Source organism: Achromobacter sp. UMC46 (assembly GCF_014170335.1).
In the GTDB taxonomy this organism is placed as follows: domain Bacteria; phylum Pseudomonadota; class Gammaproteobacteria; order Burkholderiales; family Burkholderiaceae_B; genus Achromobacter.
Genome location: NZ_LZZS01000033.1, coordinates 111953 through 223639, shown reverse-complemented (window position 1 = coordinate 223639; position 111687 = coordinate 111953). Strand labels below are relative to the sequence as shown.

The 111687-nt window shown below is 66.8% G+C and carries 106 protein-coding genes, 1 tRNA gene and 1 other RNA gene (2 of these 108 only partly in view); 47 read left to right on the top strand and 61 right to left on the bottom strand.

Annotated features, from left to right (window positions below; translation table 11 throughout):
• Positions 1-668, top strand: partial view of a methyl-accepting chemotaxis protein gene (locus A9973_RS22905; protein ID WP_183015961.1) — the final stretch only. 952 nt of this gene lie to the left of the window's left edge; 668 of the gene's 1620 nt are visible here — the last part of the coding sequence; the start codon falls outside the window, past its left edge; the stop codon is at positions 666-668.
• A 40-nt stretch (positions 669-708) separates the two neighbouring features.
• On the opposite strand, the gene A9973_RS22900 is transcribed toward A9973_RS22905, so the two are convergent.
• A complete protein-coding gene (locus A9973_RS22900; RefSeq protein WP_183015960.1) occupies positions 709-2031 on the bottom strand; it encodes a solute carrier family 23 protein in 1323 nt (440 codons plus the stop codon).
• A 138-nt stretch (positions 2032-2169) separates the two neighbouring features.
• Between A9973_RS22900 and A9973_RS22895 the strand changes: the two genes are divergently transcribed.
• The 6 genes from A9973_RS22895 (at position 2170) to A9973_RS22870 (ending at position 8513) form a co-directional block, all read left to right on the top strand.
• Positions 2170-2595, top strand: a complete 426-nt coding sequence (locus A9973_RS22895; protein WP_183015959.1) for a FlxA-like family protein — start codon at positions 2170-2172, stop codon at positions 2593-2595.
• Between the two features lie 124 nt (positions 2596-2719).
• Positions 2720-4045: an extracellular solute-binding protein gene (locus A9973_RS22890; protein ID WP_183015958.1), complete on the top strand. Its 1326-nt coding sequence runs from the start codon at positions 2720-2722 to the stop codon at positions 4043-4045.
• 84 nt (positions 4046-4129) lie between these two features.
• A complete protein-coding gene (locus tag A9973_RS22885; protein WP_183015957.1) occupies positions 4130-5842 on the top strand; it encodes an iron ABC transporter permease in 1713 nt (570 codons plus the stop codon).
• Complete coding sequence (locus A9973_RS22880; RefSeq protein WP_183015956.1) at positions 5839-6924, top strand: ABC transporter ATP-binding protein; 1086 nt, start codon at positions 5839-5841, stop codon at positions 6922-6924. The genes A9973_RS22885 and A9973_RS22880 overlap by 4 nt, the downstream gene beginning before the upstream one ends.
• A gap of 10 nt (positions 6925-6934) precedes the next feature.
• Positions 6935-7849, top strand: a complete 915-nt coding sequence (locus A9973_RS22875; protein ID WP_183015955.1) for a LysR family transcriptional regulator — start codon at positions 6935-6937, stop codon at positions 7847-7849.
• Between the two features lie 19 nt (positions 7850-7868).
• The gene (locus A9973_RS22870; protein WP_183015954.1) at positions 7869-8513 is read left to right on the top strand and encodes a histidine phosphatase family protein; all 645 of its coding nucleotides are present in this window, start codon (positions 7869-7871) and stop codon (positions 8511-8513) included.
• A gap of 30 nt (positions 8514-8543) precedes the next feature.
• On the opposite strand, the gene A9973_RS22865 is transcribed toward A9973_RS22870, so the two are convergent.
• The 3 genes from A9973_RS22865 to carA all read right to left on the bottom strand — a co-directional run bounded on the left by A9973_RS22865 (position 8544) and on the right by carA (position 13841).
• Complete coding sequence (locus A9973_RS22865) at positions 8544-9308, bottom strand: SDR family oxidoreductase (RefSeq protein WP_183015953.1); 765 nt, start codon at positions 9306-9308, stop codon at positions 8544-8546.
• Between the two features lie 125 nt (positions 9309-9433).
• Entirely contained in the window at positions 9434-12676 is a 3243-nt protein-coding gene (gene carB / locus A9973_RS22860) for a carbamoyl-phosphate synthase large subunit (RefSeq protein WP_183015952.1), read from the bottom strand.
• A 10-nt stretch (positions 12677-12686) separates the two neighbouring features.
• Positions 12687-13841: a glutamine-hydrolyzing carbamoyl-phosphate synthase small subunit gene (carA, locus tag A9973_RS22855; protein WP_183015951.1), complete on the bottom strand. Its 1155-nt coding sequence runs from the start codon at positions 13839-13841 to the stop codon at positions 12687-12689.
• Between the two features lie 237 nt (positions 13842-14078).
• Between carA and tal the strand changes: the two genes are divergently transcribed.
• The gene (gene tal, locus A9973_RS22850; RefSeq protein WP_183015950.1) at positions 14079-15032 is read left to right on the top strand and encodes a transaldolase; all 954 of its coding nucleotides are present in this window, start codon (positions 14079-14081) and stop codon (positions 15030-15032) included.
• 69 nt (positions 15033-15101) lie between these two features.
• On the opposite strand, the gene A9973_RS22845 is transcribed toward tal, so the two are convergent.
• Positions 15102-15629 carry a carboxymuconolactone decarboxylase family protein gene (locus A9973_RS22845; protein WP_183015949.1) on the bottom strand — a complete coding sequence of 176 codons (528 nt, stop codon included), beginning with the start codon at positions 15627-15629 and terminating at the stop codon, positions 15102-15104.
• 98 nt (positions 15630-15727) lie between these two features.
• On the opposite strand from A9973_RS22845, the gene A9973_RS22840 reads away from it, so the two are divergent.
• Genes A9973_RS22840 through A9973_RS22825 form a run of 4 tightly spaced genes read left to right on the top strand, consistent with a single transcriptional unit; the run spans position 15728 to position 19544 of the window.
• Entirely contained in the window at positions 15728-17917 is a 2190-nt protein-coding gene (locus tag A9973_RS22840) for an ATP-binding protein (RefSeq protein ID WP_183015948.1), read from the top strand.
• Between the two features lie 26 nt (positions 17918-17943).
• Complete coding sequence (locus tag A9973_RS22835) at positions 17944-18300, top strand: response regulator (protein ID WP_370539526.1); 357 nt, start codon at positions 17944-17946, stop codon at positions 18298-18300.
• A gap of 14 nt (positions 18301-18314) precedes the next feature.
• Positions 18315-18959 carry a hypothetical protein gene (locus tag A9973_RS22830; RefSeq protein WP_183015946.1) on the top strand — a complete coding sequence of 215 codons (645 nt, stop codon included), beginning with the start codon at positions 18315-18317 and terminating at the stop codon, positions 18957-18959.
• A gap of 9 nt (positions 18960-18968) precedes the next feature.
• Positions 18969-19544: a biliverdin-producing heme oxygenase gene (locus A9973_RS22825; RefSeq protein ID WP_183015945.1), complete on the top strand. Its 576-nt coding sequence runs from the start codon at positions 18969-18971 to the stop codon at positions 19542-19544.
• 51 nt (positions 19545-19595) lie between these two features.
• Here A9973_RS22825 and A9973_RS22820 read toward each other — a convergent pair whose 3' ends face one another.
• The 12 genes from A9973_RS22820 to A9973_RS22765 form a co-directional block, all read right to left on the bottom strand.
• Positions 19596-20390, bottom strand: a complete 795-nt coding sequence (locus tag A9973_RS22820; RefSeq protein ID WP_183015944.1) for an ABC transporter permease — start codon at positions 20388-20390, stop codon at positions 19596-19598.
• Between the two features lie 3 nt (positions 20391-20393).
• Positions 20394-21203, bottom strand: a complete 810-nt coding sequence (locus tag A9973_RS22815; protein ID WP_183015943.1) for an ABC transporter ATP-binding protein — start codon at positions 21201-21203, stop codon at positions 20394-20396.
• A complete protein-coding gene (locus tag A9973_RS22810) occupies positions 21196-22236 on the bottom strand; it encodes an ABC transporter substrate-binding protein (RefSeq protein WP_183015942.1) in 1041 nt (346 codons plus the stop codon). Before A9973_RS22810 ends, A9973_RS22815 begins: the two co-directional genes overlap by 8 nt.
• Positions 22237-22247: 11 nt before the next feature.
• On the bottom strand, positions 22248-23507 hold the full coding sequence (locus A9973_RS22805; RefSeq protein WP_183015941.1) for a CaiB/BaiF CoA-transferase family protein: 1260 nt from the start codon (positions 23505-23507) through the stop codon (positions 22248-22250).
• A 71-nt stretch (positions 23508-23578) separates the two neighbouring features.
• Complete coding sequence (gene recR / locus A9973_RS22800) at positions 23579-24187, bottom strand: recombination mediator RecR (RefSeq protein ID WP_183015940.1); 609 nt, start codon at positions 24185-24187, stop codon at positions 23579-23581.
• A 21-nt stretch (positions 24188-24208) separates the two neighbouring features.
• The gene (locus A9973_RS22795; protein WP_183015939.1) at positions 24209-24535 is read right to left on the bottom strand and encodes a YbaB/EbfC family nucleoid-associated protein; all 327 of its coding nucleotides are present in this window, start codon (positions 24533-24535) and stop codon (positions 24209-24211) included.
• A 44-nt stretch (positions 24536-24579) separates the two neighbouring features.
• Positions 24580-26808 carry a DNA polymerase III subunit gamma/tau gene (locus tag A9973_RS22790; protein ID WP_183015938.1) on the bottom strand — a complete coding sequence of 743 codons (2229 nt, stop codon included), beginning with the start codon at positions 26806-26808 and terminating at the stop codon, positions 24580-24582.
• Positions 26809-26980: 172 nt separating this feature from the next.
• An RNA gene (gene ffs / locus A9973_RS22785) (signal recognition particle sRNA small type) lies at positions 26981-27078 on the bottom strand.
• 259 nt (positions 27079-27337) lie between these two features.
• A complete protein-coding gene (locus A9973_RS22780) occupies positions 27338-30787 on the bottom strand; it encodes an exodeoxyribonuclease V subunit beta (RefSeq protein ID WP_183015937.1) in 3450 nt (1149 codons plus the stop codon).
• Positions 30788-30790: 3 nt separating this feature from the next.
• Positions 30791-33454, bottom strand: a complete 2664-nt coding sequence (locus A9973_RS22775; protein WP_183015936.1) for a PD-(D/E)XK nuclease family protein — start codon at positions 33452-33454, stop codon at positions 30791-30793.
• A gap of 104 nt (positions 33455-33558) precedes the next feature.
• Positions 33559-33717 carry a hypothetical protein gene (locus tag A9973_RS22770; RefSeq protein ID WP_183015935.1) on the bottom strand — a complete coding sequence of 53 codons (159 nt, stop codon included), beginning with the start codon at positions 33715-33717 and terminating at the stop codon, positions 33559-33561.
• Positions 33714-34928, bottom strand: coding sequence for an MFS transporter (locus A9973_RS22765; protein WP_183015934.1), 1215 nt, complete (start codon positions 34926-34928; stop codon positions 33714-33716). Before A9973_RS22765 ends, A9973_RS22770 begins: the two co-directional genes overlap by 4 nt.
• 230 nt (positions 34929-35158) lie before the next feature.
• On the opposite strand from A9973_RS22765, the gene A9973_RS22760 reads away from it, so the two are divergent.
• From A9973_RS22760 to A9973_RS22740, 5 genes are all read left to right on the top strand, one after another.
• Entirely contained in the window at positions 35159-35470 is a 312-nt protein-coding gene (locus A9973_RS22760; protein ID WP_183015933.1) for a DUF485 domain-containing protein, read from the top strand.
• Positions 35467-37143, top strand: a complete 1677-nt coding sequence (actP, locus tag A9973_RS22755) for a cation/acetate symporter ActP (protein WP_183015932.1) — start codon at positions 35467-35469, stop codon at positions 37141-37143. Before A9973_RS22760 ends, actP begins: the two co-directional genes overlap by 4 nt.
• Positions 37144-37162: 19 nt before the next feature.
• Positions 37163-39118, top strand: a complete 1956-nt coding sequence (gene acs / locus A9973_RS22750; protein ID WP_183015931.1) for an acetate--CoA ligase — start codon at positions 37163-37165, stop codon at positions 39116-39118.
• A gap of 6 nt (positions 39119-39124) precedes the next feature.
• Entirely contained in the window at positions 39125-39766 is a 642-nt protein-coding gene (locus tag A9973_RS22745) for a response regulator transcription factor (RefSeq protein ID WP_183015930.1), read from the top strand.
• 107 nt (positions 39767-39873) lie between these two features.
• Positions 39874-40827 carry a nitronate monooxygenase family protein gene (locus tag A9973_RS22740; RefSeq protein WP_183015929.1) on the top strand — a complete coding sequence of 318 codons (954 nt, stop codon included), beginning with the start codon at positions 39874-39876 and terminating at the stop codon, positions 40825-40827.
• 54 nt (positions 40828-40881) lie between these two features.
• Here A9973_RS22740 and A9973_RS22735 read toward each other — a convergent pair whose 3' ends face one another.
• The 7 genes from A9973_RS22735 to A9973_RS22705 all read right to left on the bottom strand — a co-directional run bounded on the left by A9973_RS22735 (position 40882) and on the right by A9973_RS22705 (position 47910).
• Complete coding sequence (locus A9973_RS22735; RefSeq protein ID WP_183015928.1) at positions 40882-41868, bottom strand: tripartite tricarboxylate transporter substrate binding protein; 987 nt, start codon at positions 41866-41868, stop codon at positions 40882-40884.
• Between the two features lie 48 nt (positions 41869-41916).
• A complete protein-coding gene (locus tag A9973_RS22730) occupies positions 41917-43113 on the bottom strand; it encodes a CaiB/BaiF CoA-transferase family protein (RefSeq protein ID WP_183015927.1) in 1197 nt (398 codons plus the stop codon).
• Positions 43110-43844 (bottom strand): enoyl-CoA hydratase/isomerase family protein, encoded by a 735-nt coding sequence (locus A9973_RS22725; protein ID WP_183015926.1) that lies wholly within the window; start codon positions 43842-43844, stop codon positions 43110-43112. The genes A9973_RS22730 and A9973_RS22725 overlap by 4 nt, the downstream gene beginning before the upstream one ends.
• Before the next feature lie 89 nt (positions 43845-43933).
• Positions 43934-44470: a MarR family winged helix-turn-helix transcriptional regulator gene (locus tag A9973_RS22720; RefSeq protein ID WP_183015925.1), complete on the bottom strand. Its 537-nt coding sequence runs from the start codon at positions 44468-44470 to the stop codon at positions 43934-43936.
• An 88-nt stretch (positions 44471-44558) separates the two neighbouring features.
• Positions 44559-45515 carry a hydroxymethylglutaryl-CoA lyase gene (locus A9973_RS22715; protein ID WP_183015924.1) on the bottom strand — a complete coding sequence of 319 codons (957 nt, stop codon included), beginning with the start codon at positions 45513-45515 and terminating at the stop codon, positions 44559-44561.
• A complete protein-coding gene (locus A9973_RS22710; protein ID WP_183015923.1) occupies positions 45512-47143 on the bottom strand; it encodes an AMP-binding protein in 1632 nt (543 codons plus the stop codon). The genes A9973_RS22715 and A9973_RS22710 overlap by 4 nt, the downstream gene beginning before the upstream one ends.
• A complete protein-coding gene (locus tag A9973_RS22705; protein WP_183015922.1) occupies positions 47140-47910 on the bottom strand; it encodes an enoyl-CoA hydratase/isomerase family protein in 771 nt (256 codons plus the stop codon). The genes A9973_RS22710 and A9973_RS22705 overlap by 4 nt, the downstream gene beginning before the upstream one ends.
• 296 nt (positions 47911-48206) lie before the next feature.
• On the opposite strand from A9973_RS22705, the gene A9973_RS22700 reads away from it, so the two are divergent.
• Both A9973_RS22700 and pbpG read left to right on the top strand, forming a co-directional pair.
• A tRNA-Arg gene (locus A9973_RS22700) sits at positions 48207-48281 on the top strand.
• A 312-nt stretch (positions 48282-48593) separates the two neighbouring features.
• Positions 48594-49808, top strand: a complete 1215-nt coding sequence (gene pbpG, locus A9973_RS22695; RefSeq protein ID WP_255469268.1) for a D-alanyl-D-alanine endopeptidase — start codon at positions 48594-48596, stop codon at positions 49806-49808.
• Between the two features lie 61 nt (positions 49809-49869).
• Here pbpG and A9973_RS22690 read toward each other — a convergent pair whose 3' ends face one another.
• Positions 49870-50259, bottom strand: coding sequence for a ribbon-helix-helix domain-containing protein (locus A9973_RS22690; RefSeq protein ID WP_183015921.1), 390 nt, complete (start codon positions 50257-50259; stop codon positions 49870-49872).
• Positions 50260-50552: 293 nt separating this feature from the next.
• Between A9973_RS22690 and adhP the strand changes: the two genes are divergently transcribed.
• The gene (gene adhP / locus A9973_RS22685; protein ID WP_183015920.1) at positions 50553-51578 is read left to right on the top strand and encodes an alcohol dehydrogenase AdhP; all 1026 of its coding nucleotides are present in this window, start codon (positions 50553-50555) and stop codon (positions 51576-51578) included.
• A gap of 102 nt (positions 51579-51680) precedes the next feature.
• Here adhP and A9973_RS22680 read toward each other — a convergent pair whose 3' ends face one another.
• The 4 genes from A9973_RS22680 to A9973_RS22665 all read right to left on the bottom strand — a co-directional run bounded on the left by A9973_RS22680 (position 51681) and on the right by A9973_RS22665 (position 54847).
• A complete protein-coding gene (locus A9973_RS22680; protein WP_183015919.1) occupies positions 51681-52259 on the bottom strand; it encodes a DJ-1/PfpI family protein in 579 nt (192 codons plus the stop codon).
• A 137-nt stretch (positions 52260-52396) separates the two neighbouring features.
• Entirely contained in the window at positions 52397-52885 is a 489-nt protein-coding gene (gene ybaK / locus A9973_RS22675; protein WP_183015918.1) for a Cys-tRNA(Pro) deacylase, read from the bottom strand.
• A gap of 58 nt (positions 52886-52943) precedes the next feature.
• Positions 52944-53927, bottom strand: coding sequence for a site-specific tyrosine recombinase XerD (xerD, locus tag A9973_RS22670; RefSeq protein ID WP_183015917.1), 984 nt, complete (start codon positions 53925-53927; stop codon positions 52944-52946).
• 5 nt (positions 53928-53932) lie between these two features.
• The gene (locus A9973_RS22665; protein ID WP_183015916.1) at positions 53933-54847 is read right to left on the bottom strand and encodes a LysR substrate-binding domain-containing protein; all 915 of its coding nucleotides are present in this window, start codon (positions 54845-54847) and stop codon (positions 53933-53935) included.
• Between the two features lie 170 nt (positions 54848-55017).
• Between A9973_RS22665 and A9973_RS22660 the strand changes: the two genes are divergently transcribed.
• From A9973_RS22660 to A9973_RS22650, 3 genes are all read left to right on the top strand, one after another.
• Positions 55018-56700 carry a thiamine pyrophosphate-binding protein gene (locus tag A9973_RS22660; RefSeq protein ID WP_183015915.1) on the top strand — a complete coding sequence of 561 codons (1683 nt, stop codon included), beginning with the start codon at positions 55018-55020 and terminating at the stop codon, positions 56698-56700.
• Positions 56701-56831: 131 nt separating this feature from the next.
• Entirely contained in the window at positions 56832-58025 is a 1194-nt protein-coding gene (locus tag A9973_RS22655; protein WP_105559071.1) for an acyl-CoA dehydrogenase, read from the top strand.
• Positions 58026-58200: 175 nt separating this feature from the next.
• Positions 58201-59187 carry a TRAP transporter substrate-binding protein gene (locus tag A9973_RS22650; RefSeq protein ID WP_183015914.1) on the top strand — a complete coding sequence of 329 codons (987 nt, stop codon included), beginning with the start codon at positions 58201-58203 and terminating at the stop codon, positions 59185-59187.
• A gap of 19 nt (positions 59188-59206) precedes the next feature.
• On the opposite strand, the gene A9973_RS22645 is transcribed toward A9973_RS22650, so the two are convergent.
• The 5 genes from A9973_RS22645 to A9973_RS22625 form a co-directional block, all read right to left on the bottom strand.
• A complete protein-coding gene (locus A9973_RS22645; RefSeq protein ID WP_105559073.1) occupies positions 59207-59650 on the bottom strand; it encodes a MaoC family dehydratase in 444 nt (147 codons plus the stop codon).
• Between the two features lie 81 nt (positions 59651-59731).
• Positions 59732-60979: a benzoyl-CoA 2,3-epoxidase subunit BoxA gene (gene boxA / locus A9973_RS22640; protein WP_183015913.1), complete on the bottom strand. Its 1248-nt coding sequence runs from the start codon at positions 60977-60979 to the stop codon at positions 59732-59734.
• 52 nt (positions 60980-61031) lie between these two features.
• Complete coding sequence (gene boxB, locus A9973_RS22635) at positions 61032-62459, bottom strand: benzoyl-CoA 2,3-epoxidase subunit BoxB (protein ID WP_175171454.1); 1428 nt, start codon at positions 62457-62459, stop codon at positions 61032-61034.
• Positions 62460-62480: 21 nt separating this feature from the next.
• Positions 62481-64139, bottom strand: coding sequence for a 2,3-epoxybenzoyl-CoA dihydrolase (boxC, locus tag A9973_RS22630; protein ID WP_183015912.1), 1659 nt, complete (start codon positions 64137-64139; stop codon positions 62481-62483).
• Positions 64140-64346: 207 nt separating this feature from the next.
• The gene (locus A9973_RS22625; protein WP_169272737.1) at positions 64347-65255 is read right to left on the bottom strand and encodes a helix-turn-helix transcriptional regulator; all 909 of its coding nucleotides are present in this window, start codon (positions 65253-65255) and stop codon (positions 64347-64349) included.
• 180 nt (positions 65256-65435) lie between these two features.
• Between A9973_RS22625 and A9973_RS22620 the strand changes: the two genes are divergently transcribed.
• The 8 genes from A9973_RS22620 (at position 65436) to A9973_RS22585 (ending at position 72987) form a co-directional block, all read left to right on the top strand.
• Complete coding sequence (locus tag A9973_RS22620) at positions 65436-65912, top strand: DUF4863 family protein (RefSeq protein ID WP_183015911.1); 477 nt, start codon at positions 65436-65438, stop codon at positions 65910-65912.
• A 72-nt stretch (positions 65913-65984) separates the two neighbouring features.
• Complete coding sequence (locus A9973_RS22615; RefSeq protein WP_183015910.1) at positions 65985-67544, top strand: benzoate-CoA ligase family protein; 1560 nt, start codon at positions 65985-65987, stop codon at positions 67542-67544.
• Positions 67541-68386, top strand: a complete 846-nt coding sequence (locus A9973_RS22610) for an alpha/beta fold hydrolase (RefSeq protein ID WP_183015909.1) — start codon at positions 67541-67543, stop codon at positions 68384-68386. Before A9973_RS22615 ends, A9973_RS22610 begins: the two co-directional genes overlap by 4 nt.
• A gap of 31 nt (positions 68387-68417) precedes the next feature.
• Complete coding sequence (locus tag A9973_RS22605) at positions 68418-69578, top strand: ABC transporter substrate-binding protein (protein ID WP_183015908.1); 1161 nt, start codon at positions 68418-68420, stop codon at positions 69576-69578.
• A gap of 17 nt (positions 69579-69595) precedes the next feature.
• A complete protein-coding gene (locus A9973_RS22600) occupies positions 69596-70474 on the top strand; it encodes a branched-chain amino acid ABC transporter permease (protein WP_183015907.1) in 879 nt (292 codons plus the stop codon).
• Entirely contained in the window at positions 70471-71517 is a 1047-nt protein-coding gene (locus A9973_RS22595) for a branched-chain amino acid ABC transporter permease (protein WP_183015906.1), read from the top strand. The genes A9973_RS22600 and A9973_RS22595 overlap by 4 nt, the downstream gene beginning before the upstream one ends.
• Positions 71510-72289, top strand: a complete 780-nt coding sequence (locus A9973_RS22590) for an ABC transporter ATP-binding protein (protein WP_183015905.1) — start codon at positions 71510-71512, stop codon at positions 72287-72289. The genes A9973_RS22595 and A9973_RS22590 overlap by 8 nt, the downstream gene beginning before the upstream one ends.
• Positions 72277-72987 (top strand): ABC transporter ATP-binding protein, encoded by a 711-nt coding sequence (locus A9973_RS22585; RefSeq protein WP_183015904.1) that lies wholly within the window; start codon positions 72277-72279, stop codon positions 72985-72987. Before A9973_RS22590 ends, A9973_RS22585 begins: the two co-directional genes overlap by 13 nt.
• A gap of 12 nt (positions 72988-72999) precedes the next feature.
• Here A9973_RS22585 and A9973_RS22580 read toward each other — a convergent pair whose 3' ends face one another.
• From A9973_RS22580 to A9973_RS22550, 7 genes are all read right to left on the bottom strand, one after another.
• Positions 73000-74559: an acetolactate synthase large subunit gene (locus tag A9973_RS22580; protein ID WP_183015903.1), complete on the bottom strand. Its 1560-nt coding sequence runs from the start codon at positions 74557-74559 to the stop codon at positions 73000-73002.
• Positions 74560-74735: 176 nt separating this feature from the next.
• Positions 74736-75488 (bottom strand): amino acid ABC transporter ATP-binding protein, encoded by a 753-nt coding sequence (locus A9973_RS22575; protein WP_183015902.1) that lies wholly within the window; start codon positions 75486-75488, stop codon positions 74736-74738.
• A 4-nt stretch (positions 75489-75492) separates the two neighbouring features.
• The gene (locus A9973_RS22570) at positions 75493-76185 is read right to left on the bottom strand and encodes an amino acid ABC transporter permease (protein WP_183015901.1); all 693 of its coding nucleotides are present in this window, start codon (positions 76183-76185) and stop codon (positions 75493-75495) included.
• Positions 76186-76216: 31 nt separating this feature from the next.
• Positions 76217-77005, bottom strand: a complete 789-nt coding sequence (locus tag A9973_RS22565; protein ID WP_183015900.1) for an ABC transporter substrate-binding protein — start codon at positions 77003-77005, stop codon at positions 76217-76219.
• Between the two features lie 41 nt (positions 77006-77046).
• Entirely contained in the window at positions 77047-77955 is a 909-nt protein-coding gene (locus A9973_RS22560) for an arginase family protein (protein ID WP_183016014.1), read from the bottom strand.
• A gap of 286 nt (positions 77956-78241) precedes the next feature.
• Complete coding sequence (locus A9973_RS22555) at positions 78242-79108, bottom strand: IclR family transcriptional regulator (RefSeq protein ID WP_183015899.1); 867 nt, start codon at positions 79106-79108, stop codon at positions 78242-78244.
• 134 nt (positions 79109-79242) lie between these two features.
• Entirely contained in the window at positions 79243-80265 is a 1023-nt protein-coding gene (locus tag A9973_RS22550; RefSeq protein WP_183015898.1) for an amino acid ABC transporter substrate-binding protein, read from the bottom strand.
• A 352-nt stretch (positions 80266-80617) separates the two neighbouring features.
• Between A9973_RS22550 and A9973_RS22545 the strand changes: the two genes are divergently transcribed.
• Genes A9973_RS22545 through A9973_RS22530 form a run of 4 tightly spaced genes read left to right on the top strand, consistent with a single transcriptional unit; the run spans position 80618 to position 83840 of the window.
• Positions 80618-81634, top strand: coding sequence for a tripartite tricarboxylate transporter substrate binding protein (locus A9973_RS22545; protein ID WP_183015897.1), 1017 nt, complete (start codon positions 80618-80620; stop codon positions 81632-81634).
• A 46-nt stretch (positions 81635-81680) separates the two neighbouring features.
• On the top strand, positions 81681-82361 hold the full coding sequence (locus tag A9973_RS22540) for a 3-oxoacid CoA-transferase subunit A (RefSeq protein ID WP_183015896.1): 681 nt from the start codon (positions 81681-81683) through the stop codon (positions 82359-82361).
• A 10-nt stretch (positions 82362-82371) separates the two neighbouring features.
• Positions 82372-83013: a 3-oxoacid CoA-transferase subunit B gene (locus A9973_RS22535; protein ID WP_183015895.1), complete on the top strand. Its 642-nt coding sequence runs from the start codon at positions 82372-82374 to the stop codon at positions 83011-83013.
• On the top strand, positions 83013-83840 hold the full coding sequence (locus A9973_RS22530; protein ID WP_183015894.1) for an IclR family transcriptional regulator C-terminal domain-containing protein: 828 nt from the start codon (positions 83013-83015) through the stop codon (positions 83838-83840). Before A9973_RS22535 ends, A9973_RS22530 begins: the two co-directional genes overlap by 1 nt.
• A 25-nt stretch (positions 83841-83865) precedes the next feature.
• Here the strand turns inward: A9973_RS22530 and A9973_RS22525 are convergent, their stop codons facing one another.
• The 6 genes from A9973_RS22525 to A9973_RS22500 all read right to left on the bottom strand — a co-directional run bounded on the left by A9973_RS22525 (position 83866) and on the right by A9973_RS22500 (position 88520).
• On the bottom strand, positions 83866-84918 hold the full coding sequence (locus A9973_RS22525) for an L-threonylcarbamoyladenylate synthase (RefSeq protein ID WP_183015893.1): 1053 nt from the start codon (positions 84916-84918) through the stop codon (positions 83866-83868).
• A gap of 14 nt (positions 84919-84932) precedes the next feature.
• Positions 84933-86123, bottom strand: coding sequence for a 5-(carboxyamino)imidazole ribonucleotide synthase (locus tag A9973_RS22520; RefSeq protein ID WP_183015892.1), 1191 nt, complete (start codon positions 86121-86123; stop codon positions 84933-84935).
• A gap of 5 nt (positions 86124-86128) precedes the next feature.
• A complete protein-coding gene (gene purE, locus A9973_RS22515; RefSeq protein ID WP_183015891.1) occupies positions 86129-86650 on the bottom strand; it encodes a 5-(carboxyamino)imidazole ribonucleotide mutase in 522 nt (173 codons plus the stop codon).
• Between the two features lie 104 nt (positions 86651-86754).
• On the bottom strand, positions 86755-87327 hold the full coding sequence (locus A9973_RS22510; protein ID WP_183015890.1) for a disulfide bond formation protein B: 573 nt from the start codon (positions 87325-87327) through the stop codon (positions 86755-86757).
• 10 nt (positions 87328-87337) lie between these two features.
• Complete coding sequence (locus A9973_RS22505; protein WP_220805616.1) at positions 87338-87496, bottom strand: DUF5993 family protein; 159 nt, start codon at positions 87494-87496, stop codon at positions 87338-87340.
• A gap of 142 nt (positions 87497-87638) precedes the next feature.
• Positions 87639-88520 carry a phosphoribosylaminoimidazolesuccinocarboxamide synthase gene (locus tag A9973_RS22500; protein ID WP_006222795.1) on the bottom strand — a complete coding sequence of 294 codons (882 nt, stop codon included), beginning with the start codon at positions 88518-88520 and terminating at the stop codon, positions 87639-87641.
• 265 nt (positions 88521-88785) lie between these two features.
• On the opposite strand from A9973_RS22500, the gene A9973_RS22495 reads away from it, so the two are divergent.
• Positions 88786-89241: a GFA family protein gene (locus A9973_RS22495; protein WP_183015889.1), complete on the top strand. Its 456-nt coding sequence runs from the start codon at positions 88786-88788 to the stop codon at positions 89239-89241.
• A 96-nt stretch (positions 89242-89337) separates the two neighbouring features.
• Here A9973_RS22495 and fba read toward each other — a convergent pair whose 3' ends face one another.
• Together fba and A9973_RS22485 are read right to left on the bottom strand one after the other, a co-directional pair.
• Positions 89338-90402, bottom strand: a complete 1065-nt coding sequence (fba, locus tag A9973_RS22490; RefSeq protein WP_183015888.1) for a class II fructose-bisphosphate aldolase — start codon at positions 90400-90402, stop codon at positions 89338-89340.
• A 208-nt stretch (positions 90403-90610) separates the two neighbouring features.
• Positions 90611-91510 carry an SMP-30/gluconolactonase/LRE family protein gene (locus A9973_RS22485; protein WP_183015887.1) on the bottom strand — a complete coding sequence of 300 codons (900 nt, stop codon included), beginning with the start codon at positions 91508-91510 and terminating at the stop codon, positions 90611-90613.
• A gap of 289 nt (positions 91511-91799) precedes the next feature.
• Here A9973_RS22485 and A9973_RS22480 point away from each other — a divergent pair, with 289 nt between their 5' ends.
• Both A9973_RS22480 and A9973_RS22475 read left to right on the top strand, forming a co-directional pair.
• Positions 91800-93098: a dicarboxylate/amino acid:cation symporter gene (locus A9973_RS22480; protein WP_255469267.1), complete on the top strand. Its 1299-nt coding sequence runs from the start codon at positions 91800-91802 to the stop codon at positions 93096-93098.
• A 196-nt stretch (positions 93099-93294) separates the two neighbouring features.
• Complete coding sequence (locus A9973_RS22475; RefSeq protein ID WP_183015885.1) at positions 93295-93672, top strand: hypothetical protein; 378 nt, start codon at positions 93295-93297, stop codon at positions 93670-93672.
• Positions 93673-93708: 36 nt separating this feature from the next.
• Here A9973_RS22475 and A9973_RS22470 read toward each other — a convergent pair whose 3' ends face one another.
• The 8 genes from A9973_RS22470 to phnG all read right to left on the bottom strand — a co-directional run bounded on the left by A9973_RS22470 (position 93709) and on the right by phnG (position 100132).
• Positions 93709-94143 carry a hypothetical protein gene (locus A9973_RS22470; protein ID WP_183015884.1) on the bottom strand — a complete coding sequence of 145 codons (435 nt, stop codon included), beginning with the start codon at positions 94141-94143 and terminating at the stop codon, positions 93709-93711.
• Between the two features lie 153 nt (positions 94144-94296).
• Positions 94297-95544 carry an alpha-D-ribose 1-methylphosphonate 5-triphosphate diphosphatase gene (locus tag A9973_RS22465; RefSeq protein ID WP_255469266.1) on the bottom strand — a complete coding sequence of 416 codons (1248 nt, stop codon included), beginning with the start codon at positions 95542-95544 and terminating at the stop codon, positions 94297-94299.
• 2 nt (positions 95545-95546) lie between these two features.
• Positions 95547-96272, bottom strand: coding sequence for a phosphonate C-P lyase system protein PhnL (gene phnL / locus A9973_RS22460; protein WP_183015883.1), 726 nt, complete (start codon positions 96270-96272; stop codon positions 95547-95549).
• Between the two features lie 2 nt (positions 96273-96274).
• The gene (gene phnK / locus A9973_RS22455; protein WP_183015882.1) at positions 96275-97051 is read right to left on the bottom strand and encodes a phosphonate C-P lyase system protein PhnK; all 777 of its coding nucleotides are present in this window, start codon (positions 97049-97051) and stop codon (positions 96275-96277) included.
• Complete coding sequence (locus tag A9973_RS22450; protein WP_183015881.1) at positions 97048-97929, bottom strand: alpha-D-ribose 1-methylphosphonate 5-phosphate C-P-lyase PhnJ; 882 nt, start codon at positions 97927-97929, stop codon at positions 97048-97050. The genes phnK and A9973_RS22450 overlap by 4 nt, the downstream gene beginning before the upstream one ends.
• Complete coding sequence (locus A9973_RS22445; protein WP_183015880.1) at positions 97926-99041, bottom strand: carbon-phosphorus lyase complex subunit PhnI; 1116 nt, start codon at positions 99039-99041, stop codon at positions 97926-97928. The genes A9973_RS22450 and A9973_RS22445 overlap by 4 nt, the downstream gene beginning before the upstream one ends.
• Before the next feature lies 1 nt (position 99042).
• Positions 99043-99660, bottom strand: coding sequence for a phosphonate C-P lyase system protein PhnH (phnH, locus tag A9973_RS22440; RefSeq protein WP_183015879.1), 618 nt, complete (start codon positions 99658-99660; stop codon positions 99043-99045).
• 1 nt (position 99661) lies between these two features.
• Complete coding sequence (phnG, locus tag A9973_RS22435; protein WP_183015878.1) at positions 99662-100132, bottom strand: phosphonate C-P lyase system protein PhnG; 471 nt, start codon at positions 100130-100132, stop codon at positions 99662-99664.
• 184 nt (positions 100133-100316) lie between these two features.
• On the opposite strand from phnG, the gene phnF reads away from it, so the two are divergent.
• The 4 genes from phnF (at position 100317) to phnN (ending at position 103676) form a co-directional block, all read left to right on the top strand.
• Entirely contained in the window at positions 100317-101039 is a 723-nt protein-coding gene (gene phnF / locus A9973_RS22430; RefSeq protein ID WP_183015877.1) for a phosphonate metabolism transcriptional regulator PhnF, read from the top strand.
• A 110-nt stretch (positions 101040-101149) separates the two neighbouring features.
• Positions 101150-102343 carry an alpha-D-ribose 1-methylphosphonate 5-triphosphate diphosphatase gene (locus A9973_RS22425; RefSeq protein ID WP_183015876.1) on the top strand — a complete coding sequence of 398 codons (1194 nt, stop codon included), beginning with the start codon at positions 101150-101152 and terminating at the stop codon, positions 102341-102343.
• A gap of 2 nt (positions 102344-102345) precedes the next feature.
• Entirely contained in the window at positions 102346-103089 is a 744-nt protein-coding gene (locus tag A9973_RS22420; RefSeq protein WP_183015875.1) for a DUF1045 domain-containing protein, read from the top strand.
• Entirely contained in the window at positions 103086-103676 is a 591-nt protein-coding gene (phnN, locus tag A9973_RS22415; RefSeq protein ID WP_183015874.1) for a phosphonate metabolism protein/1,5-bisphosphokinase (PRPP-forming) PhnN, read from the top strand. Before A9973_RS22420 ends, phnN begins: the two co-directional genes overlap by 4 nt.
• A 54-nt stretch (positions 103677-103730) precedes the next feature.
• Here the strand turns inward: phnN and A9973_RS22410 are convergent, their stop codons facing one another.
• Positions 103731-104675, bottom strand: a complete 945-nt coding sequence (locus tag A9973_RS22410) for a LysR family transcriptional regulator (RefSeq protein WP_183015873.1) — start codon at positions 104673-104675, stop codon at positions 103731-103733.
• Between the two features lie 108 nt (positions 104676-104783).
• Here A9973_RS22410 and A9973_RS22405 point away from each other — a divergent pair, with 108 nt between their 5' ends.
• The 3 genes from A9973_RS22405 to A9973_RS22395 all read left to right on the top strand — a co-directional run bounded on the left by A9973_RS22405 (position 104784) and on the right by A9973_RS22395 (position 108167).
• Positions 104784-106619, top strand: a complete 1836-nt coding sequence (locus tag A9973_RS22405; RefSeq protein WP_183015872.1) for a gamma-glutamyltransferase family protein — start codon at positions 104784-104786, stop codon at positions 106617-106619.
• A 64-nt stretch (positions 106620-106683) separates the two neighbouring features.
• Positions 106684-107658 carry a tripartite tricarboxylate transporter substrate binding protein gene (locus tag A9973_RS22400; protein WP_183015871.1) on the top strand — a complete coding sequence of 325 codons (975 nt, stop codon included), beginning with the start codon at positions 106684-106686 and terminating at the stop codon, positions 107656-107658.
• Positions 107655-108167 carry a GAF domain-containing protein gene (locus tag A9973_RS22395; RefSeq protein WP_183015870.1) on the top strand — a complete coding sequence of 171 codons (513 nt, stop codon included), beginning with the start codon at positions 107655-107657 and terminating at the stop codon, positions 108165-108167. Before A9973_RS22400 ends, A9973_RS22395 begins: the two co-directional genes overlap by 4 nt.
• Before the next feature lie 42 nt (positions 108168-108209).
• Here A9973_RS22395 and phnE read toward each other — a convergent pair whose 3' ends face one another.
• The 3 genes from phnE to phnC all read right to left on the bottom strand — a co-directional run bounded on the left by phnE (position 108210) and on the right by phnC (position 110968).
• Positions 108210-109004: a phosphonate ABC transporter, permease protein PhnE gene (gene phnE / locus A9973_RS22390; RefSeq protein ID WP_183015869.1), complete on the bottom strand. Its 795-nt coding sequence runs from the start codon at positions 109002-109004 to the stop codon at positions 108210-108212.
• A gap of 81 nt (positions 109005-109085) precedes the next feature.
• Positions 109086-110069 (bottom strand): phosphonate ABC transporter substrate-binding protein, encoded by a 984-nt coding sequence (phnD, locus tag A9973_RS22385; RefSeq protein ID WP_183015868.1) that lies wholly within the window; start codon positions 110067-110069, stop codon positions 109086-109088.
• Positions 110070-110125: 56 nt separating this feature from the next.
• Complete coding sequence (gene phnC, locus A9973_RS22380; RefSeq protein ID WP_183016013.1) at positions 110126-110968, bottom strand: phosphonate ABC transporter ATP-binding protein; 843 nt, start codon at positions 110966-110968, stop codon at positions 110126-110128.
• A gap of 208 nt (positions 110969-111176) precedes the next feature.
• Between phnC and A9973_RS22375 the strand changes: the two genes are divergently transcribed.
• The gene (locus A9973_RS22375) at positions 111177-111608 is read left to right on the top strand and encodes a GFA family protein (RefSeq protein WP_183015867.1); all 432 of its coding nucleotides are present in this window, start codon (positions 111177-111179) and stop codon (positions 111606-111608) included.
• A gap of 52 nt (positions 111609-111660) precedes the next feature.
• Positions 111661-111687 carry the start of a helix-turn-helix transcriptional regulator gene (locus A9973_RS22370; protein WP_183015866.1) on the top strand. The gene runs 339 nt beyond the window's last position, so only the first 27 of its 366 coding nucleotides appear in the window; it begins with the start codon at positions 111661-111663; the stop codon falls past the right edge of the window.

The following is a 111687-nucleotide window of genomic DNA, read 5'->3' as shown; positions in this document are numbered from 1 at the left end:
AGAACGCCGCCCAGGCCAACCAGCTGGCCGCGGTCAGCATGCAGGTCGCGCAGCGCGGCGGTGACAACGTGGGCCAGGTGGTGGCCACCATGCAGGGAATTTCGGATAGTTCCCGCAAGATCTCCGACATCGTGTCGGTGATCGACGGCATCGCCTTCCAGACGAACATCCTGGCGCTGAACGCCGCCGTGGAAGCGGCCCGCGCCGGCGAACAGGGCAAGGGCTTCGCCGTCGTCGCGGGCGAGGTGCGCACGCTGGCCCAGCGCGCCGCGCAGGCAGCCAAGGAGATCAAGGCCCTGATCGAAGCGTCGGTGGACACGGTGAAGGCCGGCTCGGCCCAGGTGTCGGCCGCCGGCCAGACCATGCAAGAGATCGTCGCGTCGGTGCAGCGCGTGACGGACATCATGGGCGAGATCTCGGCCGCGTCGACCCAGCAGGCCGGCGGCATCGACCAGGTCACCCTGGCCGTGTCGCAGATGGACGAAGTGACGCAGCAGAACGCCGCGCTGGTGGAGGAGGCGTCGGCCGCCGCGTCGGCAATGGAAGAACAGGCGCGGCGCCTGTCGGAGGCCACCGCGGTGTTCAAGACGCAATCGGGTCAGGTGATCGAGGCCACGCCGGCCCGGGTGTCCGGGGCGAAACCGGCGGCACGGCTGTCCAGGTCGTAGCCGCCGCGGCCATCCTGCGCGGGGCCAGGCCCCGCCGGGATCACGCCGCCGCCGGCTTCCTGCGGCGCAGCAACGCGTACAGGATGATGGCGCCGAAGGTGGCGGTGCCGATGCCGCCCAGCATGAAGTCGCCCAGTTTGATGGTGAAGTCGCCCGCGCCCAGCACCAGCGTGACCGCCGCCACGATCAGGTTGCGGTTGTCGCTGAAATCCACCTGATTGACGACCCAGATGCGGGCGCCGGCAATGGCGATCAGGCCGAACACCACGACCGACATGCCGCCCAGGACCGGCCCCGGAATGGTCTGGATCAGCGCGCCGAACTTGGGCGAAAAGCCCAGCACGATGGCGATCAGCGCCGCCACCACGAACACCAGCGTGGAATAGATGCGGGTCACCGCCATCACGCCGATGTTCTCGGCGTAGGTGGTGACGCCCGTGCCGCCCACGGCGCCCGAGACCATCGTGGCCACGCCGTCGCCGACGAAGGCGCGGCCCAGGTAGCGGTCCAGGTCCTGGCCGGTCATGGCGCTGACCGCCTTCACGTGGCCCAGGTTTTCAGCCACCAGGATGATGGCGACCGGCACGATCAGCCCCATCGCCTCGGCCTTGAAGACCGGCGCGGCGAAATGCGGCAGGCCGATCCAGGCAGCAGCCGCCACGCCCGAGAAATCGATGGGCTTGCCCATGCCCATGCCATTGGCCAGCACCGCGTACACCACGCAAGCCAGGATCAGCCCGACCAGGATCAACAGGCGCTGGACCATGCCCTTCGTGTAGACGGCGATGCCGCCCACGCAGACGATGGTCACCAGAGCCATGAAGGTGTCGAAGCCCGAGGCGCCCATTGCGCCCTTGGCGGCGATGGGAGCCAGGTTCAGGCCGATCACGGCCACGACCGCGCCCGTCACGACAGGCGGCATCAGCGTGTCGATCCAATTGGCGCCCCCGCCGGCGCGCGCGTTGACGATCCACACGATGATGCCGATCAGCGTATAGGCCAGGCCGCAGGCGATGATGGCGCCCAGGGCCACGCCGATATTGGCGTTGGCGCCGCCGCCGGCGTAGCCGGTCACCGCGATCACGCCGCCGATGAAGGCGAAGCTGGAGCCCAGGTAACTGGGCACCCGGCCGCCGACGAACAGGAAGAAGATCAGCGTGCCGATGCCGGACATCAGGATGGCGACGTTGGGGTCGAAACCCATCAGCAAGGGCGCAAGCACGGTGGAACCGAACATGGCCACCACGTGCTGCGCGCCCATGGCGACGTTCTTGGGCCACGACAGCCGTTCATCGGGCGCGATGATGACGCCCGGTTCGGCGTCGTCCGCCAGACGCCAGCGCGGAAAATAGGAATTGGACATGGGTTTCCCAAAATAGGTGTTGGGTATGAGCGGGCGCCAGTGTAAATGGGGCCGCGAAGGGGCGGCAACGTTTAAGTTCGCCGCCAGAATGCCGTATTAGTGGAAACCCCGAAATCCAACCTGGCTGCAGGAGCACACATGGCGACCACTCCCATCAACGGCATCTCCCGGAGCAATCCGCTAGCCGACCTGTGGGCCGAACGTATCCAGGCCAACAAGGAAGCCAAGTCCGACGCCAGCGGCGAAGCCAGCTCGCTCAGCGCCGACGGCAAGATCCGCGTCAACAGCCCGGGCGGCCTGAAGGTCGCCGGCGCGAATGCCAGCGAAGAAACGGACAACGACGACGAGTACACGCGCCAGATCAAGGCGCTGCAGAAGCAGTTGAAGCGGATCATGGACCAGATCGCCAAGGTCAAGGCCAGTGGGATGTCCGACGAAATGAAGGCGCAACAGCTCATGGCGCTGAACGCCCAGGCCGTGCAGATCCAGGGGCAGATCGCTCAGGTGATGGCGCAGCAGGCCCGCGCCTCGCAAAGCGGCGGTAGCGTCTCCACGACCGCATAGCGTGGCCGGCGGGCGCCGGCATCCAGGCGCCTGCACTGATGACGCGCATCAAAATTTCTGATTGGACGCGTAGCAGGGCAAACATTACTGTCTCCGAACAAATCTAAAACCACGGAGACAAACCATGCATGCATTGCGCACAGCCCTTGCAGGGGCGCTGCTGGCCGCCTGCGCGGCACCGGCCCTGGCCGGCACCGTCACGGTAATCACGTCGTTCCCCAAAGACCTGACCCAGGCGTATAAAAACGCCTTCGAAAAGGCCAATCCGGGCATCACGCTGGAAATCCTGAACAAGAATACGGTGTCGGGCATCGCCTATGTGCGCGAAACGCCTGCGGGCCAGCGTCCCGAAGTGTTCTGGGCCAGCGCGCCCGACGCGTTCGAAGTGCTGGGCCGCGACAAGCTGCTGGCCAAGTCGTCCGATGTGGCCAACAAGGACGTGCCGGACAAGATCGGCAACTACCCCATCAACGACCCGGGCGGCATGTACCTGGGACAGGCGCTGGCGGGCTACGGCATCGTCTACAACACGCGCTATATCGCGGCGCACAAGATTCCCGCGCCGGTGGAATGGAAGGACCTGCTGTCGCCCAAATGGTTCGGTCACGTCGGCATCACGTCGCCATCGCGTTCGGGCACGATGCACCTGACGGTCGAGACCATCCTGCAAGGCGAAGGCTGGGACGAGGGCTGGAGCACCCTGCTGCGCATGTCCGGCAACAGCAGCGCCGTCACCGAGCGGTCGTTCGGCGTGCCGGACGGGGTGAACAACGGCCAGTTCGGCGCCGGCCCGGTCATCGATTTCTTCGGCCTGTCCAGCAAGTATTCCAAGTTCCCGGTGGAATTCGTCTATCCGTCGGAGACCGCCATCGTGCCGGCCAACATCGCGTTGATCGAGGGCGCGAAGAACACCGAGGAAGGCAAGAAGTTCATCGCCTTCACGCTCAGCCAGGCGGGCCAGGAACTGCTGCTTGAGCCGAAGATTTCGCGGTTGCCCGTGCTGCCGTACTCCGCGCTGGCCGGCAAGGTCCCGGCAGGCTATCCCGACCCGGCCGAGATCGCAAAGCGCAGTAAGGTGCAGTTCAACGCCGACCTGTCGCAGACGCGCTACTACGTCGTGCAATCGCTGTACGACCAGACCGTCACGTTCCGGCTGAAGGAACTGCAAGCCGCCACCAAGGCCATCTACGACGCTGAAGCCAAGCTGGGCGACAAGGCCAAGAGCGGCCGCGCCGCCGAGCTGCTGGCGCAGGCGCGCAAGCTGACCTGGGCCCCGCTCGTCGACGGCAAGAAAGCCGCCGACCCGGCCTTCCTGGCCATCTTCGCCGGCAACAAGAAGGACGCCGCCGTGAACCAGCAGATCACGCAGCTGGAAGGCGAGTGGAACGGCACGTCCAAGGCGAACTACGAAGAAGCCGTCAAGCTGGCCAAGCAGGCCGCGGCGCTCTGACCCGCACGACGCGGGCGCTGGGGGACGGGACCGTTCCCGTCCCCCAGCGCCTGCGGTCCCCTGGCAACGATTTCGGGAATCTCGATGAATTCTTCGGGCCACTCACGCCTGCCCGCCGGCCCCGTATTGACGGCGCTGCTGGTGTTCGGCTTCTTGCTGCTTTTCCTGGCCGTGCCCGTGGGCACGGTGTTCTTCAGCGCCTTCGTGAACGCCGACGGCAGCTTCACGATGGGCCACTTCGGCGCGTTCTTCAACCAGCCGCTGATGAAGGAAGCCTTCTTCAACAGCCTCTACGTGGCGGGCTGGTCGGCGCTGCTGGCGTCCTTGATCGCCGTGCCGCTGGCGTACTTCACCGTGCGCTTCGAATTCCGGGGCGCCCTGATCATCCAGACGCTGGGCGTGCTGCCGCTGATCATGCCGCCCTTCGTGGGCGCGGTCGCGATGCAGCTGATCTTCGGCCGTTCGGGCAGCGTCAACCTGCTGTTGAACGACTGGTTCGGCTTCACGATCCCGTTCATGGAAGGGTTGAACGGCGTCATCTTCGTGGAGGCGCTGCACTACTTCCCGTTCATCCTGATGAACCTGGTGGTGGCGCTGCGCAACATCGACGGCGCCATGGAGGAAGCGGCCTTCAACCTGGGTTCGCGCGGATTCCGGCTGTTCCGCCGCGTGATCTTCCCGCTGGCGCTGCCGGGCTATGTGGCCGGCACGTCGCTGGTGTTCGTCAAGGTGTTCGACGACCTGGGCACGCCGCTGGTGCTGGGCACGACCAACATGCTGGCTCCGCAAGCCTATCTGCGCATCACGCAGGTCGGGCTGGAGGACCCGCTGGGCTATGTGATCAGCGTGATCATGATCGCGTTCTCGATCCTGGCGCTGTGGCTGTCGGCGCGGGTGCTCAAGGGTCGCGACTACTCCACGCTGCAGAAGGGCGGCAACAGCATCCAGAAGCGCAAGCTGGGGCCGATGGAAAGCGTGCTGGCGTACGGGTGGATCATCCTGGTGCTGCTGCTGGTGCTGTCGCCGCACATGGGCGTGCTGCTGCTGTCGCTTGCCAGCGTCTGGAGCTTTGCGCCGCTGCCCGACGGCTACACGCTGGCCCACTACTCGGCGGTGTTCTCCGAGTCCCAGGGCATGATCGCCAACACCCTGCTCTATTGCGGCCTGGCCGCCGGCGTGGACGTGATCCTGGGCACCGCTATCGCCTACCTGATGCTGCGCACCCGCCTGCCGGCGCGCCAATGGCTGGACTTCATGGCCTCGGCGGCGCTGGCGATCCCCGGCATCGTGCTGGCCATCGGCTTCTTGCGCACTTTCCGCGGCATCGAGCTGCCGGGCACCGGCACCTTGCTGACCTCGTCGTGGATCATCATCATGATCGCGTATTCGGTCAGGCGGCTGCCCTACGCGCTGCGTTCCTGCGTGGCGTCCCTGCAGCAGATCAACGTCTCGCTAGAGGAAGCCGCGCAGTCGCTGGGCGCCACCCGCATGAGCACGATCCGGCGCGTGGTGGTCCCGTTGATGGCGGGCGGCATGCTGGCGGGCTTCGTGACCAGCTTCGTGACCGCCGCGGTGGAGCTGTCGGCCACCATCATGCTGGTCACGAAAGACAGTCAGGCGCCCATGAGTTACGGCATCTATCTCTATATGCAGAGCGCGGCGGGCCGAGGCCCGGGCGCCGCGCTGGGCGTGCTGGCGGTGGTCGCAGTGGCCATCGGCACGTATGTATCGCACTTGCTGGTGGAGCGCGCGCAGTCGCGCCAGCGTCCGGCACGCAATGAAGGGGAATCCGCATGAAGAAAGTCAGCGTCGAATGCCGCAACATCCGCCTGTCGTACGGCAAGACGGAAGTACTGAAGGATGTGAACATCAACATCGAGCCCGGCGAGTTCTTTGCCCTGCTGGGGCCGTCGGGATCGGGCAAGTCCACGCTCCTGCGGCTGATCGCCGGCTTCAACCGCCACAGCGCGGGCCAGTTGCTGGTGGACGGCAAGGACATCACCGGCACGCCGCCCTGGGACCGCAACATCGGCATGGTGTTCCAGAACTACGCGCTGTGGCCGCACATGACCGTGTGGGACAACGTGGCTTTCGGCCTGGTGGAGCGCAAGCTGCCGAAGGCGGAGATCCGCGCCAAGGTGGAAGCGGCATTGGAACTTGTCGGCCTGTCGCAGTACGGCAAGCGCCGTCCCAACCAGCTGTCGGGCGGCCAGCAGCAGCGCGTGGCGCTGGCCCGCACCATCGTCATCGAACCGCAAGTGCTGCTGCTGGATGAACCGCTGTCCAACCTGGACAAGAAGCTGCGCGTGCAGATGCGCCAGGACTTGCTGAGCCTGCAGCGCCGGCTGGGCATCACCACCATCTTCGTCACGCACGACCAGGAAGAAGCCATGACCACGGCCGACCGGATGGCGGTGCTGGACCACGGCGTGGTGCAGCAGATCGGCGCGCCCAGCACGTTGTTCGACTATCCGGTGAACCGCTTCGTGGCCAACTTCGTGGGCACGATGAACGTGCTGGAAGGCGATGTGCGCGAACGCACCAGCGGCAGCGTGGTGCTGGCGGTGGAAGGCATCGGCGACCTGCACTTGCCGTTGACCGCCGAAGCGCCGGCGTCCTCCCGGCTGGCGGCCAGCTTCCGGCCCCACACGGTGCAGATCGAAATGGCCGACGGCCTGGGCGACGCGCGCTATGTGTGGCTGCCGGGCATCGTCGAAAGCAGCGAATTCCTGGGCGAATTCACGCGCTATCAGGTGCTGATCGGCGAGCAGCGCCTCACGGCGGACCAGTCGCATCTGGCGGGGCTGTCGCCCTTCCCGGCCGGCGCGCCGGTGTCGATCGGATTGGAACCCTCCCAGGTCCGGCTGCTCGCAGCCTAAACTTGCGGCCATGGAAATCTATCAGATCCGCGCCTTCGTCACGGTCGCCCGCCTGGGCAACCTGACGAAGGCGGCCGAAGCGCTGTCGCTGACCCAGCCTGCCGTCACCGCCCAGATCAAGGCGCTGGAGCAGAGCCTGGGCGTAGCGCTGTTCGACCGCAGCGGCGGCCGGCTGGCGTTGGCCAAGGCGGGCGAAGTGCTGCTGCCCACGGCGGAATCGCTACTGGTGCTGGGCGCACAGCTCAAGTCCGAAGCGCAGCAGCTGCAAGGCAGCCTGCACGGCGTGGTCGAACTGGGCGTGCCCAGCGAAAAACCGGATTTTCTGCGTTTGGGCGAATTGGCCTCTGCCGTGAACCAGCGGCTGCCGCTCGTGGAACTGAAGACCCAGACCCTGCCGGCCGCTACGCTCGCCGAACAGGTCAGCACCGGGCGCTTGCCGGCCGCCTTGACCATTGCCGCCAATCCGCCTCGCGGCGTGCTGTGGCTGCCGCTGCGCAGCGTGCGCTACCGCATCGCCATGCCCAAAGAACACGCTGCGGTGCTCAAACGCGGCGGCTGGCGGGAAGTGGCCCAACTGCCGTGGCTGGACGGCCCGTCCGGCTGCCATACCCACCTGCTGCTGCGCGACATGTTCGAACGCCACGGCCTGTCGCCGCGCATCGTCATGCAGCACGACGACCAGGCCAACCTGGATGCGCTGGTGCGCGCGGGGGCGGGCTGCGCGCTGCTGCGCGAGGAAACCGCGCTGGCCGGCGCGGCGTCCAACGATTTCATCGTATGGGGCCAGGCCCGCGTGGACGCCATGCTGGGCTTCATCCTGCCCTATGAGCGCGCTAGCGAGCCCGCGCTGGTCGCGTTAAGCTCGATCATTCAAACCATCTGGAAACCGCGCGCGGCCATCGCGCCGGCCCAGCTCCAAGCCTGACTCCCGCATCAAGACATCAATGACTGAAATCTGGTTCATCCGCCACGGCGAAACCGACTGGAACCGCCAGCGCCGCCTGCAAGGCTGGAAAGACATCCCCCTGAACGAATTCGGCGTCAACCAGGCCAGCCTGCTGGCCGCGCGCCTGCGCGAAGAGGCCCGCCACACGCCGATCCACGCCATCTACAGCAGCGACCTGCAACGCGCGCACGCCACCGCGGTGCCCGTGTCCGAACAACTGGGCCTGCGTGTGCGCGTGGAGCCGGGCATCCGCGAGCGAGGCTTCGGCGTGCTGGAAGGCCTGGACCACGAACGCATCGACGAACAGGCCCCCGAGGCCGCCGCCGCCTGGAAAAGCCGCGACCCGCTGCGCCCGCTGGACGGCGGCGAGACGCTGGGCCAGTTCCAGTCACGCGTGATCTCCACGGTGGACGACATCGCCAGCCGCCACGATGGTGAACGCATCCTGCTGTTCACGCACGGCGGCGTGCTGGACATCATCTGGCGCCATGCGTCCGGCGTGCCGCTGAACGCGCCGCGCGACGCGGCATTGCTGAACGTGAGCATCAACCGTGTCGCGGTGCAGGGCCGCAAATGGGAAGTGCTGGATTGGGGCGATGTGGGGCACGTCGCCGATGAAGTCGGCGACGACGTGGTGCCGTAAGCGGCGCCCCCTGCCGGCGCGAAGCGGAAGCTACCCCGCTTTGCGCGGCTTGCGCGGCGCGTTGCGCGCAAGCTTGTCATACACGGCGTTGGGCAGCAGGCGCATCAGCTTGGCCACCACGCCCATCTGCCACGGAATCACCGTATACGACGTGCCGCGTGCAATGGCCGCATGCGCGCGTTGCGCAAAGGCGTCCGCTTCCATCAGGAAGGGCATCGAATAGGGATTCTTCGCCGTCATGGCGGTCTTGATGTAGCCGGGCGCGATCGTCACGACCCGGATGCCGTCGGCCGCCAGCTCCAGCCGCAGGCTTTCGCAATAGGTCACTACCGCGGCTTTGGACGCGCTGTAGGCGCCCGCGCCCGGCAGGCCGCGCACGCCGGCCACGCTGGCGATGCCCACCAGCCGTCCTCCGCCCGCCGCGCGCATGGCGCCCACGAACGGCTCGAAGGTGGCGACGGTAGCCAGCAAATTGGTGTCGACGATGGCTTTGAACACGTCATAGTCTTCGCCATGCTCGGTCAGCGTGCCCGCGCTGATGCCGGCGCTGGCGATGACCACGTCCACCCGGCCTTGGCAGAACGCGATGAAATCGGCCGCGGCCGCATGCAGGGCAGCGCGGTCGCGGACGTCCACGGCATAGCAGCGGTGTTCGCCCGGCAGGCTGTGGGCCAATTCCCGCAACGCGTCTTCCCGCCGGCCCAGCAGGCCCAGCGTGGCGCCCGCTGCGGCGTACTGCTGCGCCAGGGCGCGGCCCAGGCCACTGCTGGCGCCGGTAATGAAGACTCGGGTCATGGATCGTCGTGGCAGAGGTAAGAAACGGGGATGAAAAAGGGCGACCCTTTTTGACAAGGGCCGCCCCGGCATCCTACATCAAGCGCGCGCGGCTGGCTGCAAGCCGCGCACCCTCTTTCGGCGCTTTAGTTCTTCGGCAGCGACGCGTGCAGATCCTGCAACGGATACACCTGCAGGCCAAGGCCTTGGCGCAGGTACTGCATGCCTTCCACCGCGGCGCGGGCGCCGGCGATGGTGGTGAAGAAGGTCACGCGGGCCGCCAGCGATTGCGTACGGATGGTGCGCGAATCGACGATGGCGTTGCGACGCTCTTCGACCGTGTTGATGACCAGCGCGATTTCGCCGTTCTTCACCATGTCGACGATGTGCGGACGGCCTTCAGTGACCTTGTTGACCACTTGCACCGGAATGCCGGCGGCTTCGATCTCGGCTGCCGTGCCGCGCGTGGCGACCAGCTTGAAGCCCAAGGCATGCAGGCCGCGCGCCACTTCGACGGCGCGGGGCTTGTCCTGATTCTTCACGCTGATGAACACCGTGCCGGAATCCGGAAGGCGCACGCCAGCAGCCAGCTGCGACTTCACGAAGGCTTCGCCGAAGCTCATGCCCACGCCCATCACTTCGCCGGTCGACTTCATTTCCGGACCCAGGATGGTGTCCACGCCCGGGAACTTCACGAACGGGAACACGGCTTCCTTGACCGAGAAGTAAGGCGGCACGACTTCCTTCGTGATGCCCTGGGCCGCCAGCGTCTGGCCGGCCATGGCGCGCGCGGCGATCTTGGCCAGCTGCAGGCCGGTGGCCTTGGACACGTAGGGAACCGTGCGCGATGCGCGCGGGTTCACTTCCAGCACGTAGACGTCGCCGCCCTGGATCGCGAACTGCACGTTCATCAGGCCGCTGACGTTCAAAGCCTTGGCCATCATCGTGGTCTGGCGCTTGATCTCGGCGATGACTTCCGCCGACAGCGAGTACGGCGGCAGGCTGCAAGCCGAATCGCCCGAGTGCACGCCGGCCTGCTCGATGTGCTCCATGACGCCGCCGATGAAGACGGTTTCGCCGTCGGCCAGGCAGTCCACGTCCACTTCGGTGGCGTTGTTCAGGAAGCGGTCCAGCAGCACGGGCGAGTCATTGCTGACCTTCACGGCCTCGCGCATGTAGCGCTCGAGGTCTTGCTGCTCGTGCACGATTTCCATGGCGCGGCCGCCCAGCACGTAGCTGGGGCGGACGACCAGCGGATAGCCGATTTCGGTGGCGTGCGCCAGGGCTTCGCCTTCGGTGCGCGCGGTCCGGTTGGGCGGCTGGCGCAGGCCAAGCTTGTTCAACAGCTTCTGGAAACGCTCGCGGTCTTCGGCGACGTCGATGGATTCCGGGCTGGTGCCGATGATCGGCACGCCGTTGGCTTCCAGGGCGCGCGCCAGCTTCAACGGGGTCTGGCCGCCGTACTGGACGATCATGCCGACCGGGTTTTCCTTGTGGACGATTTCCAGCACGTCTTCCAAGGTCAGCGGTTCGAAGTACAGGCGGTCCGACGTGTCGTAGTCGGTCGACACGGTTTCCGGGTTGCAGTTGACCATGATGGTCTCGTACCCGTCTTCGCGCAGCGCCAGCGCGGCATGCACGCAGCAGTAGTCGAATTCGATGCCCTGGCCGATCCGGTTCGGGCCGCCGCCCAGCACCACGATCTTCTTGCGATCGGTGGGCGCAGCTTCGCACTCTTCCTCGTACGTGGAGTACATGTAGGCGGTGCGGGTGGCGAATTCGGCGGCGCAGGTGTCCACGCGCTTGTAGACCGGGCGCACGTTCAGCTGGTGACGCAGCTTGCGGACTTCGGATTCAGCCGAGTCCAGCAGGAATGCCAGGCGGCGGTCGGAGAAACCGCGGCGCTTCAGTTCCCACAGGGTCGGGTAGTCCAGGTCGGCCAGCGTCTTCTGTTCCAGCGCCAGTTCGATATCGACGATTTCCTTGATCTGCGACAGGAACCACGGGTCGATGTGCGTGATGTTGTGCACTTCGTCCAGCGTGAAGCCTTGCGCGAAGGCGTCGCCCACGTACCAGATGCGTTCCGGACCGGGCTCGCCCAGTTCGACTTGCAGCTTTTCGCGGTCGGTCGTCTTCTGGTTCAGGCCGTCGACGCCGACTTCCAGGCCACGCAGCGCCTTCTGGAACGATTCCTGGAAGGTGCGGCCGATGGCCATGACTTCACCCACGGACTTCATCTGGGTGGTCAGGCGCGCGTCGGCGGTGGGGAATTTCTCGAACGCGAAACGCGGCACCTTGGTGACGACGTAGTCGATCGACGGTTCGAACGAAGCCGGCGTGGCGCCGCCCGTGATCTCGTTCTTGAGCTCGTCCAGCGTGTAGCCCACGGCCAGGCGCGCGGCGACCTTGGCGATGGGGAAGCCGGTGGCCTTGGAGGCCAGCGCCGACGAACGCGACACGCGCGGGTTCATCTCGATGACGATCATGCGGCCGTCGCGCGGGTTGACCGCGAACTGCACGTTCGAACCGCCCGTATCCACGCCGATCTCGCGCAATACCGCGATCGATGCGTTACGCATGATCTGGTATTCCTTGTCGGTCAGCGTCTGGGCCGGCGCAACGGTGATCGAGTCGCCGGTGTGCACGCCCATCGGGTCCAGGTTTTCGATCGAGCAGACGATGATGCAGTTGTCCGCCTTGTCGCGGACCACTTCCATCTCGAATTCCTTCCAGCCCAGCAGGGACTCCTCGATCAGCAGTTCGCTGGTCGGCGAGGCTTCCAGGCCACGGCGGCAGATGGTCTCGAATTCTTCGGCGTTGTAGGCGATGCCTCCGCCCGAACCGCCCATCGTGAAGCTGGGGCGGATCACGGCCGGGAAGCCCGAGGTGCCGACTTCAGCCGCGATGCGGCGCTGCACTTCCCAGGCTTCGTCCATGCTGTGGGCAACGCCCGACTTGGCCGATTCCAGCCCGATGTCGGTCATGGCCTGCTTGAACTTCTGGCGGTCTTCGGCCTTTTCGATGGCGTGCTCGTTGGCGCCGATCAGTTCCACGTTGTGCTTGGCCAGCACGCCGTGGTGGGCCAGATCCAGCGCGCAGTTCAGCGCGGTCTGGCCGCCCATGGTCGGCAGCAGCGCATCGGGCTTTTCACGCTCGATGATCTTCTCGACGGCTTGCCAGGTGATGGGCTCGATGTAGGTGACGTCGGCCGTTTCCGGGTCCGTCATGATCGTGGCCGGGTTGCTGTTCACCAGGATGGTGCGGTAACCCTCGGCCTTGAGCGCCTTGCACGCCTGTGCGCCGGAATAGTCGAATTCGCAGGCCTGCCCGATGATGATGGGGCCGGCGCCGATGATGAGTATGCTTTTTAGGTCTGTACGCTTGGGCATGATGCAATCTTTACTTTTGGCCGGACATCAGGGCGATGAACTTGTCGAACAGTTCAAGGATGTCGTGCGGACCCGGGCTGGCTTCGGGGTGACCCTGGAAGCAGAAGGCCGGGCGGTCGGTGAGCTCGAAGCCCTGCAAGGTGCCGTCGAACAGCGACACGTGCGTCACGCGCGCATTGGCCGGCAGGCTGGCGGCATCGACCGCGAAGCCGTGGTTCTGGCTCGTGATGAACACGCGCTTGGACTGGAGGTCCTGCACGGGATGGTTCGCGCCGTGGTGGCCCGTCTTCATCTTGAGCGTCTTGCCGCCCACGGCCAGGCCCATGATCTGATGGCCCAGGCAGATGCCGAACACCGGCAGCTTCTTGTCCAGGAACGTGCGCGTGGCGGCGATGGCGTAGTCGCAAGGCTCGGGGTCGCCGGGGCCGTTGGACAGGAACACGCCGTCGGGATTCAGCTTCAGGACGTCTTCGGCGCTGGTTTGCGCCGGCACCAAGGTCAGGCGGCAGCCGCGGTCGGCCAGCAGGCGCAGGATGTTGCTCTTGATGCCGAAGTCGTAGGCGACAACGTGGAACTTGGATTGGTCGGGCTTGGAAAAGCCTTCGCCCAGCTGCCAGGTGCCTTCGGTCCACTCGCTGCTGGTCTTGACGGACACGACCTTCGCCAGGTCCTGGCCGGCCATGCCGGCAAAGCCGCGGGCCAGCTCAACGGCGCGCTCGGCGTCGGTGCCGACGAAGATGCAGGCGCCTTGAGCGCCTTTTTCACGCAGGATGCGCGTCAGCTTGCGGGTGTCGATGCCGGAAATGGCGACGATGCCCTGCGCGGCCAGATAGTCGGGCAGGGATTGCGTGGAACGGAAGTTCGACACGCGGGCGGGACAGTCGCGGACCACCAATCCGGCGGCATAGACGCGATTGGCTTCGACGTCTTCGGCGTTGACGCCGGTGTTGCCAATGTGCGGATAGGTCAGCGTGACGATCTGACCGCTATAGCTGGGATCGGTGAGAATTTCCTGGTACCCGGTCATCGCGGTGTTGAACACCACTTCGGCAACGGTATGGCCAGGCGCACCGATCGACACGCCTCGAAAAATGGTACCGTCCGCCAGAGCCAGAATTGCAGGAGGGAAGCGGTTGATCCCCTCGGGAAAAAGTTGCGGCAGCACAGTAAACCCCGGTTTTAGAATCGATAATCAAACCTTCGGATTATACCTTGAGCCGGCGTTTTTCCCGGAGAACCGCGCCAAATAAGGCCGGAATCGCTGATTCCCCCCTTTTCCGGCCGTTTGCGCGCCCCTTCTCCCCGCTTGGCGCAAGGATGCCTTTGGCTGACAGCAGGCCGCCGGCGGCAGTGATACGCTAGGGTCACCTTCAACCCTTGCCGCCGTGAGCCGTATCTGTCCATGTCCAGCCAACTTGACGCCCTGCGCAATCACACCACCGTTGTCGCCGACACGGGGGATTTCGAAGCGATGAAGGCGTTGCGTCCCACCGACGCCACCACCAATCCGTCCCTAATTCTTAAAGCCGTCCAGCAGGACGCGTACCGCCCGCTGCTGGAGAAAACGGCACGCGACCACGGCGGCGCTTCGACGCCCGACCTGGTCGACCGCCTGCTGGTCGCTTTCGGCCGCGCCATCCTGAACATCGTGCCGGGCCGCGTATCGACCGAAGTGGACGCCCGCCTGTCGTTCGACACCCGCGCCACCATCGAGCGCGCCCGCGGCCTGATCGCCCTGTACGAGGCCGCCGGCGTACCGCGCGAACGCGTCCTTATCAAGATCGCCTCCACCTGGGAAGGCATCCAGGCCGCCCGCGCATTGCAGGCGGAAGGCGTGCGCTGCAACCTGACGCTGCTGTTTTCGCTGCCTCAGGCCGTGGCCTGCGCCGACGCGAACGTGCAGTTGATCTCGCCCTTCGTCGGCCGCATCTACGACTGGTATAAGAAAAGCGCCGGCGCGTCCTGGGTGGAAGCCGACAACGCCGGCGCCCGCGACCCCGGCGTGCTGTCCGTGACCCGCATCTACCGCTACTACAAGCAGCATGGCATCTCCACCGAGATCATGGGGGCAAGCTTCCGCAATGCGGGACAGATCCTGGCGCTGTCGGGCTGCGACCTGCTGACGATCAGCCCCGACCTGCTGAACCAGCTGGCCAGCACCGGCGGCGACGCGCCCGCGCAATTGCGCGCCGATGACACGGGCGAGCCCATCGCACCGATCGGCTCGGACGAAATCAGCTTCCGCACCCTGCTCAACGACGACGCCATGGCGACTGAGAAGCTGTCGGAAGGCATCCGCCTATTCGTGGCGGACGCGGTCAAGCTGGACGCGCTGATCGACGCGCAGCGGCGCTAAAGCCTGCGCCAAGACCTGCTCTAAGGCCCGTGCCAGGGCATGCGCGCAAAGCCGGCGCGTGTGCCCCGCCTAGCGATGGTCGTGCGAATGCACTTGCAGCGCTTCCAGGAAGCGCGACACCATGTTGTACGCCGCCACCGTCGCGGTCAGCTCCACGATGAGCTTGTCCGACCCCATCGCCGCCCGCGCCGCCTGGAACACCGGTTCCGGCACCTGCACATTGCGGGTCATCGCGTCGGTATAGGCCAGCACCGCCTTTTCGCGTTCGCCGAACAGATCCGAGCTTTCCCAGGCGTCCAACGCGTCCAGCTGCGCTTGCGAAACGCCCTCTTTCAATGCGATCGGGGCATGCTGGTCGGCCTCGTAAGGCGCGCCGTTGATCGCCGCCACCCGCATGATCACCAATTCGCGCAAGTCGCCGGGCAGCGTGCTCAGCTGGCGGATCGAGGTCAGGTAATTCAGCCAGCCGCCCGCTACCGCCGGGCTATGCAGCAGCATCTGGTACAGATGCAGGACGCTGCCGCGCTCCGCGACGATGCGGTCGACCAGGGGCCGTGCTTCGGGATGAGTCGGATCGGCGTAGGGAAGACGGGCCATGGGAACTCCATATAGGTGACGGGGCTGCAAATGCACACATTCGTACAATATATTTGACATAATGACAGCACATTGCGCGTCCCCGGTATAGACCCAGCATGAATGCGCCCACCCAATCCGCCCCGCCCGTCACGCTCGCCAATTGCGATAGCGAGCCGATCCACGTGCCGGGCGCCATCCAGCCGCTGGGCGCGCTGCTTGCATTCGACGCCGACGGCAATCTGCGCTTCGCCAGCGAGAACGCGCCGGACATCCTGGGTACGCCGCTGACGCTGGGCCAGCCATGCGCCCCCGATGCGCTGCCCCCTGCCCTGGCGCGCTATCTTGCCGTCTGGCTGGACAACACCGACCCCGTCTTCGATCCCTTGACCATCGCGCGGGACCACGCCACGTTCGATGTGATCGGCCACCGCAATGCGGACGGCCTGACCGTCATTGAACTGGAGCAGCGGGCCGACGATGCGGGCATTGCCGACCCCGCGCACATCTACCGCAGCATCGAACGGGTGCGCCGCCAGCGCGACGTGCAGAGCCTGTTGGACAGCGCCGTGCGGGAAGTCCGCCGCGCGACCGGTTTCGACCGCGTCATGGCCTACCGCTTCCATCCCGACGACAGCGGCGAAATCGTGGCCGAGCAACGCCACGATTCGCTGGAAGACTGGGTAGGACGCCGCTACCCGGCCGGCGACATCCCGGCGCAGGCCCGCCGCCTGTACACCGCCAACACCTTGCGCCAGATCGCCGACGCCCGCTATACGCCGATACGCGTGCTGGGCGCCCACTCGGCGGAGCCGCAGCCGCTGGACATGAGCTTTTCGGCGTTGCGCAGCGTGTCGCCGATCCATCTGGAATACATGGCGAACATGGGCGTGCGGGCTTCGATGAGCCTGTCGATCGTGATCGGCGGCCGCCTGTGGGGCATGATCGCCTGCCACCATCATTCGCCGCGCCCGATCCCGTACCCGGCGCGCCTGGCCTGCGAAGCGCTGACGCAAGTGCTGTCGGCCGCGCTGGCCAATATCGAAGGCAGCGAGCGCGCCGCCGAGTCGCGCCGCAACGCGGCGCTGGTCAGCGAGCTGACCGAGCGCGTATCCGCGTCCGAAAACCTGCATCTTGCCCTGTCCGCCGGCCCCCAGACGCCCGCGTCGCTGATCGCGAGCGACGCCGCGCTGTGCCTGTGGGGCAATAGCGTCACCGTATTCGGCGGCATCGCGCCGCGCGGCGAGCTGGCGGGCATCCTGTGCGCGCTGGACCAAAGCGGCCAACGCCTGGTGCATACCGACAATATCGCCCGTGACTACCCCGGCCTGCAAACCGACCTGGTGCCCTACGCGGGCCTGCTCGCCTGCAAGTTCGACCCGATGAACAACGGCTGGCTGATCTGGTTGCGCAAAGAGCAGATCGAAACGCTGGTCTGGGGCGGAAAACCCGAAAAGCAATACTCGGTCGGCAACCTGGGCCCGCGCCTGACCCCGCGCGGCTCGTTCGAGGCCTGGCGCGAAGTCGTGCGCAACACCTGCACGACCTGGCTGCCCGCCGAACTGGACGCCGCCGACAACCTTCGCGACGAACTCTCTCACATCGCGACCAGCCGCGCCGCGGACGTGGACCGGGCGCGCACCGCGCTGCTGGCCATGCTGGGCCACGACTTGCGCGATCCGCTGCAGTCCATCTCCATGGCCGCCACGCTGTTGTCCAAGACGGACTCCGGCGCCCGCATGGGCGAGCGCATCCGCTATTCCAGCGGACGGATGCAGCGGCTGATCTCGCAGGTGCTGGACCTGTCGCGCCTGCAAGGCGGCATGGGGCTGGGCATCGAGAAGCGCCTGTGCAACCTGAGCGATCTCGTCAATGGTCTGATCGATGAAAAGCGCCAGGCCTATCCCGGCTTGCGCATCGAGCCCGACGTGGCGCCGGGCCTGGATCTAATGGCCGATACCGACCGCATCGCCCAGGTGGTCACCAACCTGATGAGCAACGCCCGCCAGCACGGCGCCCCGCGCCAGCCCATCCGCGTGCTTGCGCGGCAAGCAGGCGACAATATCGAACTGCGCGTCGTCAACCACGGCGCGCCCATCGCGGCAGAGGTGCGGGCGCACCTGTTTTCGCCTTTCAAACCCGAATCGCTGGGCCATTCGCGAAACCGCAATGGCCTGGGGCTGGGCCTGTACATCGCCGATCAGGTCGTGCGCGACCATAACGGCCAGATCTCGGTGGACTGCCGGGATGGCCTGGTCATTTTCACGGTGACGCTGCCGCGCGGCCTGCGCGATACGCTCGCCCCTTGATTTCTGGAGGTCCCCTTTTGAACGAAGTGCGCGCGATTCGCGTCCTGCTGGTTGACGACAACGAAATGGGTTCGGAGCTGCTGGCCGAGTTCCTGGCGCTTTCCGGGCTGGAGGCGCGATGCGCCGCCACCGGCGAAGCCGCCCTGGAACTGGCCGACAGTTTCGCCCCCGAAGCCGTCCTGGTGGATATCCTGCTGCCCGACATGGATGGCTACGAACTCGCCGCCAGGCTGCGCTCGCGCGGCAAACCGGCCCGCATCTATGCCCTGAGCGGGCTGGCGCGCCAGGAACGGCGCGACGGAGCGGAAGACATGTTCAACGGCTGGATCGAAAAGCCCGCCGACCCCGACGCGTTGCTGGCCATCCTGCGGCAGGCGCACTGAACGTGACGCTCTCCATGCCCACCTCGCTAGAAGCGCTGGCTGCCCATGGCGTGCGGCTGAAGGTGCTGGCCCAGGTCTTCCCCGTGCTGCGCCACGAGGTGGTCGGTCCGCTGTCCAACGCCACGCTGGCGACCGCCATGCTGCGCCAGACGCCGGAAGGCGCCAGCCCCGACGCCTTGCAGCAGCGCTGCCAGCGGCTGGCGGGCGACCTCACGGGGATGCTTGAAGACAGCGTCGCCGTGGTGCGCGACCTGGACCAATGGCTGGCGGACCACGGCGCGCAGGCGCCGGCCGACACGTTGCTGCGGGAATGCCGCAAGCTGATGTTCTCGCATCTGCTGCTGTCCCGGCGCAACGTCACCTGGTCGGAATCGGTCGCTGCGGTTCAATTGCCGCTGTTCGCCTCCCGCTATCTGCTGCTGGCGTGGCTGCTTTGCCTGCTGCCGGCGCTTCCCGCCGACACGGACCTGGCACTGGATTTTTCGCAGGCGGATGCCTGGCATGCCCGATTTTCCGCAGCGCCCGACTTCACCGGCGCGCAGCCCACTGATTTCGACCCGCAGGAAGTCGAACTTCTTGCGGGCGCTTCCGGTTGGCGCCTGGAGCGCCAGACGCATTGCTGGTCGCTCCACCTGCCTGCCCCCACCCCCGACAAGTGAGTGGCCGTCATGATTTCCCCCGTACATCAGGTGCTTCGAGAAGGTACGCGCGACCGGCATGAAACCCTGGACCAGGGCTTGGCTTTGGCAAGTGGCGACGTGGACCGCGCCGATTACCTGAACTACCTTCGCGCGCTGCTGGGGTGGCTGGAGCCGCTGGAGCGGCAGCTCTGGCAACTGGACTGGCCAGCCAGCCTGCAAGCGCCCGAGCGCGCGGGTAAAAGTGCCTGGATCCGCGTCGACCTGGCCGATGCCGGCGACGCCGCTCCGGTGCCGCAATGCGCCGACGCGCCCCGCGTGGACGCCGCGGACGCCTATGCGCTGGGCGTGGCCTATGTGGTGGAGGGGTCGCAATTGGGCGGGCGCTTCCTGGCCAAGCACCTGGCCGACATCACTCCCGCCCTGCCGCTGCGCTATCTGCGCGGTTACGGTGACCAGGTGGGGCCGATGTGGAAGACGTTCCTTCACTATCTGGACAGCGATGCCGGGGCCCAGGGCCACGAGGCGCATGCCCTGCAGGGCGCCCGCGACGCCTTCGACAGCCTGACCGCGTGGCTGCGCAGCCAGCAAGCGCTGCGGGCCTGAACCCGACTGCGCGGCGGCGGCCAGCAGATGGCCGCCGCCCTGCGGCAGGGATTACAGCTTTTCGGTTTCGCCCGATTTGGGCTGCCATTTCATCAGGCGCTTTTCACCCATGCCGACGATGTAGTCCAGCACCAGCGCGAACGCCGTCAGCACGACGATGCCCGCAAACACCGTATTCACGTCGAACGTGCCTTCCGCCTGCAGGATCAGGTAGCCCACGCCGCTTGCCGAACCCAGGTATTCCCCGACCACGGCGCCCACGAAGGCCAGGCCCACGGACGTATGCAGGCTGGAGAACACCCAGCTGGTAGCCGACGGCAGATAGACGTGGCGCAGCAACTGGCGCTTGCGCGCGCCCAGCATGCGGGCGTTGTCCAGCAAGGTCGGGCTGACTTCGCGCACGCCCTGGTAGACGTTGAAGAACACAATGAAAAACACCAGCGTGACCGCCAGCGCCACCTTGGACCAGATTCCCAGCCCGAACCACATCCCGAAGATCGGCGCCAGGATGACGCGCGGCATCGAGTTGGCGGCCTTGATGTAGGGGTCGAGGATGGCGCTTGCGCGCGGCGACAGCCCGAGCCACAAACCGAAGCCCAGGCCGGCGATCGTGCCGATGAAAAACGCCAGCACGGTTTCGGTCAGGGTCACCCACAGGTGCGTGTAGATGTCCGCGTTGGTGATGAACCAGGCCCAGATGCGGCCCCAGACTTTCAGCGGTTCGCCGAAGAAGAACGCCACCTTGGAATCGCGCGATGCGAAATGCCAGACGCCCAGGATGACGACCAGCAGCAGCAGTTGCCAGAAGCGCAGGCTGACGGAACCGGATTTGAATGACTTCGACATACCTCAGGCTCGCTTCTGTTGGGCATAGCCCTTGAGCACTTCTTCGCGCAGCACGGCCCAGATGGCCGAATGCAGCTCGACGAAACGCGGATGGGCGCGCACTTCGGCCACGTCGCGCGGGCGCGGCAGGTCGATGGCGAATTCACCGATCGGATGCGTGCCGGGCCCGGCCGACAGCACGATCACGCGGTCGCTCATCGCGATGGCTTCGTCCAGGTCGTGCGTGATGAACAGCACGGCCTTGCGCTTGGCCATCCACAGCTCCAGCACTTCGTTTTCCATCAGCTGGCGCGTCTGGATGTCCAGGGCCGAGAACGGCTCGTCCATCAGGATGATGTCCGGATCGCGGATCAGCGTCTGGGCCAGCATGGCGCGCTTGCGCATGCCCCCCGACATCTGGTGCGGATAGCGCTCTTCGAAGCCGCCCAGGCCTACCCGGCGCATCCACTCCCGGCCGCGCTCAAGCGCTTCCGGGCGCGGCACGCCGGCGAAATCCAGCCCGGCCACCACGTTGTCCAGCGCGCTGCGCCAGGGCAGGAGCGCCTCGCCCTGGAACATGTAGCCCGCACGCGCGTTGATGCCCGACAGGGGTTGGCCGAACACCTTCACCAGGCCCGACGACGGCGACAGCAGGCCGGCGCCGACGTTGAGCAAGGTGGATTTCCCGCAACCGGTCGGCCCCACCACCGACACGAATTCCCCTGGCGCGATGGCCAGGGTCGTGTCGCTGACGGCGGTGTAGCGCTGCGACCGGTCGTCGCGCGACACAAAGGTGCAACTGATGTTCTCCAGCGATAGTGCGGCTTCAACCATTGGCATACTTCTCGTTGGCGCGGCGCGCGAAATCGTTGGTCCAGACCTTGGAGGGGTCGATCTTCGCGCCGTCGAAATCCGCCTGGTAGGCGGCCAGCGCCTTCAACGCGGTGGCCGCGCCGTCTTCGGGGATCATGCCATCCGGCGACAGGCCTTCCAGGCTTTTCGCGATGGCGGCCTTGTACACGGCCGGGTCGCCCAGCAGATAGGTTTCCGGCACGATCTTGGCGATCTCGTCGGGGCCAGCCTTCTGGATCCACTTGTCGGCGCGGACCAGCGCATTGGTCAGGGCCTGCGTCGTGTTCGGGTTGGCGTCGATGAACGCCTGCGGCGCGTACAGGCAGCCGGCGGGCATGTTGCCGCCGAAGATGTCCTGCGTGTCCTTCAAGGTGCGCGTGTCGACGATGATCTGGATATCGCCCGGCATTTCCAGCATCGACACCACGGGGTCGGTGTTGGAGATGGCGTCGATCTGGCCGCTGCGCAACGCCGTCACGGCCCCGGCGCCGGCGCCCACGCCGATGATCGAGACGTCGGACGCCTTCAGGCCGTGCTTGGCCAGGAAGAAGCTGACCACCATGTTGGTGGACGAGCCCGGCGCGGTCACGCCGATCTTCTTGCCCTTCAAGTCGGCCGGCCCCTTGTAGTTGGGCAGGTTCTTCTTGGACACGCCCACGCCGATCATCGGCGCGCGGCCTTGCAGCACGAAGGCGCGGTAGGCCTGGCCCTTGGACTGCATGGACAGCGTGTGCTCGAACGCGCCCGAGACGATGTCGGCGCTGCCGCCCACCACCGCCTGCAACGCCTTGGAGCCGCCGGCAAAGTCGGCGATGCTGACGTCCAGGCCTTCGTCCTTGAAGTAGCCGCGGGCTTCCGCGATGGACAAGGGCAGGTAGTAGATCAGGGGCTTGCCGCCCACGGCGATCTGGACCTTGGACTTTTCAAGCTTCTGTGCGCGCACGATGGCGGGCGCCATGCCCATGACGCCGGCGGCGCCGGCCATCTTGAGCAAGTCACGGCGAGTAACTGACATGTGGTTGTCTCCTAATTGTCGGGTTTACCGATAGCGCCGGTCTTCGCCAGCTCATCAATAGCCGCTGAATCATACCCCAGCGATTTCAGGACTTCCTCGGTATGTTCCCCTAATGCCGGGCCGACCCAGCGCGTCTGGCCAGGGGTCTCCGACAGCTTGGGAACCACCGCCGGCAGCTTGACCGGACTGCCGTCGGCGAAGTGGTGCTGCTCAATCATCCGGCGCGCCAGGAACTGCGGATCGCCGAACATGTCGGCCACGCTGTAGATCTTGCCGACAGGCACGTCCGCGCCCTTCAGCACGCCCAGCGCCGCTTCGATGCCGCGGCCGCCGCACCATTGCTGGATGGCGCCGTCGATCTCTTCGACCCGGCGCGCGCGGCCGTCGTTGCGCACCAGGTCGGGGTCTTCGGCCAGGTCGTCCCGGCCGATGGCGCGCATCAGCCTGTGGAAGATCGCGTCGCCGTTGCCCGCGATGACGACGTTCTGGCCGTCGCGGGTGGTGTAGGTGTTGGACGGCACGATGCCCGGCAGCGCGCCGCCCGTGCGCTCGCGCACTACGCCGGCCACGTCGTACTCGGGCACAAGGCTTTCCATCATGTTGAAGACGGCCTCGTACAAGGCCACGTCCACCATCTGCCCCTGCCCGGCCCGGCAGGCGTCGCCCGACTGGCCGTTCCAGCGTCCGCCCGTGGCGTCGCGGTGGCGCAGCGCCATCATGGCGCCGATCACGCCGTGCAGCGCGGCGATGGAATCGCCGATGGAGATGCCGACCCGCAGCGGCGGCCGGTCGGGATGACCGGACACGTAGCGCAAGCCGCCCATCGATTCGCCGATGGCGCCGAAGCCCGGCTGGTCTTTCATGGGGCCGGTCTGGCCATAGCCCGACAGCCGCACCATGATCAGCGCGGGATTGATGGCGCGCAGCTGCTCGAAGCCCAGGCCCCACTTCTCAAGCACGCCTGGCCGGTAGTTCTCGACCACGACGTCGGCGTCCAGCGCCAGCTTGCGGGCGATCTCCTGGGCGCGCGGGTCTTTCAGGTTCAGGGCGATGGATTGCTTGTTGCGGGCCTGCACCGTCCACCAGAGCGAATTGCCCTCGTGCAGATGGCGCCAGCTGCGGATGGGGTCTCCGCCGCCCGTGCCGTCAGGCCCATGCGGCGTTTCCACCTTGATGACATCGGCGCCGAATTCGCCGAAGATGCGCGCGGCGAACGGGCCGGCGATGAGCGTGCCGAGTTCCAGGACCTTGAGTCCGGTCAGCGCTGACATGGTTTGTCTTCCTCACGGTTTTCTTTGCCCCGCCGATACGTTGCCGGCTGGCTGTTGTCGTGCTGCGAGCCTCAGGTGGTCTTGCGCTCCATCAAGGCCCAGGCGATCGTGCCGGCATCCACGTATTCCAGCTCGCTGCCGGCGGGCACGCCGCGCGCCAGGCGCGTCACGCGCAAGCCGCGTTCGCCCAGCGCTTCGCCCAGGAAGTGGGCGGTGGTCTCGCCTTCGGCGGTGAAGTTGGTGGCCAGGATGACTTCCTGCACCTCGCCGTCCGTCGCCCGCGTGATCACGCGGTCGAAGTCCAGCTCGCGCGGGCCGATGCCCTCAAGCGGCGCCACCCGGCCCATCAGCACGTAGTACAGGCCGCGGTAGCCGTGGCTGGACTCGATCATGTTCTGGTCGGCAGGCGTTTCCACGATGCACAGCAGCGATCGGTCGCGCTTGGGGTTGGAGCAGGTGCCGCAGACCTCTTCTTCCGAAAAGCTGTTGCACCGCGCGCAATGCTTAAGATCCCGCACCGCGCCGGCCAGCGCCTGCCCCAGCATGTCCGCGCCTTGCGGGTCATGCTGCAGCAGGTGGTACGCCATGCGTCTGGCCGATCGGATACCCACGCCGGGCAGGCGCCGCAGCGCCTCGATCAGCGACACCAGCGGTTCGGGTTCAGGCAGTAAGGGATCCATTGCGGCCTAGGGTCGCGCCAATCAGAACGGCAGCTTCATGCCCGGGGGCAGCGGCATGCCGGCGGTGACGCCCGCCATCTTTTCCTGGGACGTGGTTTCGGCCTTGCGCAGCGCGTCGTTGAACGCGGCGGCGACCAGGTCTTCCAGCATGTCCTTGTCGTCGCCCAGCAGCGACGGGTCGATCACGACGCGCTTGACGTCGTGGCGGCAGGTCATGGTGACCTTGACCAGACCGCCGCCCGAGGCGCCTTCGACCTGGATTTCAGCCAGCGCGTCTTGCGCCTTCTTCATGTTTTCCTGCATCTGCTGCGCCTGGCGCATCAGGCCGGCCAGTTGTCCTTTCATCATGATGGATGTTCCTTGAACGAGGGGAATAAGAGATTGCCGCCGCCTCAGGCAGCGGCCGGGGGATCGACATGGCGGATGGAGCCGGGTACGACCTGGCCCCCGAAATCGGCCAACAACGCTTGTACAAAAGGATCGACGGCCACGGCGTCTTCCGCGGCCTGCTGGCGCGCGGCGCGCTCGGCCTGCGCCACGGCATGCGCCGTGGCGTCGCCGGTGACGCCGACTTCCACGTCCAGCCGGATGCCCTGCCCGAAATGTTCGCACAAGACGGTTTGCAGGCGGACCCGGCTTTCGCTTTCGGCCAGCGTCTTCACCGCTACACGCAGGACGATCGCGTCGCCCTGCACGCCAGCCCATTCGCTTTGGCGAGCCAGTTCCGCCGCCAGGCCGGTGACCGGCAGGCGGGCGGCCAGCTCGGGCCAGCCGGCGGACGTCATGTCCGCCATACGGGCGCGCGATTGGCCTGCGCCTGCCGCGCGCTTGCGCGCCGGCGCCGGGCCTTCGCGCCGGACCGGCGCGGCCGGAACCGGCGCGGCGGACGGCGCGCTCGCCAGCGTTTCAAATTCGTCGTCGTCCGGATCGGACGTGAAGCCGCCATCCGGGACGAAGCCGCCCTCGGCTTCGAACGGGATTTCTTCGTCTACCCAGGAAGGCGGTCCGTCGCCATCGGCTTCGGCTGGCGCGGTGGCCAGCACGGCCGCGACAGCGGGCGTGACAGCCAACGCCGCGGAACCGCCGGCCTTGGCGGCGATAGCGGTCTCGGGCGCCGCCGGTGCGTTCGCCGGCAGGTCCTCCCAAGGCGGCACGCTTTCGCTGGCGGCGGCTTGAGTTGCCGAGACGGATTCGGACTGGGGTTCGGGCTGGAAATCGGGCTGCTGCGCGGGCTCAGGCTCGGCTACGGGTGCCGGATCAGCGGCCATCGACGCGGGCGCGGCGGCTTCGGCTGACGCGGCGAGCGCAACCGGCTCAGACACAAGCGGTTCAGGCGCAAGCGGCTCTGGTGCCACGGCAGGCGTGGCAGCGGCAGACGCTGTGGCGGCCGGGACCGCCACAGGCGCGGGCGCCGGGGCGGCCACCGCCGCAGGCGCTGCAGTGGCTGCAATGGCTGCCGGTGCAGCGGCGGCAACGGCCGGTTCCGCCACTTGGCGGGCGGGTGCGGCGGGCGCTTCCAATGCGGTCTGCGGACCGGCGTCGCCGTTGAGCGCCAGCATGCGCAGGCAAGCCATGATGAAGCCCGCATACTCGTCGGGCGCCAGCGTCAGTTCGCTGCGGCTATGCACCGCCACCGAATAGAACAACTGCACGGCATCGGGATGCAAGGTCAGCGCCAGACGCGCGATGTCGGCGGCCAGCGGATCTTCGGCGGGCGTGACGCCGGTGACCCGCTGTTCGATCGCCACGCGGGACAGCAGCACAGCCAGATCGGCCAGCGCGCCGGCGTACGACAGCCCGCGGGTCGCCAGTTCATCGGCCACCGCCAGCACGCCCTTGGCGTCACCGGCGGACAAGGCGTCCAGCAGGCGCACCAGATGGCGCTGGTCGATGGTGCCGAGCATGCCGCGCACGGCGTCCTCGGTCATGTTGCCGGCGCTGTAGGCGATGGCCTGGTCGGTCAGGGACAGCGCGTCGCGCATGGACCCCTGGGCGGCTTGGCCGATCAGGCGCAAGGCCGGCACTTCAAAAGCCACTTCTTCCTGGCCCAGCACCGCCTGCAAATGCCCGACAATGGAGTCGGCCGGCATCTGCTTCAGGTTGAACTGGAGGCAGCGCGACAGCACCGTCACCGGGATCTTCTGCGGATCGGTCGTGGCCAGGATGAATTTGACGTGGGGCGGCGGCTCTTCCAGCGTCTTCAACATGGCGTTGAAGGCGTGGCCCGTCAGCATGTGCACTTCGTCGATCATGTAGACCTTGAAGCGCCCGGCGCCCGGCGAATAGACCGCCTGCTCCAGCAGCTGCGTCATTTCCTCGACGCCGCGGTTCGAGGCCGCGTCCAGCTCCAGGTAGTCGACAAAGCGCCCGGCGTCGATCTCCGTGCACGCCCGGCAGACGCCGCACGGCTTGGACGTGATGCCGGTTTCACAGTTGAGCGATTTGGCCAGGATCCGGGACAGGGTGGTCTTGCCCACGCCCCGGGTGCCGGTGAACAGCCAGGCATGGTGCAGGCGTTGGGTGTCGAGCGCATGAGTCAACGCGCGCACCACGTGATCCTGTCCCACGAGGGTATCGAACGATCGCGGCCGCCACTTGCGGGCCAGTACCAGATAAGTCATGGCTGGATTGTAGAGCCTGTTTCGCGTGCTGGCTGAAATGCAAAGGGGACGGGCTTATTCCCGTGGAACGAATCCCTGGAAAATAACCCCGTCCCCCTTGAAAGCAATCGAGCGGCGGGTTGAATCGGGTTGAATCACCCTCTGCCCACTACCCATTGCTTTGAAGAATCCGGTTGGCGAGCCTTACTCCGGCACTGACCCTAAACGACTATGGCTGCTTCGTTCCCGACCTGACCAGGTTCACCGTCGAACCATGCGGAGGGGCCCGCCAACCGGAATTCTAGCAGAGCTGCGCTTCGCTTGCTTGCAGCCTTCCGGTTGGCGGGCCCCTTTGGGGCGGTATGTTGCCCCCTCCCCGGCCCTCCCCCCGAGGGGGAGGGAGAGATGGCTTTGCTTCGCTTGCCATTTTTGGCTCGCTTCGCTTTGCCTTTTTGGCTTGCTTCGCTCGCCGTTCTCTTCTTTCTCTTCTTTCTCTTCTTTCTCTTCTTTCTCTTCTTTCTTTGTTCTCTTTGCTCTTTCTTCGTTGGTCTTATTTGTTCAGGTCGATCCAGGCTTTGGCTCGGGGGAAGTAAAGGGCGGCTCTTGCTATGCGGCCGTCCAGGGCGGTGACTTGGGTGCAGTAGCGCAACAGTTGTTCGCCGTGGCGTTGGCGCATGCGGGTGGCGAAGGCGGCGGGGGGTTCGCCGGGGTGGGGGCGGCCGGTTTTGTAGTCGACGATCAGCCAGCCGTCTTCGGTGCTGAGCGCCAGGTCGATGACGGAGACTTTGCCGGCGGCGTCGATCAGGGGCCATTCGCGGCGGGCGCCGGATTGGGACAGCAGCCATAGGCCGCGGCCGTCTGACAGCGTGGCTTGCAGGGTTTCAAGCACCGCTTCGGCGGCGGCGTCGGCCTGGCTGGCGGGGATGCCTGCGCGCGTCAGCTGGCGGCGCATCGCGGGGAGGCGCTCGGCCAGGGCGTCGGCAGGCCACGTGTGCACGCCGTCCTGGCCGATGCGGGCCAGCCAGGCGTGCGCCAGGGTGCCGATGGCGGCGTCGTAGCCGGCCTCCAGTTGCCAGGCGGGATGTTCGCTGCCGTCGCCCCAGGCGCCGCGGGCGGCGGCGCCGAAGCCGGGGCTGACCGTGATGTCGGACTGGCCCGCCAATTGCGCCAGGCCCTCGCCTGACACCCGCCGCAAGGGTTCGCCCTGCCATTCCGGGCCGTCGACGGTTTCGGGTTCGGCCTCGCCTTGCTGCGACGGTGGAACGGGCGTTTCCAGGCAGGGCCACAGGCGGCCCAGCAGGCTGGCCGAGGGGGGCGTCTTGACCTGGCCCGTGGCCTCGTCCAGCGACACGTGCCCCACCAGATGCAGGCGTTTGCGCGCGCGGGTAGCGGCGACGTACAGCAGGCGGTCGATTTCATAGGAGGCGCGGCGCGCCTCGCGTGCGCCCAGATAGCGCGACACCGGGTCGGCCTCGGTTTCCGCGCGCGGCTTGACCGGGCCGAACAGCACGCGGCCGCCGCTCTGCTCGAAGCGCACCAGCGGAGCCTGGTCACCGCGCGGGGCGCGGTGCAGGCCATACAGGATGACGGTTTCGAACTGCAGGCCCTTGGACTTGTGCATGGTCATGATCTCGACCGCACCGTCGTCCTCGTCCGCCGCATCGGGCGCAGCGAACAGCCGCGAGATGCCGGCGTCGAGCGCGGCCGGGTCGATGCCGCCGTGCGGGGCCAGGCGCTCGACCAGCTGGAACAGGCTTTCCGCATCGTTCGCCACCGACAGGCCGGCATACAGCGCCGGACCGCCCAGGCGGCGCCACAACGATTCCACCCAGGCCGCGAACGGCATCGCGCCGGAGTCGTTGCGCTTGTCCAGCAGGATGGCCGCGACCTGGCGCAGCCGCGCGAATTCGTCGGCGCCAAGCAGTGCCTGCGCTGACGGCGATTCGGGCGCGGCCGGCGCGGCGTCGAACAGGGAGCCTTGCGGCGCCGCGTCGGCCACGGCAGGCATTGTCGGCCGCACGATGCGCAGCGCGCGTTCAAGCAGCACCGGCACCGGGGTGATGTGGTCGTCGCCAAACAGGCGCTGCAGGGACGTCAGGGTCAGACCGCAATATGGCGCGCGCAGCACCGACAGCCACGCCATCCGGTCGCCCGGATGCGATAGCGCGCGCACCAGTTGCACCAGGTCGGCCACCACCGGGCGCAGCGCCAGCGGCACCAGGTCCACGGCGCGGCAGCGGATGCCCTCTTGCGCCAGCCGGCGCGTCAAGTTGCCCAGATGGCTGCGGGCGCGCACCAGCACCGCGACCGGATGCTTGGCGCCCTTGTGATCGGCCAGCGCCTGGCGCACCAGGCCGACCGCGATGTCTTCGGCCTGCTCTTCGGCCGGCGCCACGCCGGCGCGCGACCAGGCGGGGTGGAAGCGCACGGCCGGGTCCGGCAACGCCTCGTGGAAGGCGGTGGACGGGCTGTACGAGATGGCGCCCGCGGCGGCGTCGCTGCGCTTGGGCAGCAACGACACGAACGACCGGTTCACCCAGTCCACGATGCCCGCCTGCGAGCGGAAGTTGTCGGTCAGGTTCAGGAAATCAGGTTGCAACTCGCCCACGCCGATGTCCGCCACCTCCAGGAACAGGCCCACTTCGGCCTTGCGGAACCGGTAGATGGACTGCATCGGGTCGCCCACCAGGAACAGCGTGCGGCCGTCGCCCGCCTGCCAACCGGAGGTCAGCGTGCGCAACAGGTCCAGCTGCGTCTGGCTGGTGTCCTGGAATTCGTCGATCAGCAGATGGCGGATCGACGCGTCCAGTTTCAGCAGCAATTCGCCGGGATCGTCGGCGCTGCCCAGCGCCGAGGCCGCGCGTTGCGCGATCTCGATGAAGTCGACCTCGCCCGTGTCCGCGAAACGCAGGCGCAACTGCGCCACCGCCAGGGCCAGGGTCATCAGTTGAGCACCCAGCACTTCCCATTGCGCATCGGTGAAGCGCGGTTCGGGGATATCGCGCACGGCGTTCAGGCGGCGCACCCAGGCGGCCTGCCCGTCGGCCGATTCCAGCCACGCCACGAAGGGTTCCTTGTGCGCGCACTTGGCCGGAAAGCCCAGGTTCTTGTTGACCGTCTTGCGCAGGCTGCCCGTGCCGGTCAGCAGCAGGTGCGCCACCGCGCGCCACTGGTCCAGCACCTCGGCGTCCGGCGGCAATTCCTCCGTCCAGTCCAGCAGCGGCAGCAGCTTGTTGTCGTCGTCGCCGTCCTGCAGTTGGGTCGCGGCCAATCGGGCCGGGCCGCACAGCGCTTCGGCCCAGCCATACGGCATGGCTTCGCTGAGCGCGTCCAGGTCTTCGCCGATCGCCTCGGCCAGCATGGCCTCCATGCCCGCGCGGTCGGACCCATGGCGCAGCAACGGCAGCCACTGATCGCGCTGGCCCAGCATGTCGGCAATGGCGTCCTTGGCCGCCTGCACGTCCACGTCCAGATGCTGCAAGAGGACACGCACGGCGTCGTAGTCGTCGGCCAGGTCCAGCGTGGCCCGCGCCGCGGCTTCGTAGTTCGCGCGGGCGTCGTCGGTGATGTCGGGCATGCCGCCCAATTCCGACAGCCATGGCATGCTGCGCACGAGCCCCGCGCAGAACGAGTCGATGGTGCGGATGGCCAGGCGCGCGGGATGGTCCAGCAGATGCCAGCCCTGTTCTTCGTTGCGCGCCAGCGCGGCGCGGGCCAGTTCCCAGCTGCGGCGTTCATGCATGGCCTCGGGCGGCCCGTCCAACCCGCGGCGCAGCTTGCTCAGCACGCGCGCATGCATTTCGGAAGCCGCCTTGCGCGTGAAGGTGATGGCCACGATCTCTTCCGGACGGCTCACCGTGGCCAACAGGGCCAGGATGCGGTCGGTCAGCAGCTCGGTCTTGCCGGATCCGGCCGGGGCCTGCACCAGGAATGACCGGGCCGGGTCCAGCGCGTCGGCGCGCGCAGCGTGGTCCTGCGGCAAGCGTTCTTGTTCAGCCATGGCTCATGCGTCCTCATCGTCCAGATGCAAACGCAGGAACGGCAATGCATCGCAGTATTTCAAATCGTCCCGCCGGTAAGCCACATTGGTGGCCACCCCGGCGACATACTCGTCGGCTAGCGCCTCGATCGCCACGCGCCAGCGCTGCCGGATCTCGGGCCAGGACAGGCCATCGAAGTACTTGCTGTCTTCGGCCAGCGTGACGCCGGGCACGCCCAGGTCTTCGTCGGCCAGGCCTTGCGCGGCTACTTGGCGCGCGTGGATCTGCGCCAGCACCAGGCCCGCCACCTCGCCGCCCGCGGCATCCGCCAGCACCGAGGCATAGAACGGCAACTGCACGTTCACCGGCCGGCTGCGCGACCAGTCGGGTTCGGGCTTGGCGGCGGCCACGCCGGTCTTGTAGTCGACGATGACGTTGCGGCCGTCGGCCAGGCTGTCGATACGGTCCAGCCGCAGTTTCAGGTTCAGCGCCCCGCGCTGCCATTGATGGTCTTTTTCGACCTGGGCGACGGCGAACGGCAGGCGTTGCGCCTCCAGGTCCAGCCACGAGGCCAGCACCGCGCGGGCGCGCTGGCATTCCAGGGCCTTCAGCGCGGGCGCGTAGTCCTTGAGTTCTTCGTCGGCAGCCTGCGCCACCGCCTGCTCCAGCAAGGCGGCCAGCCGGCCGGCGGCCACGATCTCGTGCAAGGCCTCCTGGTCGGGCATCATGCCCCACACCCGTTCCAGCGCCTTGTGCAGGAACTGCCCGCGCACGTTCACCGTGGCGATGTCGGCATACGGCGCCAGCTCGCGTCCGCCCAAGCGGTGGCGCACGAACGCCCACAGCGGATTGCGCGCCTGCGTGTCCAGGACGTCCAGGCCCCCGCCGCCGCGGTTTCCCGCAGCCAGAGGCGGGCCCTGGTTGTCGTCCAGGGATTCCTGCGGCAGCGCGGCCACGTCATCGGCTTCGGCCGGCGCCCAGTCCGTCACCGCGGCGGCGGCGATCAACGGCGAGGGGCGCAGTTCGCGCTCGCCGTCCATATGGGCATGGCTGACGATGAGGTCGGGCGCGCAGCGGCACAGCGCGGCGTACATGCCTTCAGCCCATTCGCGTTCCCGCTCGGGCGTGGCGCGCGGCGCCTTCGCCTGGCGCAACACGGCCAACGGCAGCAGCGGATTGGGTTTGGGCGACGCGGGCAGCACATCGTCGGTCAGCCCCAGCATCCACACGCCGTCCCAATAGCCGCCCTCGGCTTCCAGCAACCCCAGCACGTCCAGCCGCGCCAACGGATCGCGTTGCGGCTGGAACGACGCCGACCGCGCCACGCTGTGCAGCAGGTTCACCGCCGCCACGCCGCCCAGGCGGCCCGCCGCCGGCGCCAATGCCGAAAAACTGCCCAGCGCGTCGCCCAGCGCACCCATCACTTGATAGTCCACGCTGTCCAGCACCGCTTCGCCGGGAAATCCCAGCGCCGTCAGCGCGGCTTTCATGCGCAGCATCCAGATGTCGCAGGTGGCTTGGCGACCGCCCTGCGTCCAGATCTCCATCGCCTGGTTCCAGGCTTGCGCCAGGGCCGGGATATCGGCCAGCCGCTTCTTCCAATCCTGCGGGCCGACATGCTGCACGGCCTGCCGCCGCCAGCGCGCGTCGATCGCGGCCAGCCGCGCGCCGTCGCGGACATCGCCCGCGCAATGCCCGGCCAGCAAGGCGGCGCCCAGCACGTCCACGCCGCAACCCTTGCCGGCGGCGCATTCGGCCAGCGCGCGCAGCCAGGCCAGCGCGGCGCGCGCCATCGGCCATTCATTCAACGGCCGGCCCACTGCGACGTTGAACGCGTAGGCCGGCGCCCCCTCCCGGCCCGCCAGGGCCTGGCTCAGCACGCGCCGCGCGAACGGGGATTCGGCCTCCAGTTGGGGCGACACGATGGCGTAGCGTCCTTGCGGATTCGCCTTCAGACGGCTGGCTGCCCATGCGGCCGCGGCACGCCATTCGGCGCCCTGGTCCGCCGCCTCGAACCGCCGCGCCACGGCTTGCCCCCGCTGTGCGTCGCGCCACTGCGCGACCACGGTGCCCTGCGCTTCAAACGCCTGGAGCAGGCGGCGAAAACGGGGCGACATATCGGTGAAACCCGCCAGCACCAATTGGGCGGGCGTCGCCAACCGGCCCTCCTCCAGGGCGCGCAGCACGCGCGCATAGCCCTGGTTCGCGTCCTCGGCGTCGATGCCCGCCAGCGTTTCGCGGTAGCGCGCACGCCACCGTGCGAAACCCCGGTATTCGTCGGTATCAGCGCCCGACGGCACTTGCAGGTCCCATTCGTCCATCAGCAGGTCGGCATCCATGGAAAGCCGCGCGGCCTGGCTGGCGTCCAGCAGCACGCGTTCGGCCTCTTCCGCCCGGATGGCTTCCGTCCACACCAGTTGCGTGGCGAAACTGTCCAGCCGGTAGGCGGGCACGTCGTCATCCGTCTCGAAAGCCAGCTCGTTGGCGGACTCCGCCAGCCAGGCCGACAGCGGCAGGATGCGCGGCAGTTCGCTGACCTGGCGCTCCTGGCGCAGCAGGCCGGCCAGTTCAAGCGTCAACCGGCGCGACAGCCGGTTGTTCACGGTCAGCACCAGCGTGCCGGCCGCGGGCATGGCGCCGATGTCCGGCAGCGATAGGTCGGGATAGGAAAACGATGCGTCCTGCATGGGCACCTGCAAAGCGCGTGCCGAAACGGCTGGCGCGGATGGCGAAAAAAAACGACGGGGGAAACTCCGTCGTAGGATACCGCGAGCCGAGCGGCCGAATGCGTCTAAAAGCCGCAGAGAGCTGCCAGGTTTTCCCAGTGGATCTGCATCTCGGGCGTGGTGTAGCCCCAGAACGCCAGGCCCAGCACGGCCGCCAGCGCCAGCAGCCCCAAGGCGCGCCAGCCCCGATGGCGGCGGACGGCGGGAGGCGTTGCCGGGGTCATGCCGACGCGGGGCTCGTTGGCGCAACCGGCGTCACCGGTTGCTCCCGCACCGGCAGGCACAGCGCCGCCGCCACCACGGCCAGGATCACGCCCAGCCACCAGACCATATCGTAATTGCCGGTCTTGGCGTAGGCGTAACCGCCCAGCCAGACGCCGATGAAACTGCCCAACTGGTGCCCCAGGAAGACGATGCCCGACAGGGTGGCCGCGTAGCGCAGTCCGTAGATCTGCCCGATCAGACCTTGCGTCAGCGGCACCGTGCCCAGCCAGAACAGGCCCATCCACGCCGCGAAGGCATAGAGCACCCACGCCGACAAGGGCATGGCCAATAGCAGCAGAATGCCGAACGCCCGCATGAAATACACCACCGCCAGCAAACGTTTCTTGCTGTATTTTCCGCCCAGCTTGCCCGCGTAGAACGAGCCCAGCACGTTGAACAGGCCGATCAGCGCCACGGCGGTCGCGCCTTGCCCCGCCGTCAGGCCGCCGTCGGTCACGTAGGCCGGCAGGTGCAGCGTGATGAAGGCGGTGTGGAATCCGCAGACGAAGTAGCTCCAGAACAGGAAGTGGAACGAAGGATGGCGCACCGCCTGCCGCACCGCCGATGCCAGCGACTGCTGCGGCCCCGAGTGCGCTTGCGGACGCCCGCGCAGGAAATAGGCCAGCGGCGCGGCGCAAGCCACGAACAGCGACAGCACCCACAGCGCGCCCGACCAGTCCATGCCGGTGATCAAGGCTTGCCCGGTAGGCACCACGGCGAACTGGCCCAGCGAACCGCCGGCGCTGGCGATGCCCATCGCCGTGCTGCGGTAGGCCGCCGGCACGGCGCGCGCCACCACCGGAAGGATCACCGGGAAGGTGGTCCCCGCCTGACCCAGACCGACCAGCACGCCGGCGGTCAGGTAGAGCGTGGTCTCGTCGGTGGCGAAGCGCGTGCCGATCATGCCCAGCATGTACAGCACCGCGCCCAGCGCGATGGTGCGCCCCGACCCGTAGCGGTCCGCCAGGATGCCCATGAAGATGCAGGCCACGCCCCACACCAGGTTCTGCAGGGCGAAGGCCATCGAGAACACGTCGCGGCCCCAGCCGTGCGCCAGGCCCATGGGTTGCATGAAAAGGCCAAATGTGGCGCGCACGCCCATGGCTAGCAGCACCACCAGCGTGCCCAGGATGAGGGTGCGGGTGGAAATCGAATCGGTTTGCGTAGACATGAAACCCGTGTCTGGTTGTTGTATGGGTTTGCGTCCCCTCCTCGGGACGACCCGCACATCATATACAACCCGCCCGGGGGAAAACGGCAATAGCCATGCTGACGCCTCGCACTTTAGCCAGCCGTCACTCGGGCCCTCCCCCTACGACTAAGGTCGCATGTCCCGCGAATTGATGCGTCTCTATATTGGGCGGAGGCCCGTTCGCCCATAACAACAAGGAGACCCTCCCCATGACTTCGCCCAACGGCGTGGTTGCCGCGGTCATGCGGCATCCCAAATATCAGGAATTGCTGCGCCGCCGCAGCCGGACCAGCCTGCTGTTCTTCGCCGTCGCCGGCCTTATCTACGCTGGCTTCATCCTGACCCTGGCGTTCGACCCCGCCTTCTTCGCCCGCCCGCTGCCCGGCATGACGATGAGCATCGGCGTCCTGACCGGCATTCTCGTCGTGTGCAGCGCGGTGGTGCTGATTTCTGCCTACGTCCATCTTTCCAACACGGTTTTCGACCCGCTGCTGGCCGCCATCATCAAGGACGTCTCATGAAGCGCAAGACAGCAGTCGCCGCGTGGCTCCTCGTGCTGGGCTGCGCGCTGGCGGGATCGGTCCGCGCCGCGACCACCGGCCAAGCCAGCCCCTCCGCCATCGTGATGTTCCTGACCTTCATCGCCGGCACGATGGGCATCACGTACTGGGCCGCCAAACGCACCCGCACCACGTCGGACTTCTACACGGCGGGCGGCGGGCTGTCCGGCTTCCAGAACGGCCTGGCCATCGCAGGCGATTACTTGTCCGCCGCGTCCTTCCTGGGCATCGCGGGCATGGTCTACGTCAGCGGCTTCGACGGCATGATCTACGCCATCGGCTTCCTGTTCGGCTGGCCGGTGGTCATGTTCCTGATCGCCGAACGGCTGCGCAACCTGGGCCGCTACAACTTCGCGGACGTGACCTCGTTCCGGTTGGCGCAGACCCCCATGCGGGTGCTGGCGGCCAGCGCGTCGCTGCTGATCATCGCGCTGTACCTGATCGCGCAGATGGTCGGCGCCGGCAAGCTGATCGTGCTGCTGTTCGGGCTGGACTACAACGTCGCCGTGCTGATCGTGGGGTCGCTGATGATGATCTACGTGGTGTTCGGCGGCATGACCGCCACGACCTGGGTGCAGATCATCAAGGCCGTTCTGATGCTTTTCGGCGCCACGCTGATGACCGTCCTGGTGCTGGCCGCCTTCGACTACAGCCCCGACGCGCTGCTGGCCGAAGCCACCCGCGTGCACCCGTCCGGCCTGGAACTGCTGGCGCCGGGCGCGCAGGTCAGCGGCAATCCGCTGAACGCCCTGTCGCTGGGCATCGCGCTGGCCTTCGGCACCGCCGGCCTGCCGCACATCCTGATGCGTTTCTTCACCGTCTCGAACGCCAAGGAAGCGCGCAAGTCTGTGATCTACGCCAGCGCATTCATCGGCTATTTCTATTTGCTCACCTTCATCATCGGCTTCGGCGCGGTCGCGTTGCTGGTGCGCCACCCCGAGTACTTCGCGGCGGGCCCCGACGGCGGTTTCGACATGATGAAAAGCCTGGTCGGCGGCACCAACATGGTCGCGGTCCACCTGGCCAACGCCGTGGGCGGCAACCTGCTGCTGGGTTTCCTGGCGGCCGTCACCTTCGCCACCATCGTGGCAGTGGTGGCCGGGCTGGCGCTGGCCGGCGCCGCCGCCATTTCGCACGACCTGTACGCCAACGTCATCGCCCGCGGCCGCGCCACCGAACACCAGCAGATGCGCATTTCACGCTTGTCCACCATCGCCTTGGGCGTCATGGCCATCCTGCTGGGCATCGTGTTCGAGAACCAGAACGTGGCGTTCATGGTGGGGTTGGCCTTCGCCATCGCGGCCAGCGCCAATTTCCCCGTGCTGGTGCTGTCGATCTCGTGGCGCGGCTGCACCACGCGGGGCGCGACCATCGGCGGGTTCCTGGGCCTGGCCAGCGCCACGATCTGGGTCGTATTGAGCCAGACCGTGTGGGTGGACGTCTTCGGCTTTTCGTCGCCCATCACGCCCTTCCCCAACCCGGGCATCCTGTCCATCCCGCTGGCGTTCTTCTCGATCTGGCTGTTCTCGACACTGGACCGCAGCCCGCGGGCCCGGCAGGAAGCCGCCGCCTTCGACGCCTTGACCGTCCGCAGCCAGACCGGCATCGGCGCCACCACTGCCGTCGGCCATTAACCGTTCAGAGGAAGCTTCCATGGAACCCATCCGCGATCTCTATCCCGTGCCCGAGGGCTTTGCCGGCCCGCAGACGATCACGCAAGAACAGTATGAAGACCAGTACGCGGCATCGCTTGGCGATCCCGACGCTTTCTGGGCGCGCGCCGCGCAACGCGTGCAGTGGGACCGCGACCCTACGCAGATCCGGGACGTCAGCTTCGCCGCCGAGGACTTCCGAATCCGCTGGTACGCCGACGGGGAATTGAACGTCAGCGTCAACTGCCTGGATCGCCACCTTGAGACCCATGGCGACAAGGCCGCGCTGGTCTGGGAACCGGACGACCCCGGCACGCCCTCGCGGCGCATCAGCTACCGCGAACTGCACGCCATGGTCTGCAAGATGGGCAATGCGCTCCGCCGCGCGGGCATCGGCCGCGGCGACCGCGTCACGATCTACATGCCGATGATCGTGGACACCGTGGCCGCCATGCTGGCCTGCGCGCGCATCGGCGCCGTGCACAACGTGGTGTTCGGCGGATTCGCGCCGGCCTCCATCGCCGACCGCGTGCGCGACTGCGGCGCCCGGGCGATCATCACCGCCGACGAGGGCCGCCGGGCGGGCCGCACCATCGCACTGAAGGCCAATGTGGACGCCGCGATGCGCATGCCGGGCATGGAAGGCGTGCGCACGGTGCTGGTGGTCAGGCATACGGGCGCGCCCGTCGACATGACGGCCGAGCGCGATTATTGGCTGGACCGCCTGATGGACCGCGAAACCGACGAATGCGTCCCTGAACGCATGAACGCCGAAGACCCGCTGTTCATCCTCTATACCTCGGGCAGCACCGGCAAGCCCAAAGGCATGCTGCACACGACCGGCGGCTACCTCGTCTATGCCGCCTACACGCATGCCGCCATCTTCGACATCCGCGACAGCGACGTGTTCTGGTGCACGGCGGACGTGGGCTGGATCACGGGCCACAGCTACATCGTCTATGGTCCCTTGGCCAACGGCGCCACGACTGTCGTCTTTGAAGGCGTGCCCAGCTACCCGGACGCCTCGCGCTTCTGGCACGTCATCGACAAGCACGAGGTCACCATCTTCTACACCGCGCCCACCGCCATCCGCGCCTTGATGCGCGAGGGGGCCGAGCCCGTCCAGCGCACCTCGCGGCAGTCGCTGCGCCTGCTGGGCACGGTGGGCGAACCCATCAACCCCGAAGCCTGGCGCTGGTATCACGACGTCGTGGGCGCGGGCCGCTGCCCGATCGTGGACACCTGGTGGCAAACGGAAACCGGCGGCATCCTGATCGCGCCTCTGCCGGGCGCCAAGGCCTGCAAGCCCGGATCGGCCAGCATGCCCTTCTTCGGCATCCGGCCCGAGCTGGTCGATGTGCGGACAGGTGAGCTGATCGAAGGCCCCGGCGAAGGCAACCTGTTCATCCGAGATTCCTGGCCGGGCCAGGCTCGCGCCGTTTACGGCGACGACCGCCGCTACGTGGAAAGCTGCTTCAAGGACTATCCCGGCATGTACTTCACCGGCGACAGTTGCCGCCGCGACGCCGACGGCGACTACTGGATTACCGGCCGCGTGGACGACGTGCTGAACGTCAGCGGACACCGCTTAGGCACCGCCGAACTGGAAAGCGCGCTGGTATCGCATCCGAAGGTGGCCGAAGCGGCGGCGGTGGGCTTCGCCCACGACATCAAGGGTCAGGGCATCTACGTGTACGTCACGCTGAAAGCCGGCCTGGAAACGTCCGATACCCTGCGCCAGGAACTGGTGGCCCATGTCCGCCGCCAGATCGGGCCCATCGCGACGCCGGACCACCTGCAATGGGCGCCCGCCCTGCCCAAGACGCGCTCGGGCAAGATCATGCGCCGCATCCTGCGCAAGATCGCCGAAAACACCGTCGACGATTTGGGCGACATCACCACGCTGGCCGACCCCACGGTCGTGCAGGCGCTGGTGCAGGAACGGCGTATGGCATGATCGGCCATGCCCGTAATCCTGATCGCCGATGACCACCCGCTGTACATCGAAGCCCTGAGCGGGCTCATCGGCCGCCTGTTCCCGGGCGCGGTGATCCGCGCCGCCGAACAGGTCAATGCGCTCTACGACCTTGCCCAGGCCCATCCCCACGCCGATCTGCTGTTGCTGGACCTGGACATGCCTGGCGCTACCGGCTTTGACACCTTGACGCATGTGCTGCGTCTGCGGCCGCGGTTGCCTGTCGCCATCGTATCGGCGCATGACGACCCGCAGTTGATGCGCCGCGCGATCGATCATGGCGCGACGGGCTTCATCCCGAAGTCGGCCAACGCCGGCACCATCGGCCAAGCCTTGCGCCACGTGTTGCGCGGCGGCATCTGGCTGCCGTTCGATGACGGCCCGGCCAGTTTTTCCGGCCCCGAAGGCAGGCAGTTGGCGGCCAACCTGCGCGAACTGACTCCGCAACAATACCGGGTACTGCGGATGGTGGGCGCAGGCCTGCTGAACAAGCAGATCGCGCATGAGCTGAACGTGGCGGAGGCCACAGTCAAAACCCACATGACCGCCGTGATGCGAAAACTCTGCGTGACCAACCGGACGCAGGCGGTGCTGATTGCGGGACGCCTGGGATTGAGCGCCTGGCGCTAGGCCGCTTTCGTAACAGCAATCGCTGCCTCGAAATCTCCGCGTCTGAATATAGTTGATATTATCAACTAATTGGCTGAAAATGGGATTTTTGCCAACGCAGGTAAGCCATGATTCTGCAAACTCCGCTGACCCGATTGCTGGGCACGCGTTATCCCATCATCCAGGGCGGCATGAGCTGGGCATCGTCCAACGCGGCGCTGGCGCTGGCGGTGTCCCGCGCAGGCGGGCTGGGCGTCATCGCGGCCGGCCCGATGTACCCCGAGGCGCTGCTGGCCGCGGTGCGCGAGGTGCGCCGCGGCACCGACGCGCCATTCGCCGTCAACATCCCCCTGTACAACAAGCGCGCCCAGGAACACATGGACATCGCCATCGCGGAAGGCGTGCCGGTGATCATCGCGTCTCAGGGCGGCCCGCAGAAGCACATCGGCCGCGCCCGCGAGGCAGGCATCAAATGGCTGCAAGTGGTGGCAAGCCCATTGCATGCCGAGAAAGCGCAGGCGGCGGGGGTGGACGCGGTCATCGCCGTGGGCCCGGAAGCCGGCGGCCATCCGGGCCCGGACGAGATCGGCCTGCAGGTCCTGCTGCGCGCTACCGTGCGCCGCGTGGCCATCCCCGTGGTGGCAGCGGGCGGCATCGCCGACGGCGCCGGCATTGCCGCCGCACTGTGCCTGGGCGCCGCGGGCGCGCAATTGGGCACCCGCTTTCTGCTGACGCCCGAGGCCGGCGTGCACGCCGACTACAAAGCCGCCGTGCTGGCCGCCGGCGTGGCCGACACCACGCTGGTCGGCCGCGGGCGGTCGCCGGTGCGGATGCTGCGCAATACGTTCGCGCGCCAGTATCTGGCCTCCGAACGCGGCAGCGACGACGCCGCGCTGGATGCGCTGTTCGCGGTCAGTTCGCTGAAACAAGCGGCCCATGACGGCGACGTCGAAGGCGGCAAGGTCGAAGCCGGACAAAGCGCCGGGTTGATCGACAACCTGTTGCCTGCGGGCCAACTCGTGCAGCAACTGGTGGACGAGACGCGCGAAGCCCTGGCGCGCGCCGCTGCGCTAGCGGGCTGAAAACAGGGAAGCCGCCCACGGGCGGCTTCGATCACGCATGCGCCAGCGTGGCGCCTACTTCTTTATCAGACCCGCGGATTCCACCAGCTTCTTCATGGCAAGCTGGTCCTTTTCCACGAAAGCCGTGGCTTCGGCGGGCGTCATGTTCCACAAGTCCACCCCCTGCGCCTGCATCAGCTTGCCGTATTCGGCATCCGCGTTCACGCGGCCCATGGCCTCGTTCAGCCGTTGCAGCACGTCGGCCGGCGTCCCTTTGGGTGCCGCCAGGCTGTACCACGACGCGGACTCCGCGCCCGCCACGCCCGACTCGGCCAGCGTGGGCACATCCGGCAACAGCGGCGAACGCTTGCCGTTGGCATAGGCCAGCGCCTTCAGCCGTCCGCTGCGGATGAATTGCAGGCTCGCTGCCAGATTCAGCACGGCGATATCCACCTGCCCGCCCACCAGGTCATTGATGGCCGGCGCCGCGCCGCTATAGGGGATGTGCACGATGTCCACGCCTGCCCGCTCGCGGAAGAGCTCGGCGCCCAGATGCGGCGAGCTGCCCGGCCCGGCCGAGGCGTAGTTGATCTTGCCCGGCTCCTTGCGGGCCAGCGCGATCAGGTCGGCCACGCTGGCGGCGTTCAGCGTGGGGCGCGCCACCAGCATGTTCGGTTGATTGGCCACGATGGATACGAAGGCGAAATCCTTGATGCCGTCGTAGGGCGTGCGCTGCATCAGCGGCGTCACCACATGCGCGGCCGAGGTGCCCAGCAGCAAGGTGTAGCCGTCGGGCTTGGCCCGCGCCACGAAGTTCGCGCCGATGGCGGCGCCGCCGCCCGCCTTGTTCTCGACGATCACCGGCTTGCCCAGCTGCTTTTCCAGTTCACGCGCCAGCGCGCGGCCCAGCACGTCGGCAGGGCCGCCGGCGGCATAGGGGTTGACCAGCGTGATGGGCTGGGACGGATAGGGGTCGGCGGCCGCCGCGGCCGAGCAGAACGCGCCAGCGGCCAGGCCGCACAGCAGACGCTTGCGGATAAATAGACGCTTGAAGGTCATCATGGGTTTGTCTCCTGCAGTTTGGTTTTTTTGGTGTGGCGATGAATGGCGTCAGATCGCGCCCTCTGCGCGCAACGCCTGGATTTCCGACTCGGACAGGCCCAGCGACGACCTCAGGACGCTGTCGGTGTGTTCGCCCAGCAGCGGCGGACGATCCAGACGCGGATCCTCATAGCCTTTGAACTTGAACGGCACGGGCACGGCGCCGAAGCGGCCGATGGAGGGATGGTCGTAACTGGACACCATGCCGCGTGCCAGCACGTGTTCGTCGTGCATGATTTCCGCCACATCCAGGATCGGTCCGGCGGGTACGCCCACGGCATCGCAACGCCGGCAAAGCTCGTCGCGCGTCAGCCGACGCGCCGCGTCCGCCAGGCCAGCCATGACTTCGTCGCGCCGCGCCACCCGCACGGCATTGCGCGCCAGTTCCGGGTCGTCCGCCCATTGCGGCAATTCCAGCGCCTCGCACAAGGGCTTCCAGTGCTGGTCGCTGCCCGTGATCTGCACCCAGCGCCCGTCGCCGCATTCGAACGCGGCCGACGGCACACGCCCGGGATGCTCGGTGCCCAACCGTTGCGGCACCTCGCCCAACGCGAAGTAGCGTGCCGCCGCCAGCGACAGCAGGCCGACCTGCCCGTCCAGCATCGAGAAGTCGATGTGGCAGCCCTGCCCCGAACGCGCCCGGCCCACCAATGCGGACAGGATGCCGATCGCCGCCCACAGGCCCGACGTCAGGTCCGCCACCGGCAGGCCCGGCTTGACGGGGCCCCCGCCCCGCTCGCCCGTCAGGCTCATGATGCCGCCCATCGCCTGGAAGACAGTGTCGTAGCCCTTGCGGGGCGCATACGGTCCGGTCATGCCGAAACCCGTGCAGGAAAAATAGACCAGGCCGGGATTGCCCGGCGCGATCCTGTCGCGGTCCAGCCCGTACTTGGCCAAGGTGCCTACCGGGAAATTCTCGACGACCACGTCGCAGGTTTCAGCCAGCCGGCGGATCAGCGCCTGCCCCGCGGGTTTGCGGAAGTTGACGGTGATGGATTGCTTGCTGCGGTTGAACGCCAGGTAGTAGGCGGACTCCGTTCCGCCTTCGCCCTGCACCTGCGGCTCGAAGCCCCGGGTTTCGTCGCCCGTGCCAGGTTGCTCGACCTTGATCACGGTGGCGCCCAGTTCAGCCAGGATCATCGAAGCGAACGGGCACGCCAGCACCCGCGACAGATCCAGAATGGTCACCCCGTCAAGCGGCCTCATCGCGCGGCCCCCTGACGGAATCCGCGCATGATCACGTTGGCATCGCGCCCGACGCCCAGCGCCTCGGCCAAGCCCAGATCCGCCGCGCGGTGGAAGGCGCGTTTGGTCAACCCCATGGCGGCGGGCTCCCAGCCCGCCAGCCGCCCGGCCATCGCCAAGGCCGCGTCCAGCACCCCGTCGGCAGGCGCGACGCGATTGGCGATGCCCAGCGCCAGCGCGCGCGCGCCGTCGATGGGTTCCGCCATCGCGACCAATTCGAACGCGTGCTTGCGGCCCACCTGCCGCACCAGGTTCGCCATGACGACGGCGGCCACGATGCCATGGCGCAATTCGGGATAGCCAAAGCGCACGTCCTCGGCCATGACGGTCAGGTCGCAAGCCAGCGCCAGCCCCGCGCCGCCGCCCAGCGCATTGCCGTGCACCGCGCCCACGACGGGCTTGGTCATGCGCGAGAACACCAGATGCAGCTCAGTCGTCAGATCGGCGCGGGCAAGCACCGCCTCGGGCTGCTCCAGGGTCAGCCCCGAAAATTCGGTCGTGTCCGCGCCCGCGCAGAACGACTTGCCGTTGCCGGTCAGCACGACGGCGCGCACCGCCGCATCGCGCTCCGCTTGCGACAACGCGTCCAGCAATGCCGTGGTCAGGGCCGTATTCAGCGCATTGTGCTTTTCCGGGCGGTTCAGGCGCAGCAGTCGCACGGCGCCCTGGTTCTCGACGATCAGTTCCGGCATGACGCAAGTCCTCTTGAATAGGGGTCAGGAATTTGATTGATTTAATCAACAATATGGGTAAAAAAAGGCGCCGGGCAGGCGCCGCTTGTTCATCGTGGCTGCACGCCCCGGCCGCGGCGGACCGGCACCTCGGCTTTGAATTCGTTCAGCATTTCCAACGCATGGGCCGTCAGCTTGTCCAGCATCCGCTCCATCTCGTCGCGCTCTTTCGCCGACAGCACGGCAAGCATGGCGTCGTTGCGCTGCACGGCGGCAGGGAACATCTCGTCGTACAGCGCGCGCCCTGCCCGCGTCAGGTCCAGGCTGACGCCACGGCCGTCCTGGCTGTCGGCGCTGCGGTGTATCAGGCCGCGTTCGATCAGCTCGGACACGGTCCGGCTTGCCTGGCTCTTGTCGATGTTGGCCTCGCGCGCCACCGCATTGAGCGACATGTCCGGCGCCGCGCCCAGCAACGCGATGATCCGCCACTCGCGCGGCCCCACGCCGTAGCGGCTTTCGTTCAGGCCCGCCGCGATGCGGCTGGATACGTAGGCCAGGCGATTCAACCGGTACGAGAACAGCTCTTTCAAGGCGGTCGGCTGGCCGCGCTCGGAGGAGACTGACTTGTGTGCGTTCAGGGTTGCCATGGCTGGGCTCTGCAAAGATTGAGAAAAAGCGTACGGGCGCGCCGGGCGCCCCCCTGGCCGCATGATATACAAATGCGCCGCGCCCCAGTCATGGCGCGGCCAGCGCTTGCCGCGCGCCCGGAATCAGCGGATTCATGCCGCTTAGCGCAACCCGGCTATGCAGCGGCCGGCCCAGCGTTTGCTGGCAGAACGCGGAGACCTCGTCCAGCGCATCCAGGTCCAGCCCCGTGCGCATGCCCATCGATTCGAACAGGCTGACCAGATCTTCCGTGGCGACGTTGCCCGTGTGCCCGCCGCCGTAGCGGACCTTGGCCGGATGCCCGCCGACGCCGCCGAACGCGCAGTCGAAATGCCGCACGCCCGCTTCCAGCGCGGACACGTAGTTCACCAGGCCCGTGCCCCGGGTGTCGTGGAAATGCGCGACCGGCGTCAATTGGGGAAATTCGTGCGCCAGGCGGCCGTACAGCTCGCGCACCGCTGCCGGCGTCGCCATGCCCGTGGTGTCGCCCAGCGTGACGATGCCCACGCCCAACCGCGCAAACCGCGCCACGTCATCCAGCACCGAATCCGGATCCACCGCGCCCTCGAACGGGCAGCCGAACGCCACCGAGATCGTGCCCACCATCCGCAAACGCCCGCTGGCCAGACCCGCCATTTCAGCGATGTTGTCCCATTGCGCGGCGCGCTCTCGCTTCAGGTTGCGCAGGGAATGCGACGCGCTGGCCGACACCAGCAGGCTGATCTCGTTGGCGCCGATGCCGGCATCCTGGTCCGCCAGCGCGCGCTGCACGGCGCGCGCGTTGGCGCACGTGGCCTTGTACCAGACGCCCGCGCGGCGCGGCAGCACCGCGAGCAGTTCGCTGGCATCGGCGAACTGCGGCACCACCTTGGGATTGGAATAGGAGGTTGCCTCCACCCGCTCGAATCCCAAGCGCGCGAAGCGGTCGATCAGGTCCGCCTTGACCGCGGTGCCGATGAATTCGGGCTCGTGCTGCAAGCCGTCGCGGGCAAAGCACTCGCACAACACCACATCGCGGGCGCTCATGCCGCTTGCTCCAAACCGAACAGGGCGATCGCATGCGCGCGCAGCTTGTTCTTCTGCACCTTGGAGCTGCCTGTCATGCCGATGTGTTCGAAGCTGTCGACCACCGCCACATGGCGTGGCACTTTGTAGTTGGCGCAGCGTTGCTTGCACCAGGCCGTCAATTCCTCGGCCGTGCAGTCCTGCCCGTCTTTCAGCAACACAAACGCGGCGGGCACTTCGCCCAGGCGCGCATCGGGCACGCCCACCACCTGGGCCATGCGTACCGCGGGGTGCGCGTGCAGCACTTCTTCCACCTCGGCGGGCGCGACGTTTTCGCCGCCGACGCGGAACATGTCCTTCAACCTGCCCACCATGCGCAGGCGTCCGTCGGCATCCATCTCGCCCAGGTCGCCCGTGCTGAGCCAGCCGTCGGCGCCCAGCGCGCGCGCGGTCGCATCCGGCATGTTGTAGTAGCCCTTCATGACGCTCCAGCCGCGCGCCTGTATTTCGCCCGCCTCGCCCACGGCCACCGGCTTGCCGGTGCCCGGGTCCACCACCCGCACCTCCATGCCCGGGTGCGGCAATGCCCAACCCGCCGCGCGCAGGGAAAACGGATCGTCGAATGACGAAAGCGTGATGTTGGGGGAGGCCTCGGATTGGCCGTAGGCGTTGCACATGCCTGGCACGCCCATGACGTCGCGGATCTTCTGCATGACCTGCGGCCCGGCCGCCGCCCAGCCGCCGCGCAAATGGACGCGCGACCGGTCGAAATCAGGATGGCCCATCAACATGAGGAAGATCGTGTCGTTGCCGGACGTGAGCGTGCAGCGTTCGGCGTCCAGCATTCGCAAGGCGTCCGCCACGTCGAATTTCGGCAACGTCAGCAGGCAGCAACCCGTCGCAAGGCTGACCAGGATCGACAGCGTGGTGCCGGCCACATGGAAGTACGGGCGGATGCTGAAGTAGCGGTCGTCCGCGGTCACGCCGATGCGTTGCGCGGCGGCCCACGCGTTGGTCAGCATATTGGCATGTGTCAGCATCACGCCCTTGGGAAACGAGGTCGTGCCGGAGGTGTACTGGATCAGCAGCACATCATCGGGAACGACAGCCTGCGTGCGCGCCAGCAGCGTGGCATCGTCCACCGCTTCGCCTGCCGCCAGGAAGTCCTGCCAGGGCTGCGCGCCCTTGGGGCAGCGCTCGCCCAGCACCACGACCTGGCGCAGGCAAGGCAGGCGTTCGCCCGGCAAGCCGCCCGCGCGGTCCAGCGCCGGTTCCACTTGCGCCAACAGCGCCAGGAAATCGATGCCCAGGAAGGTGTCCGCTGTCAGCAGCAACTTGACGTCGGCCTGCTTCAGGCAGAACTCCAGCTCTTCCGTCTTGAAGCGCGTGTTGACCGGCACCGTCACGGCGCCCAGCATCGCGCAGGCATAGAAGATCTGCACCCACACGCCGCTATTGCCCAGCAGCACACCGACGTGATCGCCATGCCGCACCCCTGCGGCGTGCAAGGCGCGCGCGATGCGCTGCGCCTGCCCGCGCATGGCACGCCAATCATGGCGTTCGCCCGGCGCGACGAACGCCAACGCCTGCGGGCGTTCAAGCGCCACGCGCTCCAATGCCTGAGACAACGTCACCGGTGCGGCGATCATGCGCGGCCCCCTTGCTCCGGCGCGCCGAACCCGGCGATCGCCTGCCGCCAGTCGGTGCCGCGCAAGTTTTCTTCGATGGCCAGCAACTCGATCGCCATGGCGCCTTCGCGCGTGGTGGCCAAGCCCTGGTCGATGCTGCGTTTGGTCAACCGGACCGTCAACGGCGACGCGCCGGCGATCTTCGTGGCCATTTCCAGCGCCACGGACGGCAACGCGTCCGGCGCATGCACCTGATTCACCAGGCCGATCTCGCAAGCCTCGGCCGCATCGAAACGGCGGCCCGTGAACAGCAGCTCTTTGGCCTTGCGCGCACCCGCAATGCGCGGCAGCCGCTGCGTGGCGCCGACAGTGCCCCACCCCACTTCGGGATAGCAGAAGATCGCGTCGGACGAGGCCAGCACGAAATCGCACGCCGCCGCGATTTCGCAGCCCGATCCGAACGCCGGCCCCTGCACCACGGCGATCACCGGTTGCGGCATGCGCTCGATGGCGCCGTAAGCGGCGAAACCCTGCACGCGTCTTGCCGTCATCTCGGAGGTGCTCATGGTCTTGCGTTCTTTCAAGTCCGCGCCGGCGCAGAACGCCGCCCCGGCAGCCCGGATCAGCACCACATGCACGCCGGAGTCCAGGGCCAGCAAAGCCATGGCCTGCACCAATTCGGCGCACATCTGGGAATTCAGCGCATTGCGGCTGTCGGGTCGATTCAACGTCACCGTGGCGACACGGTCCTGCACGTCCAGCAAGATCGTGTGAAAAGTCGGGGTCATGCCTGCTCCTGGATGTTCTAGGTCTTGAAATCGACTTTACGGCATATAGTTGATTTAATCCACTATTTTTTCAGGAGCGAGTTCACGGAGTCGGATGCAGCCAGGGAGCGTCGGCGCCGGCGGATTCATCGCATCGGGCGCAAGCCCCGGCGCCTCTGCTAGACTTGCGCCCTGTCAGCGACCTGGATTTGCCTTGATTAGTGATACACTCCGCCCGGGTGTTTTCCTGCAATATCAAGGCACTAGAGAAGAAATTCGCCTCTGCGCGATCGCTTCAACACCCAAGTTTTGACCGTCTCGCCGTAGTTAAATGGATATAACCGGCCCCTCCTAAGGGTCAATTGGTGGTTCGATTCCACCCGGCGAGGCCACCTCTGGCCTCGGTTCCGACGCCGCGCCCCTCCCCCCGAAATACCGCACGTTCAGCCAGATGAGGGTTAATCCGGGCTACGCTCACGCGCCTTGCGCCGTTAGCTTCTCACGTCGCGTCTTGTGACGAATTGAATCGACGTCAATACGTCACCAATATTTTTTTCAGCGATGATAGCGAATCGTCTTGCGCGCAACTTGATGTGCTGTTTAAATTCGACGCGTAAGCCCCTAATTCCTCTGGATTTTTTCTGAACCGACGATACGCCGGGGTTAGAAATACTTCTTCACAGACTGACAAGCCTGCTCAAACCATGGCATTTACCTGGAAACGTGCAATTGCGAACGCGGTAGCGCCGGCGGCGCTGGCGATGTGCGCGCTCCTCCTCCCCCCGGCCGCGCTGGCCGCGAAGAATTCCGACCCTTGCAAGACGAACGCCAAATCGGCGGCCTGCAAGGCGCAACAAGCTAAAAAGCCGCCCGCCGCGAAATCCGGTTCGGGCAAGGCCGCCGCAGGCAAGCAGGCCGCACCGGCCGCCAAGAAAGCCGCCCCGGCCACGGCCAAGAAAGCTCCGCCCAAATCGTCGTCCACTGCCAAAAAGGCGCCGCCCAAGGGCGGCAAGCAGGTGGCCGCCAAGGGCACGCCGCCCAAGAAGGGCGCCGCAGCCGGCAAGAACGGCACGCCGAAGCCTTCGCGCGGGCAGCGCACCGCCGCAGCGGCCTCGGCCGCCATGCCGCCGCCCGCCGTGTCCGTGCGCGCCGAAGCCGCCGCGCTGCGTTCCAGCACCGCTTATGTGCAAGACCTGGAGACGTCGACCGTCCTGTTTGCCAAGAATGAGAATGTCGTGCGCCCCATCGCTTCCATTTCGAAGCTGATGACCGCGGTCGTCGTGGTGGACGCCAACCTGCCAATGGACGAGATGCTGGAGATCACCGACGACGACGTCGACGGCCTCAAGCACACCACGTCACGCCTGCGCGTGGGCACCAAGCTGTCGCGCGGGGACATGCTGCACCTGGCGCTGATGTCTTCCGAGAACCGCGCCGCCAACGCGCTGGGCCGCCACTATCCCGGCGGCCTGCCGGCTTTCGTGGCCGCCATGAACGCCAAGGCGCTGTCGCTGGGCATGAGCAGCACGCACTTCATCGAACCGACGGGCCTGTCCAGCAACAACGTGTCGTCGCCGCATGATCTGGCCCGCCTGCTGCGCGCGGCCTCGCAGCGTCCGCTGATCCACCGCTACTCGACCGACACCGAGTACGACGTTGAAATCAACAACCGCACGCAGACCTTCCGCAACACCAATCTGCTGGTGCGCAAGCCAGACTGGGACATCAAGGTGTCCAAGACCGGCTACATCAACGAAGCCGGCGAATGCCTGGTGATGCTGGCCCGCATCAATGGCCGCGACCTGGCCATCGTGCTGCTGGATTCGCAAGGCAAGCTGTCGCGCATCGGTGATGCCGTGCGCATCCGCCGCATCGTGCAGAGCGAAGTGGCGCTGGCCTCGATTCAGCCGGGCGGCTGAACGGCCCGCACCCCGGCAATGAAAAAAGGCCCGATCCGATCGGGCCTTTTTTTGTCTGGCGCTAGGCCGCGACCGGCCGCTTCGCGCGCAGCGGTTTGGCGTCGTACAGCGACGCGGGCAGCCCTTCCAGCACGGTTTGCGGATTCAGCGAGCGGATCGGCACCGCGGCATCCCGCGGAATCCGGCCTTCGGCCTGCAGCAGTTGATAGCGCAGACAGCACACGCGCAGGAACGACGTGAAGTTGGCGGCCTCGCCGCGATATTCGATGAGCTCGTCGTACAGGCGTTCGATCAGTTGCGTGACGCGCATGCCGTCGCGGCCAGCGATTTCTTCCAGCACCTGCCAGAACAGCTGCTCCAGCCGCAAGCTGGTCGCCACGCCATGCAAACGCAACGAACGGGTATCGGGCGCGTAGGACTGCTCGCTCGCGCGGATGAAGATTTCACACATGGGAGCTCCGGTGCCAAGGGCAAGGCGTCCGCCTGGGCAGGCACGCCAGGGTCACTGTACGACGTTTGGCGCGCCGCCCGCAAGACGCCAGACGGCCCGGACGCGCCCTACGCCGCCGGGTTGAGGCCGGGTTGAGGCCGCGAGTTGAGACCGCCAGGGACCGATCGGCGCCCGTCATTCTGCAACCACACATTTCCCGCCGTCGGCTCAAGCCGCCCCGATTGATATAAATCATGGTGCCGAATGCGCACGCGTTCGAGCATGGTGAAACTGATCTGACTTCGGAGGTAGTGATGAACAAGACCATGAAGGCCGCAGTTGCACGAGCATTCGGCCAACCGCTGGTAATCGAAGAAGTCGCGGTACCCCGCCCCGGTCCGGGTGAACTGCTGGTGAAGATCGAGGCTTGCGGCGTGTGCCACACCGATCTGCACGCCGTGGAAGGCGACTGGCCCGTCAAACCCAATCCACCGTTCATTCCGGGCCACGAAGGCGTCGGCTATGTAGTGGCGGTGGGCGCCGGCGTTACTCACGTGAAGGAAGGCGACCGCGTCGGCATCCCCTGGCTGTACTCCGCCTGCGGCCATTGCGAACACTGCCTGGGCGGCTGGGAAACCCTGTGCGAGCAGCAGCAGAACGCGGGCTACTCGGTGAACGGCGGCTTTGCCGAGTACGCGCTGGCCGCCGCCGATTACGTCGGCCTGTTGCCGAAGAACGTGGGGTTCGTGGACATCGCCCCCGTGCTGTGCGCGGGCGTCACCGTCTACAAGGGCCTGAAGATGACCGACACGCGCCCGGGCAATTGGGTGGTGATTTCGGGCATCGGCGGGCTGGGCCACATGGCCGTGCAGTATGCCAAGGCGATGGGCCTGAACGTGGCCGCGGTCGACATCGACGACGCCAAGCTGGACTTCGCCCGCCGCCTGGGCGCGGAAGTGACCGTCAACGCCAAGACCACAGACCCCGCCGCGTACCTGAAGCGCGAAATCGGCGGCGCCCATGGCGCCCTGATCACGGCCGTATCGCCCAAGGCCTTCGAGCAGGCGCTGGGCATGGTGCGCCGCGGCGGCACCGTGGCGCTGAACGGCTTGCCGCCGGGCGAATTCCCCCTGTCGATCTTCGACATGGTGCTGAACGGCGTCACCGTGCGCGGTTCCATTGTGGGGTCGCGGCTGGACTTGCAGGAGTCTTTGCAGTTCGCGGAAGAAGGCAAGGTGCACGCCACCGTCGCCACGGAAAGCCTGGAGAACATCAACAGCGTGTTCGACCGCATGAAGAAGGGCCTGATCGAAGGCCGCATCGTGCTCGATTTCGCCTGACCTTTCACCTGACCAACAGGCGCGCCGCACAACGGCAAGGCGCCTGGGACGCATACCGCCCCAGGCGCCTTCTGCCATTCACGCCCGTTGAATGCGGGTAAGTCAGTGCGTGATCTTCGTGCCCAGCACGGCCAGGAACTGCGACAGCCAGGCCGGATGGGCGGGCCATGCCGGCGCCGTCACCAGATTGCCGTCGGTGTAGGCCTGGTCGATGCCGATTTCGGCGTACGTGCCGCCGGCCAAGCGCACTTCCGGCGCGCAGGCGGGATACGCCGAGCACGTGCGGCCCTTCAGGATGCCGGCCGCGGCCAGCAACTGCGCGCCATGGCATACCGCGGCGATCGGCTTGCCCGCCTGATCGAAGCTGCGCACGATATCCAGCACCTTTTCATTCAACCGTAGGTATTCCGGCGCGCGTCCGCCGGGGATCACCAGGCCGTCGTACGACGACGGCTCGACGCGGTCGAAGTCGAAATTCAGCGCAAAATTGTGACCGCGTTTTTCGCTGTAGGTCTGCGCGCCCTCGAAATCGTGGATCGCGGTCGCGATGGTGTCGCCGGCTTTCTTGTCCGGGCAGACCGCGTGCACCGTGTGCCCCACCGCCAGCAGCGTCTGGAACGGCACCATGGTCTCGTAGTCTTCGGCGTAGTCGCCGACCAGCATCAACAGTCTTTTGCTCATGATTGTCTCCTAGGGATGGGGGCAGCCGGTTGCGCGCCCGACAGGCCGGGCTCCGGTTCTTGATGTTCTGCCCCATTGTGCCCCCGACGGAAATCAGGCGGGTGGTATGGGAATACCGCGCTTGGAACGCGCTCCGCCTATTCCAGCGCGACGGATACGCCCTTTGCGCCCAGCAGCGTCACCAGCACCTTGGGGTCGATGCCGATCAGATAGCCGCGCCGCCCGCCGTTGATGTACACGACGGGGTAGTCCAGCATCTCGGCCTCGACCCACACCGGCATCTTCTTGCGCGTGCCGAACGGGGACGTGCCGCCCACCTGATAGCCGGAATGCCGTTGCGCGACCTCGGGCTTGCACGGCTCGACCTTTTTCAGGCCCGCCTGGCGCGCCAGGTTCTTGGTGGAGACCTCGCGGTCGCCGTGCATGACGACGATCAGCGGCTTGGCGGATTCGTCTTCCATCACCAGCGTCTTGACCACCGCGTGCGGGTCCAGGCCCAGCTGGCGCGCCGCTTCGCCGGCGCCGCCGTGGTCCACGTAGTCGTAGGTGTGTTCCGTATAGGCTACCTTGCTCTGCTTCAGGAACTGGGTGGCGGGCGTTTCAGAAACGTGGCGGGCTTTGCTCATGGGTCGGCGTGAATCGGGAAAGCGGAATCGGAAAAACGAAAAGTGTAAGGCAGGGGCGCTAGCCGCGCGGGTGATGCGCCGCGTGCAGCGCCTTCAGGCGTTCGCGCGCCACGTGGGTGTAGATCTGCGTGGTGGAGATATCGGCATGGCCCAGCAGCATCTGCACCACGCGCAGGTCGGCGCCGTGGTTCAGCAGGTGCGTGGCGAACGCGTGGCGCAGCACGTGCGGCGACAGCGGCGCATGAACGTCGGCCAGCAACGCGTATTTCTTCACCAACTGCCAGAAAGCCTGGCGCGACATGGCTTCCGCCCGGCCGGTGATGAACAGCGCGTCGCTTTGGCGCCCCGCCGCCAATTCGGGGCGGGCGGTCTTCAGATACTGGTCGATCCAGTGCGCAGCTTCGGCGCCCAACGGCACCAGCCGGTCCTTGCCGCCCTTGCCCAGCACCACGCGCACCACGCCTTCGTTCAGGCTGACGTCCAGCGCCCGCACGCCCACCAGTTCCGACACGCGCAGACCGGTGGCGTATAGCGTTTCCAGCATGGCCCGGTCGCGCAGGCCGCGCGGCTGGCCCAGGTCGGGCGCCCGCAGCAGGGCGTCCACCTGCTGCTCGGACAGGGTCTTGGGCAGGCGCGGGGGCTGCTTGGCGGCGATGAGCGTCAGGCAGGGGTCGCGTTCGGCGCGATGTTCGCGCAGGGCCCAGGCGTAGAAGCGGCGCAGCGCGGCCAGCCGGCGGTTGGCCGTGGTGGCGCGGGTTTCTTCGTGGCGGAACGCGAACCAGGCTTCGATGTCGGCCTTCTGCGCCTCGGTCAAGGGCTTGGCCGGACCGGCGGGCAGCGCGTGGGCGTGGGCGGCGTCGCCGTAGCGGTCGGCCATTTCGCGGGCGTAGGCATCCGGGTCTTCCAGCCAGCGCGCGAAGCCGGTCAAGTCGCGGCGATAGGCGGCCAGCGTGTTCGCCGACAGGCCGTCCTCCAGCCAGACGGCGTCGATGAAAGCGTCGATATCGGCTTGGGAAGCCAGCGGCGGGCGGGGGTCTGCCATGCGGTTCACCTTTCCCCGACGCCCGCGGCGGCGGACTTCAACCAGCTTTCGAAGAGCTTGAGCGCATCGGAACGTTCGCTGCGCTGCGGATAGCCGAAGTAATAGCCCTGGGTGACCGTCAGCGACTGCGGCACGGGCATCTTCAGCGTGCCCTGGTCCAGCGCCGGCTGCGCCAGGAAGCGCGGCATCAGGCCGACCCCCAGCCCGGCCTGCACCGCCGCCATCACCATGGTGAAGAGTTCATAGCGGGGCCCGCCCGCCGCCTGCGGACCATATAGATGATTGTTGGCGCCATACCACTGGCGCCAGGCGTCTGGCCGCGACGCCAGATGCAGGTGGGTCATGCCGGCCAGCGCGCTGACGCCCGTGTCGGCCGCCTGGGCCGCCCGGGCCGCCAGCTCGGGCGCGCACACCGGCACCAGTTCGCGTTCGGGAAACAGCAACACGCCTTGGGTGCCCGGCCACAGCCCGTCGCCATGGTAGAGCGCGCCGTCGAAGGGCTGGTCCTTGAACTGGAACGGCAAGGTGCGAACCGACAGGCTGACGGTGATGTCCGCGTGCTCCCGCTGGAAATCCGCCAGCCGCGGGATCAGCCACGTGGTGGCCAAGGTCGGCACCACCGCGATATGGATGCTGCGACCCATGCCGGTGCGGCTGACCAGGCCGAAGGTGTCCTTTTCGATCTGGTCCAGATGGTGACGGATCCGGCCGGCGTATTCCGCCCCGTGGTCGGTCAGCACGATCCGCCGCCTTACCCGGGTGAACAGCTGCACCCCCAGGCGGGATTCCAGGCTGGCCACCTGCCGGTAGACGGCGCTGTGCGTCAGGGACAGTTCCTCGGCCGCACGGGAAAAGCTGCCCAGCCGGGCCGATGCTTCGAACGCCTGCAGCGCGCTCAGATTGGGAATGCCGTTTCTCATGGGGCGGGGACAGCCTGAAACCGGCCTGAACCGGGCGCGCCGCTTGCGGCGGCGCAATAAGGCACTACGTGCCGGGGGATCAATAGATTGTGCAATTTTATCAATTGCGTTGTGCGATCAAGGAACATATGCTCGGGAGTCTTATCCTCGGCTCACCACGACACCCCATCATGCCCCAGCAAGATTCCCGCCTTGGCGGTCACATTCTGGTCGACCAACTGGTCGCCCAGGGCGTCAAACACGTTTTCTGCGTTCCCGGCGAGAGCTACCTGGCGGTGCTGGACGGCCTGCACGACGCTGACATCAAAGTCACCGTCTGCCGCCAGGAAGGCGGCGCGGCCATGATGGCCGACGCCCACGGCAAGCTGACCGGCGAACCCGGCATCTGCATGGTCACCCGCGGCCCGGGCGCGTCCAACGCGCTGGCCGGCGTGCACATCGCCAAGCAGGACTCCACCCCCCTGATTCTCTTTGTCGGCCAGATCGAACGCGGCATGCGCGAACGCGAAGCCTTCCAGGAAATGGACTACCGCGCCGTGTTCGGCACGCAAGCCAAGTGGGTCACCGAGATCGACCAGGTCGAACGCATTCCCGAACTGATCTCGCGCGCCTTCCATATCGCCACCTCGGGCCGCCCCGGCCCGGTCGTGATTGCGCTGCCCGAAGACATGCTGGTCGAAGCCGCCAAGGTGGCTGACGCCCCGCGCTACGAGTTGATCGAATCCGCCCCCACGGCTGGCCAATTGGCCGACCTGGAAAAACTGCTGGCCGACGCCAAGAACCCGGTCGCCATCCTGGGCGGCACGCGCTGGGACGCGCGCGCCGTGCAGCAGTTCGCCGACTTCGCACAACGCCATGCGCTGCCCACTGCGGTCTCGTTCCGCCGCCAGATGCTGTTCCCGGCCGATCATCCCTGCTTCATCGGCGACGTGGGCCTGGGCATCAACCCGGCGCTGCTCAAGCGCGTGGCCGACGCGGACCTGATCCTGCTGGTCGGCGGCCGCATGTCGGAAAACCCCAGCCAGGCCTATACGCTGCTGGACATCCCGGTGCCGAAGCAAAAGCTCGTGCACGTGCATCCCGACACCGCCGAACTGGGCCGCGTGTACCGCGCCAATCTGGCCATCAACACGTCGCCCGCCGCATTCGCGGAATCGCTGGCCGGCCTGAAGGCGCCCGCCAAGCCCGTGTGGGCCGAAGGCACGCAGGCCATGCGCGAGTCCTACCTGAAATGGAGCGACCCGGACACCATCACGACCCCGGGCGCGCTGCAGATGGGCCAGGTCATGGCCTATCTGGAAAAGACGCTGCCGGCCGATGCCATCATGACCAACGGCGCGGGCAACTACGCCACCTGGCTGCACCGCTTCCACCGCTTCACCCGTTTCGGCACGCAACTGGCGCCCACCTCGGGCTCGATGGGCTACGGCCTGCCGGCGGCCGTCGGCGCCAAGCGCGTCTGGCCGGATAAAGCGGTCGTCTGCTTCGCGGGCGACGGCTGCTTCCTGATGCATGGCCAGGAATTCGCCACGGCCGTCCAGTACGACCTGCCCATCATCGTGGTGCTGGTCGACAACGGCATGTACGGCACCATCCGCATGCACCAGGAAAAGCACTACCCCGGCCGCGTTTCCGCGACCGAACTGAAGAACCCCGACTTCGCCGATTACGCGCGCGCCTTCGGCGGCCACGGCGAACGCGTCGAGACCACCGACCAGTTTGGTCCGGCCTTCGAACGGGCGCTGGCCAGCGGCAAACCGGCGATCCTGCACTGCTTCATCGATCCGGAAACCATCACCCCGTCGACGACCTTGGAAAAGATCCGCGACGCAGCCCTCAAGGCCCAGCACTGATACCAGACCGGGCGGCCCGGCCGGCGGCGCGCGCATGCGCGTTGCCGTGCAAACCCCGACTTGCCGCCCGAATTATTTTAGGTTTAAACTTTCTAGATTCCGAATACGGAAATCCATAGCGGAGACCCAGCATGTCCTCGAATCCTTCTTTTCAATGGCAAGATCCCCTGTTGCTGGACCAGCAACTGACCGAAGAAGAACGCATGGTGCGCGACGCCGCCCACGCCTATTCGCAGGACAAGCTTGCCCCCCGCGTGCTGAACGCCTTCCGCAACGAGAAGACCGATCCGGAAATCTTCTCGGAAATGGGCGAACTCGGCCTGCTGGGCGCCACCATCCCTGAAGCCTACGGCGGCGCTGGCATGAACTACGTCAGCTACGGCCTGATCGCCCGCGAAGTCGAACGCATCGACTCCGGCTACCGCTCGATGATGAGCGTGCAGTCGTCGCTGGTCATGGTGCCGATCAACGAATTCGGCAGCGAAGCGCAAAAGCAGAAATACCTGCCCAAGCTGGCCCGCGGCGAATGGATCGGCTGCTTCGGCCTGACCGAACCCAACCACGGCTCCGACCCCGGCGGCATGGAAACCCGTGCCGTCAAGACGTCCGACGGCTACAAGGTTTCGGGCAACAAGATGTGGATCACCAACTCCCCCATCGCCGACGTGTTCGTGGTGTGGGCCAAGTGCGTCGGCGGCGAGTTCGACGGCAAGATCCGCGGCTTCATCCTGGAAAAGGGCATGAAGGGCCTGTCGGCCCCGGCCATCCACGGCAAGGTCGGCCTGCGCGCGTCGATCACCGGCGAAATCGTCATGGACGAAGTCGAAATCTCGGAAGACCAGATGATGCCCGGCGTGTCCGGCCTGAAGGGTCCGTTCACCTGCCTGAACTCCGCCCGCTACGGCATCGCATGGGGCGCTGTCGGCGCCGCCGAAGCCTGCTGGCACACCGCCCGCCAATACACGCTGGACCGCAAGCAGTTCGGCCGCCCGTTGGCCGCCAACCAGCTGATCCAGAAGAAGCTGGCCGACATGCAGACCGAAATCACGCTGGCGCTGCAAGGCTGCCTGCGCCTGGGCCGCATGAAGGACGAAGGCACCGCCGCCGTCGAAATCACCTCGATCATGAAGCGCAATTCCTGCGGCAAGGCGCTGGACATCGCCCGCCTGGCCCGCGACATGCTGGGCGGCAACGGCATCTCCGACGAGTTCGGCGTGGCCCGCCACCTGGTGAACCTGGAAGTGGTCAACACCTACGAAGGCACCCATGACGTGCACGCCCTGATCCTGGGCCGCGCGCAGACGGGCATCCAGGCGTTCTATTGATCGCCTGACTGGGGCGCTTGCCCCGGCCAAAGAAAAACCGCCCCTCGGGGCGGTTTTTTGTTTCTGGACGCCCTGGATTGCAGCGTGCTTGCCGGGCGCATTGCCGTTAGCCCGTATAGGCGCGCGCTTCTCAACGCCGTACGCTTTGTGCACTTGACCCGACCAGGAGTCGCCCATGCACGTCCGCCTGTCCTTCCGCCTGATGGCGGGTATCGTCCTGCCCTTCATCGGCCATGGCGCCTACGCCGTCACCACCCTGACGATGACCACCGAGTACCCGGCGACGTCCATGCCGGGCCAAGGCGTTTCCACCTTTGCGGATCTGGTCCGCGCGAAAACGGCGGGCAACGTGGTGATCGACGCCACCTACGACGCGGCCAAGGGCATCAAATCCGGCGACATGATCGACGCAGTCGAAACCCGCAAGGTGGATGCCGGCGATGCGTTCGCCGGCGCGCTGGCCACGAAGTACCCCGTGTTCGGCGTGTCGTCGCTGCCGTTCCTGGCGGACTCGCTGCCCAAGGCCCGCACCCTGAACAGGGCAGCGCGACCCGCCTACGAAAAGCTGCTTGCGGCCCACGGGCAGAAGCTGCTTTACACCACGCCGTGGCCCGCTTCCGGCATCTGGTCCAAGCAGAAGATCGACGGCGTGGCGGCGTTGAAAGGCCTGAGCATCCGCACTTACGACGCCACGTCCCAGGCGGTGATGCAAAAGGCCGGGGCCCGCGCAGAGAATATTTCGTTCGCCGACGCCATGCCGCGCATCGCCGCCGGCGACGTGAATGCGGTGCTGTCGTCGGGCGACGGGGGCGCAGGACGGAAGCTCTGGGAACACTTGCCCAACTTCGCCGAGATCAACTATGCGATGCCGGTGTCGGTCGCGACGATGAACCTGCAGGCCTATCAGGCGCTGGACGCACGGTCGCGGCGCGCCATCGACCAGGCCGCGGCGCAAACCGAAACCGAGCAATGGAAGCGGATCGAGGGCCGCCTGCAGCAGAACTACGCCAACATGCGCAAGAACGGCGTCGTGATCAATACGGCCGTGCCGTCGGCCGTGCGCCGTGCGCTGCGGGACGCGGCGGCGGATTCGGTGCAGGCCTGGAAGACCGCGGTCGGCCCCGAGGCGGCAAGCATCCTGAAACAGGACGGCAAACGCTGACGAGGCCGGCGCGCCGCCCTTAGTTTTCGCCGGACAAGTCGAACAGGCTGGTGGCGTCCAGTTCCAGCACGCCTTCGTCGTGCTGGTTGATGACCGTCCACGCCCAGGTGATGATGCCCAGGTCGGGGCGCGAGGACGAGGTGCGCGCGCCCTGCACCCGCGCTTCCAGGCGCAACGTGTCGCCCGGGCGCACAGGGGTGCGCCAGCGCACTTCGCCCAAACCGGGCGAGCCGAAGGATTCGGAATCGTGCAGCGCGGCGTCCACCGCCATGCGCATGGCCAGCGCGCAGGTATGCCAGCCGCTGGCGATCAGCCCGCCCCAACGCCCTTCCGCGGCCCGTTGCGGGTCGGTATGAAACCATTGGGGATCGAACTTGCGTGCGAACTCCAGGATCTCGGCCTCGGTGATGGTGACCGGGCCTGCCTTGATCAACATGCCGTCCTTGAAATCGGCGAACTTCATCTTTGGTTTTCCCCCTGACCAACGCGAACGGCGCGCCGTGGCGCGCCGTTTTTCACGTGTGTCACGCTCAAGTTATCGGATTCAGTACGTCTCGAAATGCAGGCGCCCTTCGCGGCGCAGCACATCATGCAGGATAGACCAATCCTGCCCCGATTGCATCGTCACGTCGCGCAGGGCGTCCAGTACGCCGACTTCCATGCCCTTCAGGCCGCACACGTAGATGCAGGTGTTGCGGTCGGCCAGCAGGTCCAGCACTTGGGGGCCGCGTTCCCGGATCAGGTCCTGCACATAGCGCTTGGGCTGGCCGGCCTCGCGCGAGAGCGCCAGATTGATGTCGATGAAGTCGCGGGGCAGCTTCATCAGCGGACCGAAGTACGGCAGTTCGCGTTCGGTGCGGGCGCCGAAGAACAGCATCAGGCGGCCGTTCTCACCGGTATCGATGCGGCGGCGGTAGCGTTCGGTCATTGCGCGCATCGGCGCCGAGCCCGTGCCCGTGCAGATCATGATGAGATTGGCGCGCGGATGGTTCGGCATCAGGAACGTATGGCCGAACGGGCCGATTACCTGCACGGTGTCGTTCTTGGCCAGATCGCACAGGTAGTTCGAGCACACGCCATGCGCGGCGGCGCCGCCGTGGTCTTCGGTCACGCGCTTCACGGTCAGCGAGAGGTTGTTGTAGCCCGCGCGTTCGCCATCGCGCGGGCTGGCCAGCGAGTACTGGCGCGCGTGGTGCGGCCGGCCCTGGGCATCCGCGCCGGGCGGCAGGATGCCGATGGATTGCCCTTCCAGCACCGGGAACGGCAGATCGCCGAAGTCCAGCACGATGTGGTGGATATCGCTTTCGGTGTCGGCGCCGGTCACGCGGTAGTTGCCCACGACCGTGGCCGTCATCGGCGCCTTGTGCGTGTACAGGTTCACGTAGGGGTGCGCCGCGGACCACGGCGGAACCGAGGCGCCGGCGGCGGAAAACGCCACGCCGGCCGCGACGGACGGCTCGGGCGGGACCGCATCAGGCAGGGCAGCCGCTGCCCCGGCATCGGCCGATTCCGGCAGCGCCTTTTCCTGCGGCAGTTCTTCCCAGCCCAGTTGGTCCTGCACCGAATACGCGTCGGCGCGCAGCACCAGCCGCCAGTTGTCGATCGACCCGGTCGGGCATGGCGGCACGCACGCCATGCAGCCGTTGCAGATATCGGGATCCACCACGTAATTGTTCGAATCGTGGGTGATCGCGTCGACCGGACAGGTTTCTTCGCAGGTGTTGCAGCGGATGCAGATCTCGGGGTCGATCAGATGCTGCTTGAGCACTTGTACGGGTAGTGGGGCGTTCATCGCAGTCTTCCCAATGCGCTGGCGGGCGGCGCGGGCACGCCGCCCTGTCGCCTTAGTTGAAACGGACGTAGTCGAAATTCACCGGCTGGCGGTTGATGCCCATGACGGGCGGCGCGATCCAGTTGGCGAACTTGCCGGGCTCGGTGACGCGCCCCATCAGCGACGCGACAAACGCGCGGTCCTCGGGCGTGGGCAGCCACTTGTGGCTGTTGGCCTGCCACTGGCTTTCCGACAGGATCTCGCCTTCGGGCGACATGCGGATGCCGGCCAAGGTGCCGATCTGGCGGTTGAACGCCTTGTGCGGCACGTGCAGGCGGAACGGGATGCCGCTTTTCTCGATGACCTTGTTCCAGCGCCCGATGCCGGCCACGGAATCGCGGATGAAGTCGTCGCGCAGCACTTCGTTCAAGGCGTTCAGCATGGGCACTTCGATCTCGTTCAGCTTGCCGTTGTTCACCGTCAGCACGCGATAGGTGTCGTTCTTCAACTGGTGGTCGTCGGTACGCTTGGATTCCTCGTAGCGGCCCTTCAGGCCGGACCCGTAGAAGATCGCGGCGTTGGAGGACTGGTCCGCGCCGAACAGGTCGATGGTGACGCTGTAGTGGAAGTTCAGGTAGCGCTGGATCGTCGGCAGGTCGATCACGCCGGCGGCGCGCACGCTTTCCGGGTCGTCGGTCTTCAGCTGGTTCATCACTTCGCAAGTGCGCTGGATCACCCGCGAGATGCCCGATTCGCCCACAAACATGTGATGCGCTTCTTCGGTCAGCATGAATTTGGTGGTGCGGGCCAGCGGGTCGAAGCTGGATTCGGCCAGCGCGCACAGCTGGAACTTGCCGTCGCGGTCGGTGAAGTAGGTGAACATGTAGAAGGCCAGCCAGTCCGGCGTCTTCTCGTTGAACGCGCCCAGGATGCGCGGATTGTCGGAATCGCCCGAACTGCGCTGCAAGAGCGCATCGGCCTCTTCGCGCCCGTCGCGGCCGAAGTAGCGGTGCAGCAGATACACCATCGCCCACAGGTGGCGCCCTTCTTCGACGTTGATCTGGAACAGGTTGCGCAGGTCGTACTGCGACGGCGCGGTCAGGCCCAGATGGCGCTGCTGCTCGATCGAGGCGGGTTCGGTATCGCCCTGCGTGACGATGATGCGGCGCAGGTTGGCGCGGTGTTCGCCGGGCACGTCCTGCCAGACGTCGCGCCCCATGTTTTCGCCGAAATGGATCTTGCGCTGCCCGTCCTGCGGCGCCAGGAAGATGCCCCAGCGGTAGTCGGGCATGCGGACGTGGTTGAAGTTGGCCCAGCCGTCTGGCTCGACGCTGACCGCGGTGCGCAGGTAGACGTCGAAACCGTGCGAGCCGTCGGGCCCCATGTCTTGCCACCATTGCAGGTAGTTCGGCTGCCAGTGCTCCAGCGCGCGTTGCAAGGTGCGGTCGCCGGACAGGTTGACGTTATTGGGGATCTTATCGGTGTAATTGATTCCAGACATTGTCTCGCTCCTTGTTCTTTATCAGACCCGGTTCCAGTCGAATGCGGCCTGTTCGCCTTTGCCGTAAAGCTTCAGCGCGCCCTTGTCGCCGGCCGCGTTGGGACGGTTGAAAATCCAGTTCTGCCATGCGGTCAGGCGTCCGAAGATGCGGGTCTCCATCGTTTCCTTGCCGCCGAAGCGCAAGTTCGCCTCCAGTCCGGTCAAGGCGTCGGGCGACAGCGCGCGGCGCTCCTCAAGCATCATCCGCACCTCGTCGTCCCAGTCGATGCTGTCGGGCGCGAAGGTCACCAGGCCCAGGTCCAGCGCATCGGCGGCCGACAGGCGCTGCCCGGCGCGCGCGCGCACGGCTTCCAGCGGCGCGGTCTCTTCGTAAAAGCGGCGTTGCAGGCGGCTTTGGCCGTTCACCAGCGGATAGGCGCCGAAGTTGCGTTCGCCCACCACGATCTGCGCGGGCGCGGATTCGTCTTCGTTATCCAGCATGTAGCTGCGGTCCGCGGCCAACGCCAGCTCCAGCAGCGTGCCCACGAAGCAGGAGCCCGGCTCGATCAAGGCGAACAAGCTGCGCGACGTCACGTCCAGGCGCGCCAGCGTGCGGCGCAGCATCCCGGCGGTTTCGCGCACGAACCAATTGCCGGCGTGGCGTTGCAGCGCGGCGTCGGCGGCCAGCACGGCGTCGGCGTCGCCTTCCGTCTTCAGGATCCAGGTGCCGATGTCCAGCTCGTTGGTGCGCATGGACAGGATGGCGTCGTCCAGTTCGCGCGCCATCTGCAGGGGCCACCAGGCGGCCCCGGCGGCCAGAATGCCCGCCAATTCCGATTCGACCGGGCCTTGCGGGGCGCGCACGGTCCAGGTGGCCTGGCGCTTGTCGCGGTCCAGCTGGATATCCACGTAGCGGTACGACAGGCTATCCGCGCCTTCGGTGCGCTGCACCGGCGTCAGCGCGATGCCCTGCCCGTCGGGCTGACGGTCGCTGCCTTCGGCCAGCGCCTGCGCGCGTTCGCGCACGGCGGCCTCGAAGCGCGCGGGCTTGACCACGTCGTCCACCAGCCGCCAGTCCTTGGCGCGCTGGCCGCGCACGCCTTCGACCAGCGTGCAGAAGATGTCGGCGTGGTCGTGGCGCACGCGGCGCTTGTCGGTCACGCGGGTCAGGCCGCCCGTGCCGGGCAGCACGCCCAGCAATGGCACTTCGGGCAGCGCCACCGAGGACGAACGGTCGTCGATCAGCAGGATCTCGTCGCAGGCCAGGGCCAGCTCGTAGCCGCCACCTGCGCAGGCGCCGTTCAGCGCGGCGATGAACTTCAGGCCGCTATGGCGGCTGGAGTCTTCGATGCCGTTGCGGGTTTCATTGGTGAACTTGCAGAAGTTGACCTTCCAGGCGTGCGAGGACAAACCCAGCATGAAGATATTGGCGCCGGAACAGAAGATGCGGTCTTTCATGCTGGTCACGACCACGCTCTTCACTTCCGGATGCTCGAAGCGGATGCGTTGCAGGGCGTCGTGCAGTTCGATGTCCACGCCCAGGTCGTAGGAGTTCAGCTTCAGCTTGTAGCCGGGGCGCAAGCCGCCGTCTTCGGCCACGTCCATGGCCAGCGTGGCGACCGGGCCGTCGAACGTCAGTCGCCAATGGCGGTAGCGCTCGGGCTGCGTCCGGAAATCGACCCGGTTGATGGTGCTGCTCATAGTGTGTCTCCTCGTACGCCCTGCCTGGACAGGAAAAATACTGCATCACATGAATTATTGTGCAGATTAGTGCAGGAAAAAATACGCGTCAAGCAAGACATGCATAAAAGTGCAGATTCACGTTCAGGGAGGCAATCCCGCCGCCGGACGCGAAAAAGCCGCCCGGTCAGGCGGCCTTCATGGAAGATCGGAGGGATGCGGCGCTGTCTACAACGGCAGGCCGCAGGCTTTGCGGACCTGGGTGCGCAAGCCGGCAAAGCTCTCCTGCACTTCCAGGTTGCTGGTCACCCAGGTCAGGTCCGCCTTGGCGTAGAAGGCTTCGCGCCCGGCCAGGATGCGTTTCAGGTCGGACATCGCTTCGTTGTTGCCCGACATGGGGCGGAAATCCCCCTGGGCCATCACCCGGCCCATGTGCTCTTCCGGCGTGGCGCGCAGCCAGACCGTATAGCAATGCGCCAGCAGCAAGTTCAGCGTGGCCGGTTCCGAGACCAGCCCGCCCGGCGTGGCCAGGACCATCTCGGGATAGATTTGCACGGCCTCTTCCAGCGCGCGGCGCTCGTAGCGGCGGTAGGCGTTGGGACCGTAGAGATTATGGATTTCCAGGATGCTGCAGCCGGCCACGCGTTCGATCTCGCGGTTCAGCTCGACAAAGGGGTAGCCCAGGTCGTCGGCCAGCATCTGGCCCAGCGTAGATTTGCCCGCGCCCCGCAGCCCGATCAGCGCCACGCGCTGGGTGCGGTTGGGGCGCTGCGCGCCCGCCCCCACGCCGAACAGCTGGGTCAGGGCCTCGCGGGCCCGCTGCAGGTCGGATTCCGTGCGGCCGCTGAGCAATTCGCGGATCAGCAGCCAGTCGGGCGATTCGGTGGTCACGTCGCCGACCAGTTCGGCCAGCGCGCAGTTGAACGCGCGGGCGATCTGCAGCAGCACCAGGATCGAGGCGTTGCCCACCCCGTGCTCAAGATTGGCCAGATGCCGCTCGGACACGCCCGTGACCTGGGACAGGCCCTTGCGCGTCATGCCGCGTATGGCCCGCAAGCGGCGCACCCGCTCGCCCAATGCCACCAGGAATGCTTCCCGCCTGGGTTCGGATGGCGCCGCGTCTAGCGCTTGATTCATGTTTTGGCTGACTCCGCAAATACCCTGATAAGCCTAGTTTTATGCACTATAGTGCTTGACCCAATCCAGTGGAAGCACTATTTTTCCTCAAAGCAGTTCCGAGCCGCCCAGGTGTGCAAAAAAGCAGCACTTGATTTCATGCCGCCTCTCAGGCGCCGACAGTGTAAAGGAGGAGTCCCGGTGAGCACGCCAGATCAATTCCATGCCCTGATGCGCGAGGCCACGCGCCTGGTGTCGGGCCAGCCGCTGGACGGGGGGCTGCAAACGCGGCTGAACCGCGAAGCCGGCCCCGAAAGCACGCTGTACCAGAACATCTTCGCCGCCTGTAGGCAGGGCGTGGCCGACGGTTGGATGTGCAACCGGGAAGGCGGCGGCATCCGCTACGGCCGCGTCATCAAGCCCGCCGAAGACCTGGCCGGCTGTTCGGTGGACGTCGTCGACATGGACGACCTGGCCGGTCCGCACCACGCCCATCCCAACGGCGAAATCGACCTGATCATGCCGCTGACCGGCGACGCCCGCTTCGACGGGCACGGCGCCGGCTGGCTGGTCTACGGCCCCGGCAGCGCGCACAGCCCGACCGTCACCCAAGGCCGCGCCCTGGTGCTGTATCTGCTGCCCGGCGGCGCCATCGAATTCACGCGGCCCGGCACCTAGCCCCGCGCCCGCAGCCAGGCGACAAAAAAACAATGCCATGGCCCGCCCCCACCAGGACATCAGGAGACAACCGTGAACACCTGCCCCGCCGAACTGAACTTCGCCAGCCACCTGGCCGCGCTGAACGCGCCCCGGGCCGCCAAGCCGGCCTACATCGACGACACGCGCCAATTGAGCTACGGCGAACTGGCGGCGCGGGTGGCCCGTATGGCGGGCGCCCTGCGCCAACTGGGGCTGCGCCGCGAAGAGCGCATCCTGCTGCTGATGCAGGACACGGCCGATTGGCCCATCGTGTTCCTGGGGGCGCTGCATGCCGGCGTGGTGCCCGTGGCCGTCAACACGCTGCTGACGGCGGACGACTATGCCTACATCCTGGCGCACAGCCGGGTGCGTGCCGTGTTCGTCTCGGGCGCGCTGCTGCCTGTCCTGCAGGCGGCGCTGGCCCAGGCGCCGGCCGATGCCGAACACGTGGTGGTATCGCAGCCCACGGCCGCCCTGCCCGCCCATGCCCATGAATTCGAATCGCTGCTGGCCGCCGCGCCGATCGCGCCCGCCGTCCGCACGCTGTCCGACGAAATCGCCTTCTGGCTGTATTCGTCGGGATCCACCGGCAAACCCAAAGGCGTGGTCCACACCCACGGCAACCTGTGGCACACGGCCGAACTCTATGCCAAGCCGGTGCTGGGCATCCGCGAAGACGACGTGGTGTTTTCGGCGGCCAAACTGTTTTTCGCCTATGGCCTGGGCAACGGCCTGACATTCCCCCTGTCCGTCGGCGCCACCGTGGTGCTGATGGGCGAACGGCCCACGCCGCAGGCTGTCTTCCAGCGCCTGACGCAGCATCGCCCCACCGTGTTCTATGGCGTGCCCACGCTCTACGCCAGCATGCTCGCGTCGCCCGAACTGCCGCCGCGCGCACAGGTGGCGATGCGGGTCTGCACGTCGGCCGGCGAAGCGCTGCCGCGCGACATCGGCGAACGCTTCACGCGGCATTTCGGCTGTGAAATCCTGGACGGCATCGGTTCGACCGAGATGCTGCACATTTTCATTTCGAACCAGAGCGGGCAGTTGCGCTACGGCACCACCGGCAAACCCGTGCCCGGCTACGAAGTGCAGTTGCGCGATGAGAACGGCGCGCCGGTCGAGCCCGGCGCCATCGGCGACCTCTACATCAAAGGCCCCAGCGCCGCGCTGATGTACTGGAACAACCGCGACAAGACGCGCCAGTGCTTCCTGGGCGATTGGCTGAAAAGCGGCGACAAGTACACGTGCGACACCGACGGCTACTACACCTATGCGGGCCGCAGCGACGACATGATCAAGGTCAGCGGCCAGTACGTGTCGCCGGTGGAAGTCGAGAACATCCTGGTGCAGCACGAGGCCGTGCTGGAAGCCGCCGTGATCGGCGTGCCGGATCACGACGGGCTGGTCAAGACGAAAGCCTACGTCGTGCTGCGGCCGGGTTTCGAACCGGACGCCAGTACGGGCGCCGCGCTGCAGAACTATGTGAAGCAGCACCTAGCGCCCTTCAAGTATCCGCGCCAGATCAATTTCACCGAAGAGCTGCCCAAGACCGCCACCGGCAAGATCCAGCGGTTCCGCCTGCGCCAGCTTGAAGAGGCGACGCTGTGAATGCCGCCTCGGCCATCACCACGCCCAGCCTGCGCCCTGCCTTCGCCGATGTCGACGCCGCCGGCCGCGCGCTGCGCCTGGAGTGCCTGTGGATCGCACCCGATCGCGCCACCGCGCCGTTGCTGGTGTTCCTGCACGAAGGCCTGGGATCGGTCGCCATGTGGAAGGACTGGCCGGCAGAGGTCTGCGAAGCCGCCGGATGCCGCGGGCTGGTCGTGTCGCGCTACGGCTACGGACAATCCACGCCGCGCCCGCCGCAGGAAAAATGGCCCGTGGACTTCATGCACCGCGAGGCGCGCGACGTGCTGCCCGCCTTGTTCGCCGCCTTGGGCGTGGACACCCGCCGCGACAAGCCGGTGCTGTTCGGCCATAGCGACGGCGGCTCCATCGCGCTGTTATACGCCGCCATGCACCCGGACGCCGTCGCCGGCATCGTGGTGGCCGCGCCGCACACGTTCGTCGAGGACGTGACGGTCGCGAACATCGCGCAGGCGCGCCAGGCCTATCTGGACACGGACCTGCGCGGCCGGCTGGCCCGCTACCACGAGGACGTGGATTCGGCGTTCTGGGGCTGGAACGACATCTGGCTGGACCCCGAATTCCGCCGCTGGAACATCGAAGACTATCTGCCCCGCATCGCCTGCCCCGTGCTGGCGATCCAGGGCGTGGACGACGAGTACGGTTCGCTGGCGCAGATACGCGGCATCCGCCGCCATGCGCCGCAGACCGTGCTGCTGGAGATTCCCGACTGCCGCCATTCGCCGCACAAGGACCAGCCCGCCATTGTTATCCAGGCCGTCGCCGACTTCGTCGGCGCGTTGGACAAACCCGGCCGGCCTTGACGCCAGCCCATGACAAGCACGGAGACAAACCATGAACCACGCCCTGACCCGGGTTGCCATTGCCGCGGCCCTGACGTTTGCTGCTGGCGGCGCGCAAGCCGCCGACAAGATCAAAGTCGGCTTCATGCTGCCCTATAGCGGCACCTACGCCGCGCTCGGCAACGCCATCGAGAACGGCTTCAAGCTGTATGTCGCCGAGCAAGGCGGCAAGCTGGGCGGGCGCGAGATCGAATACTTCAAGGTGGACGACGAGTCCAACCCCGCCAAGGCCGCGGAAAACGCCAACCGCCTGATCAAGCGCGACCAGGTCGACGTGCTGATCGGCACCGTGCACTCGGGCGTGGCGATGGCGCTGGCCAAGGCCGCCAAAGACAGCGACACCACCCTGATCGTGACGAATGCCGGCGCCAACGCCATCACCGGCCCGCTGTGCGGCCCCGGCATCTTCCGCACGTCCTTCACCAACTGGCAGCCCGCCTACGCGATGGGTCCGGTCGCCTTCGCCAAGGGCCACAAGACGGCGGTCACCATCACGTGGAAATACGCCGCGGGCGACGAGGCCATCGGCGGCTTCAAGGAAGGTTTCGAAAAAGCGGGCGGCAAGGTCGTCAAGGAACTGAGCCTGCCGTTCCCCAACGTGGAATTCCAGTCGCTCTTGACCGAGATCGCCGCGACCAAGCCCGACATGGTCTTCACGTTCTTCGCGGGCGGCGGCGCGGTGAAGTTCGTGCAGGACTATCACGCCGCGGGGCTGGACAAGACCATTCCCCTGTACGGGTCGGGCTTCCTGACGGACGGCACCTTGCAGGCGCAGGGCGCGTCGGCGCAAGGCCTGCTGACCACGCTGCACTATGCCGACGGCCTGAACACGCCGCGCGACAACGCTTTCCGCGCCGACTATGCCAAGAACTACAACGCGCAGCCGGACGTGTACGCCGTGCAGGGCTATGACGCCGCGCAGCTGATGCAGTCGGGCCTGTCCGCCGTCAAGGGCGACTTCGCCAAAAAGGCCGATTTCCGCAGCGCCATGCGCGGCGCCACGGTGGACAGCCCGCGCGGCCCCTTCACCTTGTCGGCCGCCGGCAACCCGGTGCAGGACATCTATCTGCGCCGCGTGGACGGGCTGGAGAACAAGGTCGTGGAGGTCGCCATCAAGAAGCTGGCCGACCCGGCCCGCGGCTGCAAGCTCTGACGCCACAGGGAGGCCCCATGGACATCAGCATCCTGCTCATCCAAAGCCTGAACGCGTTCCAGTACGGCTTGCTGCTGTTCCTGGTGGCCAGCGGACTCACGCTGATCTTCGGCATCATGGGCATCATCAATCTTGCCCATGGCAGTTTCTACATGATCGGCGCCTACATGGCGTTCGCGCTGGGGCCGGTGGTCGACCGCTGGCTGGGCGGCGGCTTCGTCGCAACGCTGGTCGTGTGCGTGGCGCTGGCCGCCGTGCTGGGGTACTTCCTGGAAGCGGCGTTTTTCAGCTACCTGTACCGCCGCAACCATTTGCAGCAGGTGCTGATGACCTACGGCCTGATCCTGGTCTTCGAGGAATTGCGCAGCATCCTGGTCGGCAACGACGTGCACGGCGTGCCGCTGCCCGCCTGGCTGCAAGGCAGCATCTCGCTGGGCGGCGTGATGACGTATCCGGTCTACCGGCTGTTCATCTCGGCAGTGGGCATCGCGGTGGCGCTGCTGCTGTATTGGGTGATCGCGCGCACGCGCCTGGGCATGATGCTGCGCGCCGGCGCCAGCAACCGCGACATGACCGCCTCGCTGGGCATCGACGTCAACAAGCTGTACCGGCTGGTGTTCGCGGCGGGAGTGGCGCTGGCCGCGCTGGCCGGCACCATCGCCGCACCCGTGTCGTCGGTGTATCCCGGCATGGGCAACGGCGTGCTGATCATCTGCTTCGTGGTGGTCGTGATCGGCGGCATCGGGTCGATCCGCGGCGCGTTCCTGGCCGCGATGCTGGTGGGTTTCGTCGAGACTTTCGGCCAGGTGCTGTTCCCGTCCGCGGCGGGCGTGCTCGTGTACCTGCTGATGGCCTTCATTCTTCTTTGCAAGCCCGAAGGGTTGTTCAAGCCATGACAAGACTCCTACCCGTTGCGACGCTGCTGGCGCTGGCCGCCTTCGCCTGGAGCGGCAGCGACTACTACACCGGCCTGGCGATCAAGGTCATGATCTACGCCATCTTCGCGCTGAGCCTGCAGCTGCTGGTCGGCGGCGCAGGGCTGGTCAGCCTGGGCCACGCGGCCTTCTTCGGTATCGGCGCCTACGCGGCGGCGCTGCTGTCGCCGGAGTCTGAAGCCGCAAACCTGTGGTGGCTGCTGCCGGCGGCCCTGCTGGCCGCGGCGGCCTACGCCGCCGTGACCGGCGCCTTGGCGCTGCGCACGCGCGGCGTGTACTTCATCATGGTCACGCTGGCGTTCGCGCAGATGGCCTACTACGTGTTCCACGACACCAAGATCGGCGGCGGCAGCGACGGCATCTACCTGTACTTCCGGCCCGAGCTCCGACTGGCCGGCTGGATGCCGTTTGACCTGGGCGACGCGACGACGTTCTATTACTTCGTGCTGGCCTGCCTGGCGCTTTCCTGGGCGTTCCTGGCGCTGCTGCGGCGCTCGCCCTTCGGCCACGCCCTGGCGGGCATCCGCATCAATGAACAGCGCATGCGGGCGGCCGGCTATTCGACCTTTCCGTACAAGCTGACCGCCTACGTCGTGGGCGCCACGCTGGCCAGCCTGGCGGGTTTCCTGTTCGCGCTGAAAGACGGCTTCGTCACGCCCGAGCTGCTGGCGTGGGAACAATCCGGGCTGGTGCTGCTGATGGTGATCCTGGGCGGCATGGCCAGCCTGGGCGGCGCCGTGACCGGCACGGTCGCGCTGGTGCTGATGCAGGAGCTGTTCCAGTCGCAGGCGCTGTTCAGCGACTACGCCCGTCACTGGCACCTGCCCTTGGGGCTGGCCATCATCGCGCTGGTGGCGCTGCTGCCCAACGGCATCGCGGGACTGCCGGCGCAATGGCGGCGGCGCCGCGACGCGCCGGCGGCGAACGCGCGCACCGGCGCGTCCACGCCCGGCGCCGCCCGTGCCCCTGCCCGCCTTCCGATCCAGGGAGAACCCCATGTCTGACCTCTTGCTTGCCGCGTCCGCCGTCACGCGCCGCTTCGGCGGCCTGACGGCCGTCAACGGCGTCTCGCTTGGCCTGGCCCGCGGCGAAGTGCACGCCGTGATCGGCACCAATGGCGCGGGCAAATCCACGCTGATCAACATCCTGTCGGGCGAACTGGCGCCCTGCAGCGGCCAGGTCATGCTGGGCGGACGCGACATCACCGCCTGGCGACAGCCCGAACGGGCGCGCGCGGGCCTGGGGCGCAGCTATCAGCGGTCCACCTTGTTCCCCGAACTCAGCGTGTTCGAGAACTGCCGGCTGGCAGCGCAAGCCGGCCGCCAGCGTTTCTGGCACTGGTGGCGGCAGGCCTCGGATTGCCGGCGCAGCGCGGATCTGGCGCGCCACGCGCTGGAACGCACGGGCTTGGCCGACGATGCCGCGCGCGCCGCCGGCCTGCTGCCCCATGGCCGCAAGCGCCAGCTGGAAATCGCCATGTGCCTGGCGGGCGAACCGCAGGTGCTGCTGCTGGACGAGCCCCTGGCGGGCATGGGCCCCGAAGAGACGGATCGCATCCTGGACCTGCTTCAGACCTTGAAGGCCGGCCATGCGATCCTGCTGGTGGAGCACGACATGGACGCCGTGTTCCGCATCGCCGAGACCATCACCGTGATGGTCAACGGCACCGCCATCGCCAGCGGCACGCCGGCCCAGATCCGCGCCAACGCGGAAGTGCGCACGGCCTACCTGGGCGAAGACCTGGACACGGAAGGAGGCGCCGCATGCATGCACTGATCGAAGCGGGCGGCCTGCATGTGTATTACGGCGCCAGCCACGTATTGCGCGGCGTGGACATGCACATCGCGCCGGGCGAATCCGTCGGGTTGGTGGGACGCAACGGCATGGGCAAGACCACGCTGATCCGCAGCCTGATGGGGCAGGTAAAAAGCGCGCAAGGCCAGGTGCGCGTCGGCGGCCGGGACTGCACGCATGCCCAGCCCCACACGATCGCGCGGCTGGGCCTGGCCTATGTGCCCGAAGGGCGCGGGATCTTCCCCAACCTGAACGTGCGCGAGAACCTGCAGGTGGCGGCGCGCCCAGGCGTGCGCGGCGGGCAGGACTGGACGTATACGCGTGTGCTGGACACCTTTCCGCGGTTGCGGGAACGGCTGGGGCATGGCGGGCAGCAGTTGTCGGGCGGCGAACAGCAGATGCTGGCCATCGGCCGGGCGCTGATGACCAACCCCGACCTGCTGATCCTGGACGAAGCCACCGAGGGGCTGGCGCCGCTGATCGTGGCGGAGATCTGGAAGATCATCCGCCAGATCCGCGCCACCGGCATGTCGGCCCTGATCGTGGACCGCAACTACCGCGCGGTGCTCGAACACACCGACCGCTGCCTGGTGATGGAGAAAGGCCTGATCGTGCAGGACGGCGACAGCGCGTCACTGGCCCGGCAACCGGAACAGCTGACGCGCTATCTGGGCGTCTAGCGCGAAGCCGCCTTAGATGACGGCTTCGATCAGGAAAGGGCCACGGCGCTTCAGGCCGTCGGCCAGCGCGCGGGCGAAGCCTTCCACCGTATCCACGCTGACCGCTTCGACCCCCATGCCGCGCGCCAGGTGCGTCCAGTCCAGATAGGGCTCTTCCAGGTCCAGCATGCGGCGCGCGTTGCGGCCCGGTTCCTTCACGCCCACGTTCTTCATTTCGCCATGCAGCGTGGCGTAGGAACGGTTGGCCAGGATCACCGTCAGGCAATCCAGGTTTTCGCGCGCCTGCGTCCACAGCGCCTGCAAGGTGTACATGCCGCTGCCGTCGGCCTGCAGCGTGATGACCTTGCGGTCTGGGCACGCCACGGCGGCGCCGGTCGCCAGCGGCAGGCCGATGCCGATCGCGCCGCCGGTCAGCATCAGCCAGTCGTGCGGCGCGCTGCTGGCGCTGTAGATGGGGAATTCACGCCCCTGCGTGATGGACTCGTCGCACACAATGGCCTGTTCGGGCAGGGTGTGCGCGATCAGGATGTTCACGGCGGCGCCGGTCAGCTTGCCCGATGCCGGGACCTCGTAGTTGGCCGCCGGCGTAGCCAGGCGCGGCGCATCCGCGGCGATGCCCAATTCGTCCGCCAGCCATTCCAGCGCCTGCGCCAGATCCTGTTCGGCGGTCGCCAGCACAACCTGGTTGCTGTCCGGCGGCGCCAGCAGGCTGGGCTTGCCCGGATACGCGAAGAAGCCCACCGGCGCCTTGGCACCCGCCAGCACCAGATGCTTGACGTCTTTCAGCTTGGCCACCGCCAGGTCGATGGGATATGGCAGGCGGTCGACGGGCGTGCGGTCGCCGCCCCGCTCGATGCGGCGGTTCGACGTTTCCGACATCAGGCGCACGCCGGTGGCGCGCGCGATGCGGCCCGCGGCGTTCAGCGCACGTTCGCGCAGCGCAGCCCCGCCCAGCATCAGCACCGTCGTCTCGCCCGAGCGGATCGCGTCGGCAGCGGCGCGCACGGCCTCGGGCGACGTCAGCGCCAGGGCGGCGTCCTTGACGAGCACCGGCGCCGGCGCGTTGTCCGGCAGGTCCGTCCAGGCCGCATCTGCGGGCAGGATCAGGGTGGCGATGTTGCCCGGCGACCGGCGCGCCACGCCGATGGCTTCAGCGGCGTCTTCGGATACCGCGGCGGCGGTCATCGTGCGCTTGACCCAGTGCGACATCGGGCGCGCCACGCCTTCGACGTCGCTGGTCAGCGGCGCGTCGTATTGGACATGATAGGTGGCGTGGTCACCCACGATGTTGACCATGGGGGTGCGGGCGCGCTTGGCGTTGTGCAGGTTGGCCAGGCCGTTGCCCAGGCCCGGGCCCAGGTGCAGCAGGGTCGCCGCCGGCTTGTCGGCCATGCGCGCATAGCCGTCCGCCGCGCCCGTCACCACGCCTTCGAACAGGCCCAGCACGCAACGCATCTTGGGCTTGCGATCCAAGGCCGCGACAAAGTGCATTTCGGACGTGCCGGGGTTGGCGAAGCAAACGTCCACATCGTTGGCCAGCAAGGTGTCGCAAAGACTGTCAGCGCCGTTCATGATTTTCCCTAGTCGTTTTCAAATGGCGATGCGGGCGCATGCGCGCCCGCCTGATATGCATGATAGGTAGCGTATCAAAAACGCGATAGAGCCAGTTCCGCTTGCGGGGATGGAACCATTCCGGTGCCGCCCGCCGCGTTCCGCCAGCCGGAATTAGCGTAACCGCGCGGACGGCGTCAGCCCAGTATCTGCCCCAGGAACGCCTGCGCCCGTTCAGACCGGGGCGCATTGAAGAAATTCTCCGGCGTGTCGGCCTCGACGATCGCCCCCTGGTCCATGAAGACGACCCGGTCGCCGACTTCCCGCGCAAACCCCATTTCATGGGTGACGCAGACCATGGTCATGCCGTCCCGGGCCAGCGCGACCATCGTGTCCAGCACTTCCTTGACCATCTCGGGATCCAGGGCCGAGGTCGGTTCATCGAACAGCATGATCTTGGGCTGCATGCACAAGGCGCGCGCGATCGCCACGCGCTGCTTCTGCCCGCCGGACAACTGGCCGGGATACTTGTCCGCGTGCTGCGGGATCCGCACCCGTTCCAGGTAGTCCATGGCGCGCGACCGGGCCTCGTCCGCCGGCACGCCCTTGACCAGCAGGGGCGCCAGCGTGCAGTTCTCCAGCACCGTCAGATGCGGAAACAGGTTGAAGTGCTGGAACACCATGCCGACTTCCGCGCGGATCCGCTCGATGTTCTTCACGTCTTCATTGAGTTCGATCCCGTCGACCACGATCCGGCCTTTCTGGTGCTCCTCCAGGCGGTTCAGGAGGCGGATCGTGGTGGACTTGCCCGAACCGGACGGGCCGCACAGGATCAGTTTTTCTCCGGGCGACACTTCCAGCGCCAGGTCGTCCAGCACCTGGAAGTCGCCATACCATTTGCTGACGCCCTGCATGGTGATGATCGGGGCTGCGGCATTCGTTGCGTTCATCGTGTCAGGCCTTGGAAATGTCATGGTTCTCGCCGGCGCCGCTCCAGTAGCCCGGCACCGTCAGGCGCTTTTCGGACCGCCTGAACAGATACGACAGCACGCTGCACATGGCGAAGTAGATGACGCCCACCATCGTGTAGACCGTCAGCGCCTGGAACGTCGCGCCGGCCAGCATCTCGCCCGCCCGCATCAGTTCGTACACGCTGATGACGGCGACCAGCGACGTCTCCTTGATCAGCACCAGCGCATAGTTGCCCAGCGCCGGGAATACCGTGCGCAACGCCTGCGGCAGCACGATGCGGCGCAGCCGCTGCACCTTGCGCAGGCCGAGGGCGCGCGCCGCCTCGTACTGGCCGGTGTCCACCGACTGGATGCCGCTTCGGAACAGCTCGGCCAGATAGGCGCCGAAGTTCAGCGTCAGGCCCAGCACGCCGGCGACGAACCCGTTGATCACCACCCCCATCTCGGGCAGGCCGTAGTAGATGTAGAACAGTTGCAGCAGCAGCGGCGTGCCGCGTATCACTTCGATGTAGAAGCGCGCACCGCGGCTCAATACCCGCGACGACGACAGGCGGCACAAGCAGACGATCAGGCCCAACGCCACCGCCAGGAAGGCCGAACAGAAGAAAAGCGCCAAAGTCCAGACCGTGCCCTCGGCCAGAGGGGTCAGGTACATGCGCAGCGTAGCGAGATCCAAATCGTGCTCCTTATCCGTGCCGTTGCGGCGCTTACTTGCTGATCAGGTCCGACACGCCCCACTTCTTGCCGATGGCCGCCATTTCCCCGTTCTTGCGCATCTCGGCCAGCGCGTCGTTGACGGCCGCAAGCAGCGCGGCGTTGCCCTTCTGCACGGCCATGCCGACCTGCCACTTGCGTTGCGGCTGGTAGCCGGTGTCCAGCTTCACCCCCGGGATGTTCTTGGTCTGGATCTGGTAGATGATGCTGGGCGGATCCACGATGCCCAGGTCGATGCGCCCGGCGCGCACGTCGGCCAGCAAGGTCGAGTAGTCCTGATAGGTCGTGACCTTGGTGCCCGGCATGTCCTTGATCATGTTGAACTGGACCGAATCCACCAGCACGCCCACGCGTTGCCCCTGCATGTCTTCGAACTTGGCGTACTTCTTCGCCGCCTTGTCGCTGACCACCACGCCCTCGCCCCACTCGTAGACCGGCGCCGAGAAATCGATGGCGCGCGCGCGCTCTTCCGTGATGAAGAGCGGCGCGGACATGACGTCGGCGCGGCCGGAAGTCAGCGTCGGGATCAAGCCGGAGAACGGCACGTCGGACAGCTTGTCGGACACTTTCAAGTGCTTGGCCACGCCGGCGGCCACGTCCACCATGATGCCTTCCAGCTGGTTCGACTTCGGGTTCTTGAACCCGTGCGGCGGCGCGGAAGCGGTGGTGACGACGGCCAGGCTCTTGTCGGCGCGCACTTCGTCCAACGTGCGCGCCTGCGCGCCGGATTGGATCAGCAGGCTGGCCGCGGCCACGCCCATCAGGATGGATTTGAGTTTCATCGTTTTCCCCTTGGATGAATGAATGCCGCAGGTGCGCCGGCTCAGGCCGGTCGCCCTTGCGGGTACTGCTGCACCGCTACCGCCGCCAACGCGCAGAATTCCTGCATCACGGTGGCGGCCAGGAAGGCCGTGGCCCCCTGCACGTCTTGCGGCGGCGACACGGTATTGACGTCGAACGCCACGAAATTCAGGCCGGCAAGCTGGCGCAGCAGCGCCAGCCCTTCCTTGGCCGACAGCCCGCCCCACTCCGGCGTGCAGACGCCCGGCGCGCAGGAGGGATCGAAGATGTCCATATCGAAGCAGAGGTAGACCGGGCGCTGGCCGATGCGCTGCTTGATGTCCGCCAGCGTCGCCTTCTGGTCCTGGTCGAAGTCGTCGTAGGGGACGATCGTGTAGCCGACCTCGCGCCCGAATTCCAGCACCCCGGGCATGAATGAACTGCCGCGCGTGCCCACATGGAAGCTTGAAGCGACGTCCAGCAACCCCTCTTCGGCGGCCCGCGTGAAGGTCGTGGCCGTGTTGTAGCCGGGGATGGGATAGGTGTCGGTGTGCGAATCGAAATGCAGCACGACGAAATCGGGATGGCGGCGCGCCACGGCGCGCAGTTGCGGCAGCGTCACTGCGCCGTCGCCCCCCATCGAGATCGGGATGGCGCCGGCGTCCAGGATGGCGCCGATGCCGGCCTCGATCAGCGGATAGGACGCGTCCGGATCGCCGGGATGGCAGACGACGTTGCCCACGTCGACCGCGCGCAGGAATTCGGGCGGATTGTCGATGCCGTTGCGCCGGAAGATGTCGACGGGGCGCAGCAGCCTGGATTGTTCGCGGATCGCGTCAGGCCCCTGCCGCGACCCCACGCGGAACGGATGCGTGCCGCAATCGAACGGGATGCCGACCACGCAGGCTCGCGCCTTGCCTGACCCGGCGTCCCGGGTCGACGGCAGGCCCATGAATCCGGCAACGGGAGTGAAACTGACTTCAGATGACTGCGGCACAGCGCGGCTCCTTGGCAGACCTCGTCGGCGGAAGACCGACGCAAGCTCTATTTAGATTCGAACAAATCGCTGTGCGATACGTTCGTGTCATAAATAGAATATCAAGCAAGAACCCAGGCGGCCAATTAGGGAGTTCCCCCTAGCGGCTAAAAATTTAGTTGACTAAATCAGTAGGGAATAGGCACAAAGACGCTCCGCCGTGGTGCGGGCGGCGCACCGGTATGCGGCAGGCGCCGTCCGGTCAGGCCTCGTCGCCCGCCGGCGGCATCGCGCCGCGCAAGGCGCCGCCCGGCGGCTCCATCAAATAGAACGGGTGGGACCGACCCAGCGTGCGCGATGCACTGATGGCGTGCGCGGTTTCGACCACTTGCGGGCCGAAGACGGCTTGCGCCTGTTCGAAGGACCAGCGGCTTGACGGCACGGAAACGTTCACCGCGCCCAAAGGCGTTCCGCCGGCATCCAGCACCGCCGCGCTGACCGTGATGTCGCCGGGATAGAACTCGCCGTTGGAGCGCGCATAGCCGTGACGCCGCGCGAAATCCAGTTCGGCCAGCAAGGCGTCCATGCCGGTGACCGTGTTCGCCGTATAGGGCTTGCGTTCGCAGCGCTCCAGCAGGTCCAGCGCGACGGCCGGATCCAGCCTGGCCAGCACGGCGCGGCCGGCCGCCGTGCAGTACAAGGGCAAGCGCATGCCGACCGGCATGTTCACGAACATTTCCTTGTGGGTGGCGAAGCGCGCCACATAGACCATGTCCAGCCCGTCGGGCTCGGCCAGGCTGCAGGTTTCCTGGCAATTGCGGTTCAGCGTATGCAGGAACGGGTTGCCGCCCAGCACCAGCGGGCTGGTCTGCACATAGTTCATGCCCAGCTCCAGCGACCACGGCGCCAGCGAAAACTTCTTGCTGACCGGGTCCTTGCGCAGGTAGCCAAGCGTCCACAGCGTATGCGTGAAGCGCTGCACCGCGCTTTTGCTCAACCCCGTGGCGTCGGCCAGCTCCGGCAGCGTCATGGCCGGCTGCCCTTCGCTGAACGCCCGCAGCAGAGAAATGCCGCGCGCCAGCGCGGCAACGAACAGCGGGGAATCCTCAGGATTTCGAGTCTGGGTCATGGCACGCGGCGCGCAGGGGGAAAGCGCATAGCGTACCGCATTACGGTTCGGCCATATCGCAGAGCGATGGCATAATCCGTGCAAAAAAACGGCCCGCTCAATGCGGGCCGCCTGTCTTCAGCATTGGTTGCGCACTAGCGGATCGGCCACGGATACATGGCGCCGCCGTTGCTCCACAGCGCGTTCGTGCCGCGCTGCAGGCCCAGCTTGCTGTCCTTGCCGACGTTGCGCTCGAATATTTCGCTGTAGTTGCCCACGGCCTTGATGGCGTTATAGGCCCACTTTTCGTCTACGCCCATGTTCTTGCCGGCGCCCGGGGTCACGCCCAGGATGCGCAGCACGTTGGGGTTGTTGCTCTTCAGCATCTCGTCCACGTTCTTCTGCGTGATGCCGTACTCCTCGGCTTCCAGCAGCGCGAACAAGGTCCAGCGCACGATGCCCAGCCAGTTCTCGTCGCCCTGGCGCACCATGGGGCCCAGTGGTTCCTTGGAGAAGCGTTCCGGCAGAATCTCGTAGTCGTTGGGGTTGGCCACTTGGGTCGCGCGCACGGCGGCCAGTTGCGAGGCGTCGTCGGTGAAGGCATCGCAGCGGCCGGATTCGAAGGCGCGCACGACTTCGGTCACCTTGTCGATCACGACCGGCTTGAATTCGATCTTGTTGGCGCGGAACCAGTCGGCCAGGTTCAGTTCCGTGGTGGTGCCCGGCTGCACGCAGATGGTGGCGCCGTTCAGTTCCTTGGCGCTCTTGACGCCCAGTTTCTTGTTCACCAGGATGCCCTGGCCGTCATAGAAGCTGGCGGCAACGGCCGACAGGCCCAGCGACGTGTCGCGCGTCTGGGTCAGCGTGACGGTGCGCAGCAGCACGTCGACTTCGCCCGATTGCAGCGCGGTGAAGCGTTGCTGGGTCGACAGCGCCGTGCCCTTGAATTTGGTGGAGTCGCCGAACACGGCCGCGGCGACCGCGCGGCAGATATCCACGTCCATGCCTTCCCATTCCCCCTTGCTGTTGGTGGCGGAGAAGCCGGAGACGCCGTCGGTCAGGCCGCACTGCACGAACCCTTTTTTCTTCACCGCATCCAGCGTGGGGCCGGCTACCGCCGCCTGGGACGCGCAAGCCAGGGCGATCGCGCCGGCTGCAAACAAGATGGACCGCTTCATGTCGCCTCTCCTGAGATGGATGCCCGGGCAGCCTTGTAAGGCGTCCCGGCGGAAACCGAGCCCGGCGTTGTCGGGCCGGCCGCCAGATTACGACATGTCCACGGCGTGAACAACGCGATCGGGCCTAGAGGAAACCCGAGTGACTGCCCATCGGAGGCCCTATCAGATTTGTCCGGTGATCGAACTTTATCCGGCCGTCCCTCGCCGTCCGCACAGGGCTTGCATGCCATACTTTTTTCGCGCCGGTGTCCGCTCAGCGGCATCGGCGCCGCAACAGAAAAGCCGATCGCGCCACAACAAAAACCCCCGGGCGCGCATCGATACTCGGCCGATTCATGGAGGAGACCAATCCATGGCACAAGCAAGACAATCGCAGCCTCGCGCCGCCGCTGCGCGGCGTCGCATCGCCCTGAAAACCCTGTTGTTGTCCGCGCTGGCCGCGGCGGGCCTGAGTACCGGCCTGGCCCAGGCGGCCGACGACTGGCCCAGCAAGCCCATCAAGATCATCGTGCCCTACACGCCGGGCGGGTCCACCGACATCGTCACCCGCATCGTCATGGAAAAACTGGGTCCGCGCCTGAAGCAGACGATCATCGTCGAGAACCGGCCGGGCGCCAACAGCAGCGTCGGCTCGGCCATCGCGGCCAAGTCGGACCCGGACGGCTACACGTTCCTGTCCATGCTGCCGGCCTACATCATCAACTTCCACCTGTACAAACTGACCTACACGCCCGCCGACCTGACGCCGGTGGTGCAGATGGCCGACCTGCCGCTGTTCCTGTTCGTTGCCGAAGACCTGCCGGTCAAGACCGTGGCCGACCTGGTCGCCTACGGCCGCAAGAACCCCGACAAGCTGACCTACGCCTCCAGCGGAAACGGCTCCAGCGCGCACCTGACCGGCGCCGATTTCGCGCTGCAGAACAAGCTCACGATGACGCACGTGGCCTACAAGGGCAGCGCCCCCATCCTGACCGACCTGCTGGGCGGCCGCGTGTCCATGGTGTTCGACCCGATCCTGGTGCCGATGCAGTATGTGAAGCAGAACCGGCTGAAGGCGCTGGCTTTCACGGGCAAGGAACGCTGGCCCACCGAGCCCGGCATCCCCACGATGGAAGAAGCGGGCATGCCCGGCTTCGTGACGGGTTCCTGGGCGGGCCTGATGGCGCCCGCCGGCACGCCCAAGCCGATCATCGAACGCATGGCGCGCGAGATCGCCGAGATCGTCAAGGAACCCGACGTGAAGCAGAAATTCGTGGACGCGGGCTTCCTGCCCGTCAGCGGCACCACGGCGCAGTTTGCGGAACTGATGAAGACGGATTCGGCGCGCTATGCCGAAATCATCAAGCAGGCCGGCATCACCGTGAATTGAACGCGGACCGGGCGCAGCAACGCGCCCGGCCCGATCGGAGTCCTCCATGATCAACAAGTTCATCGACACCCCCGAGGCCGCGGTCTCGGACATCCACGACGGCGCCACGGTGCTGATCAGCGGCTTCGGCGGCGCGGGCATGCCCACCGAACTGATCCACGCCCTGATCGCCCAAGGCGCGCGCGAGCTCACGGTCGTGAGCAACAACGCGGGCAACCACGAGACCGGCCTGGCCGCGCTGATCAAGGCCGGGCGCGTGCGCCGCGTGATCTGCTCGTTTCCCAAGGCGTCGCACTCCTGGGTCTTCGACGACCTGTACCGCCGCGGCGGCATCGAACTGGAATGCGTGCCGCAAGGCACCATCGCCGAACGGCTGCGCGCGGCGGGCGCCGGGCTGGGCGGATTCTTCACGCCCACCGCCTACGGCACCGAACTGGCCGCGGGCAAGGAAACCCGCATCATCGACGGCCGCGGCCACGTGTTCGAAACGCCGCTGCACGGCGACTTCGCGCTGGTCAAAGCCGACCAGGGCGACCGCTGGGGCAACCTGACCTATCACAAGAGCGCGCGCAACTTCGGGCCCATCATGTGCATGGCGGCCAAAACCACGATCGTGCAAGTGCGCGCCAAGGCGGAACTGGGCGAACTGCCGCCCGAAGCCGTCGTGACGCCCGGCATCTTCGTCGCGCGCGTCACCGAGGTGGCCAACGCCGCCTTTTCCAGCTGAAGGAACCCTCATGCATCGTCCCCTGACCCGCGAGGCCATGGCGCGCCGCCTGGCCCTGGACATCCCCGACGGCAGCTACGTCAATCTGGGCATCGGCATGCCGGTGCTGGTGGCGGCCCATCTTCCCCCCGGCCGCGAGATCGTGCTGCACAGCGAAAACGGCATCCTCGGCATGGGCCCGCCGCCGGCCGCCGACGCCGTCAACCTGGACCTGATCAACGCCGGCAAGCAGCCAGTGACGCTGCTTGCCGGCGGCTCGTATTTCCACCACGCGGATTCGTTCGCGATGATGCGCGGCGGCCATCTGGACATTTGCGTCATGGGCGGCATGCAGGTCGCGGCCAACGGCGACCTGGCCAACTGGTCGCTGGCCAAACCGGGCGAAGCGCCGGCCGTGGGCGGCGCGATGGACCTGGCGGTGGGCGCGCGCAGCGTGTTCATCATGATGGAGCACAACAGCAAGAACGGCGATCCGAAGATCGTCGAGCGCTGCACGTATCCGCTGACCGGCGCCGGCGTGGTCGACCGCATCTACACGGACCTTGCCGTCATCGACGTCACGCCCGACGGCCTCATGGTTCGGGATATGATCGACGGCATGACGCTGAAAGAACTGCAAACCCGCACCGGCGCGCCCCTGCGGGCAGGCTGATGCCACCCAACCTGCCCCCGCCCGGCTACGCCGCCCCGCTTGCGGCGGAAGACCATCCCGACCAGTTGCGCGGCGATCCGGATTACATGCTGACGCTGGCGCGCGGCCTGCATGTGATCCGCGCGTTCGGCACGCGCCGCCATCCGCAGACGGCGGCGGAACTCAGCCGCCGCGCCGCGCTGCCGCGCGCCGTCGTGCAACGCTGCCTGCACACGCTGATCCTGCTGGGCATTGCCGAGCAGCACGGCCGGCTGTACGTGCTGACGCCGCGTATCCTGGGCCTGGGCTACGCCTATTTTTCTTCGACGCCGTTCGTCTCGCTGGCCCAGCCCGTGCTGGAAGAGCTAAGCGCCACCGTCAACGAGACCTGCGCGCTGGCCATCATGGAAGGCCACGAGATGCTGTACCTGGCGCGCTCCGAAGTGAACCGCCTGCTGGCCACGTCGATGGGGCTGGGCAGCCGCTTGCCGGCGTATTGCACGTCGATCGGGCGCGTGCTGCTGGCGCAATTGCCCGAGCCCGCGCTGGCGCGCTACTTCGCCGCGGTCGACCTGCAGCCCTATACGGAATTCACGCTGACCACGGAAGCGAAGCTGCGCGCCGAACTGGCCCGCATCCGCGAGCAGGGCTACGCGGTGGTCGACCAGGAACTGGAATTGAACGTGCGCGCGATTTCGGTGCCCGTGCGCTCGGCCAGCGGCAAGGCGTGCGGCGCCGTGAACGTCAGTGTCAAGGCCGCGCGGGTGCCGCTGCACCGGCTGACGGACGAGTTCCTGCCGCCCTTGCAGCAGGCCGTCGAAAGGATCGGGGAGTTCCTGGTCGCGTAAGCGGCCCGGCCAACCGGCCCGCGGATCAAAGGTCCGTCGTATCCAGCGTGAACGCCGCGGCCGCGCGGCCGATGCGGTCGTTGACTGCGTGCCACTCGACGGTCGCCGGCGGCGCCTGCACGATGATGCGCGCAAAGCCCTGCTTGTCCAGATCGCGCAGCAGGCCATACAGGGCCTGCGCATAGCGCGCCGGGTCTGCGGGCACGGGATGCCATTGCACGCGCGCGTCCAGTGCCTGGGGCGCCTCGCCATACGCCACCACCACGACCTTGCCCTGCGGCAGGTTGCGGCCTTGGGCAACATCCTGCAGGCGCGCGTCGGAAGCCAGTTCCAACGGCGTGCGCGGCGCGTAGTGCGCTTTCAGCGTGCCCGAGGCGCGCGGCGCGGCGGCGTCCGGCGCGAACACCTGCACGCCCAGCACCGCTTCGATCTGCGCGGCGCTGATATGGCCGGGGCGCAGCAGCACGGGGCCGGCGCCGCGGTCCAGGCGCGACAGGTCCAGGATGGTGGATTCGATGCCGACTTCCGATGCGCCGCCTTCCAGCACGGGCATTCCGGCCGCGACTTCGTCGGGGAATTCATGGCGCACGTGCTCGGCGCGCGTGGGCGACACCTGGCCGAACTTGTTGGCCGAGGGCGCGGCCACGCCGCCCTGCCCGTTCGGCTTGCCTGCGGCGAACGCCGCCAGCAACGCCTGCGCCACCGGATGCGACGGGCACCGGATGCCGATGCTGTCCTGCCCGCCGCTGACCGTATCCACGATGTGGGGCGCGCGCTTGAGGATCAGGGTCAACGGCCCCGGCCAGAACGCGTCGATCAGCAGACGCGCCTCGGGCGGCACCTGCGCCGCCCAGTACGACACGTCGCCGTGCGGCGCGATGTGCACGATGACCGGATGATTCGACGGCCGGCCCTTGGCCGCATAGATCTTCGCTACCGCTTGCGGGCTTTCCGCATCCGCGCCCAGGCCATAGACGGTCTCGGTGGGGAAGGCGGCCAGCTCGCCGTCCAGCAGGCGTTGCGCGGCGTGGGTGATGTCCGCGGCGCTGGCGGAGTCATGCGAGGGCAAGGAAGGCATCGGATCGTCGCGGCTTACTCGGGGGCGTCCATGCCCAGCGCGGCAGCCACACGGGCGGCGTCGGCGCGGGCCTGTTCCAGGCTGGGGGCCACGATCGTGATGTGGCCCATCTTGCGGCCACGGCGAGCTTCCCGCTTGCCGTACAAGTGCAGCTTGGCGGTCGGCACCGACAGCGCGGCGGCCCAATCGGGTTCGCGTTGCGTGGTCGCGGCCGAAGACGCATACCAGATGTCGCCCAGGATGTTCAGCATGACGGCGGGCGCCAGCAGCGCGGCGCTGCCCAGCGGCAGGCCGGCCATGGCGCGCGCCTGCTGCTCGAACTGGCTGGTGACGCAGGCGTTCATCGTGTAGTGGCCGCTGTTGTGCGGGCGCGGCGCGATCTCGTTGACGATCAAGCTGCCGTCTGTCAGCACGAAGAACTCCACGCACAGGACGCCGTGGTAGCCCAGGCCTTGCGCGATCGACTGCGCGGCCTCGGTGGCGCGGGCCTGCCGTTCGGCGTGGGCCGCGTCCAGCTGCACCGGCGCCGCGGTGGACACCGCCAGGATGCCGTCGCGGTGCACGTTGCGCGCCACGGGGAACACCACGGAGGCGCCGTCGAAACCGCGCGCGATCACGACGGAGATCTCGTAGTCCAGCGGCATCAGCGCTTCCAGCACGCAGGCCACGCCGCCGAACTCGGCGAAGGCGGCCAGCGCTTCTTCGCGCGTGTCGATGCGGGCCTGGCCTTTGCCGTCGTAGCCCAGACGGGCGACCTTCAGGATGCCGGGGAACAAGGCGGCGGGCGCGGCGCGCAGGTCCGCTTCGGTGCGGATGGCGGCGTGCGGCGCGACGGGAATACCTTGCGAGGCGATGAACGTCTTTTCGGCGATGCGGTCCTGCACGATGGCCACGGCGTCGGCCGCCGGGCTCACGCGGCAGCGCGTGGCCAGCGTGCGCAGGCTGTCAGCGGGCACGTTTTCGAATTCGGTGGTGACGGCCTGACAGGTCTGGGCCAGCCGGGCCAGGCCCGCTTCGTCATCGTAGGCGGCCTGGATGTGCAGGTCGGCCACCATGCCCGCGGGGCATTCGTCGGCCGGATCCAGCACCGCGACCTTGTAGCCGAGGCTTTGCGCCGCGTGGCAGAACATGCGGCCCAGTTGGCCGCCGCCCAGGAGGCCCAGCCAGCCGCCGGGGGCAATCAGGAAAGGAGTGGATTGAGTCATTCTGATCAGGCCTCGGGCGGAACCTTCATATCGCGCGCGGCTTGCGTCTGCCGCGCGCGGAACGCCACCAGCTTCTGGTGCAGGCCGGCATCGGTGCCGGCCAGCGTGGCTATCACGTGCAGCGCCGCATTGGCTGCGCCCGCCTCGCCGATCGCGAAGGTGGCCACCGGCACGCCCTTGGGCATCTGCACGATGGACAGCAGCGAGTCTTCGCCACGCAGGTACTTCGAGGGCACGGGCACGCCGAACACCGGCACTTCGGTCAGCGCCGCCATCATTCCCGGCAGGTGGGCCGCGCCGCCAGCGCCGGCGATGATGCCGCGCAGGCCGCGGCCATGTGCCGCCGCGCCGTATTCAGCCATGTCCTGCGGCATGCGGTGCGCGGAAATCACGCGTGCCTCGTAGGCGACGCCGAAGTCCTCCAGCATGGTGACCGCGTGCTTCATGACCTCCCAATCGCTGGAAGAACCCATAATCACGCCCACCACGGGGGTGGCCTCTGCCGCTGCGGAAGTCTTGGCTGTCATAACCGGTGTCAAAGAGGTAAGACCGCGGAACTTGCCCGCGGAATGTCAAAGGGCCGCGGACTCGGTCCGCGAAACCCGGTATTTTACCCGGCGCGCGCGACCGCCTATGACGCGGCCGGAGACGGCAGCCACAGATAGCTGTCGGGATTGTCCGGGCAAGGCCCGAAACCGCATTCCAGGGTGGTGCTGGCGACGTTGGCCAGCGACAGGATGAAAAACAGGGCCATGACCACGATACCCAGCGCCGATACCGGTTTCTTCAGCATGCTGTCGCCCCATTTGCGGTCGGCGGACTGCATCAGGACGCAGAAGACGATGATGGCGACGAAGGCGATGAACGCCCAGGTGTAGAAGTGCAGCCCCATGAAAGGGGTGCCGTAGCCGGGATCGCCGGGGGCGATGTGCAGCAGCACCTGCCGGCCCGAGGCCGCCATGCCGCCCAGCGACGCCGCGATGCTCATGCCGTAGTGCATGGGCGACGGCCCGACCCGCATGTTCAGCAAGAATCCCACCCCGGCCAGGATGAACGCCACGCGCTGCAGCAGGCACAAGGGGCACGGCAGCTCGTCATAGATGAACTGCCAGGCGAAAGCCACGCCCAGGATGCCGGTCACGCCCAGCAGCGCCAGCCCGTTCAACACGCGCGAGCCGCGCGCGGGGTTGCGAGAGAAGATCATCGCCCCGCCTTTACCAGGAAAGCGCCAGCGGGCTGGTCATGTGGTAATTGCACCAGGCGGCGAAGATCGCAAGCGTGAGCAGCCAGAAGGTCACGCACGGGCGGCGCTTTCCCAGCACCCCGAACCACACCGCGACCGATCCGGTCAGAAAGGGCAACATCATGATCATGCGAAAGACTCCTGTCGACGGACGTCCTGCTAAGGCAGCCGATGAGTATAACGTAACAATACGCAATAATTGTTATCAATACCGATGGCCGCGCCCATAAAAAAACCCGCTCGTAGAGCGGGTTTTCTTCAGCACGGAAAAATCAGGCAATCAGACGGTCCAGCGCTTCGCGGTACTTGGCGGCCGTCTTTTCCAGCACGTCTTGCGGCAGGCGCGGGGCGGGCGGCGTCTTGTCCCAGGTTTGGGTTTCCAGCCAGTCGCGCACGAACTGCTTGTCGAACGACGGGGGGCTGATGCCGACGCGGTAGCCGTCGGCCGGCCAGAAACGCGACGAATCGGGCGTCAGCACTTCGTCCATCAGGTGCAGCGTGCCGTTGTCGTCCAGGCCGAATTCGAACTTGGTGTCGGCGATGATGATGCCCTTGGTCGCGGCGAACTTGGCGGCTTCGGCATACAGTTTGAGCGTGACGTCGCGGATGCGCTCGGCCAATTCCTGGCCCACTTCCTTGACCACGTGCGCGAAGTCCACGTTTTCGTCGTGCATGCCGAATTCGGCCTTGGCGGCGGGCGTGAAGATCGGCTCAGGCAACTGGCTGGCCTGCTGCAGGCCGGCGGGAAGCTTGATGCCGCAGATGGCGCCGGTGGATTGGTAGTCTTTCCAGCCGGACCCGATCAGGTAGCCGCGGGCAACCGCTTCCACCAGGATCGGCTTCAGGCGCTTGACCACGACGGCGCGGCCGCGCACCTGGTCCACCTCGTCCGGGGCCACCACGTCTTCGGGCTTCACGCCCGTCGAGTGGTTCGGCAGGATGTGGGCCAGCTTCTGCAACCAGAATTCGGTCAGCTCGGTCAGCACCTGTCCCTTGCCGGGAATGGGATCGTCAAGAATCACGTCGAAGGCGGAGATACGATCCGACGCGACGATCAGCAACTTGTCGTCGCCCACCGCGTACATATCGCGCACCTTACCGCGGCCCAGCAGCGGCAAGGACTTGATGCTGGATTGATGCAAAGCAGAAGTCACGGGAATGGCCTATGGCAAAAATGAAGATTCCCGCCTCGGGCAATCGCCAGGGCGGGAAGTAGAACGAAATCGGAAACTGCGCGGGGCGCGCCGCATGACGCACGAAGCGCCGGAACACGAACCCTGCAAAGCGCATAGATTACTGCAAATATGTCCGCCTTGCCGGGCGGCAGGGGCCGGGTTAGGCTCTGATTCCCAACACACTATTCGCACCGGCCGCCCCTGGGCGTCACGGCGCTGACCTTACGTCCGGAGACAAAGCCGTATGCAGGATGCTTCCCTCAAACGCCCGCCCGCCGCCGACGCGCAGGTGCATCTGACTGGCGGCTGCCAGTGCGGCGCCGTCCGTTACGCCGTCACCGACGAACCCATCACCGCCGCCACCTGTCATTGCCGGGACTGCCAGTATTCCAGCGGGGGCGCCCCGGCCCATGCGCTGATCTTCCCCGCCGGCTCGGTCACGATGCTGCGCGGCCAGGTCAAGGAACATCGCTACAAGGGTGATTCCGGCCACACCGTCATGCGCAGTTTCTGCGCCGCCTGTGGCACGCCGCTGTTCGGCGGCTCTGAAGGCATGGGTTACGAAGTGGTGCGGGCCGGGTCGCTGGACGATCCGGAAGCCTTCCATGCCAAGGCCAGTCTGTGGACGAGCTCGGCCCCGTCCTGGCACCAGGTGGACCGCAGCGTCCCGCACTTTGCGCACAACGCCCCGGCCGCCTAGGCGCGCGCCGAGCACGGCAAAACAAAGGGGCGGGTCCGCATGGACCCGCCCCTTTTCACTGCCGCGCCGCCGCCCGGGGACGGCGTCGCGAAAGCGTTATTGCACCACTTGCGACAGCTTGCCCGAGGCGTACTGCGCGGCGATGTCGGTCAGCGGCAGCGCGCGGATCTTGCTGGCGTTGCCGGCGGTGCCGAATTCCGTGTAGCGAGCCACACAGATCGCCTTGGCGGCGGCGCGGGCGGGCTTCAGGTATTCGCGCGGGTCGAACTTTTCGGGGTTCTCGGCGAAGAAGCGGCGGATCGCGCCGGTCATGGCCAGACGAATATCGGTGTCGATATTGATCTTGCGCACGCCGTACTTGATGGCTTCCTGGATTTCCTCGACGGGCACGCCGTAGGTTTCCTTCATGTTGCCGCCGAATTCGCGGATCTCGGCCAGCAGTTCTTGCGGCACGCTGGAGCTGCCGTGCATCACCAGGTGGGTGTTCGGCAGGCGGGCGTGGATTTCCTTGATGCGGGAGATCGACAGGATGTCGCCGGTGGGCTTGCGCGTGAACTTGTAGGCGCCGTGGCTGGTGCCGATGGCGATCGCCAGGGCGTCCAGTTGCGTGCGGCGCACGAAGTCGGCGGCTTGTTCCGGATCGGTCAGCAGCTGGTCCATGGTCAGCTTGCCGTCGGCGCCATGGCCATCTTCCTTGTCGCCTTCCATCGTTTCCAGGGAACCCAGGCAGCCCAGTTCGCCTTCAACGGTCACGCCCAGCTTGTGGGCGATGTCCACGACTTTCTTGGTGACGTCGACGTTGTAGTCGTAGTCGGCGATGGTCTTGCCGTCTTCCTTGAGCGAACCGTCCATCATTACGCTGGAGAAGCCCAGGTCGATGGCGCCTTGGCAGACCTTCGGCGACTGGCCGTGGTCCTGGTGCATCACGACGGGGATGTGCGGATAGGATTCCACCGCGGCCTGGATCAGGTGCTTCAGGAAACCTTCGCCTGCGTACTTGCGCGCGCCGGCCGAGGCCTGCATGATCACCGGGCTGTCGGTCTCCGCAGCGGCTTCCATGATGGCCTGAACCTGTTCCAGGTTATTGACGTTGAAAGCCGGAATGCCGTAGCCGTGCTCGGCGGCATGGTCGAGCAACTGGCGCATGGAGACTAGGGCCATGAGTGGTCCTCCTAAGACTGTCTATTGAAAGATGATTGAAGTCCTGCTGAATGGCGTGATTTTACGGGGGATTCGCGGAAAGGTCTTGCAACCGGCCGTATCCGATCCATTCAGACGAGGACAGACGGGCGAGAAGCCCCTCCCAACGCGGCGGCGCCCGGGCGGTTCCGGCGCAAGCGGCCTAAGCCTGCCGGGCCCGGCGTGGCGGCTACGGCCGGCCGGCGTGAGGCACGTCCACCCGCGTCGTCAGGATCCGGCCTTCGGGCTTGGCGCGGCGGTTGGCTTCGATGAAGTCGGGCGCCGCCGCCATGAACAGCGTGCGGCCGTCCGGACCGCCCAGCGCCGCGGCGAAGATGCCAAATTCGCCGGTATCGATCTGCTCCAGGATCTTGCCGCCGCGCTCGACCCGCACGATCCGCTTGCCGATGGCGTCCGCCACCCAGACCGCCCCTTCCGCATCCAGCGCGCCGCCGTCCGGGCCGATGGCCGAGGCGGCGATCAGCACCGACAGGTCGTCGCTGTCGGGCAAGGAACCGAAGTCCGCCCAGTCGCGCCGAGGGCCCAGCGCGCCATTGGCCTGGATGTCGAATTCCGATATCCGGTTGCCGAAAGTCTCGTTGACGATCAGCGTCTTGCCGTCCGGGGTGATGAAGGAGCCGTTGGGGAAACACAGCCCGTCGGCCACCACCTGCGCCACGCCGTCCGTGTCCACGCGCACCAGGGTGGTCGTGGCGACGGGCTCGCCGGCCATCAGGTCGAAGCCGAAATTGCCCACGTAGGCCCGGCCCTGCGCGTCCACCACCATGTCGTTGATCGGTCCGCCCGTCAGCGCGGACAGGTCGGCATGCACCGCCAGCGTGCCGTCCGCCTCGCGGCGCAGCACTTTGCGGTCTTTCATGGACGAGATCAGCAGGCGGCCATCGGGCAGCCAGCCCAGGCCCGACGGCTGCTGCGGCACGCGGCAGATCTGCTCGACCTTGCCCTGAAGGTCCACGGCGATCACCTGCTCGGTGTAGAAGTCCGACGCCCACAAGCGGTCCTCGTGCCACCGCAACCCTTCCAGGTAGGTGTACCCGGAAGCCAGCACGGACAATTCGCGATTCGGCATTGCCTTGTCTCCTGTCTATCGCCCCGGTCGGGGCCGGTTCTTTTCGATGCGCCGGCACGGCCCTTCCAGGCCCCGCGCGCCGGCCCATTCTGGCATGGTTGATCCGTCCCCGACCTGACAACTCGCTGTCAGCTTTGCGGCGTTAACATCGCGCCCCAAGGGAAAACCCGAATACTTCGGGCCGCCCTGGCATACCCGTCACCGGACCACCGTGCCCCGCCCCATGCCGGCGGGCCCAGCCCCCTTTTTCCGGGGACTCCGCGGTAAGTCCCCCGTTTCCGTTTTGATCATGAATACAAAGAAACTGACGCGTTACATCGGCATTGCGATGCTGTTGGGCGTCCTGGTGGGCTACCTGTGCAACAAGACGGCGCAGGACGCGAAAGAAGCGGCGCAGATCGCGTCGTACTTCAGCCTGATCACGGATATCTTCCTGCGCATGATCAAGATGATCATCGCCCCGCTGGTGTTCGCCACGCTGGTGTCTGGCCTGGCCAGCATGAGCGACGCCAACGCCGTGGGCCGCATCGGCCTGCGCGCCATGGTCTGGTTCATCGCCGCGTCCGCGATCTCGTTGTTGCTGGGCCTGATGCTGGTCAACATCTTCCAGCCGGGCGCGCACATGAACCTGGCGATACCGGATGCCGGCATCACGTCGGGCCTGAAGACGGGCGACTTCACGCTCAAGACCTTCATCGCGCACGTGTTCCCCAAGAGCATCGCCGAAGCCATGGCGAACAACGAGATCCTGCAGATCCTGGTGTTCTCGCTGTTCTTCGGCGCCGCGCTGTCCTTCATCCGCAGCAAGGGCCACAACACGATCTACAACATGATCGACGAGCTGGCCAAGATCATGTTCCGCGTGACCGACTACGTGATGCGCTTCGCGCCGCTGGGCGTGTTCGCGGCCATGGCCGCCGCCATCACCACCGAGGGCCTGGGCGTGCTGGTCAGCTACGGCAAGCTGATCGGCGAGTTCTATCTGGGCCTGGCGCTGCTGTGGGCCATCCTGTTCGGCGTCGGCTACCTGTTCCTGGGCAAATCCACGCGCCGCCTGGGCGGCCTGATCAAGGAGCCCACGCTGCTGGCCTTCTCCACCGCCAGCAGTGAATCGGCCTACCCGAAGACCATCGAAGCGCTGGAGCGTTTCGGCGTGTCCAAGCGCATTTCGGGCTTTGTGCTGCCGCTGGGCTACTCGTTCAACCTGGACGGTTCGATGATGTACCAGTCCTTTGCGGTGCTGTTCATCGCGCAGGCCTACAACATCGAGATGAGCTTTGCGCAGCAACTGACGCTGCTGCTGGTGCTGATGGTGACCAGCAAAGGCATGGCCGGCGTGGCCCGCGCCTCGCTCGTCGTCGTGGCCGCCACCCTGCCCATGTTCCACCTGCCGGAAGCCGGCCTGCTGCTGATCATGGGCATCGACCAGTTCTTCGACATGGGCCGCACGGCGACCAACGTGGTGGGCAACAGCCTGGCCACCGCGGTGATCGCCAAGCTGGAGGACGACCGGGGCGACCAGCCCGATGCCGCGCCCGCAGGCGAAGACACCACCGGCGAGACGCTTCCCGCAAGCCAGGAAGCATAAACGCGCACGGCGTGCGCTTGCTGCCCCCGAGAGGGCCTTTATCCTGGGAGGCCCAGCGATAAAAAAAACGGGCCGCAATGGCCCGTTTTTTTCTTAACACCTGTCAGCTTGACCTGCCGGCGCCGCCGGGAGCAACATAGGACTCCCTGCCTGACACCCGGCGCGGCGCCACGGCACCACGCCCGACCCGCATGCCATGACACCCCTACCCTTGCGCGGCATCGTAGCGGCCATCGCCATGATGACCGCCGTGCCTGCCGCACACGCCTGGACGCGCATTTCATGCGACCTGTCCGGCGCCGCCTCGACCCCCGCCGTCCAAATGCGCCAGTATCGTACCGATGGCACGGAGCTGGCCACGACGACATTCCGGCTGAAGGTCAAATCGGCCGACATCCCCGATGGCGCGCGCGCCGATACGGATTGCACGGAATTCGTGGACCGCGACATCGACGTCACGCTTGAGAACACGGCGCCGGGTCAGATCCGCAAGGGCAAGCCGATCACCTTGCGCTACCGCTACGACGAATCGCTGGGACAGGCCCTGGCGACGAAATTCGAGCTGGTCCGCTGAAAGCCGCCCGGCACAGCCGCCAGGCGGCAGTCAGGATCAGTCGTTGACCGAGCAGGACACCGGCGCGCCGTCTTCGAATTCGACGTCGTAGGTGTGGACCGGATCCCAGGGCAGCGTGAACCACAGTTCGTAGCCGTCGCCGTCTTCGTCGAACAGCCACAACGCGCGCAGCACGGCCTTTTCGGCCATGGCTTCCGGGGTTTCTTCCTTCAGCAGCTGGTCGTCTTCGATACCCAGCTTCTTGCAGTGTTCGTAGGAATAATTGTCCAGCAGGAACTCGGACGCGGCCAGGATGTGGTCGTCCAGATTGTCGATGATGGCCTTGACCACCTTGGACGCGCCGCTGTCAGGCTCTTCGCCGTCCGTCTGGATCATGACGTGGATAGGCGGACGGCCGTTGCCGGCAGGCACATTCTCGGCCGCCCACAGATCGGGTTCTTCGGGGTCTTGGGTGAAATTGAATCGTGCCATCGCGCGCTCCGGAAAATTGGATGACGAACCGTGAAAAACGGCTTCGCCTTGGCAAACCGCAAGAACGCGGCTCCGCCTTAGGCCGTTACGCCCTTTCGCCATTTAACCAGATGCGCAGCAACCCGTCTGTGGCCGGACGCGATGTTTTTGCGCCTATACGCGTTCCAGAGGCGAATGGGGCAGCGTGACCCTGGGATCGACGGGCTTGCTGAACGCATGCGCGTCGCGCGTCGCTGCCGCCGGCGCGCGCGCCGGCAGGTAGTGGGTCGAGAACACCAGCCTGCCGGCCGACCACGTGTGGCTGATCAAGGGCATGCCGCCCACCTGCGCCACCGCCACCAGATCGGCGCGCTGGCCCACCGCGATGCGGCCCCGGTCTGTCATCCCGCACGCGTTGGCGGGGTTCGCCGTGACCAGCGCGACGGCCTGCGGCCAGGTCAGGTCGGTCTGCGCCGCCACCGCAAACGCCGCGGCGATCAGCGTGGACGGCTGGTAGTCGGAACACAGGCAGCTGGCCACGCCCGCCCGGATGGCGTCGATGGCGCGCATCGATCCGCTCTGGCTCTGGCCTCGCAGCACGTTGGGCGCGCCCAGGATCGTCGGCAGGCCGCAAGACACCGCCGCGCGCGCGGTATCCAGCGTGATCGGGAATTCGCTCATCGCCACGCCCAGATTGCGCATGGTGGCGATGCGCTGGATGGAATCGTCGTCGTGGCTGGCGGTGGGGATGCCCAGCGACTGCGCATGCGACAACAACGTCTCGACCCGCGTCACGGCGCCGTCCTTGGCCCGCGTCTTTGCATTGGCGGCGGCCTCCGCCTGCTCGCGGCTCATCGCGTGGTTGCCCATCATGTACTGCAGATAGGATTCCAGCGTCTTGAACTGCCCTTGGCCTGGCGAATGGTCCATCACCGACAGCAGGTCCACCGCGCCCTCGTCCATCAACGCGCGCAGCATGTCCACCGAAGTCTCGTCGGTGACTTCGTAGCGGCAGTGCACGCGGTTGTCCACCAGGCTGTGCTGGCGGAAGGCGCGCACGGCGCGCACCACTTCCGCCGCCGTCTTGTTGTTGCGCACGCCCCATTCATTGTTGGCGAACGACAGGGCGTGATAGGGCGTGGTGATGCCCGCCGCGGCGTTGCGGCGGTCGACCTGCGCCACCGCGAAATCCAACGGGAACAGCACGCGGGAACGCGGCTCGGCTTCCTTTTCGATGGCGTCGCAATGCAGGTCGATCAGGCCCGGCATCAAGGTCTGCCCTTGCAGGTCGATCTCGCGGTCGGCTTGCGCGCCGTCCGGGTCGATGGCGACGATGCGCCCGTCGTCGATCAGCACGGCGCTGTTCTCCAGGACGCGGTCGGGCATCACCACGCGGGCATGGGTCAGGTAGGTGCTTGGCATGGCTACTCCAGGTCCGCCGTGGCGGTGGCGCGTTGGGCAGGGTGCAAGGCCAGGGTTTTCGTGGCGACGGCGTCGCGCACTTCTTCGTCGTGGAAGATGCCCAGCAGGCAGCGCCCGGCGGCCAGCGCTTCGTGGATCAGTTCGATCACCACGCGGCGGTTGTCGGCATCCAGCGACGCGGTGGGCTCGTCCAGCAGCAGGATGGGGTGGCGCGCAATGAATCCGCGCGCGATGTTCACCCGCTGCTGCTCGCCGCCCGAAAACGTGGCCGGCGCCAGGCCCCACAGGCGGGGCGGCACATTCAAGCGCTGCAGCAGCGCGCCCGCCTGGCTGCGGGCCTCTTCCGTATCCACGCCCGCCATGCGCAGCGGCTCGGCCACCACGTCCAGCGCCGACACGCGCGGAATCACCCGCAGGAATTGGCTGACGTAGCCGATGACGTCGCGGCGCAGCGCCAGGATGCGCTGCTCGGGCGCGCCCACCAGTTCCACCCATTCGCCGTGGGCGCGCACGCGGATGCTGCCCTCGGTTGCCAGGTAGTTGCCGTACAGGCAGCGCAGCAAGGTGCTCTTGCCCGTGCCCGACGGGCCGGCCAGCACCAGGCAATCGCCGGCCGCCGCATCGAAATCCACGGCGTCCAGCACGGGCAGCCGGATGCCGCCCTGGTTGTGCAGGGTGAACATCTTTCCGAGGCCCCGCACCTCGATCATCGGAGTGGTTTCGCGCATGTTCAGCTCTGCAGAATGGAAGACACCAGCAACTGGGTGTAGGGGTGTTGGGGGTCGTCGAGGATCTGATCGGTCAGCCCGCTTTCCACGACCACGCCGCCGCGCATCACCAGCGTGCGGTGCGCCAGCAGTCGCGCCACCGCCAGGTCGTGCGTGACCACGATGGCGGCCAGCCCCAAGTCGGCGACCAACTGGCGCAGCAGGTCCAGGAGGCGCGCCTGCACCGACACGTCCAGCGACGCGGTGGGCTCGTCCATGAACACCAGGCGCGGATGCGTCACGAGGTTGCGCGCGATCTGCAGGCGCTGCTGCATGCCGCCCGAAAACGACACCGGCGTATCGTCCAGCCGGCCCGCGTCGATCTCCATCTTCTGCAGCCAGTTGCCGGCTACTTCTCGCAGATCTCCATAGTGCCGGTCGCCGACCGCCATCAGCCGTTCGGCGATGTTGGCGCCCGCGCTGACCTGCATGCGCAGGCCCTCGCGCGCGTTCTGCCGCACGAAGCCCCAATCGGTGCGCGACAGCAGCCGCAGCCGCGCGCCCGGCAGCGCAGCCAGATCGATGAAACCCTGGTCTCTCGTGTCGTACCAGACGCTGCCGGCATCCGGCTGGGTCTGGTACGACACGGCCGACAGCAGCGTGCTCTTGCCCGAGCCGGACTCACCGACCACGCACAGCACTTCGCCCGGATAGAGGTCGAAGGACACGTCGCGGCAGCCGTGCACGCCGTCCCAGGTGCGCGTCATGCCGCGCACGGAAAGCAAAGGTTGGGGAGTCATGCGGCGGCCTCGTCGTCGTGTTGCTGCGTCTGGCGGTTGTTGCAGTATTCGGTGTCCGAGCAGACGAAGCGGCGCGTGCCCGCGTCGTCCAGGATGATCTCATCCAGAAAGCTGTCGCGCGATCCGCACAAGTCGCAGCATTCGCTCCACTTCTCGACCGTGAACGGATGGTCCTCGAAGTCCAGGCTCTTGACCCGGGTGTAGGGCGGCACCGCGTACACGCGCTTTTCACGGCCGGCGCCGAACAGCATCAGCGCGGGGCTGCCGTCCAGCTTGGGGTTGTCGAATTTGGGGATCGGCGACGGCCGCATCATGTAGCGGTCGTTCACGATGACCGGATAGTCGTAGGTGGTGGCGATATGGCCGTGCTGCGCGATGTCTTCGTACAGCTTGACGTGCATGCCGCCGTATTCGGCCAGCGCATGCATCGTGCGCGTCTCGGTCTCGCTGGGTTCCAGCCAGCGCAGCGGCTCCGGGATCGGCACCTGGAACACCATCACCTGCCCTTCGGCCAGCGGCGTTTCGGGGATGCGGTGGCGTGTCTGGACGATGGTGGCGTCCGGCGTGGATTCGGTCGTCGCCACGCCGGTCACCCGGCCGAAAAAGCGGCGGATGTTGATGGCGTTGGTGGTGTCGTCCGACCCCTGGTCGATGACCTTCAACACGTCGTCCTGGCCGATGATGGATGCGGTGACCTGGATGCCGCCCGTGCCCCAGCCGTAGGGCAGCGGCATTTCGCGGCTGCCGAACGGCACCTGGTAGCCGGGGATCGCCACGGCCTTGAGCAGCGCGCGGCGCAGCATGCGTTTGGTGGATTCGTCCAGGTACGCGAAGTTGTAGTGGTCGTCGCGTTCGACCGTAGCGTGTTGTGCGCTCATGAGGAAACCGCCTCGTCCATCAGTTCGTTGGGGGCCGGCGCGCCATCGGCGCGTTCAGAGCGCATGCGGCGCAACAGTTCCAGGTTGGCCTGGAAGTCCACGTAGTGCGGCAGCTTCAAGTGCTGCACGAAGCCGGAGGCCTCGACGTTGTCGCTGTGATACAGCACGAACTCGTGGTCGTTTGCCGGGGAATCCGCGCGTTCGCCCAGGTCCTTCGCCTTCAAGGCGCGGTCCACCAGCGCCATCGACATGGCCTTGCGTTCGCCGTAGCCGAACGTCAGCCCATACCCCCGCGTGAATTTCGGCCCTTCTTCCGCATTGCCCGCGAACTGGCTGACCATCTGGCATTCGGTGATCTCGATTTCGCCGACCGTCACGGTGAAGCCCAGCTCTTCGATGTGCATCTCGACTTCCAGCGCGCCGTAGCGGATCTCGGCGGCGAACGGGTGCGTGTTGCCGTACCCGCGTTGCGTCGAATAGCCCATCGACAGCAGGAAGCCTTCGTCGGCGCGCGCCAGGTTCTGCAGGCGGGCGGCGCGCGGCGCTGGAAAATCCAGCGGCTGGCGCGTCAGGTCGAAGGGTTCGGGATCGCCTTCCGGCACGGCCTCGGCGTCGATCAGATCGTCGTGCGCCAGCAGATCGGTCACGCGCGGCATGTTGCTATCCAGGGCCTCGTCACCCGGCGGCAGCGCATCGGCTTCGCGCTGCGCCTCCAGCGAGAAGTCCAAGAGGCGCTGCGTGTAGTCGTAAGTCGGGCCCAGGATCTGGCCGCCCGGCACGTCTTTGAACGTGGACGAGATCCGGCGCTGCAATCGCATGGCGCCCGTGTCGATCGGCTGCGTATAACCGTAGCGCGACAGCGTCGTGCGATAGGCCCGCAGCAGGAACACCGCCTCGATCACATCGCCCGCGGCCTGCTTGAGCGCCAGCGAGGCCAGTTGCGGATCGTAGAGCGACCCTTCGGCCATCACACGCGACACCGCCAGCGGCATCTGTTCGCGGATCTGGTCCAGGCTCAGCTCGGGGACCTCGCGGTCGCCCCGCCGGTAGCCGTCCAGCATGCGGTAGGAATTCAGGATGGCGCGTTCGCCCCCTTTCACGGCGACATACATGTCAGTTCTCCACGCGCGTCGTGCGCGGCAATCCACAAATCCGCCGTCCCTGCGTCAGGAACACGTCGACGCCCAGCGGAAACCGTTGATGATTCAGCCGCCATTCGCGCCAGAAGCTGTCGGCAAGTCCGTCCACCGACAGGGCCTGCCGCGTCTGGATGCCCGGGCCGGACAACTGGACCGTGTCACCCCCGGACAGCGACGCCACGTCCATCAGCAGCGTGGTCGACAAATCGGGATAGGCGGGGTCGCCCGGATGGCAGGCCGACAGCGCCGGGGCGTCGAAACCGGCCGGCACCGCGGCAAATCGCGCCAGCGCGGGCGACGGCACGATGGGGCAGGCGCAATGGAAGCGCAGGAACGCCAGCACATCGGCGCCCACCGCGCGGGGCAGCCACAGCGGGGTGTCCACGTCCACCAAGGTCAGCAGCATCGCCGTCATCGCGGGCGACAGCCCGGGCGGCACGCCGCTTTCCGCGACGATCTGATGGACGCGTCCCGGATGCGCCAGGGCCTGCAACGCCGTGCGGAAGGTGGTTTGCGCATCGTTGACGGGGTCGGCAAAGCCCGGCAACAGGCCACGGCTGGCGGCCGGGGATTTCAGTGTCTGTTGTTGCATGTCAGTCCTCGCCTCGCACCATCGTGAAGAACTCCACCTTGGTCTGCCCCGCCACCTGCGCCTGGCGCTCGACCCGGTCGGCATGCTGCTGCGCCAGCGGCTGGATCAACTGGGCCTGCACGGTGTCGTGCCAATCCGGTAATTGCAGCAGCGCGTCGGCCACGGCGGCCTGTTCGGCGTGCTGCAGCGAACGGCCCTGCACGTAGGCCACGCCGACCACGCCTTCGCCGAGCGTGACGGCGCAACGTGTCACGGTCATTTCCCCCAGGTTGAAGCGCGCGCCGGTGCCGCCGCTGCGGGCCCGCACCATGGCCATGCCCGTCTGGGCCGGCCGCAGCATCTGGTGCGCGGGCACCTGTCCCAAGGCGCTGAACGCCCCTTCCAGCGCAGCCGGGCTGGCCAGCGACAGCACGCGCATCCAGGCGGCGCGCTGGGCGTTGGCCGCGTCCTGTCCTGCTTGTGAGTGATCCATTATTTCCTCTACACGTCTAGACGACCGGATGAAGTATGATCGCTCTGAATTCCAAGTTCAACAGCCTGGCGTGAATTTTTGATGACAGCCGCGGCATCTGTGCACCGCCTATCCCGCGGCCGCCGCATGAGGCACAATCACAGCCATTCTTCATGAAGCTGATGTGACAGCACGAGCGCACCCTATGGTTGAAAGAGGTTCCGGCATCGCCGTCTGGCGGCAAATCGGCGAGTCCCTGGCGGACGACATCCGCAACAAGCTCTATATGGCGGGCGAACAGCTGCCGTCCGAGCCAGAGTTGGCGGCCAAGTTCTCGGTCAACCGCCACACCATCCGGCGCGCCATGGGCGAACTGGAGCAAAGCGGCCTGGTCCGGATCGAGCAGGGTCGCGGCACCTTCGTGCAGGAACACGCCATCGATTACGCCATCGGCAAGCGCACGCGCTTTTCCGAGAACCTGCGCAGCCAGGGTGTGCTGGGCCACCTGGAAGCCCTGGGCAGCCAGACCTTGCGCGCGGCCGATATCGCCAAGCACCTGGGGCTTGCCCGCACGGCGCCGCTGTTGCGCGTGCAGATGGTAGGCAAAGCCGAGAACCGGCCCATCAGCGCATCCGAGCACTTCTTCGATGAAAAGCGCTTTCCGGATTTCGCCGACCGCCTGACCGCCCTGCGTTCGGTGTCCAAGGTCTATGCGCACTACGGCATCGGCGACTACACGCGCAAATGGTCGCGCATCACCGCGGCGCTGCCCGCGCCAGAAGTCGCCCGCCTGCTAGGCCAGCCCAAGACGCGGCCGATCCTCCAGGTAGAAGCGCTGAACGTGGACCAGGAAGGCGCCCCGCTGCAATACAGCATCACCCGCTTCGTCGGCGACCTGGTGCAGTTGATGGTCGCGGACGAAAGCTAGGCTGCAAGACCCCGTCGGGGACTGCCGGCGGCGATGCGCGAAACAGCATTGGAAAGCAACAACACACATCTAGACATCTGGTTGTCATGCAATATCGATAACGTCACGCCATGAACTCACATGCCCCCTCGCCCCTGGCCGGTGTCACAGGCCAACGCATCCTGACGCCGCGCGGCGTCGAACAAGCCAGCCTGCGCTTCCAGGGCGGGTTGATCGACGACAGCGGCGCGACGCCCGCGCGCGGCGCCCCGTGGTTCGACGCCGGCGACCTGCTGGTGCTGCCCGGCATCGTCGACCTGCATGGCGACGCCTTCGAACGCGCCATCATGCCCCGGCCCAGTGTCACCTTCCCGTATGACAGCGCGCTGTTCGACGTAGACCGCCAACTGCTTGCCAACGGCATCACCACCGAGTTCCATGGCGTGACCCTGTCCTGGGAAGGCGGGTTGCGCGGTGAGGCCTACGCCGAACGCATGTTCGACGCGTTGGCACGCATGCAGCACATGATGGGCGCGCGGCACTACGTGCACCTGCGCTTCGAAACCCATCACGTGGGCGGCGTGGAGCTGGCCCAGCAATGGATCCGCGACGGCCGCGTGCGCTTCCTTGCCCTGAACGACCACTTGCCCACCATGGCGCGCCGCCTGGGCGACGACCGCAAGCTGATGCAATACGCCAGCCGCGCCGAATGCGACCTGGACACCTTCCAGGAACGCATCCGCGCGGCGATGTCCGCCGCCGACTCTGTGGCCGACGCCATGCGCGAACTGACCGCCTGCGCGCAGGCGGCCGGCTTGAAAGTGGCCTCGCACGACGATCCCGACGCCGCCACGCGGCGCTACTACCATCAGCTGGGTTGCGGCGTGGCGGAATTCCCGCTGACCCGCGAAGCCGCCGGCGTCGCCCGCGACCTGGGCAACGCCGTCGTCTTCGGCGCGCCCAACGTCGTGCGCGGCGGCAGCCACACCGGCGCGCCCAGCGCCACCGAGATGGTGCGCGATGGCCTGTGCGACATCCTGACCTCCGACTACTACTACCCCGCCCCGCTGGCCGCCGTCATGCGGCTGGTGCAGGACGGCGTGCTGCCGCTGGCGCAGGCCTGGAACCTGGTGTCGCTGAATCCGGCGCGCGCCGCCGGCCTGAAAGACCGGGGCGCATTGGTACCCGGCCTGATCGCCGACGCCATCGTGGTGGACGACCAGGTGGCCGGCCTGCCGCGCGTGGTCGCCGCGATCGTGGGGGGCGAACTGCGCTACGCCACGCGCGTGTTCGGCCACGACAACAGCCTGCGCATGGCGGCCTGACCATGCCGCTTGCCCATCGCTACGCCTTGTACCTGGCGCCCACCGGCCCCTGGCGCGAATACGGCAGCCGCTGGCTGGGCCGCTGCGCCGACACGGGCGACGCGCTTGCGCTCCCGCCCGGCATGTCCAAACCGTCCCCCGCCTGGACGGCGGCGCCGCGCCACTACGGCCTGCACGCCACGCTGAAGCCGCCTTTCCGGCTGCGCGCCGGCGCCACGCCGCAAGCGGTAGACGCGGCCGCCCGGGAACTGGCCTGCGGCATCCTCCCCTTCGAGGTAGAGCTGGAATGCGAAACGCTGCGCGGTTTCCTGGCGTGGCGCATCGCCGAATCCGATAAACAAGGCCAGGCCCGCATCCAGGCCCTGGCCAACGCCGCCGTGCGCGGACTGGACCCCTTGCGCGCCCCGCCCACGCCCGAGGAAACCGCGCGCCGCCAACCGCATTCGCTGCCGCCCGAACAGCAAGCCATGCTGGCGCACTGGGGCTACCCCTATGTGTTCGACACCTATACGTTCCACATCACGCTGACCGGAAAACTGGCCGATGACGCGCTGGAGCAGGCGCAGCGCGGCATCGCCGCCTTTGCCGATCCGTTGCGCGGGCAGACCATGGCGGTGCCCGCCATCAGCGTCTTCGTGCAGCCCGAACCCGGTGCTGACTTCATCGCCGCGCGCCACTACGGTTTCGACGGCACGCATACGGACGCGATCGGCGCCGGCTACCTGCAAGGGCCGTCCGCGCCATGATCCGACCGGCCACGGCCTCGCCGCCCGCCGACGGCACGCGGCTGATCTACCTGATGGGCGCATCGGGCAGCGGCAAGGACACGCTGCTGCGGCTGATGCGCGCCCATCTGCAACATGACGAACCCGTCCTGGTCGCGCACCGCTACATCACCCGCGACAGCGCCAGCACCGAAGACTCGCTACCGCTATCGACGGAAGAATTCGTGCGCCGCGCGGCGCTGGGGTGCTTTGCGCTGCGCTGGGCAAGCCATGGACTGCACTATGGCATCGGCATCGAAATCGACACCTGGCTGGCTTGCGGCGCGGCCGTCATCGTCAACGGGTCGCGCGCGCATCTGCAGGCGGCGCACGCCCGCTATCCCGCCTTGACGGCGGTAGAGGTCACCGTCGACCCCGACCTGCTCGCGCACCGCCTGACGGGCCGCGGGCGGGAAAGCGCGGAACAGATCGCGCAGCGGCTGTCGCGCGCCACGCAGGCCTTTGCCGTGCCGCAAGCGTGCCGCCTGGCGCAGGTCAGCAATAACGGCGCCCCCGAATCGGCCGCCGCCGCCCTGCTGACGATCGCGCGGGAACAGCTCGCGCGTTAACGAGCCCGTTAATGAGCCCGTTAATGAGCCTATTAACGCGCCCGCTAACGCGCCTCAGACCGCCGGCGGGTCCGCGCACAGGTCCAGCAATATGTCTGAAAAGCGCTCTTCCGCCGCCAGCGCCTGTTCGCGCCTGCGGCGGATCAGGTTGATGGGCGGCAACTCCCAGCCGAAATCCCAGGGCACCCTGCCCAGCTTGCCGCGCTGGCAGAGTTCCCGCGCGATGTCCTCGGGCACGACCGAGATCAATGCCTCGTTCATCGTCAGCATGCCCTCGATCACATCGGTGGAATAGGCTTCCAGCACCGGCGACGGCGGGCGCAGCCCGGCGCGGATGAAATGCTCCATGATCAGTTGCCGGGTGGGCGTATTGGCGGCCGGCAAAACCCAGTCCATGGCCGCGACCGCCGGCCAGTCCGGCGCGCGCCGGGCCAGGCGCTGCGCCAGGCGGCTGTGCGCGATCAGGCGCGGGCGCTGGCGATACAGCACCCGGTGCATCAGGTCGTCCAGCGCGACGGTCGACGTCGCGCGGCTGACGATGCAGTCCAGCTCGTGGCGGCGCAGCATCGGCACCAGATGATCCGTGGTAGCGCGGTGCAAGGTCAGCGTCACCCCATGGCGCTGATGCAGCCGGCTGATGGCCGCCGTCAGCAAGGCGCTGGACACATACGGCACCACGCCCACGTTCAGGTGCGCCGAGCGGCCGGCATGCAAGGCCTCGACCTCGCGCGCCCACAAGTCCAGATCGCTCTGCATATGGCGTGCGCGCAGCAAGGCCAGTTCGCCCAGCGGAGTCGCCTGCAGGCCGCGCCCGCTGCGCAGGAACAGCGGCGCGCCGAAGATGTCCTCCAGTTCGGCCAGCGCCTTGGTGACGGCGGGCTGGCTGATGCCGGTGGCCGCGGCCACCCGGGTCAGGGAGCCGTGCTTGGCGATGTTGGTCAACAGCGCCAGATGGCGGTGCTTCAGGCGATTGGCCAGACGGGCAGCATCCCAGCTCATGGGGTTCTCTATAACCAAATGGTTATTCAATTATGCCAACAAAGCTGAATCGAGTTATTTCACAATCCTATACTTCCATTCACTTTCCCCGCAGCCTGCCCCCTCACCATGAGCGATTCCTTCACCACCCGCCCCGAAATACGCGGCACCTTCGGCGTCGTGTCCTCCACGCACTGGCTGGCCTCGCAAGTGGCGATGGGCGTGCTGGAACGCGGCGGCAACGCCTATGACGCCGCCGTCGCCGGCGGCTTCACCTTGCAGATCGTCGAGCCGCACCTGAACGGTCCGGGCGGCGAGGTGCCGATCCTGCTCTGGAGCGAACGCGAGCAGCGCATGCGCGCGCTGTGCGGCCAAGGGCCCGCGCCCGCGCTGGCCACGCCCGCCTACTTCCGCGGCCTGGGCGTGGAACTGGTGCCCGGCATCGGCCTGCTGCCCGCCACCGTACCCGGCGCGTTCGGCGCCTGGCTGACCCTGCTGCGCGACTATGGCACCTGGGAACTGGCCGACGTGCTGCAACCGGCCATCGACTATGCGCGCGACGGTTTTCCGCTGGTGCCCCGCGTGTCGCAGGCCATCCTGGCCGTGCAGGCGCTGTTCCGCGACGAATGGACGAGTTCCCGCGATGTCTGGATGCCCGGCGGCCGCGTGCCTGCGCCCGACGCCCTGTTCCGCACGCCCGCCATCGCCGCGACCTACACCCGCATCCTGGACGAGGCGCACGCCGCCAGCAGCGACCGCCGCGGCCGCATCGATGCCGCGCTGGAGAGCTGGTACCGGGGTTTCGTCGCCGACGCGATTGACACTTACTACACCCATGAGGCCGTGCGCGACACCACCGGGCAGCGCAACCGCGGGCTGCTGCGCAAGGCGGACATGGCCGACTGGCGCGCCACCTACGACGAGCCGGCCACGACCCAATACGGCCGCTACACCGTCGCCAAATGCGGCGTCTGGTCGCAAGGACCGGTGCACCTGCAGCAGTTGGCGATGCTGCGACACCTGGGCCTGGACGGCCTGGAGCCGACCTCGCCGCAATTCGTGCACCGCGTCGCCGAAGCCGCCAAACTGGCCTTCGCCGACCGCGCCGCCTGGTATGGCGACCCCGATTTCGTGCAGGTGCCTCTGGCCGCGCTGCTGAGCGACGCGTATGCGCGGCAGCGGGCGGGCGGGATCGGCACGCAAGCGTCCACGGCCCTGCAACCGGGCAGCCCTGCCGGCCTGGCGCCCCGCCTGCCCGATCTGGCCGCCGCCGATCGCACGCTGGCCGCCTCCGACATCCGCTTCGGCGTGGGCGAGCCCACCTTCGCGGCCTTGCCGCCCATGGCCGAATGGGCCGCGCGCGAAATCTTCGTGGGCGACACCTGCCAGATCGACGTCATCGATCGGGACGGCAACATGGTCGCCGCCACGCCCTCGGGCGGCTGGCTGTCGTCCAGCCCGGTCGTGCCGGGCCTGGGTTTCCCATTGACGACCCGGTTGCAGATGACGTGGCTGGACGATGGAGTAGCGGGCCAGCTGCAGCCGGGCAAGCGCCCCTGCACCACCTTGTCGCCCGGTCTCGTGCTGCGCGACGGGCAACCCTATATGGCGTTCGGCACGCCGGGCGGCGACCAGCAGGACCAGTGGACCGTGACGTTCTTCCTGCGCCATGCGATGGGCATGAACCTGCAGGAAGCCATCGATGCGCCCTCGTGGCACATCGACCATTTTCCGGGCTCGTTCTGGCCTCGCGCGCAGACGCTGAACCGCCTGACGGTGGAGTCCCGCCTGCCGGACGCCACGATCCAGGCGTTGCGCGATGCCGGCCACGAGGTCAAAGTCGGGCCCGCGTGGTCCGAAGGCCGCATCAGCGCCTGCACGCGCGAACCCGCGGCGGGCGGCGGCTTGCTGCTGCGCGCCGGCGCCAATCCGCGCGGCATGCAGGGCTATGCGGTCGGCCGATGAACCAGATCAACCAGTTCCATTCCAGCCGGCGTCCAGACCGGCACTTGCACAAGGGGTAATCACCATGACGTTGCGATTCAAACGACTATTGCGCGCCTGCGCGTTCGGCCTGGCGCTGACCGCGCCCGCGCTGTCCCAGGCCGCCTGGCCAGAAAAACCCATCACGCTGATCGTGCCGTGGGCGGCAGGCGGCTCCACCGACATCCTGGCGCGCGTGCTTTCCGAGGGGCTGACTCAGTCGCTGGGCCAGTCCGTCATCGTCGAGAACCGCTCGGGCGCGTCCGGCAACATCGGCACCACCTTCGTGGCCCGCGCCAAGCCCGACGGCTACACGCTGCTGGTCGGTTCGATGAGCACGCACACCATGAACCAGGCGCTGTACTCCAACATGCCGTTCGACGGCGTGAAGGACTTCACGCCCATCGCCGAACTGGCGCTGGTGACCAACACGATGGTGGTCCACCCGTCGGTGCCCGCGGCCAACCTGAAGGAATTCATCGCCTACGTGAAAGAGCGCCCGGATACGGTCGCCTACGCGTCGGCCGGCCAGGGCTCGACCAACCACCTGAGCGCGGCGCTGTTCGAGAAAGCCGCCGGCGTGAAGATGATGCACATCCCCTACCGCGGCGGCGCCCCCGCCGTGCTGGACACGGTGGCCGGCCGCACCCAGGTGCTGTTCAGCGCGGGCACGCAGACGCTGCCGCACGTGCAGACCGGCAAGTTGAAACTGCTGGCCGTCACCGAGGAAAAGCGCTCGCCGCTGTTGCCCGAGGTGCCCACGGTCGCCGAAACGCTGCCGGGCTATGAGCTGTCGGTCTGGTACGGCGCCTTCGGCCCGGCGGGCATGCCGCCCGAGCTGACCGCCCGCCTGAACCGCGAGATCAACCTGATCCTGAAGCGTCCCGACGTCATCAAGAAAATGGGCGACATGGGCGTGCTGCTGACCGAAACCACGCCGGAGCAATTCGGCCAGATCCTCGTGCGCGATGCCGACAAGTACGGCAAGCTGATCAAGGAATTGGGGATCACCGCGGAATGACCGGCCACGCTATCCCACAGCCTCCCGCGCCGGCCGGCGTGCAGGCCGTCGCGCGGGCGTACGCCTCGGCCGACGCGGCGGCCGCGCTGCAAGCCATCGACGCCTACGCCCACGCCGCGCTGGGGCACGCCTTGTGCACCGTTAACCGCTACGACGCGGACGCCATGCGCGTGGTGCGCCTGTACAGCTCGAACCCGCAGGCCTATCCCCCGGGCGGCAGCAAGGACAAGCGCGGCACGCCTTGGGGCCGCCACGTCCTGATTGATCAGCAGGTGTTCGTGGGCGAAGGCGAAGCCGCGATCCGAGAATTCTTCAACGACCACGACGCCATCCGCGACCTGGGCCTGCAGTCGGTGATCAACATCCCGGTCGTCTACGCCGGCGCCTGCCTGGGCACCGTGAACTTCCTGATGCCGCGCGCAAAGGTCTCGGACGCGGACATCGACAACGCACGGCTGGCGGGTTTGCTGGCGCTGCCGGCGTTCCTGGCGCTGCGCGCCGCAGGCTGAAACGCCTTGAAAATGACCCGCGCCCGGCGGGTCATTCGCCGCTTAGATCAACGCCCGCCGTATCCTTGACGACAGCATGTCGATCACGATCACGAACGCCACGATGATGATCATCACCGCGCAAGTTTCGGCGTAGCGGAAGCTGCGGATGATCTCCCACAGCACCGTGCCGATGCCGCCGGCGCCCACGATGCCGACCACCGATGCCGAACGCACGTTCGATTCGAAGCGGTACAGCGAGTACGAGATCCACAGGGGAAGCACCTGCGGGATCACCCCGTAGACGATTTCTTCCAGCGCGTTCGCGCCGGTGGCCCGCACGCCTTCCACGGGACGCGGATCGATGGCCTCTACCGCTTCCGAGAACAGCTTGGCCAGCACACCGGTCGTGTGCACCCACAGCGCCAGCACGCCCGCGAAGGGGCCCAGGCCCACGGCCACGATGAACAGCATCGCGAACACCATTTCATTGATGGCGCGGCAGGCGTCCATCAGGCGGCGCATCGGCTGGTAGACCCAGGCCGGCACCATGTTCGACGAACACAGCAGCCCCAGCGGCACCGCCACCACGATGGCGAGGAAGGTGCCCCACACGGCGATCTGCACCGTCACGATCATCTCGTCCAGGTACATGCGCCAATCGCGGAAATTGGGCGGGAAGAAATCGGCGGCGAACTGGGCCATGTTGCCCGAGTCGCGCAGCAGGTCGAGCGGCCGCATGTCCGCGCCGCGCCACGACATGACAAGCAGCGCAAGCACGACGGCCCAGACAAGAAGGACCGGCAGCGACGAACGCGGCGCGGCAGTCAAGCGAGAGGGATGGGTGGCTAGGTTCATGGAGAAAGGCGATCCGCTTGGGAGCATTCGGAGAAAAGGCACCGGCGTGCCTCATGGCACGCCGGTGCCTTGCGGCAAGGCTTATTGCTTGGCGATGGCGGGTTGGCCCAGGCTGGCCAGCTTGCCGTCCAGCTCGGTCAGCTGCTTCTGCTTTTCGGCTTGGCCCAGCGTGGTGTCGGCTTCGACCTTGGCCTTTTCACGGGCCAGTTCGATCTGGCGGATCGGCACCAGCTGCTGGTTGTCGGACGCGCGGAAGCCCTGATAGGTCAGCGCCTTCAGATTGGCCATTTCACGCTCGGCGTCCTTGCCCTTGCCGTAGTTGACGAAGAAGTCGCGCACGCGGGCCTTCAGGTCGGCCGGCAGGTCCGAGCGCATGACGAGCGGATCCGCCGGGATCAGCGGCGACTTCCACAGCACGCGCACGCTGTCGTTGGCGTCCTTGCCGGTGTTCAGGCGATAGCGCTCCAGCGCTTCCGTGTTGTTGACCGCCACGTCCACCTGCTTGTTGATGACAGACAGCAGATTGGCTTCGTGGTTGCTGGCGCGCACCGTCTTGAAGAAGGTCTTGGGTTCGATCTTGTTGGCGGCCCACAGGTAGTAGCCGGGCACGGCGGTGCCGGACGTGGAGTTGGGGTCACCCGCGCCGTAGCTCAGCTTGGCGCCGTTCTTCAGCACGTCGTCCAGCGTCTTCAGGTTGCTGTCCTTGTTGACGATCAAGAGCGACCAGTAGCCGGGGTTGCCGTCCTTGTCGATGACCGACGCGAACACTTCGCCCTTGGCACGGTCCACGGCTTCGATGGCCGACTTGTTGCCGAACCAGCCCAACTGGACCTTGTTGAAGCGCATGCCTTCGATGATGCCGGCGTAGTCCGACGCGAAGAAGGGCTTGACCGGCACGCCGATGGCGCGGCTCAAGTCGTCGATGACGGGTTGCCAGACGGACTTCAGGTTGGTCGACGATTCGGTCGAGATGATGCCGAAGTTCAACGTCTTGGCGTCTTGCGCGTACGCCTGGGTGGACAACGCGGCGGCGGCGATCAGGGTGACGAAGGTTCTGCGTAGCATGGGTGACTCCGGGTATGTAAGGGCAGAGAGGTCGGAACAGGGAGGGCGAAGCCGGATCAGGCCGCTTGCGCCAGTCGGGACAACGGCGCCAGGCTCGGCATGGCCGGCGCGTGGGCGGAATATTCGGGAAGCAGTTCGCTCAACTCGGAGCCGTACAGGTCGCGCAGCATCTCGGGTGTCAGGTCGGCCGCGCGGCCGTCATAGACCACCTTGCCGTGGCGCAATGCGACGACGCGCGGGCAATAGCGCAATGCCACGTCGACCTGGTGCAGCGACACCACCACGGCCACTTTGCGGCTGCGGTTGATCTGGGCCAGCGTGTCCATCACGCGGCGCGACGATTCGGGGTCCAGCGACGCGATGGGTTCATCGGCCAGGATCACGCGGGCGTTCTGCACCAGCGTGCGCGCGATCGCCGCGCGTTGCTGCTGGCCGCCGGACAACGTGGAGGCGCGCTGAAATGCGTAGTCGTCTATACCAACCTGGGCAAGCGCTTCCAGGCCCTGGCGCACTTCGCCGCGCAGGAACCAGCGGGTCAGGCTGCGCCACAGCGGCACGCGCGGCAGCATGCCGGTCAAGACGTTGGTGATGACCGGCAGGCGGCCGACCAGATTGAATTGCTGGAACACGAAACCGATGCTGGCGCGCGCGGCGCGCACATTGCGGCTCAAGCGGCCGTTCTGCTGGATCTGCTGGCCATTGACCTTGACACTGCCCTGACCCGCATCGCCGGCGACAAAACCCGCCAGATGACGCAGCAACGTGGACTTGCCCGACCCCGACGCACCCAGCAAGGCCACCATTTCACCGTCAGCCACTTGAAGACTGACGTTGTCCAGCGCTTTGGCGCCGGCATGGAACGTCTTGCTCAAATTCTGCACTTCGATGGCGTACGTCATCGTCTGATCCCCTTTTTGTGTGGTCATGGCGGCATTCTGTTTTCGCCGCATGACAGCGCGATGACCTGGGGATCGAATCATTTGGCTGAAAATACGGGGTCAGCAACCGACTGAAAGACCTCCGTCATAAATGGCCTGGCCCGCGTGTTGCGCCGTCTTGCGGCGCAGGTATATTCGAATTGTTCCCCCCACTTGCCTGGCGCTCATCATGATCAAAGGTTCCTGCCTGTGCGGCCGCGTGGCTTACGAGATCAACGGCCCCCTCACCAACGCCCTGAACTGCCATTGCGTCATGTGCCGCAAGTCGCACGGGGCGGCCTTCCGCAGCCGCGCGTCGGTTCAAGCCGCCGATTTCCAATGGACGAAGGGCGAGAACCACGTCACCTGGTACGCCTCGTCGCCGGGCAACTACCGGGGTTTCTGCGAAGCCTGCGGCACGCCACTGCTCAGCCGCTTCGACCAGATGCCCGATACCTATGGCCTGCCGCTGGGGGCACTGGACGACGACCCCGGCGTGAAGCCTGCGGCGAACTGCCACGTGGCCGACAAGGCCCCGTGGTTCGACATCACGGATGGGCTGCCCCAGCACCCGGGCGAATTCCACGGCGTCGACGAACCGAGCGCGCAGGCCGTTACATAAAAATTCAACCTGATGGTTGAATATCGAAGCGCGGCAGTCTATATTCAACCCTATGGTTGAATTTACCCCCTCCCCTCCC

Excerpts from the sequence above, each read along its gene's own strand:
- A9973_RS22900 (WP_183015960.1), bottom strand. The coding sequence starts at position 2,031 with ATGTCCAATTCCTATTTTCCGCGCTGGCGTCTGGCGGACGACGCCGAA.
- A9973_RS22895 (WP_183015959.1), top strand. The coding sequence starts at position 2,170 with ATGGCGACCACTCCCATCAACGGCATCTCCCGGAGCAATCCGCTAGCC.
- A9973_RS22890 (WP_183015958.1), top strand. The coding sequence starts at position 2,720 with ATGCATGCATTGCGCACAGCCCTTGCAGGGGCGCTGCTGGCCGCCTGC.
- A9973_RS22885 (WP_183015957.1), top strand. The coding sequence starts at position 4,130 with ATGAATTCTTCGGGCCACTCACGCCTGCCCGCCGGCCCCGTATTGACG.
- A9973_RS22880 (WP_183015956.1), top strand. The coding sequence starts at position 5,839 with ATGAAGAAAGTCAGCGTCGAATGCCGCAACATCCGCCTGTCGTACGGC.
- A9973_RS22875 (WP_183015955.1), top strand. The coding sequence starts at position 6,935 with ATGGAAATCTATCAGATCCGCGCCTTCGTCACGGTCGCCCGCCTGGGC.
- A9973_RS22870 (WP_183015954.1), top strand. The coding sequence starts at position 7,869 with ATGACTGAAATCTGGTTCATCCGCCACGGCGAAACCGACTGGAACCGC.
- A9973_RS22865 (WP_183015953.1), bottom strand. The coding sequence starts at position 9,308 with ATGACCCGAGTCTTCATTACCGGCGCCAGCAGTGGCCTGGGCCGCGCC.
- carB (WP_183015952.1), bottom strand. The coding sequence starts at position 12,676 with ATGCCCAAGCGTACAGACCTAAAAAGCATACTCATCATCGGCGCCGGC.
- tal (WP_183015950.1), top strand. The coding sequence starts at position 14,079 with ATGTCCAGCCAACTTGACGCCCTGCGCAATCACACCACCGTTGTCGCC.
- A9973_RS22845 (WP_183015949.1), bottom strand. The coding sequence starts at position 15,629 with ATGGCCCGTCTTCCCTACGCCGATCCGACTCATCCCGAAGCACGGCCC.
- A9973_RS22840 (WP_183015948.1), top strand. The coding sequence starts at position 15,728 with ATGAATGCGCCCACCCAATCCGCCCCGCCCGTCACGCTCGCCAATTGC.
- A9973_RS22830 (WP_183015946.1), top strand. The coding sequence starts at position 18,315 with ATGCCCACCTCGCTAGAAGCGCTGGCTGCCCATGGCGTGCGGCTGAAG.
- A9973_RS22825 (WP_183015945.1), top strand. The coding sequence starts at position 18,969 with ATGATTTCCCCCGTACATCAGGTGCTTCGAGAAGGTACGCGCGACCGG.
- A9973_RS22820 (WP_183015944.1), bottom strand. The coding sequence starts at position 20,390 with ATGTCGAAGTCATTCAAATCCGGTTCCGTCAGCCTGCGCTTCTGGCAA.
- A9973_RS22815 (WP_183015943.1), bottom strand. The coding sequence starts at position 21,203 with ATGGTTGAAGCCGCACTATCGCTGGAGAACATCAGTTGCACCTTTGTG.
- A9973_RS22810 (WP_183015942.1), bottom strand. The coding sequence starts at position 22,236 with ATGTCAGTTACTCGCCGTGACTTGCTCAAGATGGCCGGCGCCGCCGGC.
- A9973_RS22805 (WP_183015941.1), bottom strand. The coding sequence starts at position 23,507 with ATGTCAGCGCTGACCGGACTCAAGGTCCTGGAACTCGGCACGCTCATC.
- recR (WP_183015940.1), bottom strand. The coding sequence starts at position 24,187 with ATGGATCCCTTACTGCCTGAACCCGAACCGCTGGTGTCGCTGATCGAG.
- A9973_RS22795 (WP_183015939.1), bottom strand. The coding sequence starts at position 24,535 with ATGATGAAAGGACAACTGGCCGGCCTGATGCGCCAGGCGCAGCAGATG.
- A9973_RS22790 (WP_183015938.1), bottom strand. The coding sequence starts at position 26,808 with ATGACTTATCTGGTACTGGCCCGCAAGTGGCGGCCGCGATCGTTCGAT.
- A9973_RS22780 (WP_183015937.1), bottom strand. The coding sequence starts at position 30,787 with ATGGCTGAACAAGAACGCTTGCCGCAGGACCACGCTGCGCGCGCCGAC.
- A9973_RS22775 (WP_183015936.1), bottom strand. The coding sequence starts at position 33,454 with ATGCAGGACGCATCGTTTTCCTATCCCGACCTATCGCTGCCGGACATC.
- A9973_RS22770 (WP_183015935.1), bottom strand. The coding sequence starts at position 33,717 with ATGACCCCGGCAACGCCTCCCGCCGTCCGCCGCCATCGGGGCTGGCGC.
- A9973_RS22765 (WP_183015934.1), bottom strand. The coding sequence starts at position 34,928 with ATGTCTACGCAAACCGATTCGATTTCCACCCGCACCCTCATCCTGGGC.
- A9973_RS22760 (WP_183015933.1), top strand. The coding sequence starts at position 35,159 with ATGACTTCGCCCAACGGCGTGGTTGCCGCGGTCATGCGGCATCCCAAA.
- actP (WP_183015932.1), top strand. The coding sequence starts at position 35,467 with ATGAAGCGCAAGACAGCAGTCGCCGCGTGGCTCCTCGTGCTGGGCTGC.
- acs (WP_183015931.1), top strand. The coding sequence starts at position 37,163 with ATGGAACCCATCCGCGATCTCTATCCCGTGCCCGAGGGCTTTGCCGGC.
- A9973_RS22745 (WP_183015930.1), top strand. The coding sequence starts at position 39,125 with ATGCCCGTAATCCTGATCGCCGATGACCACCCGCTGTACATCGAAGCC.
- A9973_RS22740 (WP_183015929.1), top strand. The coding sequence starts at position 39,874 with ATGATTCTGCAAACTCCGCTGACCCGATTGCTGGGCACGCGTTATCCC.
- A9973_RS22735 (WP_183015928.1), bottom strand. The coding sequence starts at position 41,868 with ATGATGACCTTCAAGCGTCTATTTATCCGCAAGCGTCTGCTGTGCGGC.
- A9973_RS22730 (WP_183015927.1), bottom strand. The coding sequence starts at position 43,113 with ATGAGGCCGCTTGACGGGGTGACCATTCTGGATCTGTCGCGGGTGCTG.
- A9973_RS22725 (WP_183015926.1), bottom strand. The coding sequence starts at position 43,844 with ATGCCGGAACTGATCGTCGAGAACCAGGGCGCCGTGCGACTGCTGCGC.
- A9973_RS22720 (WP_183015925.1), bottom strand. The coding sequence starts at position 44,470 with ATGGCAACCCTGAACGCACACAAGTCAGTCTCCTCCGAGCGCGGCCAG.
- A9973_RS22715 (WP_183015924.1), bottom strand. The coding sequence starts at position 45,515 with ATGAGCGCCCGCGATGTGGTGTTGTGCGAGTGCTTTGCCCGCGACGGC.
- A9973_RS22710 (WP_183015923.1), bottom strand. The coding sequence starts at position 47,143 with ATGATCGCCGCACCGGTGACGTTGTCTCAGGCATTGGAGCGCGTGGCG.
- A9973_RS22705 (WP_183015922.1), bottom strand. The coding sequence starts at position 47,910 with ATGACCCCGACTTTTCACACGATCTTGCTGGACGTGCAGGACCGTGTC.
- pbpG (WP_255469268.1), top strand. The coding sequence starts at position 48,594 with ATGGCATTTACCTGGAAACGTGCAATTGCGAACGCGGTAGCGCCGGCG.
- A9973_RS22690 (WP_183015921.1), bottom strand. The coding sequence starts at position 50,259 with ATGTGTGAAATCTTCATCCGCGCGAGCGAGCAGTCCTACGCGCCCGAT.
- adhP (WP_183015920.1), top strand. The coding sequence starts at position 50,553 with ATGAACAAGACCATGAAGGCCGCAGTTGCACGAGCATTCGGCCAACCG.
- A9973_RS22680 (WP_183015919.1), bottom strand. The coding sequence starts at position 52,259 with ATGAGCAAAAGACTGTTGATGCTGGTCGGCGACTACGCCGAAGACTAC.
- ybaK (WP_183015918.1), bottom strand. The coding sequence starts at position 52,885 with ATGAGCAAAGCCCGCCACGTTTCTGAAACGCCCGCCACCCAGTTCCTG.
- xerD (WP_183015917.1), bottom strand. The coding sequence starts at position 53,927 with ATGGCAGACCCCCGCCCGCCGCTGGCTTCCCAAGCCGATATCGACGCT.
- A9973_RS22665 (WP_183015916.1), bottom strand. The coding sequence starts at position 54,847 with ATGAGAAACGGCATTCCCAATCTGAGCGCGCTGCAGGCGTTCGAAGCA.
- A9973_RS22660 (WP_183015915.1), top strand. The coding sequence starts at position 55,018 with ATGCCCCAGCAAGATTCCCGCCTTGGCGGTCACATTCTGGTCGACCAA.
- A9973_RS22655 (WP_105559071.1), top strand. The coding sequence starts at position 56,832 with ATGTCCTCGAATCCTTCTTTTCAATGGCAAGATCCCCTGTTGCTGGAC.
- A9973_RS22650 (WP_183015914.1), top strand. The coding sequence starts at position 58,201 with ATGCACGTCCGCCTGTCCTTCCGCCTGATGGCGGGTATCGTCCTGCCC.
- A9973_RS22645 (WP_105559073.1), bottom strand. The coding sequence starts at position 59,650 with ATGAAGTTCGCCGATTTCAAGGACGGCATGTTGATCAAGGCAGGCCCG.
- boxA (WP_183015913.1), bottom strand. The coding sequence starts at position 60,979 with ATGAACGCCCCACTACCCGTACAAGTGCTCAAGCAGCATCTGATCGAC.
- boxB (WP_175171454.1), bottom strand. The coding sequence starts at position 62,459 with ATGTCTGGAATCAATTACACCGATAAGATCCCCAATAACGTCAACCTG.
- boxC (WP_183015912.1), bottom strand. The coding sequence starts at position 64,139 with ATGAGCAGCACCATCAACCGGGTCGATTTCCGGACGCAGCCCGAGCGC.
- A9973_RS22625 (WP_169272737.1), bottom strand. The coding sequence starts at position 65,255 with ATGAATCAAGCGCTAGACGCGGCGCCATCCGAACCCAGGCGGGAAGCA.
- A9973_RS22605 (WP_183015908.1), top strand. The coding sequence starts at position 68,418 with ATGAACCACGCCCTGACCCGGGTTGCCATTGCCGCGGCCCTGACGTTT.
- A9973_RS22600 (WP_183015907.1), top strand. The coding sequence starts at position 69,596 with ATGGACATCAGCATCCTGCTCATCCAAAGCCTGAACGCGTTCCAGTAC.
- A9973_RS22595 (WP_183015906.1), top strand. The coding sequence starts at position 70,471 with ATGACAAGACTCCTACCCGTTGCGACGCTGCTGGCGCTGGCCGCCTTC.
- A9973_RS22590 (WP_183015905.1), top strand. The coding sequence starts at position 71,510 with ATGTCTGACCTCTTGCTTGCCGCGTCCGCCGTCACGCGCCGCTTCGGC.
- A9973_RS22585 (WP_183015904.1), top strand. The coding sequence starts at position 72,277 with ATGCATGCACTGATCGAAGCGGGCGGCCTGCATGTGTATTACGGCGCC.
- A9973_RS22580 (WP_183015903.1), bottom strand. The coding sequence starts at position 74,559 with ATGAACGGCGCTGACAGTCTTTGCGACACCTTGCTGGCCAACGATGTG.
- A9973_RS22575 (WP_183015902.1), bottom strand. The coding sequence starts at position 75,488 with ATGAACGCAACGAATGCCGCAGCCCCGATCATCACCATGCAGGGCGTC.
- A9973_RS22565 (WP_183015900.1), bottom strand. The coding sequence starts at position 77,005 with ATGAAACTCAAATCCATCCTGATGGGCGTGGCCGCGGCCAGCCTGCTG.
- A9973_RS22560 (WP_183016014.1), bottom strand. The coding sequence starts at position 77,955 with ATGGGCCTGCCGTCGACCCGGGACGCCGGGTCAGGCAAGGCGCGAGCC.
- A9973_RS22555 (WP_183015899.1), bottom strand. The coding sequence starts at position 79,108 with ATGACCCAGACTCGAAATCCTGAGGATTCCCCGCTGTTCGTTGCCGCG.
- A9973_RS22550 (WP_183015898.1), bottom strand. The coding sequence starts at position 80,265 with ATGAAGCGGTCCATCTTGTTTGCAGCCGGCGCGATCGCCCTGGCTTGC.
- A9973_RS22545 (WP_183015897.1), top strand. The coding sequence starts at position 80,618 with ATGGCACAAGCAAGACAATCGCAGCCTCGCGCCGCCGCTGCGCGGCGT.
- A9973_RS22540 (WP_183015896.1), top strand. The coding sequence starts at position 81,681 with ATGATCAACAAGTTCATCGACACCCCCGAGGCCGCGGTCTCGGACATC.
- A9973_RS22535 (WP_183015895.1), top strand. The coding sequence starts at position 82,372 with ATGCATCGTCCCCTGACCCGCGAGGCCATGGCGCGCCGCCTGGCCCTG.
- A9973_RS22530 (WP_183015894.1), top strand. The coding sequence starts at position 83,013 with ATGCCACCCAACCTGCCCCCGCCCGGCTACGCCGCCCCGCTTGCGGCG.
- A9973_RS22525 (WP_183015893.1), bottom strand. The coding sequence starts at position 84,918 with ATGCCTTCCTTGCCCTCGCATGACTCCGCCAGCGCCGCGGACATCACC.
- A9973_RS22520 (WP_183015892.1), bottom strand. The coding sequence starts at position 86,123 with ATGACTCAATCCACTCCTTTCCTGATTGCCCCCGGCGGCTGGCTGGGC.
- purE (WP_183015891.1), bottom strand. The coding sequence starts at position 86,650 with ATGACAGCCAAGACTTCCGCAGCGGCAGAGGCCACCCCCGTGGTGGGC.
- A9973_RS22510 (WP_183015890.1), bottom strand. The coding sequence starts at position 87,327 with ATGATCTTCTCTCGCAACCCCGCGCGCGGCTCGCGCGTGTTGAACGGG.
- A9973_RS22505 (WP_220805616.1), bottom strand. The coding sequence starts at position 87,496 with ATGATCATGATGTTGCCCTTTCTGACCGGATCGGTCGCGGTGTGGTTC.
- A9973_RS22495 (WP_183015889.1), top strand. The coding sequence starts at position 88,786 with ATGCAGGATGCTTCCCTCAAACGCCCGCCCGCCGCCGACGCGCAGGTG.
- fba (WP_183015888.1), bottom strand. The coding sequence starts at position 90,402 with ATGGCCCTAGTCTCCATGCGCCAGTTGCTCGACCATGCCGCCGAGCAC.
- A9973_RS22485 (WP_183015887.1), bottom strand. The coding sequence starts at position 91,510 with ATGCCGAATCGCGAATTGTCCGTGCTGGCTTCCGGGTACACCTACCTG.
- A9973_RS22480 (WP_255469267.1), top strand. The coding sequence starts at position 91,800 with ATGAATACAAAGAAACTGACGCGTTACATCGGCATTGCGATGCTGTTG.
- A9973_RS22475 (WP_183015885.1), top strand. The coding sequence starts at position 93,295 with ATGACACCCCTACCCTTGCGCGGCATCGTAGCGGCCATCGCCATGATG.
- A9973_RS22470 (WP_183015884.1), bottom strand. The coding sequence starts at position 94,143 with ATGGCACGATTCAATTTCACCCAAGACCCCGAAGAACCCGATCTGTGG.
- A9973_RS22465 (WP_255469266.1), bottom strand. The coding sequence starts at position 95,544 with ATGCCAAGCACCTACCTGACCCATGCCCGCGTGGTGATGCCCGACCGC.
- phnL (WP_183015883.1), bottom strand. The coding sequence starts at position 96,272 with ATGCGCGAAACCACTCCGATGATCGAGGTGCGGGGCCTCGGAAAGATG.
- phnK (WP_183015882.1), bottom strand. The coding sequence starts at position 97,051 with ATGACTCCCCAACCTTTGCTTTCCGTGCGCGGCATGACGCGCACCTGG.
- A9973_RS22450 (WP_183015881.1), bottom strand. The coding sequence starts at position 97,929 with ATGAGCGCACAACACGCTACGGTCGAACGCGACGACCACTACAACTTC.
- A9973_RS22445 (WP_183015880.1), bottom strand. The coding sequence starts at position 99,041 with ATGTATGTCGCCGTGAAAGGGGGCGAACGCGCCATCCTGAATTCCTAC.
- phnH (WP_183015879.1), bottom strand. The coding sequence starts at position 99,660 with ATGCAACAACAGACACTGAAATCCCCGGCCGCCAGCCGTGGCCTGTTG.
- phnG (WP_183015878.1), bottom strand. The coding sequence starts at position 100,132 with ATGGATCACTCACAAGCAGGACAGGACGCGGCCAACGCCCAGCGCGCC.
- phnF (WP_183015877.1), top strand. The coding sequence starts at position 100,317 with ATGGTTGAAAGAGGTTCCGGCATCGCCGTCTGGCGGCAAATCGGCGAG.
- A9973_RS22425 (WP_183015876.1), top strand. The coding sequence starts at position 101,150 with ATGAACTCACATGCCCCCTCGCCCCTGGCCGGTGTCACAGGCCAACGC.
- A9973_RS22420 (WP_183015875.1), top strand. The coding sequence starts at position 102,346 with ATGCCGCTTGCCCATCGCTACGCCTTGTACCTGGCGCCCACCGGCCCC.
- phnN (WP_183015874.1), top strand. The coding sequence starts at position 103,086 with ATGATCCGACCGGCCACGGCCTCGCCGCCCGCCGACGGCACGCGGCTG.
- A9973_RS22410 (WP_183015873.1), bottom strand. The coding sequence starts at position 104,675 with ATGAGCTGGGATGCTGCCCGTCTGGCCAATCGCCTGAAGCACCGCCAT.
- A9973_RS22405 (WP_183015872.1), top strand. The coding sequence starts at position 104,784 with ATGAGCGATTCCTTCACCACCCGCCCCGAAATACGCGGCACCTTCGGC.
- A9973_RS22400 (WP_183015871.1), top strand. The coding sequence starts at position 106,684 with ATGACGTTGCGATTCAAACGACTATTGCGCGCCTGCGCGTTCGGCCTG.
- A9973_RS22395 (WP_183015870.1), top strand. The coding sequence starts at position 107,655 with ATGACCGGCCACGCTATCCCACAGCCTCCCGCGCCGGCCGGCGTGCAG.
- phnE (WP_183015869.1), bottom strand. The coding sequence starts at position 109,004 with ATGAACCTAGCCACCCATCCCTCTCGCTTGACTGCCGCGCCGCGTTCG.
- phnD (WP_183015868.1), bottom strand. The coding sequence starts at position 110,069 with ATGCTACGCAGAACCTTCGTCACCCTGATCGCCGCCGCCGCGTTGTCC.
- phnC (WP_183016013.1), bottom strand. The coding sequence starts at position 110,968 with ATGACGTACGCCATCGAAGTGCAGAATTTGAGCAAGACGTTCCATGCC.
- A9973_RS22375 (WP_183015867.1), top strand. The coding sequence starts at position 111,177 with ATGATCAAAGGTTCCTGCCTGTGCGGCCGCGTGGCTTACGAGATCAAC.